Origin of the sequence: Microbacterium sp. NPDC019599, assembly GCF_040632175.1 — a bacterium.
Taxonomy (GTDB): domain Bacteria; phylum Actinomycetota; class Actinomycetes; order Actinomycetales; family Microbacteriaceae; genus Microbacterium.
Map to the genome: position 1 here is coordinate 57,063 of NZ_JBEYBL010000007.1, position 115,343 is coordinate 172,405.

At 70.9% G+C, this 115,343-nt stretch carries 89 protein-coding genes, 1 tRNA gene and 2 pseudogenes (2 of these 92 cut by a window edge); 50 read left to right on the top strand and 42 right to left on the bottom strand.

All coding sequences use genetic code 11. The annotated features are described in order from the left end of the window. The 5 genes from ABZ477_RS13115 to ABZ477_RS13135 all read left to right on the top strand — a co-directional run. Positions 1-480, top strand: partial view of a sugar ABC transporter permease gene (locus ABZ477_RS13115; protein WP_360133578.1) — the 3' portion only. It extends 450 nt beyond the left edge of the window; the window shows 480 of its 930 coding nt (coding positions 451-930); its start codon lies beyond the left edge, outside the window; its stop codon occupies positions 478-480. Then, entirely contained in the window at positions 474-1,307 is an 834-nt protein-coding gene (locus ABZ477_RS13120) for a carbohydrate ABC transporter permease (protein ID WP_360133930.1), read from the top strand. The genes ABZ477_RS13115 and ABZ477_RS13120 overlap by 7 nt, the downstream gene beginning before the upstream one ends. Further along, entirely contained in the window at positions 1,304-3,403 is a 2,100-nt protein-coding gene (locus ABZ477_RS13125; protein ID WP_360133581.1) for an alpha-L-rhamnosidase C-terminal domain-containing protein, read from the top strand. The genes ABZ477_RS13120 and ABZ477_RS13125 overlap by 4 nt, the downstream gene beginning before the upstream one ends. Before the next feature lie 53 nt (positions 3,404-3,456). Then, positions 3,457-4,242, top strand: a complete 786-nt coding sequence (locus tag ABZ477_RS13130; RefSeq protein WP_360133584.1) for a nucleotidyltransferase domain-containing protein — start codon at positions 3,457-3,459, stop codon at positions 4,240-4,242. Positions 4,243-4,449: 207 nt separating this feature from the next. Continuing rightward, entirely contained in the window at positions 4,450-6,744 is a 2,295-nt protein-coding gene (locus ABZ477_RS13135; RefSeq protein WP_360133587.1) for a glycoside hydrolase family 3 C-terminal domain-containing protein, read from the top strand. Between the two features lie 66 nt (positions 6,745-6,810). Here the strand turns inward: ABZ477_RS13135 and ABZ477_RS13140 are convergent, their stop codons facing one another. The 7 genes from ABZ477_RS13140 to ABZ477_RS13170 all read right to left on the bottom strand — a co-directional run bounded on the left by ABZ477_RS13140 (position 6,811) and on the right by ABZ477_RS13170 (position 14,693). Beyond that, complete coding sequence (locus ABZ477_RS13140) at positions 6,811-7,785, bottom strand: serine hydrolase domain-containing protein (RefSeq protein WP_360133590.1); 975 nt, start codon at positions 7,783-7,785, stop codon at positions 6,811-6,813. Next, on the bottom strand, positions 7,782-9,272 hold the full coding sequence (locus ABZ477_RS13145; RefSeq protein ID WP_360133593.1) for a rhamnulokinase family protein: 1,491 nt from the start codon (positions 9,270-9,272) through the stop codon (positions 7,782-7,784). The genes ABZ477_RS13140 and ABZ477_RS13145 overlap by 4 nt, the downstream gene beginning before the upstream one ends. A gap of 130 nt (positions 9,273-9,402) precedes the next feature. Further along, a complete protein-coding gene (locus tag ABZ477_RS13150) occupies positions 9,403-11,439 on the bottom strand; it encodes a bifunctional aldolase/short-chain dehydrogenase (protein ID WP_360133596.1) in 2,037 nt (678 codons plus the stop codon). 63 nt (positions 11,440-11,502) lie between these two features. Next, the gene (locus ABZ477_RS13155; RefSeq protein ID WP_360133599.1) at positions 11,503-12,432 is read right to left on the bottom strand and encodes an alpha/beta hydrolase fold domain-containing protein; all 930 of its coding nucleotides are present in this window, start codon (positions 12,430-12,432) and stop codon (positions 11,503-11,505) included. 5 nt (positions 12,433-12,437) lie between these two features. Beyond that, positions 12,438-13,604 carry an L-rhamnose isomerase gene (gene rhaI / locus ABZ477_RS13160; RefSeq protein WP_360133602.1) on the bottom strand — a complete coding sequence of 389 codons (1,167 nt, stop codon included), beginning with the start codon at positions 13,602-13,604 and terminating at the stop codon, positions 12,438-12,440. Then, entirely contained in the window at positions 13,601-13,993 is a 393-nt protein-coding gene (locus ABZ477_RS13165; RefSeq protein ID WP_360133605.1) for an L-rhamnose mutarotase, read from the bottom strand. The genes rhaI and ABZ477_RS13165 overlap by 4 nt, the downstream gene beginning before the upstream one ends. Positions 13,994-14,216: 223 nt before the next feature. Beyond that, positions 14,217-14,693: a MarR family transcriptional regulator gene (locus tag ABZ477_RS13170; RefSeq protein WP_360133608.1), complete on the bottom strand. Its 477-nt coding sequence runs from the start codon at positions 14,691-14,693 to the stop codon at positions 14,217-14,219. Between the two features lie 120 nt (positions 14,694-14,813). On the opposite strand from ABZ477_RS13170, the gene ABZ477_RS13175 reads away from it, so the two are divergent. Both ABZ477_RS13175 and ABZ477_RS13180 read left to right on the top strand, forming a co-directional pair. Next, on the top strand, positions 14,814-15,152 hold the full coding sequence (locus ABZ477_RS13175; protein ID WP_360133611.1) for a hypothetical protein: 339 nt from the start codon (positions 14,814-14,816) through the stop codon (positions 15,150-15,152). Continuing rightward, complete coding sequence (locus tag ABZ477_RS13180; RefSeq protein ID WP_360133614.1) at positions 15,149-15,493, top strand: peptide ABC transporter permease; 345 nt, start codon at positions 15,149-15,151, stop codon at positions 15,491-15,493. Before ABZ477_RS13175 ends, ABZ477_RS13180 begins: the two co-directional genes overlap by 4 nt. A gap of 25 nt (positions 15,494-15,518) precedes the next feature. Here the strand turns inward: ABZ477_RS13180 and ABZ477_RS13185 are convergent, their stop codons facing one another. Beyond that, a complete protein-coding gene (locus ABZ477_RS13185; protein ID WP_360133932.1) occupies positions 15,519-15,851 on the bottom strand; it encodes a protein-L-isoaspartate carboxylmethyltransferase in 333 nt (110 codons plus the stop codon). A 178-nt stretch (positions 15,852-16,029) separates the two neighbouring features. Here ABZ477_RS13185 and ABZ477_RS13190 point away from each other — a divergent pair, with 178 nt between their 5' ends. Then, positions 16,030-17,034, top strand: coding sequence for a LacI family DNA-binding transcriptional regulator (locus tag ABZ477_RS13190; protein WP_360133617.1), 1,005 nt, complete (start codon positions 16,030-16,032; stop codon positions 17,032-17,034). Positions 17,035-17,163: 129 nt separating this feature from the next. Here ABZ477_RS13190 and ABZ477_RS13195 read toward each other — a convergent pair whose 3' ends face one another. The 6 genes and pseudogenes from ABZ477_RS13195 to ABZ477_RS13220 all read right to left on the bottom strand — a co-directional run bounded on the left by ABZ477_RS13195 (position 17,164) and on the right by ABZ477_RS13220 (position 26,996). Beyond that, positions 17,164-18,018, bottom strand: coding sequence for a hypothetical protein (locus ABZ477_RS13195; RefSeq protein ID WP_360133959.1), 855 nt, complete (start codon positions 18,016-18,018; stop codon positions 17,164-17,166). An 18-nt stretch (positions 18,019-18,036) separates the two neighbouring features. Continuing rightward, positions 18,037-18,147 (bottom strand): annotated as a pseudogene (locus tag ABZ477_RS13200) (type IV toxin-antitoxin system AbiEi family antitoxin domain-containing protein); the annotation flags it as partial. A gap of 227 nt (positions 18,148-18,374) precedes the next feature. Next, a complete protein-coding gene (locus tag ABZ477_RS13205) occupies positions 18,375-20,132 on the bottom strand; it encodes a DUF5605 domain-containing protein (protein WP_360133620.1) in 1,758 nt (585 codons plus the stop codon). Positions 20,133-20,148: 16 nt separating this feature from the next. Further along, on the bottom strand, positions 20,149-23,073 hold the full coding sequence (locus ABZ477_RS13210; RefSeq protein WP_360133623.1) for a family 78 glycoside hydrolase catalytic domain: 2,925 nt from the start codon (positions 23,071-23,073) through the stop codon (positions 20,149-20,151). Beyond that, positions 23,070-24,572, bottom strand: a complete 1,503-nt coding sequence (locus ABZ477_RS13215; protein WP_360133626.1) for a family 43 glycosylhydrolase — start codon at positions 24,570-24,572, stop codon at positions 23,070-23,072. Before ABZ477_RS13215 ends, ABZ477_RS13210 begins: the two co-directional genes overlap by 4 nt. Positions 24,573-24,692: 120 nt before the next feature. Next, the gene (locus tag ABZ477_RS13220) at positions 24,693-26,996 is read right to left on the bottom strand and encodes a glycoside hydrolase family 3 C-terminal domain-containing protein (RefSeq protein WP_360133935.1); all 2,304 of its coding nucleotides are present in this window, start codon (positions 26,994-26,996) and stop codon (positions 24,693-24,695) included. 425 nt (positions 26,997-27,421) lie between these two features. On the opposite strand from ABZ477_RS13220, the gene ABZ477_RS13225 reads away from it, so the two are divergent. The 4 genes from ABZ477_RS13225 to ABZ477_RS13240 are packed head-to-tail and all read left to right on the top strand — an operon-like array spanning position 27,422 to position 29,764. Next, on the top strand, positions 27,422-28,084 hold the full coding sequence (locus ABZ477_RS13225) for a TetR/AcrR family transcriptional regulator (protein ID WP_360133629.1): 663 nt from the start codon (positions 27,422-27,424) through the stop codon (positions 28,082-28,084). Next, positions 28,081-29,052: a formylglycine-generating enzyme family protein gene (locus ABZ477_RS13230; protein WP_360133632.1), complete on the top strand. Its 972-nt coding sequence runs from the start codon at positions 28,081-28,083 to the stop codon at positions 29,050-29,052. The genes ABZ477_RS13225 and ABZ477_RS13230 overlap by 4 nt, the downstream gene beginning before the upstream one ends. After that, entirely contained in the window at positions 29,049-29,411 is a 363-nt protein-coding gene (locus ABZ477_RS13235) for a DUF202 domain-containing protein (protein WP_360133635.1), read from the top strand. Before ABZ477_RS13230 ends, ABZ477_RS13235 begins: the two co-directional genes overlap by 4 nt. Then, positions 29,408-29,764 (top strand): DUF202 domain-containing protein, encoded by a 357-nt coding sequence (locus ABZ477_RS13240; RefSeq protein WP_360133638.1) that lies wholly within the window; start codon positions 29,408-29,410, stop codon positions 29,762-29,764. Before ABZ477_RS13235 ends, ABZ477_RS13240 begins: the two co-directional genes overlap by 4 nt. A 61-nt stretch (positions 29,765-29,825) precedes the next feature. Here ABZ477_RS13240 and ABZ477_RS13245 read toward each other — a convergent pair whose 3' ends face one another. From ABZ477_RS13245 to ABZ477_RS13270, 6 genes are all read right to left on the bottom strand, one after another. Continuing rightward, entirely contained in the window at positions 29,826-31,334 is a 1,509-nt protein-coding gene (locus tag ABZ477_RS13245; RefSeq protein ID WP_360133641.1) for a sulfatase, read from the bottom strand. A 46-nt stretch (positions 31,335-31,380) separates the two neighbouring features. Further along, positions 31,381-32,274 carry an ATP-binding cassette domain-containing protein gene (locus ABZ477_RS13250; RefSeq protein WP_360133644.1) on the bottom strand — a complete coding sequence of 298 codons (894 nt, stop codon included), beginning with the start codon at positions 32,272-32,274 and terminating at the stop codon, positions 31,381-31,383. After that, positions 32,271-34,094, bottom strand: coding sequence for a dipeptide/oligopeptide/nickel ABC transporter permease/ATP-binding protein (locus ABZ477_RS13255; protein ID WP_360133647.1), 1,824 nt, complete (start codon positions 34,092-34,094; stop codon positions 32,271-32,273). The genes ABZ477_RS13250 and ABZ477_RS13255 overlap by 4 nt, the downstream gene beginning before the upstream one ends. Next, positions 34,091-35,032 carry an ABC transporter permease gene (locus ABZ477_RS13260; protein ID WP_360133650.1) on the bottom strand — a complete coding sequence of 314 codons (942 nt, stop codon included), beginning with the start codon at positions 35,030-35,032 and terminating at the stop codon, positions 34,091-34,093. Before ABZ477_RS13260 ends, ABZ477_RS13255 begins: the two co-directional genes overlap by 4 nt. Positions 35,033-35,105: 73 nt before the next feature. Continuing rightward, positions 35,106-36,641 carry an ABC transporter substrate-binding protein gene (locus ABZ477_RS13265; protein ID WP_360133654.1) on the bottom strand — a complete coding sequence of 512 codons (1,536 nt, stop codon included), beginning with the start codon at positions 36,639-36,641 and terminating at the stop codon, positions 35,106-35,108. A 279-nt stretch (positions 36,642-36,920) separates the two neighbouring features. Continuing rightward, on the bottom strand, positions 36,921-38,729 hold the full coding sequence (locus tag ABZ477_RS13270; protein ID WP_360133657.1) for a sulfatase: 1,809 nt from the start codon (positions 38,727-38,729) through the stop codon (positions 36,921-36,923). Positions 38,730-38,801: 72 nt separating this feature from the next. On the opposite strand from ABZ477_RS13270, the gene ABZ477_RS13275 reads away from it, so the two are divergent. Then, positions 38,802-41,216 (top strand): glycoside hydrolase family 2 TIM barrel-domain containing protein, encoded by a 2,415-nt coding sequence (locus ABZ477_RS13275; RefSeq protein WP_360133660.1) that lies wholly within the window; start codon positions 38,802-38,804, stop codon positions 41,214-41,216. Between the two features lie 145 nt (positions 41,217-41,361). On the opposite strand, the gene ABZ477_RS13280 is transcribed toward ABZ477_RS13275, so the two are convergent. Both ABZ477_RS13280 and ABZ477_RS13285 read right to left on the bottom strand, forming a co-directional pair. After that, positions 41,362-42,687, bottom strand: coding sequence for an MFS transporter (locus tag ABZ477_RS13280; protein ID WP_360133938.1), 1,326 nt, complete (start codon positions 42,685-42,687; stop codon positions 41,362-41,364). A gap of 5 nt (positions 42,688-42,692) precedes the next feature. Continuing rightward, positions 42,693-43,157 carry a MarR family transcriptional regulator gene (locus ABZ477_RS13285; protein WP_360133663.1) on the bottom strand — a complete coding sequence of 155 codons (465 nt, stop codon included), beginning with the start codon at positions 43,155-43,157 and terminating at the stop codon, positions 42,693-42,695. A 99-nt stretch (positions 43,158-43,256) separates the two neighbouring features. Here ABZ477_RS13285 and ABZ477_RS13290 point away from each other — a divergent pair, with 99 nt between their 5' ends. Together ABZ477_RS13290 and ABZ477_RS13295 are read left to right on the top strand one after the other, a co-directional pair. Continuing rightward, positions 43,257-44,105, top strand: coding sequence for an alpha/beta hydrolase (locus tag ABZ477_RS13290; RefSeq protein WP_360133666.1), 849 nt, complete (start codon positions 43,257-43,259; stop codon positions 44,103-44,105). Between the two features lie 165 nt (positions 44,106-44,270). Further along, complete coding sequence (locus ABZ477_RS13295; protein ID WP_360133669.1) at positions 44,271-45,839, top strand: glycoside hydrolase family 6 protein; 1,569 nt, start codon at positions 44,271-44,273, stop codon at positions 45,837-45,839. A gap of 100 nt (positions 45,840-45,939) precedes the next feature. On the opposite strand, the gene ABZ477_RS13300 is transcribed toward ABZ477_RS13295, so the two are convergent. Further along, positions 45,940-47,514 carry a DEAD/DEAH box helicase gene (locus ABZ477_RS13300; protein WP_360133672.1) on the bottom strand — a complete coding sequence of 525 codons (1,575 nt, stop codon included), beginning with the start codon at positions 47,512-47,514 and terminating at the stop codon, positions 45,940-45,942. Positions 47,515-47,768: 254 nt separating this feature from the next. Between ABZ477_RS13300 and ABZ477_RS13305 the strand changes: the two genes are divergently transcribed. Both ABZ477_RS13305 and ABZ477_RS13310 read left to right on the top strand, forming a co-directional pair. After that, entirely contained in the window at positions 47,769-48,818 is a 1,050-nt protein-coding gene (locus ABZ477_RS13305; RefSeq protein ID WP_360133675.1) for a lipoate--protein ligase family protein, read from the top strand. Continuing rightward, positions 48,797-49,783, top strand: a complete 987-nt coding sequence (locus tag ABZ477_RS13310) for a site-specific DNA-methyltransferase (RefSeq protein ID WP_360133678.1) — start codon at positions 48,797-48,799, stop codon at positions 49,781-49,783. The genes ABZ477_RS13305 and ABZ477_RS13310 overlap by 22 nt, the downstream gene beginning before the upstream one ends. 85 nt (positions 49,784-49,868) lie before the next feature. Here the strand turns inward: ABZ477_RS13310 and ABZ477_RS13315 are convergent, their stop codons facing one another. The 4 genes from ABZ477_RS13315 to galT form a co-directional block, all read right to left on the bottom strand. Continuing rightward, entirely contained in the window at positions 49,869-51,395 is a 1,527-nt protein-coding gene (locus ABZ477_RS13315; protein ID WP_360133681.1) for a carboxylesterase family protein, read from the bottom strand. Positions 51,396-51,640: 245 nt separating this feature from the next. Next, on the bottom strand, positions 51,641-52,477 hold the full coding sequence (locus ABZ477_RS13320) for an alpha/beta hydrolase (RefSeq protein ID WP_360133683.1): 837 nt from the start codon (positions 52,475-52,477) through the stop codon (positions 51,641-51,643). A 317-nt stretch (positions 52,478-52,794) separates the two neighbouring features. Beyond that, a complete protein-coding gene (gene galK, locus ABZ477_RS13325; protein WP_360133686.1) occupies positions 52,795-53,964 on the bottom strand; it encodes a galactokinase in 1,170 nt (389 codons plus the stop codon). Continuing rightward, positions 53,961-55,121 carry a galactose-1-phosphate uridylyltransferase gene (gene galT / locus ABZ477_RS13330; protein ID WP_360133941.1) on the bottom strand — a complete coding sequence of 387 codons (1,161 nt, stop codon included), beginning with the start codon at positions 55,119-55,121 and terminating at the stop codon, positions 53,961-53,963. Before galT ends, galK begins: the two co-directional genes overlap by 4 nt. Positions 55,122-55,181: 60 nt before the next feature. Here galT and ABZ477_RS13335 point away from each other — a divergent pair, with 60 nt between their 5' ends. Continuing rightward, entirely contained in the window at positions 55,182-56,171 is a 990-nt protein-coding gene (locus tag ABZ477_RS13335) for a LacI family DNA-binding transcriptional regulator (protein ID WP_360133689.1), read from the top strand. 203 nt (positions 56,172-56,374) lie between these two features. Here ABZ477_RS13335 and galE read toward each other — a convergent pair whose 3' ends face one another. Next, complete coding sequence (galE, locus tag ABZ477_RS13340; RefSeq protein ID WP_360133693.1) at positions 56,375-57,352, bottom strand: UDP-glucose 4-epimerase GalE; 978 nt, start codon at positions 57,350-57,352, stop codon at positions 56,375-56,377. Between the two features lie 308 nt (positions 57,353-57,660). On the opposite strand from galE, the gene ABZ477_RS13345 reads away from it, so the two are divergent. Beyond that, positions 57,661-58,671, top strand: coding sequence for a LacI family DNA-binding transcriptional regulator (locus ABZ477_RS13345; RefSeq protein WP_360133696.1), 1,011 nt, complete (start codon positions 57,661-57,663; stop codon positions 58,669-58,671). Between the two features lie 338 nt (positions 58,672-59,009). Here the strand turns inward: ABZ477_RS13345 and ABZ477_RS13350 are convergent, their stop codons facing one another. From ABZ477_RS13350 to ABZ477_RS13375, 6 genes and pseudogenes are all read right to left on the bottom strand, one after another. Further along, on the bottom strand, positions 59,010-60,482 hold the full coding sequence (locus ABZ477_RS13350) for an aldehyde dehydrogenase (NADP(+)) (protein ID WP_360133699.1): 1,473 nt from the start codon (positions 60,480-60,482) through the stop codon (positions 59,010-59,012). 121 nt (positions 60,483-60,603) lie between these two features. Further along, positions 60,604-61,680 (bottom strand): mandelate racemase/muconate lactonizing enzyme family protein, encoded by a 1,077-nt coding sequence (locus tag ABZ477_RS13355; RefSeq protein ID WP_360133702.1) that lies wholly within the window; start codon positions 61,678-61,680, stop codon positions 60,604-60,606. Beyond that, the gene (locus ABZ477_RS13360; protein ID WP_360133705.1) at positions 61,677-62,609 is read right to left on the bottom strand and encodes a 5-dehydro-4-deoxyglucarate dehydratase; all 933 of its coding nucleotides are present in this window, start codon (positions 62,607-62,609) and stop codon (positions 61,677-61,679) included. Before ABZ477_RS13360 ends, ABZ477_RS13355 begins: the two co-directional genes overlap by 4 nt. Before the next feature lie 269 nt (positions 62,610-62,878). Beyond that, positions 62,879-63,772, bottom strand: a pseudogene (locus ABZ477_RS13365) (NAD(P)-dependent oxidoreductase); the annotation flags it as partial. Then, positions 63,769-65,103 (bottom strand): Gfo/Idh/MocA family oxidoreductase, encoded by a 1,335-nt coding sequence (locus ABZ477_RS13370; RefSeq protein ID WP_360133708.1) that lies wholly within the window; start codon positions 65,101-65,103, stop codon positions 63,769-63,771. The gene ABZ477_RS13370 and the pseudogene ABZ477_RS13365, both read right to left, overlap by 4 nt. A gap of 164 nt (positions 65,104-65,267) precedes the next feature. Further along, positions 65,268-66,272: a LacI family DNA-binding transcriptional regulator gene (locus tag ABZ477_RS13375; RefSeq protein WP_360133710.1), complete on the bottom strand. Its 1,005-nt coding sequence runs from the start codon at positions 66,270-66,272 to the stop codon at positions 65,268-65,270. Positions 66,273-66,446: 174 nt separating this feature from the next. Here ABZ477_RS13375 and ABZ477_RS13380 point away from each other — a divergent pair, with 174 nt between their 5' ends. Beyond that, the gene (locus ABZ477_RS13380) at positions 66,447-67,409 is read left to right on the top strand and encodes a M24 family metallopeptidase (protein ID WP_360133944.1); all 963 of its coding nucleotides are present in this window, start codon (positions 66,447-66,449) and stop codon (positions 67,407-67,409) included. 205 nt (positions 67,410-67,614) lie between these two features. On the opposite strand, the gene ABZ477_RS13385 is transcribed toward ABZ477_RS13380, so the two are convergent. Beyond that, positions 67,615-68,052, bottom strand: a complete 438-nt coding sequence (locus ABZ477_RS13385) for a hypothetical protein (protein ID WP_360133713.1) — start codon at positions 68,050-68,052, stop codon at positions 67,615-67,617. A gap of 70 nt (positions 68,053-68,122) precedes the next feature. Further along, positions 68,123-68,794, bottom strand: a complete 672-nt coding sequence (locus ABZ477_RS13390) for a rhamnogalacturonan acetylesterase (protein WP_360133716.1) — start codon at positions 68,792-68,794, stop codon at positions 68,123-68,125. Between the two features lie 58 nt (positions 68,795-68,852). Here ABZ477_RS13390 and ABZ477_RS13395 point away from each other — a divergent pair, with 58 nt between their 5' ends. From ABZ477_RS13395 to ABZ477_RS13435, 9 genes are all read left to right on the top strand, one after another. Then, a complete protein-coding gene (locus ABZ477_RS13395) occupies positions 68,853-70,622 on the top strand; it encodes an ABC transporter ATP-binding protein (RefSeq protein ID WP_360133719.1) in 1,770 nt (589 codons plus the stop codon). 465 nt (positions 70,623-71,087) lie between these two features. Beyond that, complete coding sequence (locus ABZ477_RS13400) at positions 71,088-72,239, top strand: DUF6807 family protein (protein WP_360133722.1); 1,152 nt, start codon at positions 71,088-71,090, stop codon at positions 72,237-72,239. After that, positions 72,236-73,330 (top strand): Gfo/Idh/MocA family oxidoreductase, encoded by a 1,095-nt coding sequence (locus ABZ477_RS13405; protein WP_360133725.1) that lies wholly within the window; start codon positions 72,236-72,238, stop codon positions 73,328-73,330. Before ABZ477_RS13400 ends, ABZ477_RS13405 begins: the two co-directional genes overlap by 4 nt. Before the next feature lie 457 nt (positions 73,331-73,787). After that, entirely contained in the window at positions 73,788-75,080 is a 1,293-nt protein-coding gene (locus ABZ477_RS13410) for an extracellular solute-binding protein (protein ID WP_360133729.1), read from the top strand. A 67-nt stretch (positions 75,081-75,147) separates the two neighbouring features. Next, a complete protein-coding gene (locus ABZ477_RS13415) occupies positions 75,148-76,143 on the top strand; it encodes a sugar ABC transporter permease (RefSeq protein ID WP_360133732.1) in 996 nt (331 codons plus the stop codon). Beyond that, the gene (locus tag ABZ477_RS13420; protein ID WP_360133735.1) at positions 76,140-77,060 is read left to right on the top strand and encodes a carbohydrate ABC transporter permease; all 921 of its coding nucleotides are present in this window, start codon (positions 76,140-76,142) and stop codon (positions 77,058-77,060) included. The genes ABZ477_RS13415 and ABZ477_RS13420 overlap by 4 nt, the downstream gene beginning before the upstream one ends. Before the next feature lie 4 nt (positions 77,061-77,064). After that, positions 77,065-77,715, top strand: coding sequence for a hypothetical protein (locus tag ABZ477_RS13425; protein WP_360133738.1), 651 nt, complete (start codon positions 77,065-77,067; stop codon positions 77,713-77,715). A 91-nt stretch (positions 77,716-77,806) separates the two neighbouring features. Then, positions 77,807-79,864 carry a beta-galactosidase gene (locus tag ABZ477_RS13430; protein WP_360133741.1) on the top strand — a complete coding sequence of 686 codons (2,058 nt, stop codon included), beginning with the start codon at positions 77,807-77,809 and terminating at the stop codon, positions 79,862-79,864. A 96-nt stretch (positions 79,865-79,960) separates the two neighbouring features. Further along, on the top strand, positions 79,961-81,235 hold the full coding sequence (locus ABZ477_RS13435) for a glycoside hydrolase family 27 protein (RefSeq protein ID WP_360133947.1): 1,275 nt from the start codon (positions 79,961-79,963) through the stop codon (positions 81,233-81,235). Positions 81,236-81,358: 123 nt separating this feature from the next. Here ABZ477_RS13435 and ABZ477_RS13440 read toward each other — a convergent pair whose 3' ends face one another. Next, positions 81,359-82,057 (bottom strand): ThuA domain-containing protein, encoded by a 699-nt coding sequence (locus ABZ477_RS13440; RefSeq protein WP_360133744.1) that lies wholly within the window; start codon positions 82,055-82,057, stop codon positions 81,359-81,361. 214 nt (positions 82,058-82,271) lie between these two features. On the opposite strand from ABZ477_RS13440, the gene ABZ477_RS13445 reads away from it, so the two are divergent. The 5 genes from ABZ477_RS13445 (at position 82,272) to ABZ477_RS13465 (ending at position 87,837) form a co-directional block, all read left to right on the top strand. Continuing rightward, the gene (locus ABZ477_RS13445) at positions 82,272-83,399 is read left to right on the top strand and encodes a Gfo/Idh/MocA family oxidoreductase (protein ID WP_360133950.1); all 1,128 of its coding nucleotides are present in this window, start codon (positions 82,272-82,274) and stop codon (positions 83,397-83,399) included. Between the two features lie 5 nt (positions 83,400-83,404). Next, on the top strand, positions 83,405-84,676 hold the full coding sequence (locus ABZ477_RS13450; RefSeq protein WP_360133747.1) for a dihydrodipicolinate synthase family protein: 1,272 nt from the start codon (positions 83,405-83,407) through the stop codon (positions 84,674-84,676). A gap of 103 nt (positions 84,677-84,779) precedes the next feature. Further along, on the top strand, positions 84,780-85,664 hold the full coding sequence (locus ABZ477_RS13455) for a sugar phosphate isomerase/epimerase family protein (protein ID WP_360133749.1): 885 nt from the start codon (positions 84,780-84,782) through the stop codon (positions 85,662-85,664). Next, positions 85,664-86,713: a LacI family DNA-binding transcriptional regulator gene (locus tag ABZ477_RS13460; protein WP_360133752.1), complete on the top strand. Its 1,050-nt coding sequence runs from the start codon at positions 85,664-85,666 to the stop codon at positions 86,711-86,713. Before ABZ477_RS13455 ends, ABZ477_RS13460 begins: the two co-directional genes overlap by 1 nt. Beyond that, positions 86,713-87,837, top strand: coding sequence for a glycerate kinase (locus tag ABZ477_RS13465; RefSeq protein WP_360133755.1), 1,125 nt, complete (start codon positions 86,713-86,715; stop codon positions 87,835-87,837). Before ABZ477_RS13460 ends, ABZ477_RS13465 begins: the two co-directional genes overlap by 1 nt. A 222-nt stretch (positions 87,838-88,059) precedes the next feature. Here ABZ477_RS13465 and pgm read toward each other — a convergent pair whose 3' ends face one another. Both pgm and ABZ477_RS13475 read right to left on the bottom strand, forming a co-directional pair. Continuing rightward, positions 88,060-89,703 (bottom strand): phosphoglucomutase (alpha-D-glucose-1,6-bisphosphate-dependent), encoded by a 1,644-nt coding sequence (gene pgm, locus ABZ477_RS13470; RefSeq protein WP_360133758.1) that lies wholly within the window; start codon positions 89,701-89,703, stop codon positions 88,060-88,062. Between the two features lie 687 nt (positions 89,704-90,390). Beyond that, positions 90,391-91,443, bottom strand: coding sequence for an LLM class flavin-dependent oxidoreductase (locus tag ABZ477_RS13475; protein WP_360133761.1), 1,053 nt, complete (start codon positions 91,441-91,443; stop codon positions 90,391-90,393). A 92-nt stretch (positions 91,444-91,535) separates the two neighbouring features. Between ABZ477_RS13475 and ABZ477_RS13480 the strand changes: the two genes are divergently transcribed. From ABZ477_RS13480 to ABZ477_RS13500, 5 genes are all read left to right on the top strand, one after another. Beyond that, complete coding sequence (locus tag ABZ477_RS13480; protein ID WP_360133764.1) at positions 91,536-92,546, top strand: LacI family DNA-binding transcriptional regulator; 1,011 nt, start codon at positions 91,536-91,538, stop codon at positions 92,544-92,546. A gap of 323 nt (positions 92,547-92,869) precedes the next feature. After that, positions 92,870-94,537 (top strand): alpha-amylase family glycosyl hydrolase, encoded by a 1,668-nt coding sequence (locus ABZ477_RS13485; RefSeq protein ID WP_360133767.1) that lies wholly within the window; start codon positions 92,870-92,872, stop codon positions 94,535-94,537. 69 nt (positions 94,538-94,606) lie between these two features. Beyond that, entirely contained in the window at positions 94,607-95,977 is a 1,371-nt protein-coding gene (locus ABZ477_RS13490; RefSeq protein ID WP_360133770.1) for an extracellular solute-binding protein, read from the top strand. Between the two features lie 173 nt (positions 95,978-96,150). Then, entirely contained in the window at positions 96,151-97,122 is a 972-nt protein-coding gene (locus tag ABZ477_RS13495) for a sugar ABC transporter permease (protein WP_360133773.1), read from the top strand. Continuing rightward, a complete protein-coding gene (locus ABZ477_RS13500; protein WP_360133776.1) occupies positions 97,119-98,084 on the top strand; it encodes a carbohydrate ABC transporter permease in 966 nt (321 codons plus the stop codon). The genes ABZ477_RS13495 and ABZ477_RS13500 overlap by 4 nt, the downstream gene beginning before the upstream one ends. 151 nt (positions 98,085-98,235) lie before the next feature. Here ABZ477_RS13500 and ABZ477_RS13505 read toward each other — a convergent pair whose 3' ends face one another. After that, positions 98,236-99,666 carry a diacylglycerol kinase family protein gene (locus tag ABZ477_RS13505; protein WP_360133779.1) on the bottom strand — a complete coding sequence of 477 codons (1,431 nt, stop codon included), beginning with the start codon at positions 99,664-99,666 and terminating at the stop codon, positions 98,236-98,238. 197 nt (positions 99,667-99,863) lie between these two features. On the opposite strand from ABZ477_RS13505, the gene serS reads away from it, so the two are divergent. The 7 genes from serS to ABZ477_RS13540 all read left to right on the top strand — a co-directional run bounded on the left by serS (position 99,864) and on the right by ABZ477_RS13540 (position 110,108). Continuing rightward, the gene (serS, locus tag ABZ477_RS13510; protein WP_360133782.1) at positions 99,864-101,129 is read left to right on the top strand and encodes a serine--tRNA ligase; all 1,266 of its coding nucleotides are present in this window, start codon (positions 99,864-99,866) and stop codon (positions 101,127-101,129) included. Then, complete coding sequence (locus ABZ477_RS13515) at positions 101,126-102,034, top strand: HAD family hydrolase (protein ID WP_360133785.1); 909 nt, start codon at positions 101,126-101,128, stop codon at positions 102,032-102,034. Before serS ends, ABZ477_RS13515 begins: the two co-directional genes overlap by 4 nt. Positions 102,035-102,151: 117 nt before the next feature. After that, complete coding sequence (locus ABZ477_RS13520; RefSeq protein ID WP_360133788.1) at positions 102,152-104,188, top strand: serine protease; 2,037 nt, start codon at positions 102,152-102,154, stop codon at positions 104,186-104,188. Continuing rightward, positions 104,185-107,319 carry a hypothetical protein gene (locus ABZ477_RS13525; protein WP_360133791.1) on the top strand — a complete coding sequence of 1,045 codons (3,135 nt, stop codon included), beginning with the start codon at positions 104,185-104,187 and terminating at the stop codon, positions 107,317-107,319. Before ABZ477_RS13520 ends, ABZ477_RS13525 begins: the two co-directional genes overlap by 4 nt. Before the next feature lie 2 nt (positions 107,320-107,321). Further along, positions 107,322-109,031 (top strand): hypothetical protein, encoded by a 1,710-nt coding sequence (locus ABZ477_RS13530; protein WP_360133794.1) that lies wholly within the window; start codon positions 107,322-107,324, stop codon positions 109,029-109,031. A gap of 1 nt (position 109,032) precedes the next feature. Further along, positions 109,033-109,938 carry a hypothetical protein gene (locus ABZ477_RS13535; protein WP_360133797.1) on the top strand — a complete coding sequence of 302 codons (906 nt, stop codon included), beginning with the start codon at positions 109,033-109,035 and terminating at the stop codon, positions 109,936-109,938. An 82-nt stretch (positions 109,939-110,020) separates the two neighbouring features. Continuing rightward, positions 110,021-110,108: transfer RNA gene (locus ABZ477_RS13540), tRNA-Ser, on the top strand. A 66-nt stretch (positions 110,109-110,174) separates the two neighbouring features. Here the strand turns inward: ABZ477_RS13540 and ABZ477_RS13545 are convergent. After that, complete coding sequence (locus ABZ477_RS13545; protein WP_360133800.1) at positions 110,175-110,765, bottom strand: fasciclin domain-containing protein; 591 nt, start codon at positions 110,763-110,765, stop codon at positions 110,175-110,177. A gap of 246 nt (positions 110,766-111,011) precedes the next feature. Here ABZ477_RS13545 and ABZ477_RS13550 point away from each other — a divergent pair, with 246 nt between their 5' ends. The 4 genes from ABZ477_RS13550 to ABZ477_RS13565 all read left to right on the top strand — a co-directional run bounded on the left by ABZ477_RS13550 (position 111,012) and on the right by ABZ477_RS13565 (position 115,219). Then, on the top strand, positions 111,012-111,599 hold the full coding sequence (locus ABZ477_RS13550) for a sigma-70 family RNA polymerase sigma factor (RefSeq protein ID WP_360133803.1): 588 nt from the start codon (positions 111,012-111,014) through the stop codon (positions 111,597-111,599). Further along, positions 111,586-112,467 carry an anti-sigma factor gene (locus tag ABZ477_RS13555; protein WP_360133805.1) on the top strand — a complete coding sequence of 294 codons (882 nt, stop codon included), beginning with the start codon at positions 111,586-111,588 and terminating at the stop codon, positions 112,465-112,467. Before ABZ477_RS13550 ends, ABZ477_RS13555 begins: the two co-directional genes overlap by 14 nt. 138 nt (positions 112,468-112,605) lie before the next feature. Then, positions 112,606-113,877 (top strand): LCP family protein, encoded by a 1,272-nt coding sequence (locus tag ABZ477_RS13560; RefSeq protein WP_360133808.1) that lies wholly within the window; start codon positions 112,606-112,608, stop codon positions 113,875-113,877. A 4-nt stretch (positions 113,878-113,881) separates the two neighbouring features. Further along, positions 113,882-115,219 carry an LCP family protein gene (locus ABZ477_RS13565; protein ID WP_360133811.1) on the top strand — a complete coding sequence of 446 codons (1,338 nt, stop codon included), beginning with the start codon at positions 113,882-113,884 and terminating at the stop codon, positions 115,217-115,219. Between the two features lie 76 nt (positions 115,220-115,295). Here ABZ477_RS13565 and ABZ477_RS13570 read toward each other — a convergent pair whose 3' ends face one another. Then, positions 115,296-115,343: the final stretch of a hypothetical protein gene (locus ABZ477_RS13570; RefSeq protein ID WP_360133814.1), read on the bottom strand. It continues 666 nt past the right edge of the window; the window shows 48 of its 714 coding nt (coding positions 667-714); the start codon falls outside the window, past its right edge; the stop codon is at positions 115,296-115,298.

A 115,343-nucleotide genomic window follows, 5' to 3' on the forward strand; every position in this document is an offset into this window, starting at 1 on the left:
CCGGTCAACGCATTCCTCGAATCGATCGGCATCCCCGGTCCCGGATGGTGGACCGACCCGGCGACGGCCCTCCTCACGGTCGCCATGGTCGACATCTGGAAGGGTGTCGGGCTTGCGACCCTCATCTTCATCGCCGGCATGGTCGCCATCCCGCAGGAGTACTACGAAGCGGCCAAGGTCGACGGCGCGAACGGGCGCGCGACCTTCTGGAACATCACGCTCCCGCTCCTGCAGCCCGCCACCGCCACGGTCGTGCTGCTGTCGCTCATCGGGGGCCTCCGATCCTTCGACCTGATCTGGGCGATCACGAAGGGCGGCCCGGGCTTCACGAGCGACGTACTGGCATCCGTCGTCTACAAGCAGTACCAGGCCGGCTTCTTCGGCCTGTCCACCGCCGGAAACGTCGTGCTGTTCGTCGTCGTCGCCGCGATCATCTTCCCGCTGTCGTGGTGGCTCAACCGTAGGAGCGTGGAATCGTGACGAATCGCGTCTGGCGGTGGACCGGCGGCATCGTCGCGCTCGTCATCGCCGTCTTCATCTTCATCGTGCCCTTCGCATTCATGGTCCTGACGGCGGGCAAGACGAAACAGGAGGCCTCGGCCCTCGAGTTCAGCTGGCCGACCCAGTGGGCCTTCCTCGACAACCTCGTGACTGTCCTGAGTGCGCGGGACTACATCCTCGTCCGGGCCTTCGTCAACAGCACGATCCTGACGGTCGTGGCGGTCACGATCATGGTCATCCTCGGCGCGATGGTCGGCTACGTCCTGCAGCGCCGGCGCTCGCGCTGGAACCCGCTCGTCAACTTCTTCGTTCTCGCGGGGCTCATCATCCCGCCTGCGGTCGTGCCCACGATCTGGGTGCTGCAGGGCGTCGGGCTCTTCAAGACGCTCGTCGGTCTCATCGCGGTCCACGTCGCCTTCGGGCTGTCGTTCTGCATCCTGCTCTTCCGCGCCTTCGTCGCGAGCATCCCGCGCGAGCTGGACGAGGCGGCCATCATCGACGGCGCGGGCCCCGTGAAGCTGTTCTTCCGCGTCGTGTTCCCGCTCCTGCGCTCGGTCATCGTGACCGTGATCGTGGTCCAGGCGGTGTTCGTGTTCAGCGACTTCACGTACGCCCTGTACTTCCTGCCGGGCGACGAGAACGCGACGGTGCAGCTGACGACCTACAACTACACGGCGCAGGCCGTCAGCTCGTGGAACCTGCTGTTCATGAACGTGCTGCTCATCACGATTCCGCCGCTGATCATGTACATCTTCTTCCAGCGGCAGATCGTCGCCGGCATGACCTCCGGTGCTGTGAAGGGGTGAGCGACTCCCCTTCCCGCCCCGCGTCCGCGGACGACATCCGGCGCTGGGCGGGCGAACGCTCACCCCAGCCGTTCCGGGAGTCCGAGGTCCGACCACCTGCGGGCGACCTCGTCTGGCTGTACGGCCCCGGCCAGTACGAGCTCGCAGTGCTCGCGCGCCTCGTCGACGAGGGCTTCGCCGCCAATCGGCACGTCCACTACACCCGCAACCACGGCCGCGTCGCCGTGGCCGCCGTCTTCCGGACCACGACCTCGCGTCACGGCCTTCTCTCGCTGCGGGTCTCGGGCGCGGCATCCGTCACGATCGACGGCCGGCCCGTCATCGCGGATGCCGGCGATGACGGCGTGATCGAGCTCGAGCTGCCGGGCCAGGAGGCCGAACTCGCGCTCGAGGTCGTGGGCGACGCCTCCGTCGTCCCCGCGCTCGCGCTCGGCGAGCGGGACAGTGAAGAGACCGCGTGGCAGGTGAGCCTCGAGGGAGGGGCGTGGACCGACGCGGGACGCCGGCGTGGCAGCATCCGTCCCCCGCACCTCGACCCGACGGGGAGTGCGACGCTCGCCGTGCGCGATCTCGGCGGCGGCGTGCTCGACGTCGGTGCGCCTGTACTCGGGCGCCCTGTGTTCGCGCCAGGCCCGCGCCCCTTCGTCGCGAGCGGCGAGAGCCCACAGGAGTCGGAGGCCGATCCGGGCGCGCACGAGACGCGGCACGACGTCGTGGCGCTTCCCGACGGAGGCTGGACGACGCGGCACCGCCTCGGCTTCCGGTACTTGCGCACGGATCGGCCGGCGGCGGAGGTCCGGGTCGAGGCATCCGTCCCGCCTGCTCCGCGCGCGGGCGCGTTCGCGTGCTCGGACGAACGGCTCACCCGGATCTGGGGCGTCGCGCAGTACACGCTGCGGACCTGCGCACAGGGCATCCTCATCGACGGGATCAAGCGGGACAGGATGCCGTGGGCCGGAGATCAGGCGATGAGCACGCTCGTCAACGCCTTCGCGCTGGGCGACGCGGGCCTCGTCGCCGACGGCCTCGTCGCCCTCGGCCGTCCGGGGCACGGGTACGTCAACGGCATCTCGGACTACTCGCTTTGGTGGGTCGTCAACGCCGACCTGTACGTGCGCTACTTCGGTGACGCGGGCTTCGTCGAGCGCGAAGCGCAGCGCGTGCATGACTTCGTCGGCGACCTCGCCCAGCACGCCGGCGCCGACGGCGTGTTCCGGCCGCTGCGGCAGGCGGGAGGCTTCGTCGACGCAGGACCGGGGTCCGTGTTCATCGACTGGGGCGTCGAACTCGAGCACGGCCGTGACGCCGTCGCGTTGCAGATGCTCTGGTACTGGGCGCTGCGCAGCGCCCAGCGCGTCCTCGAGCGTGCCGCCCACCCTGGTGTGGCCCAGTGGGCTGCGCTCGCCGAGCGTCTGGAGACGACGCTGCGCACGCGCGCGTGGGCGGGCGAACCGGGGCGCTGGACCTCGTATCTCGACTCCGCCGAGCCCGACGACGCGCCCTACGCCAACTTCCTCGCCCTGCTGGCGGGCATCCACGACGGCACTCCGCCCGGGGTGCGGGACGCTGCGCTGGGCCTGGAGGCGGGAACTCCGTTCATGAACGGCCTGCGCCTTCGCGCGCTGCTCCAGGGCGGCGACTCGGCGGGGGTCCTCGACGAGATCCGCCGCGTGTGGGGCGGGATGCTCGACCGCGGCTACGGCACGTTCTGGGAGGAGGCGACCGTCGTCGGCGACCCCTTCGCGATGTACGGGCGGCCCTTCGGGAGGAGCCTTTGCCACGCGTGGTCGGCAGGGCCCGCGGCGATCATCCCCGAGGCCGTGCTCGGCATCCGCCCCCTCGGCGACGGGTGGTCGTCCTTCACGGTCGACCCCGCGCTCGGGGAGCTCGAGTGGGCTTCGCTGGTGGTGCCCACGCCGGTCGGCGACATCGTCGTCGTCGCAGACCGGGAGCGGGTCGAGGTCGAGGTGCCGGTCGGCGCGACCCTCGTGCACCCTCGCGGACACGAGGTCGGGGGCCCGGCGCGGGTCGCGTGGGTCAACCGGGCCGCCACGGACAGGGCGACGCACGCCGTCGAGGTCACGAGGAGCAGCTAGCGCCTCGGTGCGGGGTGCGAGGCGCGGGGTGCGATGAGAGCGAGGAGCGCGGGATGCGGCACCAGGACGAGACGCTTGCGGTCTACGCCGACGAGGTCCGGAGCGACCCGGACGTCCTCGGCCTCGTCCTCGTCGGCTCGCTCGCGCGCGGCACCGAGCGGGCGGACTCCGACGTCGACGTGTATCTCGTCCTGGCGGAGGCCGCGTTCGACCGGGCGCGGGAGCGGGACCGGCTGAGCTACATCGAGACCGATGTCGCGACCTACGACGGCGGCTATGTGGACGTGAAGGTCGTCTCTCCCACGTACCTCGCCGCGGCGGCGCAACGCGGGGACGAGCCGACCCGCGCCTCCCTCGTCGGAGCCCGTGTGATCTGGTCCCGCATCGCGGATCTCGACGCCGAGGTGGAGCGCATCAGCCGGCCCGGCCCGGACTTCTTCCGCACCCGGTGCGCCTCGTTCATCGCGCAGATGCGGCTGCAGGGCGGCTACTTCCTCGGCCGGGGCGAGAAGCGCGACGACCCGTACCTCACGGCGTGGGCCTCGCTTCACATGATCTCGGCCGCCGACCGGGCTCTCCTCAGTCACCACGGCGTGCTGTTCCGCGGACACAAGTACCTCCGCGAGATGGTCGCGGGCCTTCCCGAGCTGCCTGCGGACTACGGGCGGCTCGTGGACGAGCAGCTGCGCCGGCCGACCGCGGACCGCGGGCTTGCGATCATGCGGAGTGTCGAGGAGTTCCGGGACTGGGGCGTTCCGGGCGACGCGACCCTCTCGCGCTACATCGAAGACACCGAGCTCGCCTGGCTGTTCGGCACCCTCCCGCCCGAGTACGCGTAGACGTCGTTCCGGCGCCGCCCTGATCGGGCGGCGCCCCGTCGGCGCGCGCCCGATCCGCCAGCGATCCGGACCACGGCGGACCACTTGAGGCGTGCGCCCGCAATCCACGTGTCCAACCCTTGACACCGGCGTCCTCCTTAAGAAAACGTAGATCAATCCACACTCTGTGGACCGATCTACGAAGCTCAAGGAAGAGGAACTCGGACGATGACGTCATCCGGTCAGAACCCCGACATGCGGAGAACCCGCAGCCGTCGGCGGCTCGTCGCAATGCTCGTGGGCACCGCGCTCATCTCGATAGGAGGAACGGCGGCCATCGCGGCCCCCGCCGCTGCCGTGGACTGCAGCACCGTTCCGTGGATGGATGCCTCGAAGTCGGCGGACGAGCGGGCTCAGGCCCTGCTCGACGCGAGCTCGCAGCACCAGAAGTACCGGTGGCTCGTCGAGCAGCCGACTGTCAGCCCGACCCAGACCGAGTGGCGGGCCGGCTTCACCGGCGAAGCGCCGGTCGTCTACCCCGTGCAGGTCGACTGCACGCCGACGATCGTCTACACGGACGGACCCGAGGCCGTGCGCTCTGCGGGCGTCACGGACTTCCCGGCGCAGATCGCGCTCGCCTCGACGTGGAACCTCGACCTCGCCTACGAGAAGGGCGTCGCGATGGCGGACGAGGCCTTCGCGAAGCGGAAGAACGTCATCCTCGCGCCGGGCATCGGCAACGGCCGGACGCCGCTCGCGGGCCGCACGCCGGAGTACTTCGGCGAGGACCCGCTCGTGAACGGCCTGTTCGCGGCATCCAACGCCAAGGGCATCGAGGCCGACGGCAAGGTCATCTCGGACCTCAAGCACTTCACCGCCAACGAGCAGGAGCTCGACCGCCAGACGAGCTCATCGAACCTCAGCGAGCGCGCGCTCCGCGAGCTCTACGGCCTTCCGTACGAGATCGCCGTCGACGAGGGCAGTCCCGAGAGCGTCATGTGCGCCTTCAACCAGGTCAACGGCGTCTACATCTGCGAGAGCCCGATCATGCAGGAGCTGCTGAAGGACGACTACGGCTTCGACGGCTTCATCATGTCCGACTTCGGGTCGGTCCACTCGACGGCCGCGTCGCTCATGAACGGCCTCGACCAGGAGCTCAACCGCCCCATCTGGTTCACGCCGGCGCGCCTGGACGCGGCCCTGAATGCGGGTGAGATCACGCAGGAGCGCATCGACGAGGCCGCCTTCCGGGTCGTCCGCTCGTACATCCGCGGGGGGCTCTTCGACAACCCGCTGCCTGCCCAGGCCGCCGCCGAGGCATCCACGCCCGAGCACGAGGCGATCGCGAAGCAGATCGCCGAAGAGGGCAGCGTCCTGCTCAAGAACGACGGCGTTCTACCTCTGTCGCCCACGGCGGGCCAGACGATCGCGCTCTTCGGGCCGACCGCCTCGAGCACGCCGACGACGGTCGGCAACGCGCCCACGAGCGCTGTCTCGGTGTGCAGCCTCACGCTCCGCTTCAACGCGAACGCGGCGCCGCGCAACACCCTCCCCTGCGAGGACGTCGTCTCGGCCGAGACGGCCCTGACGGCCCGCGCCGCGGCAGCCGGTGCGACCGTCACGTGGAACAACGGCCAGGATGTCGCGGCCGCCGCCGCGCAGGCCGCCACCGCCGACATCGCGATCGTCTTCGGCTACCAGCGGATGGGCGAGTTCAACGACCTCACCGACCTCAAGCTGCAGGGCAACGGCGACGCGCTCATCGCGGCCGTCGAGCAGGCGAACCCGAACACCGTCGTCGTGCTCCAGACCGGCAGCGCCGTCGAGATGCCGTGGATCGACGGGGTGCAGGCGGTGCTGGAGAACTGGTACGGCGGCGAGCAGCAGGGTCCGGCCATCGCGTCGCTGCTGTTCGGCGACGTCGCGCCGTCGGGCAAGCTCCCGATGACGTTCCCGAAGTCGCTCGCCGACACTCCGACGAATACGCCCGCGCAGTACCCCGGCATCTTCTCGGACGGCTCGACGACCCGGCCTGCCGGCACGAACGAGATCCGTCAGGTGTCGTACAGCGAGGACCTCGCGGTCGGCTACAAGTGGTACCAGGAGCAGGGCATCGAGCCGCTCTTCGCGTTCGGCCACGGCCTCACGTACACGACCTTCGGGTACGACCGCGTGCAGGTGACGCCCAAGTCGACGAACGGCGCGAAGGAGATCCGGGTTCAGTTCAAGGTCACCAACACGGGGGAGCGCACCGGCACCGAGATCGCCCAGGCGTACGTGACGCTCCCGTCGTCCGCGGGTGCTCCGGGATCGCGGCTGGTCGGCTGGAAGGCCGTCACGCTCGCCCCCGGACAGCACGCCAACGTGACGATCACGCTGTCGGCCGACGACCTCGCCGAGCAGCACCTGCTCGAGCACTGGGATGCCTCGGCTGACCAGTGGGTCACGGCCAAGGGCTCATACGGCGTGGCCGTCGGCGGCTCGTCCGAGACGCCGGTCGCGACGCAGTTCACGATCAAGTAGCGGATGAAGGATGCCGGGGGTCGCGGTTGCGCGGCCCCCGGCATCCTTCTGCGTCGCGGGAGTGTGTCAGAGGCCTGCGACGATCGCGTTGTCGAGCTCGTCGGGATTGACCGGGCTGTGGGCGGTGTTCGTGAGCAGGACCCACGCGACGCCGGCCGTCGGGTGCACCCAGAACTCGGTGCCGGACCACCCGCTGTGGCCGAAGGCATCCCGGTCGAGACGGCTGGGGGCGCGGGTGGGGAGGTTCCAGGAGAAGCCCCAGTCCTGTCCGGCCTCGGCGGGGTACGGATCGAGGCGCGGGATGTCACCCGTCAGCGGGCGGAGCATCATCGCGAGCGTCACCGGCTGCACGACGGAGCCGTCATCGCGCAGCAGTGCACTGCCGAGGGCGAGCAGGTCGGACGCGCGCCCGAGCAGCCCCGCGCCGGGGTGGCGGTTCGCGACGAAGGCCTCGACGTCGAGCCCCGCCTCCGCCGCGTCGACGACGGCGTGCGGATCGGTGGCCTCGTCGAGCGTGAGCCCGTCGGCGCCGATGCCGTCCGCCCAGTCGGAGACGGCGGCATCCCATTCCCGTCCCGTCGCCTTCGCGACCATCTCGGCCACGCCCTGGAAGGCGATCGAGGAGTAGCGCGAGACGGTGCCCGCCGCGAAGTCGCGGCCCGGCGTGCGGAGGAGGGCCTCGAGTCCCGGACTGTCCATCGGCGGCTCGGGGATGCCCGAGGTGTGGCTCACGAGGTGCCTCAGGCGGACGACGTCGTCGCGATCTCCGCCGAAGTCGGGGATCGCCGCCGCGACCGGCGTCCCCATGCCGAGGAGACCCCGCTCGATGGCGCGTGCCGCGGCGATGCCGAGCAGCGGCTTCGTGATCGAGAAGAGGCGGTAGTGGTCGTCGGGCTTCGCGGCCCGCCCGTCCGTCGCACCGAAGGCGTCGAGCGCGACGACGCCTTCCGCCGTCGCGATGCCGAGCACGGCCGTCGGGAGGCTGCCGGCGTCGACATGGCGGCGGGCCCAGTCGAACGCCGCGGAATAGCGTGAGGTCATGACTTGGGAGCGTACCGGCGCGGCGCGTGCGTGCGCGCCACGAGGTCGCGCAGCCCCTCGAGCGATCCCGTCACGAGACCCGCCGCGCGGGCCTGCACGAGGACGTTCCCGAGCGCCGTCGCCTCGACCGGCCCGGCGAGGACCGGCAGGCCCGACCGGTCGGCCGTGCGCTGGCACAGCAGCTCGTTGAGCGCGCCGCCGCCGACGATGTGGATCGTTCGGATGTCGACACCGCCGAGGCGGCCGGCCTCCAGCGAGGCGTCCGCGAAGGCCTGCGCGAGCGACTCGACGATGCTCCGGGCGTACTCGGCGCGCGTGCGCGGAGCCGCGACCCCGTGCTCGGCGCACCACTCGTCGATGCGCGCGGGCATGTCGCCGGGGGCGAGGAACCGCGGGTCGTTGACGTCGAAGACGGGGACGGATGCTGTCACCTCCTCCGCCGAGTCCAGCAGTGTCGGCAGGTCGATGGGGTGACCCTGCCGCTCCCACGTGCGGACCGCTTCGCTCAGCACCCACAGCCCCATGACGTTGTGGAGCAGGCGAACGCGCCCGTCGACTCCGCCCTCGTTCGTGAAGTTGGCGGCGAGAGCCTCCGGCGTGAGGACGAGGTGCTCGACCTCGACCCCGACGAGGCCCCACGTCCCGCACGAGATGTAGGCCGCGGCATCCGGCTGCATGGGGACCGCGACGACCGCCGACGCGGTGTCGTGCGAGCCGACGGCCGTGACGGGCGTTCCCGGTCGGGCGCCGATCGCCGTCGCAACCTCGGGCAGCAGCGCGCCGAGGCGCTCGCCGGGCGCGATGAGCGGGGGGAGGATGCCGCGCGGCAGGCCGAGCGCCGTGATGAGGTGCTCATCCCAGCTCTGATCGTGTTTCGATACGCGGCCCTTCGGGGCGCTACTCAACAACCAGTCGGAGCGACCCTGCGGGTCGCGCGGTGACACCCGGCGCAGGAGGCCGGTGGTCGAGGCGTTCGTCTCCTCCGCCCGAGCCTGACCCGTCAGCCAGTAGCCGACGAGGTCCGGGATCAGCAGCGCCGTGTCGGCGAAGTCGAGGAGGTCGGCGGGCTCGGCGGCGAGCTGGTAGAGCGTGTTGAACGGCAGGAACTGGAGGCCGTTGCGCTCGAAGAGCTCGGAATGCGGCATCCGCTCGTGCACCCTGTCGACACCGAGGGCCGTGCGCGCGTCGCGGTAGTGGACGGGGTTGCCGAGCAGGCGTCCGTTGCGCAGGAGCCCGTAGTCGACGGCCCACGAGTCGACGCCGATGCTCGCGATGCCGGGCTCGGCGCGGAACGCCTCGCGCAGGCCCTTCACGGCCGCGCCGTACAGCGAAAGGATGTCCCAGTGGAGCTCGTCCGCCGTCTGCACGGGGTCGTTCGCGAACCGGGCGACGGGCGTCGCCTCGAGCGTGTCCGGGCCGACGTGGCCGACGATGACGCGGCCGCTCGTCGCGCCGAGGTCGATCGCCGCGACGGAGCCCGTGCTCATCGGGGCTGCCCGTCGGTCCGGGCCGTTTCGTCTCGCTTCGCTCGCTCAACGACCGGGATCGAGCCACGGTCGTTGAGCGAGGAGCGAAGCGACGAGACGAAACGCGCTGAGCCTGCGAGGGACGCCGTGCTCATCGGAGGAAGGCGGCGGCGACGCCGGAGTCGACCGGGATGTGCAGGCCCGTGGTGCGGCTGAGCTCGGGGCCGGTCAGGACGTAGACCGCGTCCGCGACGTTCTCGGGCACGACCTCCCGCTTGAGGATCGTGCGGTTGGCGTAGAACTGGCCGAGGTCCTCTTCCTTGACGCCGTAGGTCGCGGCGCGGTTGGCGCCCCAGCCGGCGGCGAAGATGCCCGAGCCGCGCACGACGCCGTCCGGGTTGATGCCGTTGACGCGCACACCGTGCTCGCCGAGCTCGACGGCGAGGAGCCGCACCTGGTGGGCCTGGTCGGCCTTCGTGGCGGAGTACGCGATGTTGTTGGGCCCGGCGAAGACGGAGTTCTTCGACGAGATGTAGATGACGTCGCCGCCCATCTTCTGCTCGATGAGCGCCTTCGCCGCCGCCTTCGAGACGAGGAACGAGCCCTTCGCCATGACGTCGTGCTGCAGGTCCCAGTCCTTCTCGGTCGTCTCCAGGAGCGGCTTGGACAGCGACAGGCCGGCGTTGTTGACGACGAGGTCGATGCCGCCGAAGGCGAGGACGGTCGCGTCGATCGCGGCCTGGACGCCGTCGGCGTCGGCGACGTTCGCGGCGACGCCGATCGCGACATCCGTCCCACCCAGCTCGGCCGCGGCGGCCTGCGCCTTCTCGAGGTCGAGATCGGCGACGACGACGCACGCGCCCTCTGCGGCGAGACGGGTGGCGATGGCCTTGCCGATGCCGGAGGCGGCGCCCGTCACGAACGCGATGCGGCCCTGGTGGGTCTTGGGCTTGGGCATCCGCTGGAGCTTGGCTTCTTCGAGGGCCCAGTACTCGATGCGGAACTTCTCCTCGTCCGAGATCGGCGAGTAGGTCGAGAGCGCCTCGGCGCCGCGCATGACGTTGATCGCGTTGACGTAGAACTCGCCCGCCACGCGCGCGGTCTGCTTGTTCGCGCCGTACGAGAACATCCCGACGCCGGGGACGAGGACGATGAGCGGGTCGGCGCCGCGGATTGCGGGCGACTCCGCGGTGGCATAGGCGTCGTAGTACGCCTGGTAGTCGGCGCGGTACTGCTCGTGCAGCTCGTGCAGGCGTGCGAGCTGCTCCTCGACGGTGGCCGTCGCGGGCAGGTCGAGGATGAGCGGCTTGACCTTCGTGCGCAGGAAGTGGTCGGGGCAGCTCGTGCCCAGCGCCGCGAGCTCGGGCGCCTTCTCAGACGCGAGGAAGTCGAGCACGACGTCGGAGTCGGTGTAGTGGCCGACCATCGGCTTGTCGTGCGACGCGATGCCGCGGATCGTCGGTGCCAGGGCCGCCGCGCGGGCTTTGCGCTCGGCATCCGGGAGCGCCTCGAAGCCCGCGCGCACGCCGCCGAACGGCTCGGCCTTGCCGTTGCTTGCGATGTAGGCGGCGGCGGTGTCGATGATCCAGAGCGAGTTCTGCTCAGCCTCCTCGGACGTGTCGCCCCATGCCGTGATGCCGTGGCCGCCGAGGATCGTGCCGATCGCCTGGGGGTTCTGCGCCTTGATCTCCGCGATGTCCAGGCCCAGCTGGAAGCCGGGGCGGCGCCACGGCACCCACACGACCTTGTCACCGAAGATCTTCGCGGTCAGCTCCTCGCCGTCGGCGGCCGTCGCGATCGCGATGCCCGAGTCGGGGTGCAGGTGGTCGACGTGGGCCGCGTCGACGAGGCCGTGCATCGCGGTGTCGATCGACGGGGCAGCTCCCCCCTTGCCGTGCAGGCAGTAGTCGAACGCGGCGACCATCTCGTCCTCGCGGTCGACGCCGGGGTAGACGTTCACGAGCGCGCGCATGCGGTCCAGACGGAGCACCGCGAGCCCCGCCTCCTTGAGCGTGCCGAGGTCGCCGCCCGAGCCCTTGACCCACAGCAGCTCGACGGGCTCGCCCGTCACGGGGTCGGTCTCGGTGCCCTTCGCGGAGGTGTTGCCCCCCGCGTAGTTCGTGTTCTTGGGGTCGCTGCCCAGTCTGTTGCTGCGTGCGATGAGCTCGGCGGCTGCGGGGTTGGTCATGGGGGTTCCTTCGCGGGGTGGGTTCGTCGTGGCGTCGAGTCGCCATGACACGCGGGCGCCGGGTCAGCCGGCCGGCGTGTCCTGGAGAGTCGAGGAGAAGGTGAGTGAAGAGCGGGTCGGGAGGGCCGCGAGGCGCGTCGCGATGCGATCGATCGAGACGGATGCTGCGGGCTCGTGCGAGCGGTTGAGGTGGCCGTGGCTCTCGCCGGCCTCGATGACGACCTCGATCTCGCGGCCTGCGGCGGCCAGCGTCGCGGCGAAGACCTCGCCCGACACGCGGAGCTCGTCGATGTGGTCGTTGATCATGAGCGTCGGCGGGAAGTCGGCCACGTCGTCGACCGACGCTGTGCCGGGGACGGCGTACAGGGGAGCCTCCTCGACGGGACCGCCGAGGTAGTTCTCGTACATCCCACGGACGGCGTCGGGCCCGAAGCCGTCGGCCGCGGGGTTCGCATCCAGCAGTGCGCGCAGTTCGGCCGAGGGTGCCGGCTGCACGGCCAGCAGGGTCGGATAGGCGAGCACGACGAGCGCCGGGAGGGCGTCAGGGTCGGCGCGGCGGGGAGCGGCATCCGATCCGTCTGCGACCAGGTCGCCGGCGAGCAGCCGCAGGACGGCTCCCGCGACGAGGTTGCCGCCGGCGCTCGCCCCGCCGATCGCGAGGCGGGCCGGGTCGATCCTCAGCCTCGCGGCGTTGGCGACGGTCCACGCCCAGGCCGAAAGGATGTCGTCGGACCCGGCCGGGTAGTGGTGTCCGCCGCGGGATGCGGCATCCGAACCCGCCCACTCCCGTGGCAGGGGCGCGAGCCGGTAGTCGACCGACACGACGGTCGTGCCGCGCGCCGCGAGCGCGCGGGCGACCCAATCGGCCTCGGGCATGTCGAGGTCGCCGGCGGCGAAGCCGCCGCCGTGCGCCCACACGAAACCGGTGCCATCGGGCTCGCGTGCGGGGTAGACGCGCACGAGCCCTTCGGCCGCGGAGTACGGATCGGCCATGCGGCTTACGCTCCCCAGCCGGCCTGCACGCCGCCGACGCGGTCCGCGGCGATCTGCTGCTGGTAGCCGGATGCCGCGTAGGCGGCCATGGGGTCGGCGGCGAGCCCGCGCGACTCGCGCCACTCGGCGAGTGCGGGGCGCACGTCGGTGTAGAACGCGTCCATGAACACGGCCTGCGCTCCGAGCACGTCGTTGGCCTGCTGAGCGGCCGCGAGGGCGGCGCGGTCGACCAGCAGGGCGCGCGCCGTCATCTCCTGGACGTTCAGGACCGACCGGATCTGGCCCGGGATCTTGTCCTCGATATTGTGGCACTGGTCGAGCATGAAGGCGACGTCGGGGTTGTTCAGGCCCCCGCCGCGCACGACCTCGAAGATGATGCGGAACAGCTGGAACGGGTCGGCGGCGCCCACGATGAGGTCGTCGTCGGCGTAGAAGCGCGAGTTGAAGTCGAACGAGCCCAGCTTGCCGAGGCGCAGCAGCTGCATGACGATGAACTCGATGTTCGTGCCGGGTGCGTGGTGGCCCGTGTCGAGGCACACCATCGCCTTGTCGCCGAGCGCCGCGACCTGGGCGTAGGACGTGCCCCAGTCCGGAACGTCGGTGTGGTAGAACGCCGGCTCGAAGAACTTGTACTCGAGCACGAGCCGCTGCTCTTCCCCGAGGCGCGCGTAGATCTGCTGCAGCGAGTCGGCGAGGCGGTCCTGGCGGGCGCGCATGTCGTTCTGGCCCGGGTAGTTCGAGCCCTCGGCGAGCCAGATCTTGAGGTCGCGCGAGCCCGTCTCGTGCATGATGTCGATGCACTCGAGGTGGTGGTCGATGGCCTTGCGGCGGATGCTGTCGTCCGCGTGCGTCAGGGCGCCGAACTTGTAGTCCTCGTCCTGGAACGTGTTCGAGTTGATCGTGCCGAGGCTGACGCCGAGGTCCTCTGCGTGGCGGCGGAGGTCGGCGTAGTCCTCGACCTTGTCCCACGGGATGTGCAGGGCGACGCTCGGCGCGAGCTTGGTGAACTCGTTGACCTTCGCGGCATCCGCGATCTTCTCGTAGGGGTCGCGCGGCGTGCCGGCGGTGGGGAACACGCGGAACCGCGTGCCCGAGTTGCCGAACGCCCACGAGGGCAGCTCGATGCCCTGCAGCTCGAGCTCGGACAGGACTTCAGAGGAGAGGATGCTCACGATGCGTCGCTTTCTGATGTGGAGGAGGTGGACCCGCCGGCGCTGGCGAGCTGGGCTTCGAGGTTGAAGACTTCGGTGAGGGGCGTCGCGGCCTGGTCGGGGCGGCCCTCGAGACCGAGGAAGAAGCGACCCATCTCGGCTTCCCAGCGGGCGGCGACGGGGGATGCTGCCAGGTAGGCCTGCGCTGCGGCATCGTCGTCGGTCTCGTAATAGCCGATGAGACGGCCGCCGTCGCCGAGGAACAGCGAGTAGTTGCGCCGCCCGGCAGCGGCGATCTCGGCGAGCATCTCGGGCCACACCGGGGTATGGCGCGCGATGTACTCGTCGAGCAGCTCGGGTCGCACCAGCAGCTGGAAGCAGACCCGCGTCGTCGCGGGGGTCGTCGTCATCGAGGAGCTCCTTGGGGCGTGCGATCTACCGGAGAATGAGGTATGAATCGTTTCAATGATAAGGCAGAAGGCGCCATCGCGCAACATCGGGCGTCGCTCGAGCCCGGCTGGGGGTGCGGTAGAGGCGAGCGGCCGTCGGGGTCAGTCGGCGCGGCGAGTCGGCCGGCGGAGGCCGGTCGGGGCTGGCCGGTCCGGGCGGCCGGCCTGGTCTTCGGCTGTCGGCTCAGGCGGCCGGTTGCGCGCTGGCCACTGCGTCGGCCGCGTCGGTGAGCGAGTCGAAGAACGCGACGATGGATCGGCGGGCTTCGTCGCTGAGTATCGAGCTGAGCTCCTGCAGCCGTGAGTCGAAGGCGCCGACAGTGCTGGTCACCTTGTCGTGCCCGCTCGACGTGGCGCTGATGAGGATGGAGCGTCGGTCGGTCGGGTGTGCGACGCGTTCGAGACTTCCGGCCCGCTCGAGGCGATCCAGGAGTGCGGTGGTCGATGCCGATGAGATGCCCAGGTGTCGGGTCAGCTCACTGGGCTTCACCTCGCGGCCCTCTTTCTCCGCCTCGACGAGGAACTGGATCATCCGGAGCTCGTTCTCGCTCATCGCGGTCGTGTCGCGGACGCGCTCGCGCATCGATGTATCCGCGGAGCGGAAGCGTCGGTACGCCTCGATCACCCCTTCAGGAGTGGATGCGATGACGTGCGAGTCCATATCGCGTTCCTTGTCTCTTGGATCTCACATTATACAGACTCAAACTCTCTAGTTTGACAAACTACTTGTACAGTGAATAACGTTCCAAACAAGAACAGTCCGTCCCTCGAAGGAGCAGACATGGGTCGCCTCTACTACGGCAGCAGCACCGAGCCGATCGAAATGCCCGACCGCCTGATGGCGCACCTCAAGCTCGTCGCGTCGAGCAAGCTGCGTCGATCCGAGAGCTTCACTCTCACCTGCAAGGACTCGACCATCCCGGGCGCGGGCCGCGAGACGATCTGGGTGCATTGCTCCATCCCGCTGCGATTCGTGTTCGACTCCGCGGAGAACGTCAACCTCGACCGGGCCTACCTCGAGGAGCTCGCGCGCGCCGCGACCTCTACCGTCGGCATCGTGATCGACATGGCCGACTGGATCGAGGCGCGCCCCGAACCGGTCCTGGTGCGTGCGGCATGAGTGCCGTCATCCTGAACCCGACACTGCCGACCGTGTCCCGAGTCACGTGGGCCCAGCCCGAAGGCGGGTTCTACGTGGCGTCCCGCGCCGGTGAGTTCGTCGGCTACGTCGACACGACCGCTGACGGCCACTTCATAGCGTTCGACGGCCGGTCGACGCCCGTGGGACGCTATGCGCGCCTCGCCGAGGCCAAGCGCGCGGCCGTGACGGCGAATGGCCGACGTCGCCGCACGCCCCTGCATGGGATCGACCGGCGCCTGCATGCGGCCGCAGCTGCGTCCGGGGCGATCGCCGCTGTGCTGTTCGCGGCCGCGGGGACGGTCGTCGTTCCGTATCTCTGACGCGAGCGGTCGTGTCGTCTCGGGGTCAGACCGGCGCGACAGCGGCTGCCTTCGCCGACATCGCGGCGTCGGTCCGGGCCTGCAGGTAGTCGCACATCTCGGCGAGCGTCCCCAGATCGTGGGAGAGCCGCGCCACGCCGGGACCGTCGAGGTCGAAGCTCTCGTGGCGAGCCTCGAAGGTCACCAGCCACTGGGGGAGTCCGTCGCGCACGATCGCCTGGATGTACGTCATCGTCGACGCGTTGCGCAGCGACACAACGACCATCCCGGAATCGGGCCCGGCGGTGAAGTCCTTCTCAAGGACCGACACATCGGTCGCCACGTCTTCGCGGGAAGCGAGGAAGTCGCGCACCCACATCTTCACCGTTGCTTGATCGCGATACGGCATGTCACCCCACAACGGCACTCCAGGTGCCGGCAGGCACTGCACCCATTATGCCCTCCTCGCCTGGGAGGAAGATGCCAACGCCCCTCGGCTGTGGACGGGAGGGTGCCCCCTACACTCTGATCAGGGCGGAAGGAGCACAGGGGGAGACATGGCTGTGAGCGTGAAGGACGTCGCGGCCGCGGCATCCGTCTCGGTCGGAACCGTCTCGAACGTCCTCAACCAGCCCGCCAAGGTCGCGCCCGCCACTGTCGAGCGGGTCATGCAGGCGATCGCCGAGCTCGGCTACGTCCGCAACGACGCCGCGCGCCAGCTGCGCGCGGGACGCAGCCGCTGCATCGGCCTCGTAGTGCTCGACGTCGGCAACCCCTTCTTCGCGGAGGTCGCCCGCGGCGCCGAGGCGCGCGCCGCCGAGGACGGCATGACCGTGCTGCTCGGCAGCAGCGACGAGCTCCCCGGCCGCGAGGCGGCCTACCTCGACCTCTTCCAGGAGCAGCGCGTCAACGGCGTGCTCGTGACGCCCGCGACGGACGACCTCGCCCCTCTCGCGCGTCTGCGCGAGGCCGGCGTGCCGATCGTCCTGGTCGACCGCGAGACGCACGAGGGGGAGTACCTCTCCGTCTCGGTCGACGACGTCCAGGGCGGGCAGCTCGCCGTGTCGCACCTCCTCGGGCAGGGCCGGCGCCGGATCGCCTTCGTCGGCGGGCCGCTCGCGACGCGGCAGGTCGCCGACCGCCTCGAGGGGGCCCGGCGCGCCGTCGCCGCCGTCGAGGGAGCGACGCTCGAGGTCATCGAGATGCCCGCGCTCACGGTGCTGCAGGGTCGCGCCGCGGGCGAGGCGCTCGTCGCGCGCGATGCCCCGGACCGACCCGATGCGGTGTTCGCGGCGAACGACCTCCTCGCCGTCGGTCTGCTCCAGGGGCTGAGCCTCATGGCGGATGTCCTGGTGCCCGACGACATCGCCCTCATCGGGTACGACGACATCGACTTCGCGTCGGCGACCGTCGTGCCCCTGAGCTCCATCCGGCAGCCGGCATCCCTCATCGGCTACACCGCCGTCGACGTCCTGCTCGCCGAGCTCGCGGGTTCCGGCGGCTATGAGCGCAACGTGCGGTTCCAGCCCGAGCTCGTCGTCCGCGCCTCGACTTCGGGCTGAGCACGGTCTTCGGTCTGCGCCGAACCCACCTCTTTTGTTCGCGAACCCACCTCTTCTTCGGCGAACCCACCTCTTTCGGCGCGCAGCAGCGGGTGGATTCGCTGTGAACGGGTGGGTTCGCAACGGCGATCAGCGGGTCGGGGTGAGGCCGAAGAGGGAGAGACGCTGGCTCAGAGCCGCGGGCGTCGCAATGTGCGGCATCCCCCAGCGGACGAATCTGCGTGAGCTCCGTCCGCGGATCCAGTCCTCGCGCTCCTTCTCCTTCGCGAAAGTCTGACGTGTCGTCTGGGACCCGAGGATGCTGGGGTCGAAGTACTTGCCTTCGCCATCGAACTCGCCCCATGCGCCGACGTCGTCAAGCCCGAAGTCGATCGCCAGGAGCTCGCCATTCGGACCTGGAAACGGAACCTGCAGCCGTGGCGGCGCGAATCCGAGGTCGGACAGGTAGAGGCGACTGACGCTCTCGCCTGGCAGTTGCGCCCGGCCATCGGCGAAGGCGGCGATCCAGCGGGCTTGTCGGATGCCGCGGGCCCCCGTCGACCGGGCGATTCGAAGGTGGAGTCGCGCGCGCCAGGTATCAGCGGCCACCTCGTCGTAGGTGCGATCGCCCGAGTTGTATGCGATGAGGCGGAGCGCGGCATCCGCTATTGCGACCGCCGTCTCGCGGGGTGTCGTGCGGATCAGATCGAAGACCGTCCGCTCGAGCGTGGTGCAGGGGATGCCGTCCACGACGTCGCGGTCGCTTTCGGGCACAGCCACCTCATGGTGCCGCACGAGCGGGCCCGTGCGCGCGACGCCGTCCGTGTGGAGCCCGGCGACGTGCACCGCGCCCGGTTGGAAGCGGAACAGAGGCAGCTCACGCAAGACAGCGGCCGAGGCGTGGGAGAAGACCACCGCATCGGTCCGTCGGGCCGAGTCGGCCGCCACGACGCGGAGCAGGTGCCGGGTCTCGGGGAAGGCCGACGCCCAATCGGGCTGCCGCACGAATCGGCCGCGATGAACCCGGACGAGGCGTCCTTCCTCAACGGCTCGCCGAACGGCGGCGGCAGTCCATCCCTGTCTTTCGAGCTGCGCGTTGGTGAGTACGAGGGGTCGGGCGAGATGAGGGGTCACACCTCACTGTGGCCCCCAGCATCCCTGACTCACGCCCCGCGACCCTTTTCTGTGGGTTGGTCGCCCTTCACGCTTCCTGTGGAGGAGGTCCCGTCGCGCACGCCGGTGCGCGAACCCACCCGATCCTCGCGAACCCACCCATTTGGTGCGCCGAAGCGGGTGGGTTCGCGGAAAGAGGGTGGGTTCGCGGAAAGAGGGTGGGTTCGCGGAAAGAGGGGGCGGCCGGGTCAGGCGGGGACGCGGATGCAGCGCACGGCCATGTACTGACGGCCGGGGAGGTCGACGCGCACCGTGCCGCGGTGCGTCCCCGGCACGCGGGTGATCGTCATGTTCCAGGTGTCGATGACGTCGATCGTCCACTCGCCCTCGGGGAGGACGACGTGGCGGAAACGGGGCCGGTTGAAGCCGAAGTAGGCGACGCGATGCGAGTCCGCGACGCCGCCCCAGGGGACGTCCCAGTCCGAGGGGAGCGGGTCCCACACGCCCTCGGGCGCCTCTGCCTGCAGGTCGAGAAGGAACCGGATGCGGTCCGGCGACGTGCCGTGCAGCTCGCCGCCCTTCGACCACCAGAGCACCTCGTCGGTGTCCGGGTGCGGGAGGTAGGTCTCGCCGTGGCCGACGTAGCCGCCGCGGACGGCGCCCTCCCAGAAGCGGCGCGTCATCTCCTCGCCGGTGATGTTGCCCCAGCCCTGATCGATGTCACCCTCGTAGGCGCACTCGTCGATGACGACGGGCTTGCCCCACCGCTCGCGCCACTCGTCGGTGTTCTCGGCGGTGCGGTAGACGTCGACGCGCTGCACGCTGACGTGCGTGATCCACGGCTCGGAGTAGTCGTAGAACGGGCGGCAGTTGTGGATCGAGTTGAGGTGCCCGAAGGCGTCCTCCTCACCGACGACGGCGGCCAACCGCTCCCAGTCCTCGATCTCGTTCGACCACATGAGGTCGTACTCGTTCGCCATCGACCACCACACGTTCGCGAAGGCCGCCAGGCGGCGCACGACGTAGCGCAGGTACCGCTCGTCGACGGCGGGGCCCATGTCGGCGAAGCCCCAGCGGTCGTACGCGTGGAAGAGGATGAGGTCGGCCTGGATGCCGAGCTCGGCCAGCTGCGCGATGCGCTGCTCGAGACGGCGGAAGTGGGCCGGGTCGAAGCGCGTGTGGTCGAAGCCGTCCTCGAGCGAGCCGACGAACACGAAGTCGGACGGCTCGTTGGCGTTGAAGAGATACGACTTCGGGAAGAGGCACATGCGGATCTTCGTGAAGGGCGCCTCGGCGAGCGTCGCGAGGGTCTGCTCCTGCAGCTCGTCGCTCTGGTGCGTCCACGCGTACGCCGTCGTGCCGAGCGGGACGTGGCGAGTGCCGTCCGCGTGGCGGAAGTGGAAGCCGTCGACCTGCACGGGGCCGTGCGAGCCCTCGCGGGCGGCGCCCACCGACGCCGTGCCGACGATGCCGTCGAGCGAGCGCGCCGTCGATCGCGTGAGGAAGCTCCACTCGCCCTCGGCGTCGGCCAGCGCCCGGACGAGGTACACGCCGTCGCCGTCGTAGAAGCCGCCGACCCGCACGTCCGAGCCGTCCGGCCGCGTGAACACGGCGTCGACCTCGACGTCGACGAAGGGGTTGCCGTGCGAGGGCCCGTCGAGGCGCACCTCGAGAACATCCCAGCGGGCGACGGTCTGAGGGAGGGTGACGGATGCCGATCCCCGCGGAACATCGTCGCCCTCGTAGTCGGGGTCCGGCTCGATCGCCGCCCCGTACTGGCGCGGCGCGTGGGTCCCGTCGCCGATCTCGGCGAGGGCGTCCCACAGCCGCTGCCGCGCCGCCGGGTCCTCGAGCTCCTGCGCGAGCGCGACGAGTTGGCCGAGCCGGGCGTCGCGGAACTGCGCCGCCATGGGCGAGGCCGCGATCCCGGGGAGGTGCTTCTCGAGCACGGCGCGGCCCGCGGGGTGGTCGAGTGTCTCTCCGAAGGTGGAAGCACGATCGAACATGGGGGATCCCTTCGGGTCAGGCGGGCTGGGCTGTGGCATCGCGCACAGCGCGGTCGACGTCGTCGAGCACAGGCGGGGGAGTGAACATGAGCGCCGACCGCAGCGTGCGGCCCGCGCCCCACTGCGTCTCGGCGCGAACGGCCTCGGCGCGGTCCGGGTCGAACGCGCGCAGGGTGTCGAGCAGGGCGCGGTAGGCGCGCGGATCGTCGATCACGTCTGCGAGGGACGCGTCGAGTCCCGGCAGGGGCGCCCGCGGCGCGGCGGCAGCCGCGGGGACCCGCCACTCGTGCGAGCCGGAGCCGACCTCGAGCTCGGCATCCGTCGACGGCAGCGCCACGATCGCGGTCGTGTTGGCGGGGACGACGGCGGTCACGACGAGCTCGCCGCCGTCGCGCCGCCACGAGACGGATGCCTCGCCGTACGGCGTGAGGTGACGCGCCGACGCGTGCGAGAGCGAGGCGAGGGGGCGCGGTGCGATGCGCAGGCGCCGGTATCCGGGCGCATCGGGCGCGAGGCCCGCGACCGTGCGGTGCAGCCAGTCGGCGACCGCGCCCAGCGCGTAGTGGTTGAACGACGTCATCTCGCCCGGGTTGACGGAGCCGTCGGGGAGGAGGCTGTCCCAGCGCTCCCACACCGTCGTCGCACCCATCGTGACGGGGTAGAGCCACGACGGGCACTCCGTCTGCAGCAGCAGGCGCTCGGCCTCGGCGAGGTGCCCGCCCGCCGTGAGCGCGTCCGTGACGAGCGGCGTGCCGACGAAGCCCGTCGCGATGCGGTACCCGCCTTCGCGGACGAGCGCGGCGAGGCGGTCCGACAGCGCCTGGCGAAGCTCGGGCTCAGTCACGAGGTCGAACTCGAGGGCCAGGGCGTAGGCCGTTGGCGCATCGCTCATCATGCGACCCGCGGGCGTCACGTAGTGCGACACGAACGCCGCGCGGCTGCGCTCCGCGAGCGCGCCGTAGGTCTCGGCATCCTCGTCCAGCCCGAGGAGTCTCGCGGCGTCGGCGACCTGCCTCAGGGACTGGGCGAGGTAGGCGGTCGCGACGATGTCGCCGTCGACCTTGGCCTGACCGGGCTTGTCCGGCGGCGCGGAGGGGTCGAGCCAGTCGCCGAGCTGCATGCGGCCCGCCCACGGGCCGTGGTGTCCGGCATCCCGCAGCACGGCGTCGGTCCATGCCCGCATGCTGTCGTACTGCGCCTCGAGCACTCCCAGATCGCCGAAGCGATCGTGGAGCACGGTCGGCACGGCGGTCGCGGCATCCCCCCACGCCGCCGTGGGTCCGACACCGCCGAACGCGGGAAGCGCCGCGGGGATCACGAGAGGCACCTCGCCGTCGTTGCGGGCCTGCTCGAGCGCGAGGTCGCGCAGCCACGACGTGAGGAAGCCATCGCAGTCGTAGAGGAAGCTCGCGGTCGGCGAGAAGACCTGGATGTCGCCCGTCCAGCCGAGGCGCTCGTCGCGCTGCGGGCAGTCGGTCGGGATCGACAGGAAGTTGCCGCGCATGCCCCACACGACGTTCTCGTGGAGGCGGTCGAGCTGCTCGTGCGAGCTGTCGAACCAGCCCGTACGGGTCATGTCGGTGTGCAGGACGACGGCCTCGACGTCGGCGGGATCGATGTCGGCGCCCTCGATCTGCGCGTAGCGGAAGCCGTAGAAGCTGAAGCGCGACTCGAGGAGGTCCGCGCCGCCGCTCAGGTCGAACGTCGCCGTCGCCTTCGCATTGCGGAGGGGGCGGATGCCGAGCTCCCCATCCTCGAGGACTTCGGCGTGCCGGATCACGACGCGCGTGCCGGCCTCGCCCCTCGCGCGCACGCGCAGCCGTCCGACGAGGTTCTGGCCGAAGTCGAGGATGCGCCCGCCGCTCGGCGTCGCGATCACGTCGGCGACGGAGAGGGTCTGGATGCGGCGTACGGGCGGCGCGATGCGCGCCTCGGGGACGGGGACGGCCTCGTAGCCGGGGAGCGCGGCGGCGCCGACGCGAGCGGGGGACCAGCCGGCGCTCGCGGCTCCCGAGCTCTGTGCGATCCCCGAGCTCGTCGAGGGGTCGGAGTCCTGCGCCGGGCCCGGGTCCGACGCCTCGACAGGCTCGGCGACCGTTTCCTGGCCTGTCCCCGGGGATGACCAGCCGTGGATCACGCGCCGGAGGTCCTGGTGCTCGCCGGGATAGATGCCGCTGTCGACGACCGGGCCGTCGCCGCAGGCTTGCCACGAGGCATCCGTCGCGGCGACCGTCTCGACCGAGCCGTCCTCGAACTCGACGCGCAGCTGCGCGAGGAAGGACGGCTGCGTGCCGTAGAGGCGGTTCGTGAAGGTGAAGAAGCCGTACCTCTCGGTGTACCAGGCGCCCGCGATCGTCGCACCCAGGATGTTCTCACCCTCGCGCACGAGTCCCGTGACGTCGACGGTCTCGTGCACGAGCCGGTCGCGGTACGCCGTCCAGCCCGGCGAGAGAACGTCGTCCGAGACGGCCGTGCCGTTGAGCTGGGGCTCGGCGACGCCGAGCGCGGTCCAGAACAGCAGCGCCCGGCGGAGCGGTCGATCGAGCGTGAACGTCGTGCGCACGAGCGCGGGCTGAGCCTCGCGATCGGGATCGGCGAGGCCGATCGGCGCGGCGACCCACTCGCCCTCGGCGAGGAACCCCGCCTCGACGCGGAGCGGCTCGCTCCACGCGGTCTCGGTGCCCGACAGGGCGCGCACCCGGACGGCGACGTCGCGCGCGTCGCCCGCCGCGAGCGGCCGGAACGGCCATGCGACGAGCGCGCTCTCGGCGCCGTCGATGGTAACGGTCTCGACGCCGTCGGTGAGGTCGACGGATGCCTGCACCCAGTCGCGCTCGTCCGTCCCGACCTGCCAGGTCAGGCGCGGCGTCGGGATCGCGACGAAGCCGGTGTCATCGCGAAGCTCGGCCCGCAGCGTCGTGATCCGTGCGTGTTCGGTCATTCGTCGTCTCCTTCGGCGAGCCACCGCTGAAACGATACGACTCCGTCGACGGCGTAGACGCCGATCACGCGACCCGTGAAGGACTCCGTCGTCTCGGACGACAGGAAGCGCCCGTCGACGGTCGCGAGGTGGACGCGCTCGCCGTCGATCGTGGCCGCGAGGTCGAACTCGTCGCCGGTGCGCGGGAAGCCCCCGGTCGGCGCGGGCTTGCGCGAGTCGATGTGCAGGTCGAGCACCCCGCCGCCCAACGGCGTCGTCCACTCCTGCACGAGCCCGCTCACGACGGCACGCGCCGTCACGCTGCCGGCGCCCGCCTCGACCTCGACGTGGAAGTGCTCGTCGTAGCGCACGGCGAGGCCGCCGACTCCGGCCGAGGCATCCATCGTCACGGTCACGGCGTTCGTGAGGTGCTCCTGGCGGCGGCCGACGAAGACGGGCCGCGGGTCGTCGAGCGTCGAGCCGTCGCCGCGCAGGACGAGCAACCCGCCCGAGACCTCCGAGACCGCCGTGGGCAGCGCCCGCACCGCGATCCATTCGCCGTCGAGCGGCGCGTCGAAGCGCACCTCGACGCGAGTACCGGGGCGGGCGTTGAGCATCACGGGCTCGATCGACGGCCAGCCGTCGTCCTCCCAGTGCACGGGCGTCACGAACGTCTCGCGACCCAGAGCCGAGAACGCGCGGGTCATGCTGCGCGGGCGGACGCCGAGGAGCACGCACAGCCACTCGCCGTCGGGGCCGACGACGAGGTCGCCGTGACCCGTGTTCTGGATGGGGCGCGTCGTCGAGCGCGCCGAGACGAGCGGGTTCTGCGGCGCGGTCTCGAAGGGACCCTCCGGCGAGTCTCCGCGCGCGATCGAGATGCCGTGGCCGCGCTCCGTGCCGCCCTCGGCGATCATGAGGTACCACCGGTCATTCACGGCGTACAGGTGCGGCGCCTCCGGGAAGCCGCCGCCGGTCCCCGACCACAGTGAACGGGGCTCCTCGAGGGCCCGATGCGTGTCGAGGTCGACCTTCACCTGCTGGATGCCGCGATGCGCGCCGATCTGCGATCCGCTCAGGACGAGGCCGGAGAAGGTGATGTACACACTGCCCTCGGCATCCCAGGCGATGTCGGGGTCGATCCCGTCGACCGAGCCCGATCCGTCCTGCTTGAGGATGAGATCACCGTCGCTCCAGGGGCCCGCGGCATCCGTCGCGGTGAAGTGCAGCATCCCTCGGCCCATCGCGTCGGTGATGACGAGGTGGAAGACGCCGTCGCGGTGGCGGATCGTGGGCGCCCACGCGCCGCCGGCCGTCGGCACGTCCTCGACGGCGAGCTGACCGGGTCGCGTGGCGACCTGGCCGATGAGCTCCCACGTCTCGAAGTCGGTCGAGCGGTGGATCGGGATGCCGGGCAGGTACTCGAACGTCGAGGTCGCGAGGAACCACTCGTCGCCCACGCGGACGACGGACGGGTCGGGGTGGAAGCCGTTGAGCAGCGGGTTGTACAGCGTCGTCATTGCGTGAGGCCTTGTGTCGAGGTGGCTTTCGGCCGGCGTTGGGTGGTGCGGTCCGCCGGCTGGGAGGTCGCGAACCGCGGCATCGCCAGAAGGGATGCCGCGGTTCGCGTCACGCGATGGTCAGGCGATCTCCCACTCGGCTGACAACGGCAGGTCGGCGACGGATGCCCCGGCCCGCAGTGTGTAGGCGCCGGCCTCGACCGACCATTCGCCCGTCCAGTGCGCGAAGCGGCGCGCCGGGAGCGGGATGCTGGCGGTCACGGTCTCGCCCGGCGCAGCCTGGACCGCCGCGAAGCCGACGAGCCAGCGCTCGGCGCGCTCGATCTCGGAGTCGGGACGCTCGGCGTAGACCTGCACGACCTGCTTGCCCGCGCGGTCGCCGGTGTTGGCGAGCGTGACCTCGAGGACGTCGCCGTCGCGCTGCGCGACGCCCCACGACCAGGACGTGTAGCCGAGGCCGTGGCCGAACGGGAAGGCCGGCTGGGCGCCGTCCTTGAGCCACGCGCGGTAGCCGATGTGCAGGCCCTCCTCGTAGTGGAGGACGCCGTCCTGCGGCGTGACATCGGTGACGGGGACGTCTTCGAGGGTCGCCGGCCACGTCGTGGGGAGGCGTCCGCCCGGCTCGGCGGCGCCCGAGAGGACGTCGGCGAGGGCGGAGCCGAACTCCTGGCCGCCGAACCATCCCTGGACGACGGCGGCGACGTCAGAGGCCCAGGGCAGGACGACCGGCGCACCCGCGTTCACGACGACGATCGTCGGCGTGCCGGTCGCGGCGATCGCGCGCACCAGCTCGTCCTGGCGGCCGGGCAGGTCGAGGTCCGGGCGGTCGTAACCCTCCGACTCGACCTTCGAGTTGGTGCCGACGACGACGATGGCCACATCGGCACCCGCGGCGGTCGCGACGGCGCGCTCGATGAGGCCGTCGGGGTCGGAGTCGTCCGGTGCGATACCCACGGTGGCCGACAGCGCGCCTGCGAGAGCGCCGCCCTGCTCGAGGGTGAGCTCGACGCGGAAGCGCCGGTCGACGCCTGCCTCGACCGGCACCGCGGCCGTGAGCGACGGCGGGTTGAGGAAGGCCGCGCCGAGGTCGGTGCCCTCGATGACGGGCACGTCGTCGACGAGAAGCTGGTCGTCGATGAAGAGCCGACCGGGGTTTGCGCCCGCGAAGCCGAGCAGGATCTCGCCGGACTCCGCAGGCGTGTAGACGCCCTCGATCACGACGCGACGGCTCGCCGCGATCGGGGCGTCGCCGCCGAACCAGACGAGCGCCGTCGACCGGCGGTCCTCGGCGAAGATCTCGGCGCCCTCGCCGTCGAAGAACGTGACGCGCACTCCGGGCTCGCCCGTGAGGGGGTTCGTGAGCCGGTCGAGCGGGATCTCGGCGACGCCCTCCTGCACGACGGCGCCCAGCTCGTATCGCACGTCGGCGCCGGGGAAGGCGGAGCGGATGCCGTCCAGCGGCGACGTGATGCGCTCGGGCAGGACCGTCGCGCTGCCGCCGCCCTGGGTACGGGCCTCGCGCGCGTTGTGGCCGATGACCGCGATCCGTGTGAGTGACGAAGCATCCAGCGGGAGGATGCCGTCGTTGGCGAGCAGCACCGTCCCGGCGACCTCGGCCTCGCGCGTGAACGCGACGCCGTCGATCGCGCTCGGCGTCTTCGGCTCGGTGCCCTCGAGGGCGCCTACCCGCTCGGCGAGGAGGAGGAGGCGCAGCACCTTGCGGTCGATGTCGGCCTCGTCGATCTCGCCGTTGCGGACGGCCTCGACCAGGCCCGCGAACGCGGGAGCCGGACCGGGCATCGCGAGGTCCTGCGCCGCCGGGATCGCGCCCAGCGACCGCACGGCGGTCCAGTCGCTGATCACGACGCCGTCGAAGCCCCAGACGGAGTTGAGGGGCGACTCGAGCAGGTCGTGCTCGGTCATCGTCGCGCCGTGGACGGAGTTGTAGGCGCTCATGATCGTCCACGCGCCCGCCTCGACAGCCCGCTCGAACGGGGCGAGGTACAGCTCGTGCAGCGGGCGCGCGTCGACCTGGACGTCGACCGTGAAGCGGTCGGTCTCCGAGTCGTTGGCGACGTAGTGCTTGGGCGTCGCACCCACGCCGTTGTCCTGGAGGCCGCGCACGTACGCCGCGGCGAGCTCGGCCGACAGCTCGGGATCTTCGCTGAAGCACTCGAAGTGGCGTCCGCCGAGGGGCGAGCGGTGGAGGTTGATCGTCGGTCCGAGCACGACGTCGACGCCCTTGCGACGGGCTTCGGATGCCGCGGCCGCGCCGTACCGGTAGGCCAGGTCGACGTCCCATGATGCGGCGAGGGCTGAACCGGACGGGAGGTTGAGGGAGGGCTCCCGCTCGTCCCACCGCGGGCCGCGGACGCCGGCCGGGCCGTCGGAGAGGGTCATGGCCCGCAGCCCGATCTCGGGCATCGGCACCGTCGTCCAGAAGTCGGCGCCCTGGATGAGCGCCGCCTTCTGCTCGAGGGTCAGCTTCTCGAGCAGAGGGATGAGGTGCTGGACGGTCGCGGGCTGGTGGGACTGCTGCGTCGTGGGATTCGAGGTCACGGACGGTCCTTCGTGTGGGAGGCGGCTCGGCGGAATCCTCGACGCGGACTCGCTGCGAGCGACACGACCGTGGATCCTCTGCCCGAAACGCTAGCACCAAAGCCTAGTGATCGCTAGGTTTTAGATCGACACAGGGATAGGGTGATCGTGAGTCGCAGCCGAGTGGGCATCGGGTGTCACACGAAATCCGATCGACCGATTCGTTTCCACGACATGGTGCTCCACAATGATCGGAACGGCTCCCGAACGTCTCACCGCGGTCCGGTGGGCGCTGAACGCGGAGAACGAGGATGACGAGCTCTACAGATGCACCGCCCGTGCGCAGGCCGCGCGGCGAGTACGCCAAGACGCGCGCGAGAAAGGTCGCGATCCTTGACGCGGCCTTGGAGGTATTCGCACAGTCCGGGTACCGGTCGGGCTCGATCCGCGACGTCGCAAACCTCGTGGGGATTAGCGAAGCCGGGCTGCTCCACCATTTCCCCAACAAGGTGAAGCTGCTAGAGGCCGTCCTCGAGCACCGCGACGAGCAGTCCCGCAGCATCGTGCCGATGGGCTCGCCCGACGGGGCGGAGACCCTCCGCGGTCTCGTCGAGCTCGCCGCCTACAACGCGAGCGTTCCGGGGGTCGTGGAGCTCTATTGCGCCCTGTCTGCTGAGGCGACGTCGCCCGATCACCCAGCGCACGACTACTTCATCCGCCGCTACGACGAGACGCGCGCCTCCCTCTCGGCTGCGTTCGGTCGCCTCCGCGACGATGGTCGGCTCAGCACGGACGTGGAACCGGTTCGTGCGGCGATCGCCACAATCGCGCTCATGGACGGCCTTCAGGTCCAATGGCTGCTCGACCGGGAAGTCGTCGACATGGCGCAAGAGCTCTCGGACTTCTTCGCCTCCTTCGTCGACGCCTTCGATGATCCGCGGCTGGCCGGCGCCCGCCGCTCCGAGCCGTCATGAGCACGGGCGCCGGCTGCGGCGAAGCATGCGGGTGCGGCGCTCCGGGGCGAGCGCAGTTCGTCGAGGCGGGCGGGCGGGCGGCCATCACGCTCGACGCGCTGACAGGGCCGTCCCGCCACGTTGCGGAGCAGGCCCTCATCCCCGGCGGCGAATTCGTCATGGGCGACTCGTCGGGTGACCGCAACCCCGCCGATGGCGAAGTGCCCCAGCACCGTGTGCGATTGGGTGCGTTCTCGATCGATGCGACGAGCGTCACGAACACCGCGTTCGAGCTCTTCGCGCGTGCGACGGGCTATCGCACCGAGGCGGAGACCTTCGGCTACTCCGCCGTGTTCCACCACGCCGTCAGCGCCCCCGCCGAAGACGTGATGGGCCCCGCCTCCGGAACCCCCTGGTGGTTCGGAGTGCGCGGCGCCGATTGGCGGCATCCCGGCGGTCGCGATTCGTCGATCGAGGGGCTGGAGGACCATCCCGTCGTGCACGTGAGCTGGAACGACGCGGTCGCCTACTGCGAGTGGGCGGGCCGGCGACTGCCGACTGAGGCCGAGTGGGAGTACGCATCCAGGGGCGGCATCGATCAGGCGAAGTACCCGTGGGGCGACTCGGAGGTCGACGACGGGGTCTGGCGCGCGAACATCTGGCAGGGCGAGTTCCCCCGTGTCAACACGCGGGAGGACGGGTACCTCACGACGGCGCCCGTGCGCGCGTTCCAGCCGAACGGCTACGGCGTGTGGCAGACGGTCGGGAACGTGTGGGAGTGGTGCCAGGACTGGTTCGACGCCGCGTACTACCGCCACTCTCCTGCCGAGAGCCCGCCCGGGCCCGAAAGCGGATCGGCGCGGGTTCTGCGCGGCGGCAGCTATCTGTGCCACAGCTCGTACTGCAACCGGTACCGCAACGCGGCGCGGTCGCGGAACACCCCCGACTCGTCGATGGGCAATGCGGGATTCCGGACGGTGGCGGCATGAGTGATCGCCGGTTCCCCCGCGCCGTCTTCTCGCGCGGAACCGAGCCCGACGCACGCTTCACCCTCGCGAACGAGCGCACCTTCCTCGCCTGGATCCGCACGGCCCTCGCCCTCATCGCGGGCGGTGTCGCGCTCGAGGTGCTCGGCCTTGATCTGCATGCGGGACTTCGCCTCGCGGCGTCCCTCGTTCTCGTGGGCGTCGGCATCCTGACCCCCGCACTCGCGTGGTACGGCTGGATGCGCACGGAGCTCGCCCTGCGCGAGAGCAGGCCTCTGCCCACGTCGGCGCTCGGCCTCGTCCTCGGCGGCTCGGTCACGATCGCGGGCGTCCTCGTGCTGCTCGCGATCCTGCTGCGATGAGCACCCTGTTCGACCCGGGTCTGCAGCCCGAGCGCACCGAACTCGCCTGGCGTCGCACCGCCCTCGCGCTCGCGGCGGGCTCGCTCGTCGCGTTCCGGCTGCTGCCCGCCGCCTTCGGCGAGGCCTGGTGGTCCCTCGGGGGCGTCGCGGGCCTGCTCATGACCGCATGGCTCTATATCGGCGCGCGACGGCGCTACCGCCGCGTGAACGAGGCTCTGCGGCGCGAGGGTGATCGCGCGCGGATGCCCGGTGCCGGCATCCTCCTCGCCCTCGCGCTGTTCATCTGCGCCGTCGGGATCACGAGCGTTGCGATCGTCATCGCGGTCGCCCTCCGGGGAAGCGGCTCCATCTGAAGCGACGTCGGTCGCCACGCGCTGCGCGGCGACCGACGTCGATCGAACAGCGGACCGGCTCTCAACTCGACCCGCGGATCTCCGCGACATACTTCTCGACCATCTCGAACAGCTGCTCGTCGTACGGCCCCCACTCGGGGCGCGGAGTCTCCGCGCCCGCGTAGGGAATGTCCTTGTAGCGCTCCTGGTACTCCGCGAGCTTGCGCTCGAGGTCGGCGCGGACGTCCGCGTACGCGGGCTCGTCCGCGACGTTGCGCAGCTCCGCGGGGTCCGCCACGAGGTCGTAGAGCTCCCATTCCGGCTCCAAGATCCGCTCCGACGCGCCCGGCACGCCGAGGCCGGCGCCGTAGTAGTAGATGAGCTTGTGCGTGCCCGTTCGGATGCCGTAGTGCGCCGGCGCCGCGTGGATGGGGTCGTCGTGCTCCCAGTAGCGGTAGTAGGCGGCATCCGGCCAGTCCTCGACCTGCTCCCCGCGCAGCAGCGGACGGAAGCTGCGTCCCTGCGACGTGGGCAGGGCTTGGGCTGCATCGATGCCGCACACGTCCAGGAACGTCGCGGCGAAGTCCACGTTCGTGATGATCGCCTCGCAGCGGCTCCCGGCGGCGATCTCGGCGGGCCACCGCACGAGCATGGGCATCTGCAGGGACTGGTCGAACATCAGGCGCTTGTCGAACCAGCCGTGATCGCCGAGGAAGAACCCCTGGTCGGAGGTGTAGACGACAAGGGTGTTCTCGGCGAGGCCCTTCTCCTCCAGGTAGTCCAGCAGTCGTCCGACGTTGTCGTCGATCGACTGGATGCACTGGAGGTAGTCGCGCATGTAGATCTGGTACTTCCAGCGCATGCGAGCCTCGCGGTTCTCCGGGCCGCGCAGGTGCTCCGGCACCTCCTCCTTGAGATCGTCGGCGCCCATGTCGTCCGCGATCGTCATGTGGACGCCCTGGACCGCCTTGCTGCGGGTCGCATTGTCGTCGAAGAAGGTGTCGGGCTCGGGGATGTCCCCGTCCGCGTAGAGGTGCTTGTGCTTCTCGTCCGGGATCCACGGGCGGTGCGGGGCCTTGTGGTGCACCAGCATGCAGAACGCGTCATCGCGGTCCAGACTCTCCATCCAGTCGATCGACAGGTCCGTGATGATGTCGGTCGCATAGCCGGGCATGACGGCGGTCCCCGACGGGTCGATCATCTCCGGATCGATGTAATCGCCCTGACCCGGGAGGATCTTCCATGCGTCGAATCCGCGTGGCAGCGAGCCGCCGTGCTCGCCGAGGTGCCATTTGCCGAAGATCGCGGTGCGATAATCCTCCTGCTGCAGCACCTCGATGAACGTCGGGACCCGGTAATCCATCTCGGTCCAGATCGACGAGACGCCGTTCACGTGGCTGTACGTCCCGGTGAGGATCGTGGCGCGCGACGGGCTGCAGATGGAGTTCGTGCAGTAGACAGCATCCATCCGCACCCCTTCGTTCGCGATGCGATCGAGCTGGGGCGTGTGGTTGACACGGCTGCCGTACGCCGAGATCGCGTGCGCTGCGTGATCATCGGACATGATGAAGATGAGGTTGGGGCGCGTCACAGGACGTCCTTCCGTGGGGTGGTGAGCGGGCCGGACGTGCAGGGCGTCACTCGCCGACGACGAGCGACGTTCCGGTTCGCGTGAGACTGAACTCGAGGTCCTGTCTGCGCTGCTCGTCGAGCAGCTTTCGCCGATCGATCCGCCGCTTCTCCTGGCGCGCCGGGTCGGGCACCGGGGCCGCGAGCAGGAGGCGCTGCGTGTAGGGGTGATCCGGGCGGCTCGTGACCTTGTCGCCGTCGCCGTACTCCACGATCTCGCCGTGGTACATGACGGCCACGCGGTGGCTCAGGTGGCGCACGACGGCGAGGTCGTGCGAGACGAACAGGTACGCGACGCCGGTCGCCTCCTGGATGTCCTTGAAGAGGTCGAGGACGCGCGCCTGCGTCGACAAGTCGAGCGCGGAGACCGGCTCGTCGCAGACGATGAGCTGAGGTTCCAGAGCGAGCGCGCGGGCGATCGCGATGCGCTGCCGCTGTCCACCCGAGAACTCGCGCGGGAGGCGGCCGGCCGAGTTGGACGGCAGTCCGACCTGGTCCAGGAGGCCGCGGATGCGACGGGACGCGTCAGCCGCCGAGATCTTCTTGACGCGCAGCGGCTCCGCGAGCGTCTGTTCGATCGTGAGCGACGGGTTCAGCGACGAGTACGGGTCCTGGAAGACGACCTGGATGTCGTCGGACAGCGCGCGGCGCTCTTTCCGGCCCAGATGCGCGATGTCCTTGCCCTTGAAGAGCACCTTCCCTTCCGTGACGGGCGCGAGGCCGAGCACAGCACGGCCCAGCGTGGTCTTGCCGGAACCCGACTCGCCCACCAGACCGACGCACTCGCCGGGATGGATGTCGATGGAGACGCCCTTCAGAGCGCGGAACGGCTTCTTGCGGAATCCCTTGGCGGGGTACTCGACGACCAGGTCCTCGACGACGAGCAGTGGTTCGGGGTTCATCGGGCTGCACCTTCCTCGAGCTTGCGCGGTTGGGATGACGTGTCCAGCGATCCGCGGGCCGCACCGTCCTCGAGGATCGCGTCGAAGAGAGACTGCGTGTAGGGATGCTGCGGCGACGCGAAGATCGCCCGCGCCGGCCCCGTCTCGACGATGAGGCCGTTCTGCATGACCGACACGCGATCGCACAGGTCGGCGACGACGCCGAAGTTGTGCGTCACGATCAGCACGCTCACGCCGAGGTCGGCCTGCAGCTCACGCAGCAGGTCGAGGATCTCGGCCTGCACCGTGACGTCCAGAGCAGTCGTCGGCTCGTCCGCGATGATGAGGTCGGCTTCGCACGAGACGGCGCCGGCGATGAGGACGCGCTGAGCCATGCCGCCCGAGACCTCGTGCGGGTACGCCGTGAAGGTGCGCTCCGGGTTCGGGATGCCGACTCGCGCGAGCAGGGCGAGGGCTCGCTTCTTGGCCTCGGCGGCCGAGATGCCGAGCGTCACGCGCATCGGCTCGACGAGTTGCGCGCCGATCGTGAACGACGGGTCGAGGTTCGACATCGGCTCCTGCGGGATGTATGCGATTCGACGGCCGCGGATCTTCTGCATGGCCCGGTCCGACAGGTGGGCGAGATCCTTGTCGTCGAACAGCACGGTGCCTGAGACGATGCGCCCACCTGCCGGAAGGAGGCGCAGGATGCTCCAGGCGGTCTGCGTCTTGCCGGATCCGGATTCGCCGATGAGCCCGTGCACCTCGCCCTTGCGGACCTTGAGAGACACGCCGTTCACAACCTGCTTGACGCTGCCGTCGGGCTGGTCGTAGCCGACGACGAGGCCGGTCACCTCGAGGAGTACCGCGCGGGTGTCCTCCGTCTCGGCATGGACCATCGTCGAACTGGCCGAGGCGGCGGCGACGGCGGCGGCGCCGCGCTTCTTGCGCCGCTTGGGCTTGGCTGCGGCGCGCTCGAGCTCGTCGCGGAGGGCGTTTCCGAACAGCACGAGGGCGATGGACGTGATGGCGATCGCTGCGGAAGGCCACACGAGCATCAGAGGCGCCTGGTACATGCGTGAGAACGCATCCGACAGCATGGAGCCCCACGTCGGGATGTCGGGGTCGCCGAGGCCGAGGAAGTCAAGTCCGGACTGGACCGCGATCGCGATGCCCGCCAGCAGCGCGGCCTGGATGACGATCGGTGCGCGCACGACCGCGAGGATATGGCGTCCGATGATGCTGGCGTCGCTCACACCCGCGACGCGCGCAGCGTCGACATACAACTCGTGCCGTACCCCGATGACCGCTGTGGAGGTCAGGCGATAGAACGCGGGGGAGAGGATCAGACCGAAGACGGCCATGATGATCCAGAGGGAGGGGCCCACGACGGAACGCGCGGCGAGCAGGATGACCAGGCCCGGCAGCGCCTGGATGACGCTGATGACCGCGACCGAGGTGGTCTCGAACCACTTCTGGTAGTACCCGGCGATGAGACCGCTCGTCACGCCGATGAGGGCGGCGATGAGCACGGCCCAGAGAGCGCCAGCGACGCTGTAGCGCGTGGCGAACAACAGCCGGGAGAGGATGTCGCGGCCGGCGCTGTCCGCGCCCAGCAGGTGGTCCGCGCTGGGTGGGGCCATGATCTGATTGATGTCCGACTGGTTGGGATCCATCGGGGCGAGGAAGTCGGCGAACAGCGCGATCAGGAAGACGATCGCGAGGACGATGAGCGCCGTCAGGCCCATCGGGTTGCGCAGGAGCCGCGCCATGACGTGGGAGCGTGCGGCGCGCTCCTCCGTCTGAACGTCGATCGTGGGGGTGGTTGCCGACTCGCTCATGAGACGCGTGCCTTCGGGTTGAGGAATCCGTGGAGGATTTCGAGGACGATGTTGACGATCACGGTGATCAGGGCGGTGACCACGACCAGACCCATGACGAGGGGGATGTCGCCCTGTGCCGTGGAGGTGGTGGCGATCTGGCCGAGGCCCGGGATCGCGAAGATCTGCTCGACGATGATGGCTCCGCCGATCAGGCCGATGAACTGCACGGCGAGCACGGCGAGGGCGGGTCCGGCGGCATTGCGCAGCACGTGCTTGTAGAGCACCCTGTTCTCGGAGAGTCCCCGGCTTCGCAGAGTGCGCACCCAGTCCTGGCGCATGGTGTCGATGACCCCACCGCGGATCTGGGCTGCGATGGCTGCGATGGCGCCGACCGACAGAGCGATGATCGGCAGCGTCACGGTGCTGAGCCAGCCGGTGAACGATGTCGATAGAGGCACGAAGCCCGTCGGCTCGAACCAGCCGAGCTGGATTGCGAACACGCTGACGAGGAAGATGGCAATGAGGAAGCCGGGGATCGCGAAGCCGAGCACCGAGACGACCTGAACGGTCCGGTCTGCTGCGCCGCGCTTGCGGGCGGCCCACACGCCGAGGGCGGTCCCGACGACAGCCGTGACGAGGACTGTGCCGATGACGAGCGACAGCGTGACGGCGACGCGGGACGAGATCGCCTGCACCACCGGCTGCTGGGTGAACCAGGAGGTGCCGAAGTCGCCTGTGAGAGCGCCGGTGAGCCAGTTCCAGTAGGCCACGACGACGGGCTGGTTCAGGCCGAGCTGGGCGTTCAGCTGAGCGACCTGCTCCTGCGTGGCATCCTGCCCGAGGATCTGGCGGGCGATGTCACCGGCGCCGAGGTAGAGAAGCACGTACGCGATGCTCGTGACGACGAACAGGAGTACGACGCCGGCGAGCACGCGGCGGAGGATGAATCGGAGCATCGGTGGTCCTTAAGGGAGAGCCGTGAGGGTGGATGGTGCCGGGCCGGCCGAGAGGCCGGCCCGGCACCGATGCCTACTTGGGCTGGACGTTCCAGAGGTAGGGAACCACGTTGCCGACCTGCGGCTGGACCTGCGTCTTGGCGTCGCTGACGAAGACCTGGGTCGGGCGGTAGAAGGGCGCGTTCCAGGCGTTCTCGACGAGGTACGTGTTGAGGTCCTTGCCGGCTTGAGCCGCCTCGTCCTCAGTACCGGTCTGGATCGTGGCGATCCAGTCCGTCACCTCGGGCGTCGTGTAGTGGAACGGATTCCACGTCGCCTGCTCCGCGATCTGGAACTGCGCGAGCTGCCAGTCGGTCGGTCCCATCTGCAGCTGGAACCAGGTCATGGCGTACTTCGCGCCGAGGATCGCGCTGATGAAGTCGGCGGGCTGAACGTCTTCGTAGTTGACGGTGATGCCGATCTGGGCGAGCTGGTCGGCCATGAGGGTCCACTGTGCCGCGGGAATCGAGCCGACACGGGGCATCGTGACCTCGAAGCCGTCCGGGTAGCCGGCTTCGGCCAGGAGCGCCTTGGCGCCGTCAACGTCGTACTCGTAGTGCGTGTCGAGACTCTCGTCGTAGCCCGCCGACCACGGGGCGAAGATCTGGTCGGTGACTTCGCCGTAGCCGCTGCCGAGCGCCTGGAGCAGCGCGTCGCGGTCGAGCGCCATGTTGATCGCCTGGCGGACCTCGACCTCCCCGAGAGCGGGCACCATCGTCCCGGCGCGATCCATGATGAGGAATCCCTGCCAGTCGAGCTGCGATTCGTTGAGGGTGTAGCCGGCGGCCTCCATCTGCGGAAGCGTCGTGCGGTCGATCACATTCGAGACGTTGACCTGGCCGCCCTGCACCGCGCTCAGCAGCGCCGGCGCGGCGGTGTACACCTGGAGGACGAGCTTGTCGTAGTGCTGGTGGTCGGGGTTCCAGTAGTCCGGGTTCTTGTCGAATACGTAGCTGCTGCCCACGACCGTCTCACCGGTGTTGAGGATGTACGGGCCCGATCCGACCGGATCCGTGGCCGTCGCCGGGTCGTCCACCTTGTCGGCCGGCGCGACCAGCCCAGCGTTCTGCGTGATCGCAGTGAGCAGGCCAGGGTCGGGCTCACTCAGCGTGATCTCGAGCGTCGTGTCGTCGACCGCCGTAGCGTCGGCCACGTAGCGCAGCAGCGTCTTGTTCGGCGAGTTGCCGTCGCGGAAGCCCAGCAGGCTCGCCGCAGCGTCCGTCGCTGTGAGCGTCTCGCCGTTCGTGAACTTCACGTCGTCACGAAGGGTGAGCGTGAGGACGGTGTTGTCGTCGTTGTACGACCACTCCGTGGCGAGGTTCGGCTCGACATTGAACTCGGGGTCGACGTTGAGCAGGGAGTCGTAGACCGCCTGTCCGTAGGGCGATTCGTTGGCCCAGCGCATGTCCTTCTGCTGGAAGGTCGACGCCTGGGCGATGACGCCCCACGTCAGCGTGCCGCCGGTGGCGCCATCGCCCTCATCGCCGCCTCCGCCGCCACCGGCGCAGCCCGCGAGCGCGAGCGCCGCTGCCGCGATGGCGACTGCGGCCATCCGCTTGATCTTGAACATCCTCGTCCTTCCGGTGCTGTGTGCAGTCCTTCTTCGGACTGCTTGAGTGAGACTCTAGAGGGAAATCCGAGTGACCACAAGGTTTTCGCAACCGCGATTTTGTCGCGCTCCGACATCGCTGGGACAAAGCCCAGATCGGACGAAAAAACCCGGTGGGCGCGACAGGGTGTCCTGAGTGTCCTCAGAGGCGAGATCGGGCATCGCCGAAGCCGGACCCGCCGTTCGATGCGATGGCCGGCGGGCCGAGCGGCGGGATAACCCGTCGCCCGGCCCGAGCGCTCAGTGCGCCGGAATCGTCTCGTCAGTCGGCGTCAGCGCGGTCCCGATTGCGGCGACGAGCGCGGCCTCCAGTTCGTCCAGCCGCTCTTTCTTGATCTGCGGCATCGCCGCCGTGAGCATGATGGGCGTCATCCCGGAGAAGTAGCGTCCGAACGAGTCGTTGCGGGTGGACGGGAACGCCTCGTGGATGAGCCCTCGGGTGCGGTCGTCCTCGAGCAGGCGGCCGATGGGGGTCGTGACGACGTGGGAACCGCGCGGGAAGTCCGACATCAGCGGGGCCGGCGAGGACGAGGCGAGCACGCGGTCCCACTGCCGCTCCACGAGGAGGTGCTCCGACGTCACGGGGCCTTGGGCAGGCAGTCCCAGACGCTCGAACTGGTCGGACGGCGCGTCGCTCTCGCGCAGGGCGACGACGAGCAGCTCGGCCATCCGGCGCTCGAGGGCCGGATCCCGAAGCGGGTTGCGCTGGTCGGGATCCTCGACGAGGTCGTAGAGCAGCGTCCCGTACGCGGCGGGATCTCCCGCAGGGCCGGCGGGGATCTTGAGCGTCTTGACGCCCTTCGTGAATGCGAACGGCTCGGCGAGCTCGAGGTCGCGGAGCTCTTCGACGAAGAACCGGCTGCGCATGTGCGTGGGCATCAGCGTGTACTCGAAGAGGGGCCGGTTGTCATCGGTCGCGCAGGCGCGCATATAGACGTACCGACCATCCGTGATGCTCACGTGCGAGCCGTGGACGCCGAAGAGGGTCGCATCGCGCACGGGCGTGTCGTCGGTGACGACGGACTGAAGCGGCCGCCCCTGCATGTCGGGCGTCGGTGCGATGCCGAAGAAGTCCAGGAGAGTCGGGGCGATGTCGATGGTCGCGACGAGGCTCGAACGCCGCGCGTCCTTCTCGCGGACCCGCGGATCCCAGAGGAAGAGGGGCGTATGGATGCTCTCGTCGAACCACGGCATGACGCTCTTGCCCCACCATCCGTGCTCGCCCAGCAGGAACCCGTGATCGGTGTTGACGATCAGCATCGTGTCGTCCCACATGTCGTGCTCGTCCATGAAGTCCAGCACGCGTCCGAGGGAGCGATCGCACATCGAGACGAGGGCGAAATACTCCGCCCGCACGGCGTCGACCGTCGCATCGTCCTCGATGACCCGCCGGTACGAGGGCCAGTCGTAGATGCGCTCGTCATTGCGCTCGGGGTACAGCTCGCGGTACCGCTCATAGCTGAAGAAGGGCTCGTGCGGATCGAACGTCTCCACCTGGAGGAACCAGTCCTGCTTGTCGACGTTCGTCTCCAGGAAGCCCAGGCCGGCATCGAACGTGAGCGTCTGCGGGTGGTCGGCCTCATCCGTCAGGTAGAGCCGGTTCACCCAGTCCTGGCGCGTCAGGAAATTGTCGCCGTTGCTGTTCGGCGGCGGGGTGACCCCGCCTACATGAGCCTTCCACGGGTCGCCCTCCTGACCGCGGAAGAACTCGAAGGTGCTGTAGCGGGCGTGGTAGGTGGCCCCGCCGTCCTCCCAGTAATGCTGGTGGTCGGTAGCGAGGTGGGTGTGGACGCCCTTGTTCTTGAGGATCTCGGGCATCGAGTCGTCGAACGGCTCGAGCGGACCCCACGAACGGTGGAGGAAATTGTAACGGCCGGTGTGCAGTTCGCGGCGGGCGGGCATGCACGGCATGCTTCCGGCGTAGCAGTTGTCGAAGGTCACGCTCATCCGGGCGAGCCGCTCGAAGTTGGGCGCCTCGATCTCGTCGGCTCCGAAGTTCGGCAGCAGACGCCTGTTGAGGCTGTCGAACATGACCATGATTGCGCGCATGTGAATCTCCGTCGATTGTCGATGTTGCTTAAAATCTAGCGGTCACTCGGGATTCTGTATATAACGGAAGTCGTGATCCGGATCCCCTTCCACGACGGCTGGACCGTCGGCCCCAAGCTCGGCGCGTTCGAGGCGCGCGGCCCCGAGTCCGCCAAGCCCGTCATGCTCCCGCACGACGCGATCCGCGACCTGCCGCGCTCGGCCGACAGCGATCAGGGCGTGCACACGGGGTACCACCCGGGCGGCGTCTTCGAGTACGAGAAAAGCCTCGACGTGCCGGAAGAGTGGCGCGACAGGACCGTCGTCCTCGAGTTCGAGGGCGTCTACCGCGATGCCTCGGTATTCCTCAACGGCGATCTCGTCGCGCATGAGCCGAACGGCTACACGGCCTTCACGGCGGTCCTCGACCCGTACCTGCGCTTCGGCGAAGCCAACCGGCTCACTGTCGAGGCCAAGGCGCACAAGGACAGCCGGTGGTATTCCGGTGCGGGAATCTATCGCCCCGTGCATCTGCTCGTCGCCGATCCCGTGCATCTCGCCCTCGGCGGACTGCGCGTCACGACGCCCGACATCGATGCCGAGCGCGCCGTGGTCGCGCTCGCCGCGACCGTCGCGAACGACACGCGCCGCACCGTCACGACGCGCGTGGAGTGGTCGATCTCGAGCCCCGACGGACACGAACTCGCGACGACGTCCGCGCCCGTCACTGTGCTGCCCGGCACGACCGCGACGGCGCGCGCCCGCCTCGTCGTCCCGTCCCCGCGCCTGTGGAGCGTCGACGACCCGGCTCTGCACGTCGTCGATGCGACCCTCTTCGACGAGCAGGGCGCGCACATCGATCGCGACACGGCGCATTTCGGCATCCGCCGACTGCAGCTGGATCCGCAGCACGGCCTGCGCATCAACGGCGAGGTCGCGAATCTCCGCGGCGCGTGCGTGCACCACGACAACGGCCCGCTCGGCGCCGCAACGATCGGCGCAGCTGAGGACCGCCGCGTCCGGCTGCTCAAGGACGCCGGCTTCAACGCGCTGCGCAGCGCCCACAACCCGATGAGCCGCGCGATGCTCGACGCGTGCGACCGGCACGGCGTGCTCGTCATGGACGAGCTGACCGACGTGTGGACGCGCTCCAAGACGGCGTTCGACGTCGCGGGATCGTTCCCCGATCGGTGGGAGCGGGATGTCGCAGCCCTCGTCGCGAAGGACTTCAATCATCCGAGCGTCGTGCTGTACTCCATCGGCAACGAGATCCTCGAGCTCGGCACGCCGGCCGGGGCCGCGTGGGGCCGGCGTCTCGCGGAGGGCATCCGCGCGCTGGACGACACGCGGTTCGTCACGAACGGCATCAACGGGATCATCGCAAACCTCGACCGTATGTCGGAGGCCATGGCCGAAGCCGAGAAGTCCGACCCGAACACCATGATGGCGGGCATGGGCGAGCAGATGGCGCGCATGAACGCGTCGACGCTCGTGACGGAGTCGACGGAGGAATCGGCATCCGTCCTCGACGTCGTGGGTTTCAACTACGCCGACTCGCGCTACGAGCTGGATGCCGAGCTCTTCCCGCACCGGGTCATCGTCGGCTCCGAGACGTTTCCCGAGAAGATCGACGTCATGTGGGAGCTCGTGCAGCGCCTCCCGCACGTCATCGGCGACTTCACGTGGACGGGCTGGGACTATCTCGGCGAAGCCGGCATCGGCCGTGTGGACTACACCGACGTCGAGGGCTATGAGCCGACCGGCACGGCCGGGCCCTACCCGTACCTCACGGCCGAGTGCGGCGACCTCGACATCACGGGCTTCCGCCGCACCGTCTCGTACTACCGCGAGATCGTGTACGGCCTGCGCACCGACCCGTACATCGCGGTGCATCGCCCGCAGCACCACGGGCGTCCCGTCTTCACGACCCCGTGGTCGTGGGATGACTCGGTCGCATCGTGGACGTGGGATGCCGCTCCCGGCGCCCCCGTCGTGGTCGACGTGTACGCGCCCGCCGACGAGGTCGAGCTGCTCCTCGGCGGCGCGTCTCTCGGCGTCGCGCCCGTCGGCGAGCACAAGGCGTTCATCGCGCGGTTCGTGACGGAGTACCGGCCCGGCGAGCTCGTCGCCGTCGCACGGCGGGATGGCACGGAGACCGGCCGACACACGCTGCGGTCGGCGCGCGAGGTGGCCCTCGCCGCTCGCCCGGAGGCATCCGAGATCGCCGCGGACGGCCTCGCCTTCGTCTCGATCACGCTCGAGGACGCCCATGGCGTCGTCCCGTGCGACGCCGACGTGCTCGTGACGGTCGAGGTGGAGGGCCCTGCCGTCCTCGCCGGCCTCGGCACGGGCCGGGCCGCCACCGAGGAGCCCTTCTCGGGCCGGTCGGTGACGACCTACGACGGCCGCGCGCTCGCCGTGGTCCGCCCGACCGCCCCCGGTTCGATCACGGTGACGGTCTCGGCGGACGGCCTTGCGACAGCATCCGTCTCCGTCGCCGCCGCCTGACCACCTCCCGCCCGCGAACCCACCTCTTTCGCGCGAACCCACCCGTTCCGGTCGACGAGAACGGGTGGGTTCGCGGTGAAAGGGTGGGTTCGGCGATCTCGGGCGCTGCGGGACGGGGGGCGCGGGGCGCTGCGGACCGGCGGGCTCAGGCGCTGCGGGCGTCGCGGGCGAGCGGGATCGGGGTCGTCGCGGCGACCTGGTCGCTGAAATCCTCGGGCGTCACGACCCGCAGGGGCAGCGTCTCGTCGATCGTGAGCCGGAACCGTCGCGTCTCGTCGCGGCGGACGCGGCCGGATGACAGCATCCAGGTCGCTCCGATCGAGAACGCGACCAGGGCCGCGCCCGCGCCGAGGAGGATCGCGACGCGCGGTCCGTACTGCGCCGCGACCCAGCCGACGATGGGCGCGCCGATGGGGGTGCCACCCATGAGGATCGCCATGTACAGCGCCATGACCCGGCCGCGCAGCACCGGATCCGTCGTCGTCTGGATGTAGCCGTTCGCCGTGGTGAGCATCGTCACGACCGAGAAACCCGTCACCATGAGCGTCACGGCGTAGAGCCAGTAGGTCGGCATGAAGGCCGAGACCGTCGCCGCGGCCGAGAACAGCAGGGTCGCGGCGACGACGACGCGGATGCGCGCCTGGTCGCGGCGAGCCGCCATGAGCGCGCCGACGAGCGAGCCGATCGCGAGGATCGAGCTCAGCAGGCCGTAGCCGTCGGCGTCCTGCCCGAACTCGAGCGCCATCGTCGAGGCGAAGATCGGGAAGTTCATGCCGAACGCTCCGATCAGGAACACCATGGCGAACGCGACCATGAGGTCGGGGCGCTTGCCCACGTAGCGGAAGCCGTCGGCGAGGCGCCCGGCGCCCTGCCCCTTCGCGCGCGGAACGAGCTCGTGCGGCCGGATGAGGAAGAGCGCGGCGATCATGCCGAGGAACGCGACGCCGTTGACGAGGAAGACCCAGCCCGTCCCGACCGCGACGATGACCAGGCCCGCGACCGCGGGGCCGATCATGCGCGCGCCGTTGAACGAGGCGGCGTTGAGCGCGACGGCGTTCGAGGCGTTCTCGCGCGTCACGAGATCCGAGACGAAGGCCTGCCGGCTCGGGTTGTCGAAGGCCGCGACGAGGCCGAGCGCGAGCGCGAAGGCATACATGATCGTGAGCGTCATGACGCCGGTCAGCAGCAGGATGCCGATCGCGGCGCCGAGCAGGAGCAGCAGGGTCTGCGTCACCATGAGCAGTCTGCGGCGGTCGAAGCGGTCGGCGACCCACCCCGTGACCCCCACGAGGAGGAGCGGCGGCGCGAACTGCAGCGCCATCGTGATGCCCATCGCGGCGGCGTCGTTGTCGGTGAGCTCGGTGAGGACGACCCAGCTGAGGGCGGTGTTCTGCATCCACGCGCCGACGTTCGAGACGATGGCCCCGATGAACCAGACCCGGTAGTTGAAGGCCGAGAACGACCGGAACATCGCGCTCACAGGCCCGCCACCTCCAGCATGACCTCGGCGGCCTGGCGCAGCAGCACGCGCTTGGCGGGAGGCAGTTCGCCGAGCACCCCCTCGAGCCACGCGTCGCGGCGACGCGCCGTCTCTTCCACGACGCCGCGGCCGGCATCCGTCACGGCGATGTTCACCTTGCGACGGTCGACGTCGTCGGGGGTGCGGGTGAGGTACCCCGACTCCTCGAGGCAGTTGACGGTGCGGTTCATGGAGGGCGCGGACACGCGCTCGCGCTCGGCGAGGTCGCCGAGCGTGTGAGGGCCGTGGATCTTGAGGGTCGCGAGGACGGCGAACTGGGCGTCGCTCATCGAGTCGACGGCGCGCTCCGCACGGAGGCGGCGGGCGAGCCGGAATGTGGCGATCCGGACTTCGGATGCTTCGGCGGCGAGGTCTTCGGTGGCGTTTTCGGTGTCTGTGTCAGGGCTCGCGGAAGTCGTCATCAGAACCGTTAGCCTAGCTCATTAGCTTTGCTAAGTAAAGCGCGTGGAGGCTGTCGTCGACGCCGGACTCCGGCATCCCACGGCTCTAGACTCGTGCGCATGCCCGAGTTCACCGATGCGCACGGCATCGCGATCGTCTACGACGTCCACCCCGCGAAGACCTCGCCGCGCGCGGTCGTCCAGCTCGTGCACGGCGTGGGGGAGCACTCCGGGAGGTACGCGGCGCTGATCGAGGCGCTGACCTCGAACGGGTACAGCGTCTACGCCGGCGACCTGCGCGGGCACGGGCGCACCGGCATGAAGCAGCACGGCGACGACGTCGAGAAGCTCGGGCGTCTCGGTCCGGGCGGCGTCGCCGCGACGCTCGCCGCAGTCTGGCACCTGTCCCAGGTCGCCCGCGAGGAGAACCCCGGGCTGCCACTGGTCGTCCTCGGGCACTCGGGCGGCTCGTTTCTCACCCAGAAGCTCATCAATGAGCACTCGGACGGGTTCGACGGCTTCATCCTGTCGGGGTCGGCCCTGCGCATGCCCGGGTGGCTCCGCACGGGGGGCCACAACAAGCCCTGGGACTCGGACACCTCGACCGGGGTCGAGTGGCTGGCCTCCGATCCGGCGGTCGGCGCGGCGTTCCTCGACGATCCGCTGACGACCGACAAGTCGCCCCTCGAGCTCTTCGGTCCCATCGAGGTCATGAAGATCATGGGCATGCCGCGCAAGAACCTGCATGACCTCCCTCTCCTCCTCCTGGTCGGGCGCGACGACACCGTCGGTGGCCCGCGGAGCGTCCACAAGCTCGCCGACACCTACCGCACTCGGTCTGGTCTGACCGACATCACGACGCTCGTCTACCCCGGCGCGCGCCACGAGATCTTCAACGAGGTCATGCAGGCCGACGTCCGCGCCGACGTCCTCGCGTGGCTCGACAAGAGGTTCCCCGCACGCGACTGAGCGCCCTTGCGGTGTGTTCGAGACGGGATGCTGTTACCCGGCCATTGACGCCGCCCCCGAAGTGGGGCCATTCTGGCTGTTAGCGAAGTTGTGGGAGCGCTCCCACGCCTCGCATGGCCGTCCGCGACGATGCGGCCGGAGTCGACGATGACCCCCTGGAGCGACATGACCACATCTCGAGCCCGGCGTGCCCTTGCGGCCGTCGGCGCCGCCACGGCCCTGGCCGCGGCATCCTTCATCGCCATCACGCCGGCGCACGCCGACGAGCCGGGACTTGCCGGCGCCGACCTGTTCGTCAATCCGTTCAGCACGACCCTGGAGGCCGCGCAGGCGCTCGGCGGACAGGCGCGTGACGACGCGCAGCTGCTGGGCAGCATCCCGTCCGCCGAGTGGTTCACGAAGGGCACGCCGGAAGAGGTCGAGGCGGCGGCCCGCCTGTACGTCGACCGCGCGACCGAGGCGGGTGCGATGCCCGTGCTCGTCGCGTACAACCTGCCCTTCCGCGACTGCGCGCAGTACTCGGCGGGCGGTGCCACCTCGACCGCCGAGTACGAGGCGTGGATCGACGCCTTCGCGGCGGGGATCGGCGATCGGCCGGCGACGGTGATCCTCGAGCCGGACGGGCTCGGCATCATCCCCTGGTACACGACCTTCGAGGGCACCGCCGAGTGGTGCAAGCCCGCCGAGGCCGACCCCGCGACGGCCGCGAGCGACCGATTCGCGCAGCTCAACCACGCCGTCGACGCGCTCGGATCGCTCGCGGCGACCTCGGTCTACCTGGACGGCACGCACAGTGGCTGGCTCAACGTCGGCGACATCACCGACCGGCTGCTCAAGGCCGGAGTCGAGAGGGCGGACGGCTTCTACCTCAACGCCTCGAACTACAACTACACGCCGAACCTCACGTTCTACGGCTCGTGGATCTCGTCGTGCATCGCGCTGGTCACCGAGAAGGGCGCAGGCCCCGGCAGCTGCCCCAACCAGTACTGGAACGGCTGGGCGGGCAGCAACTGGCAGGGCGTCGCGCTGTCGAACTACGGCGAGTGGACGCTGGGCAACCCCGACCCCGCGCTGGACGCGACGGGGCCGACGCAGCGGTTCGCCGACGCGCTCGGCGGGACCGACCCGACGACGCACTTCGTCATCGACACGAGCCGGAACGGCGTGGGCCCGTGGGACGCCCCGGACGGCGTCTATTCCGACCCCGAGGACTGGTGCAACCCGCCGGCCCGCGGCCTCGGCGCCCGCCCCACGACGGAGACGGGCGTCGCGTTGCTCGACGCGTACCTGTGGATCAAGGTCCCGGGCGAGTCGGACGGCAAGTGCTACCGCGGCACGGGCGGACCGCTCGACCCCGAGCGCGGCATCGAAGACCCCGCGGCCGGGCAGTGGTTCGCCGAGCAGGCGCGTGAGCTCATCGAGTTCGCCGAGCCGGGCCTCGCGGCGCTGCACTGCCACGTGTCGTGGGATGCGACGGGCTCGGGCAAGGCCGCGGCCGCGCGGGTTCGGGTCGATGGGGCAGACGGCCCGTGGGCCGTGTGGTTCTGGTGGTCGGCCGATCAGAAGGCGACGAAGGCCACGCACGCGAAGGTCTCTCAGACCGGCCACATCGCGTCTGTCGCGGGTTCGGGCTCGAAGCCGGGCAACGCGCCCGACACGGTGCTGAGCGTCAAGGGCGCGGCCGAGCAGCCGTGGATCTTCTGGCTCGACGGGCAGGCCTGCACGTCCGACTGACCGCGGCGGGAGCGGGCTCATCCCCCCGCCCGCTCCCTCCGCCGCTCGCGCCCGGCCCTTGAGCGAGAAGTTGTCTCGCGGGAAGAGGGATGCTGTGCGCTCAGCCTCGTGCGCGACGGTTGGGCGTACGGGCTCCGCGGATCTCCGCGACCGTGCTGCCCGTCGTGAAGCGCGGGCGCGCCGGCTGGTCCTGGCGCTTGGCCTGACCCTGCGTCGAGCCGCCCTGCGTGCGGGCCTGCGCGGAGCGCTGGCCACGGCCCTGACCGGCGGGCTGGCCGTCGCGGCCCCGGCCTGCGGACTGAACGCCGCGGCCCTGACCGGCGGGCTGGCCGCCGCGAGCCTGCGCGGTGCTCGCCTGGCCGTCGCGGCCGGGCTGGGCGGCGCCGCCGGACTTACCGCGGCGACGGCCCGAGCCGCCGCCCGGGTTGGAGCCCGCGGGCTTGTTGGCGGGCTTCGCGGCCGTGCGATGCGCGGGCGCGGCCGACGGCGCGACGTGCGGGGCGGGGTCGCCCACGAGGTCGGAGACGGACGTGTGCGCGGCCGTGACAGGCTCGAGCGCGGCCGAGACCTTCGCCTTGCGCAGCAGGTCCTTGACCTCGCCGCGCTGTGCGTCGAGCGCGACCGTCACGACGACGCCCTCCGCGCCGGCGCGGGCCGTGCGCCCCGAGCGGTGCAGATACGCCTTGTGCTCGACGGGCGGGTCGACGTGGACCACGAGCTCGACCTCGTCGACGTGCACCCCGCGGGCTGCGACATCCGTCGCCACGAGGACGCGCACACCGCCGTCCTCGACGGGAGCGCCGAAGGCGGCGAGGTTGCGCTCGCGCGCGTTCTGCCCGAGGTTGCCGTGCAGGTCGACGGCCGGGATGCCCGAGGCCGTGAGCTGCTTCGCGAGCTTCTTGGCCTGGTGCTTCGTGCGCGTGAAGAGGATGCGGCGTCCGCGGCCCGACGCGAGGTGACGCACGAGCGCCGTCTTCTCGTCCGTGCCGGCGACGATGAAGACGCGGTGCGTCATCACGCCCTGCGGAACGCTGGCCTCGTCCACCTCGTGGAGCACCTCATCGCGCAGGAACCGCTTGACGAGCACGTCGACACCGCGGTCGAGCGTCGCGCTGAACAGCATCCGCTGCCCGCCCTGCGGGGTCGCGGCGAGGATGCGCGTGACGCCCGGGAGGAAGCCGAGGTCGGCCATGTGGTCGGCTTCGTCGAGCACCGAGATCTCGACGGCGCTGAGGTCGACGAGCTTCTGCTTCATGAGGTCCTCGAGGCGGCCGGGGCACGCCACGACGATGTCGACGCCGGCGCGCAGCGCCTGCTCCTGCGGCTTCTGGCTCACGCCGCCGAAGATCGTGGTGACGGTCAGACCCGTAGCCTGGGCCAGCGGCGCGATCGTCGCGGCGATCTGCGTCGCGAGCTCGCGGGTCGGCGCCAGGACGAGACCGCGGGGGCGTCCGGGCGTGCGGCGGGCCGCATTCTTGCCCGACAGGCGCGCGACGAGGGGGAGGGAGAAGGCGATCGTCTTGCCCGAGCCCGTGCGGCCGCGGCCGAGGACGTCGCGGCCCGCGAGGGCGTCGGGGAGGGTGTCGCGCTGGATTGCGAACGGCTCGGTCTTGCCGTCGGCCGCGAGGACCGCGGCGAGGTTCTCGGGCACGCCGAGTTCGAGGAAGGAGGGCATGGAGATGCTTTCGTGAAGGCGCACGCGCGCAGGTCTGTGCTGCGGTGCGGAGGAGGGGCGACGGCGCGGGTTCGCGCATCGGTTCGCCGATCGCCCTTCGACAAGCTCAGGAACCGTGTCCGGGCGGGGAGGCCCGGATCAAGACGTCGACGCAGCAGCTCGGGAGCCGCGCATCCAACCTAGCAGGCCCGGGTGACAGCATCCTGAACCGCCTCCGGCGTCCGCGACCCGACCCCGCTGAATAGGCTGTGGGGATGCACGGCGAATACAAGGTGCCCGGCGGAAAGCTCGTCGTCGTCGACCTCGAGGTGCGCGACGGGCGCATCGCCGACTTCCACCTCGCGGGCGACTTCTTCCTCGAGCCCGATGACGCCCTCCTCGACATCGACGCCGCCGTCAACGGCCTGCCCCAGGAGGCGGATGTCGCGACCATCGCGGGCGCCGTGCGTGCGGCTCTTCCCGACGGCGCGCAGCTGCTCGGCTTCACGCCGGAGTCGGTGGGCACGGCCATCCGCCGCGCGCTCGTGACAGCCCCCGGCTGGCGCGACTTCGAGTGGGAGATCGTGCACGACAAGCCCGTCTCGCCGCGCATGAACCTCGCGCTGGACGAGGTCCTGACGGGCCGCGTCGGCGAAGGCCGCCGCACGCCGACGCTGCGGCTGTGGGAGTGGAACGAGTCCGCCGTCGTCATCGGCTCGTTCCAGTCGTACCGGAACGAGGTCGACCCCGAGGGCGCCGCGCGGCACGGGTTCGACGTCGTGCGCCGCATCTCGGGCGGGGGCGCCATGCTCATGGCGGCGAACTCGATCGTGACGTACTCGCTGTACGTGCCGGCATCCCTCGTCTCGGGCATGACGTTCGCGGACTCGTACGCGTTCCTCGACGACTGGGTGCTGCAGGCGCTGCGCGCACTCGGCATCGACGCGACCTACCAGCCCCTCAACGACATCGCGAGCCCTCAGGGCAAGATCGGCGGGGCCGCCCAGAAGCGCCTCGCCAACGGCGGAGTCCTGCACCACGCGACCCTCAGCTACGACATGGACGGCCAGGTGATGACCGAGGTGCTGCGCATCGGCCGCGAGAAGCTCAGCGACAAGGGCACGGCGTCGGCGGCCAAGCGCGTCGATCCGCTGCGCCGGCAGACCGGCCTGCCCCGCGAGGCCGTCATCGAGAAGCTCAAAGAGACATTCACGACCCTGTACGGCGCGACGCCGGGGCACATCACGGAGGACGAGTACGCCGAGGCGGAGGCCCTCGTCGCGTCCAAGTTCGCGACGGACGCGTGGCTGCACCGCGTGCCGTGACCGACCCGGTCGTTCCCGGCCGGGTCGAGATCCACGAGGGCGACAACCTCGGGATCATCCGCGGCTTCGCCGACGAGTCCTTCACGCTCATCTACCTCGACCCGCCGTTCAACACGGGTCGGCCTCAGTCGAAGGCCCTCGAGACGGCCCGCTCCGCCGCATCCCCACTCGCCCCTCCTCATTCCGCGAGACTGCACCCGAGCACCGAGACAGCTGCAGAGGAACGCAGTCTCGGCGCCCCGATGCAGTCTCGCGGACAGATCGGGGAGGGGAGGGGGGATGCTGTCGTCCGGCGCGGGTTCCACGGGCGCGAGTACGAGCGGCTGCGCGGAGACCTGCGCGCGTACGACGACCGGTTCGACGACTATTGGGGCTTCCTGGAGCCGCGCCTGGCCGAGGCATGGCGGCTGCTCGCGCCCGACGGCACGCTCTACCTCCACCTCGACTACCGCGAGGCGCACTACGCCAAGGTCCTGATGGACGCGCTGTTCGGACGCGAGCGGTTCCTCAACGAGCTCATCTGGGCCTACGACTACGGCGCCAAGACGCGCAAGCGCTGGCCGACGAAGCACGACACGATCCTCGTGTACGTCAAGGATCCGCAGCGGTACTGGTTCGACTCGGATGCTGTCGACCGCGAGCCGTACATGGCTCCGGGCCTCGTCACACCCGAGAAGGCCGAGCGCGGCAAGCTCCCGACGGACGTGTGGTGGCACACCATCGTTCCGACGACGGGCCGCGAGAAGACGGGGTATCCGACGCAGAAGCCGGAGGGGATCCTCCGCCGCATCATCCAGGCCTCGACGCGGCCCGGCGACCGCGTGCTGGACTTCTTCGCGGGCAGCGGCACGACGGGCGCCGTCGCGTCGGCGCTCGGCCGCGACGCCGTCCTCGTCGACGCGAACCCCGAGGCGATCGCCGTCATGCGGTCCCGGATGCCGCACGCCGAGGTCCTCGAGGCCTGACGCCGGCCTCTCGCGAGACTTCACGAATGGGGGTCGACACGCCGAACCGGGCCCCGTTCGTGAAGTCTCGCGCGTGGCGGGCAGGTCAGAGGAGCGGGCGGACGCTCGCGTAGCCGTCGGGGTCGACCTCGGGCTTCGTCGGGTCGCCGCCGAAGATCCGCGTCCGGCCGCCGGACCAGCTCGTCCAGCCCGGATCGGCCTCGCGGATGAACGCAGCCGCCGCGCCGTGCAGCGCCGCGGCCAGGGCTCGGGGCGGGTCGTCGCCCGCGATGGCCGCGACGTGCGGCTCGTCCAGGCAGTCGAACCAGAACGGCACGTCGAGGCAGTGCAGCGCCCACGTGCGCGTGGGCGACGGCCAGGCGAAGCGGTAGGCCCAGGTCGGGGCGGCCGCCGGATCGAGTGCGCCCGAACCGCGCCTGTCGAGATCATCCGCACGTGCCTCGGCGACGCGGACGACCCCCGTGCGGAAGACCCGGTCGCTCACGAGCCGGCCGACGAGCGCGGCCGTGCCCTTTCTGCGCTGCGCCGGATTCGCGGCGAGATACGCGCGCCTCACTTCGCGGGAAAGGCCGAGCCAACGCAGGGCGGGGGATGCCGGCACGAACCGCATGCGGCCCTTCGCGCGGTCCATGATCATCGTGAACTCGTCGTCGGTCGTGCCGAGGACGAGCGGCTTGTCCGCGCCGACGCCCGCCCGGATCGACTCCAGGGTCGGCTGGGCGAGCAGATCCCCGTCGATAGCCGGGGCCCATGCGAGCCCGTCCGCGAGCACCGAGCGCACGCCCGAGCGCGGATTCTGGAAGTCGTGCGCCGCCGCCGCGTCCTGCAGCGCGTGCAGGCGGTCCTCGGGCACCGACGCGAAACCCTCCCGGGTGGGCGGGACCCCTGCGAGATTCGCGAGCTTGGCCGAGAGCGTCCGGGCGCGCTCTGCCGTGACATCGCCGAGCGCGGGGGAGAGCGCCCACACGGCGTGGAAGAGGTGCTGGGCCGCCGGCATGCCGAGCAGGGTCAGGACGGCGTCGCCGCCCGCCGACTGGCCGGCGATCGTGACGCGGCCGGGGTCGCCGCCGAACGCCGCGATGTTCGCCTGCACCCACTCGAGGGCGGCGAGCTGGTCGCGCACTCCGCGGTTGCTCGGGGCGCCCGCGATGTGCCCGAAGCCGTCGAACCCGAGGCGGTACGACACCGTGACCGTCACGATGCCGTCGCGGTTGAACGCGCGGCCGTCGTACCAGGGGCTCGCGGGGGACCCCGCGACGTAGCCGCCGCCGTGGATGTAGACGAGGACGGGGAGCGCAGCATCCCGCTCTCCCGGCCGCGGGGTGAAGACGTTGACGTTGAGCGTCCCATCGCCGGGCACCGACGGCTCGGGGATGAGCGTGATGCCGGTGTCGCCGCGCTGCGCCGTCGCGCCGTACTCGAGCGCGTCGCGGACGCCGTCCCACGGCTCGGGCGGCACCGGCGCGCCGAACCGCAGCTCGCCGATGGGGGCCCGGGCGAACGGGATGCCGAGGAACGCGGCCGATGCCCCGGGCGCGCCGGGCTCGCCGCGCCAGAACCCGCGGACCTCGCCCGGCCCGATCCGGACGACGGGACCGGCGGGCTTAGACATCCGCGGCGTCTTTCGCGGAGGGTGCTCTTCGTGACATGAGTCGAGTAAACCGAATGCCGTCGGCCGGCGCGAAGTCGGCGGCTCGGGGTGACGGGGTGGCGGATGCCGCGGCACGCGCTGTGCCGCGGCATCCGTCTCCTCCCGTCGCCTTGACGGAGGGAGGCGATCCGAGGAGCGGAGGCCGGATCCCGCGGAAGCGTCCTCCGCCCGCCAGGTCTCCTCCCCTCATCCCGCGCAGCGGAGGATCAGCCCTTCACGAAGGCGAGCAGGTGCTCGTTGACCTCGTCGGCGTGGGTCAGCAGCAGGCCGTGCGGCGCGCCCTCGATCTCGACGTAGGTCGCGTCGGGCAGCAGGTCCTTGAAGCGGCGGGCCGTGACGTCGATCGGCAGGATGTTGTCGGCCGTGCCATGCAGGATGAGCGTCGGCACGTCGACCTTGGGGATGTCGGCCCGGAAGTCCGTGGGCCACGTGAGCGGCGCGGCCGCGAGCGCGACGTTCCCTGCGTGGTTGGCGACCTGGATGCTGGCATCCAGCGCCTCCTGCGAGACCCGCGATCCGAGATTCTCGTCGAGGTTGTAGAAGTCCTTGTAGAAGCCGGAAAGGAACGCCCAGCGGTCCTTCGCGACCGAGGCCGCGATGCCGTCGAAGAACTCCTGCGGGCCGGCGCCCTCGGGATTGTCGTCCGTCTTGAGCAGGTACGGTTCCAGCGAGCCGAGGAACGCGGCCTTCGCGACGCGCGCACTGCCATAGGTCGAGAGGTAGCGGGCGATCTCGCCCGTGCCCATCGAGAACCCGACGAGGATGACGTCCTGGAGGTCGAGCTGGGTCAGCAGCTTGTCGAGGTCGGCGGCGAAGGTGTCGTAGTCATAGCCCGTTCCGGCCTTCGTCGACGCGCCGAAGCCCCGCCTGTCGTACGCGATGACGCGGAATCCGGCGTCCAGGAGCGCGGCGGCCTGCCTGCCCCACGATTCGCCGTTGAGCGGGAAGCCGTGGATGAGCACGACGGGCTGCCCCGACCCCTGGTCGGTGTAGAAGAGCTTGATGTCGACCGAGTTCTCGGTTCCGACGGTGATGTGCGACACGTTCTTCCTCTTCCGCCGAGAGTCCGGATGCCTCGGCCCGGACTCGACGATAGGAGCGACCCTCGCCGCCACGCCAGGGGTTGCGGCGAGGGTTACGGCATGCGACACCCGCCTGTTCATCGGTCCACGAGCGTGTCGAGTGCTGGAGGGCTCGAGGTCCGCGGATGACGGATGACTCGGTACGGTGTGCGCCGGGGCATCCGATCCTCCGCTCGCCGAGGTGGCGGGAGGGGATCCGAGGAGGGGAGGACGACTTCGGCGGAACAGTCCTCCGCCGGTCTGTTGCCCTCCGCTCGCGCGCCGAGAGGGGCGCGAGGTCAGGAGTCGCGGCGCGCGCCTTCGGACGGTGTGACGGTGAAGATGTGCGGAGCGTGGAAACCGGATGCTGTGAACGCGGAGGTGACAGCATCCCGCACCGCCTCGGCACGGTCATGGGCGACCAGGGCGATCGCGGCGCCGCCGAAGCCGCCGCCGGTCATGCGCGCGCCGACCGCTCCCGCCGACAGCGCCGCCTCGACGGCCGTGTCGAGCTCGGGCACGGAGATCTCGAAGTCATCGCGCATCGACGCGTGAGAGGCGACGAGGAGGTCGCCGATCGCCTCGGGGCCCTGTTCGCGGAGCGTCCGGACGGTGTCGAGCACGCGCTGATCCTCCGTCACGACGTGGCGGACGCGGCGGAACGTCACGTCGTCGAGGAGCTCCTCGGCGCGCGGCAGGTCGTCCACCGTGAGGTCGCGCAGCGCCGGCACGCCCATCGTCGAGGCGCCCAGCTCGCACGAGGCGCGGCGCTCGCGGTAGCCGCCCGTCGAGTGCGAGTGCTTGACCTGCGTGTCGATCACGAGCAGCTCGAGGCCCGCGGCGGCGAAGCCGAGGTCGACGACCTCGGCGTCGAGCGAGCGGCAGTCGAGGAAGATCGCGGCGTCGGCGCGGCCGAGCATCGACGTCATCTGGTCCATGATGCCGGTCGGGGCTCCGACGGCTTCGTTCTCTGCTGTGCGGCCGATCTGCGCGAGTGCGACGCGGTCGAGCCCGAGTCCCCACGTGTCGTTGAGCGCCGAGGCGACGGCGCCTTCGATCGCAGCCGACGACGAGAGCCCGGCGCCCACCGGGACGTCGGACGCGATCGCGAGGTCGACACCGGTGGTGACAGCATCCCGACCCTGCAGGAGAGCCCACGCGACCCCGAGCGGATAGGTCGCCCACTCCGGGACCTCGTCGCGCAGCGCGGGGAACACGAGGTCGGACAGCGCGACCTCCACGACCTCGGAGTCGAACGTCGACGCGACGCGGATGCGGTCGTCGGCGCGCGTCCCGAGCGCGACGAACGTGCGGTGCTCGATCGCGAAGGGGAAGACGAAGCCGTCGTTGTAGTCGGTGTGCTCGCCGATGAGGTTGACGCGGCCGGGTGACGACCAGACGCCGGCGGGCTCGGCGCCCGTCAGCTCGGTGAAGAGCGCTCGGGCGGAGGCTTCGGGGGTGGTGCTCACAGGGATACTCCTTCGACGGCCTCGCGCAGTCGCGCGGCCGCGGTCTCGGGGGGAACGTCGCCGATCCAGGCGCCCATGGCGGCCTCGGATCCGGCGAGGAACTTCAGCTTGTCGGCGGCACGGCGCGGGCTCGTGAGCTCGAGATGCATCCTGACCGTGTCGCGGCCCACGTGCACGGGGGCCTGGTGCCACGCCGCGATGTAGGGCGTGGGGCTGTCGTAGAGGGCGTCGACGCCGCGGAGGAGCCGCAGGTAGAGCGGTGCGAGCTCGTCGCGCTCGGCATCCGTGGTCTCCGTGAAGTCCGCGACATGACGGTGCGGCAGCAGGTGCACCTCGAGGGGCCAGCGGGCCGCGAACGGCACGAAGGCGGTCCAGTGCTCGCCTTGCAGGATGACGCGCTCCGAGTCGCGCTCGAAGTCGAGGATGCGCTGGAACAGGTCGGGCGCGGTCCGGTCGATCGAGTCGAGCAGTCGCGTCGTGCGCGGCGTGATGTACGGGTAGGCGTAGATCTGCCCGTGCGGGTGGGGGAGCGTGACGCCGATCGCCTCGCCGCGGTTCTCGAACGGGAACACCTGCTCGACGCCGGGGAGCGCCGACAGGGCCGCCGTGCGGTCGGCCCACGCTTCGATGACGGTCCGGGCGCGCGTGATCGACTGGGTGCCGAACGAGCCCGCGTGCTCGGGGCTGAAGCACACGACCTCGCAGCGCCCGACACTCGTCCGGGTGCGGCCGAGGCCGAGCGCCTCGAGGTCGTCGAGGCCGCGCGGCGGGTTGACGCCCTCCGGCGCGCCCTCGTGCGCGTAGGCGAGAGCCGGGCCGAACGACGGCGATTTGTTCTCGAACACGGCGACGTCGTAGAGCGACGGGATCTCGCTCGGATTCGTCGGCGTCTGCGGCGACAGCGGGTCGAGCTCGGCCGGCGGCAGGAAGGCGCGGTTCTGGCGCGCGGCGGCGACCGAGATCCAGTCGCCGGTCAGGATGTCGAGGCGCATCGTCGCGGTCTCGGGGCGGGGGTCGAGCGTGCGGGCGTCGACGCCGCGCTCATCGCCGAGCGTCGTGCCCGGGTCGTCGTAGTAGATGAGCTCGCGCCCGTCGGCCAGCCGCGTCGAGCGCTTGACCACTCCGGCGCCGAGCGACTCGGGTGCTGCCTGTGTCATGTTCACGTCAACACGGTAGCAAGCGTCTGTGTTATCGTCAACATGGAATCGGGAGGGAAGATGGCGGCGCGCAGAGTGTCGATGGCGGATGTCGCGGCGCTCGCGGGCGTCTCGGGCCAGACCGTCTCGCGCGTCGTCAACGACAGCCCGCGCGTCGACCCCGCGACGCGGGCGAAGGTCGAGTCCGCGATGGCCCGCCTCGGCTACCGCCCGCACCGGGCCGCCCGCGCGCTGCGGACGGGTCGCACCCAGACCATCGGCCTCGTCGCCTCGACCCTCGCAACGGTCGGCAACTCCCGCATGCTCCAGGCGGTCGCCGATGCCGCAGCATCCCGCGGCTACGCCCTCGTCGTCGTGACCCTCGGCCACGGCTCCGACGTCGCGGCCGCGTTCGACCGCCTGCACGACCAGGGCGTCGATGGAGCGATCGTGCTCAACGAGGCCACGGATCTGGTCCGGGATGCCGAGACCCCCGCCGACCTCGCGCTCGTCGTCGTCGACTCGCCGCGCGACGAGCGCTTCGGCGTCGTCGTCACCGACCATGCCGGTGGCGCCCGTGCCGCGACGGAGCATCTCCTGGGCCTCGGCCACGCGACGGTGCACCACGTCGCGGGCCCGCCTGCGTCCTTCGCCGCGGCGGAGCGCGAGCGCGGCTGGCGCGAGGCGCTCGCCGGCGCCGGGATCGACGCGCCGGACGTGGCTCGCGGAGACTGGACGGCAGCATCCGGAGCCTTCGCGGGAGCCGCACTCGCCGTGGACCGGTCGGTCACGGCGGTGTTCGCCGCGAACGACCAGATGGCGCTGGGCGTGCTGCGGACCTTCGCCGAGAGCGGCCGGCCCGCGCCCGACGCCGTGAGCGTCGTCGGGTTCGACGACGTCGCGGACGCCGCGGACTACCGCCCGCCGCTCACGACCGTTCGGCAGGACTTCGACGCCCTCGGTGAGCGGGCCCTCGAGCGGCTCGTGGCCGCGATCGAGGATGCCGCCGAGCCGGCGTACGACGTCATCCCGGCGCGGCTCGTCGTGCGCGCCAGCACCGCGCCGCGCTGACGCCGGTCATCCTGGCTGGCCCGCGCCTCGAGGACGACTAGGGAGTTCGGGGTCGCATATGGCGGCTATCTGGTCGGGGATCCAGCCATTCGCGTCCCCGATCTCGCGGGGTGCGGCGATTCGGGGTCGCACATGGCTGCCACCTGGCGGGGGAGGCACCCATTCGCGTCCCCCATTCGCGGGCGAAGGCCCGAACCGCCGCGTCAACTCGCGCCGCGCCGCGCCTCCCAGCCGGTGCGGACCATCTCGTCGACGGAGTAGCGGTTCGCCCAGTCGAGGTCGCGGGCGGCGAGCTCGCCTGCCGCGACGATGCGGTCGGGGTCGCCGGGGCGGCGCGGGCCGATCTCGGGCGTGAAGTCGATGCCCGTGACGCGGGCCATGGCGTCCATGATCTGCTTGACCGACAGGCCGTTCTGCGAGCCGAGGTTGTACGCGGCCTCGATCGGCTGGCCCGCCGCGAGGCGCTGGGCCGCGACGACGTGGGCGGCGGCGATGTCGGCGACATGGACGTAGTCGCGGACGTTCGTGCCGTCCTCGGTGTCGTAGTCGTCGCCGTTGATCCTTGGGGTGCGGCCCTCGATGAGCGCCTCGAACACGAGCGGGAAGAGGTTGTGCGGGCTCGTGTCGTAGACGGTGGGGTCGCCCGAGCCGACGACGTTGAAGTACCGCAGCGAGGTGTGGCGGAGCGGATGCTGCGACCCGGCCGTCGCTGTGGCCTGATCGCGGATGAGCCACTCGCCGATGAGCTTCGACTCGCCGTAAGGCGAGGCGGGGCGCTTGGGCAGGTCCTCGGTCACGAGCGGAACGTCCGGCGTGCCGTAGACGGCCGCGGACGAAGAGAACACGATGTTCGCGACATCCGCCGCGTGCATCGCCTCGAGGACGACGCGCGTGCCCTCGACGTTCTGCGAGTACGTGTGCAGCGGGCGCTGCACCGAGACGCCCGCGTACTTGTAGCCCGCGACGTGGATGACGCCCTCGACGTCGTGGTCGCGCAGCGTCGACTCGACGAGGTCGCGGTCGAGGATCGTGCCGCGCACGAACGGGACGTCCTCGGGGACGAACCCGGCGTGGCCGCTGGAGAGGTCGTCGATGACGACAGGCGCGAGGCCGGCCGAGGCGAGCGCGCGCACGACGTGCGCTCCGATATAGCCGGCACCGCCGGTCACAAGCCAGGTCATGCACCCATTGTGCCGGGTGCCCGCGTGGCGCTCGAACCGCGGGTCGCCCGGTCCGGTGGTCGCAGATCCACGCGGAGCCCCGCCATCCCGTGGATCCGCGCCAACTCGACGGCTCCTGCGGCGGGGACTGCGGCGTCCGCCGGATTCGGGTGTCGCGGATCCATGCGGAACCCCGGCATCCCGTGGATCTCAGACGACTCAACGGCTGGCGCACGGGGCGCGGCGTGCGCCGCGAGGCGTGGCGGGGGCGGATGCCGCGCGCGGAGGCGGTACGCTGTAAAACGTTTCACGACCCCAGGGGGCACGGAATGAAGCGGGTGGGCATCCGGGATGTCGCTCGGCACGCGGGTGTGTCGATGAGCTCGGTCTCGAACGCGCTCAACAAGCCCGAGCGGGTCAGCGACGAGATCGTGCAACGCGTCAGAACGGCCGTCGACGAGCTCGGGTACGTCCCGCTGCAGGCCGCCCAGCAGCTGCGCATCGGCCGCAGCGGCCTGCTCGGCATGACCGTCATCAACATCACCAACCCCTTCTTCGCCGATCTCGTGAGCGGTGCGGAGGATGCAGCGGGCGCGGGCGTCCGAGTCCTCGTCGGCAACAGCGACGACGACGAGGACAAGGAGCGCGAGTACTTCCGCCTCTTCGAGCGCGTGCAGGTCGAGGGGGCGCTCGTCTCCCCGTTCGGCGAGGCGGGTGAGCGCCTCGCGCGGCAGCTGGCGCGCAGCATCCCGGTGGTGCTCGTCGATCGCGTCGACGACGAGGGCGTCCTCGACTCGGTGTCGTTCGACGACGTCGCGGGCGGGCGCATGGCCGCCGAGCACCTCATCTCGCTCGGCCGGACGCGCCTGACGTTCCTCGGCGCACGCGAAGAGGTTCGGCAGGTCCGCGAGCGACTCGAGGGCGTGCGGCAGGCCGTCGAGGCGCATCCCCGCGTGAGCCTCGACCTCATGTGGAGCCACCGGACCACCTCGGAGCGCGGCATCGCGATGGGCGCGCGCATCGCCGAGCTGCCCGAGGACGAGCGACCGGACGGCGTCGTGACGACCAACGACCACCTCGCGTGCGGTGTCGTCCACGGCCTGCTGCGCGCGGGGGTGCGCGTGCCGGAGGACGTCGCCGTCGTCGGCTACGACGACATCGAGTTCGCCGCCGTCGCTGCGGTCCCCCTCACTTCCGTGCGCCAGCCCGCGCGCGACATGGGCCGCGCGGCGGGAGTGCGGCTCATGCAGCTCATCTCGGGCGAGGCGCAGGCGTCGGGCCACGCGATCCGGTTCGAGCCCGAGCTCTCGGTGCGCGCCTCGACCGTCGGGTACCGCTGACCCCGGGAGCTCGGGCTCTGCTTGCCGGCCCCGGGCTCAAGCCGGAGCTCGGATCCCCCGCATCCGAGATGCCAGAAGTTCTGGCCTCTCGACGTCGAAGTGCCAGAACTTCTGGCGAACGGATGCCGGAGCCCGGCCGAGCCGGAGCCCGCGGCCGCGCTGGCCCGAGCCGGAGCTCGGATCCCAGCATCCGAGATGCCAGAAGTTCTGGCCTCTCGACGTCGAAGTGCCAGAACTTCTGGCGAACGGATGCCGGAGCCCGGCCGAGCCGGAGCCCCAGTCCACCCAGGACCAGAGCCCCGGTCCACCCAGGACCAGAGCCCCAGCCCGCTCGGACCTCAGGGCACCCGGAGCACGCCGTTCCGCCGGTGCGGCAGCCGCGCGAGCGCGGCGTCGCGGAGCACCTCCGGCAGGAACGCCTCGGGCGCGTCCTGGAAGACGACGGGGCGGAGGAACCGACGGATCGCCGTCGCCCCGACCGAGGTGTGCAGCGATGTCGTCGCGGGCCACGGGCCGCCGTGGTGCTGCGACCAGGTCACGGCGACGCCGGTCGGCCAGCCGGCGAAGAGGACCCGGCCGGCCTTGCGCTGCAGCACCTCGAGGATGTCCGCGACGTCGTCGCCGGGCTCGGAGTGCAGCGTCGCCGTGAGGCTCCCCGGGACCGCCTCGAGCGCGCGGCGCAGGTCCTCCGGCCCGTCGTAGCGCACGAGGAGCGTGACCGGCCCGAAGCACTCCTCGAGGAGCGCGTGCGGGCGGTCGGCGACGGCTGCGGCATCCGTCGCCAGGACGACGGGCTGGGCGATGTCGGCTCCCGGGGCGGACGGTGTGCCGGTCACGACCTCGACCGACGCGTCGCCCAGGAGCCGGTCGACGCCCTCGGGGAAGGCCGCCGTGATGCGGTCGGTCAAGAGCGGACCGCCGACCGCCGCACCGGCGCGCTCGGCGACGAGCGCCTCGAACCCCGCGCCGCGCGGCACGAAGACCGCGCCGGGCTTCGTGCAGAACTGCCCGACACCGAGCGTGAACGACCCCGCGAGGCCCTTCGCGAGCTCGCCGCCGCGTGCCGCGACGGCCGCGGGCGTGACCACGACGGGGTTGACACTGCCGAGCTCGCCGTAGAACGGGATGGGGTCGGGCCGGGCGTTCGCCAGGTCGAAGAGGGCGCGACCGCCGCCGAGCGATCCCGTGAATCCCGCGGCCTGGACGACGGGATGCTGCACGAGCGCGTTGCCCGCATCCCTCCCCTCGACGAGCGAGAGCGAGCCGGCCGGGGCCCCCGCGGCCTCCAGGGCCGCCGCGACGATCTCGGCCGTGCGGCGCGAGAGCTCGGGATGCCCCGAGTGCGCCTTCACGACGACGGGACAGCCGGCCGCGAGGGCCGAGGCCGTGTCTCCGCCCGCGACGGAGAACGCGAACGGGAAGTTCGAGGCCGAGAACACCGCGACCGGCCCGACCGGGACGAGCAGGCGCCGCAGCTCGGGCCGCGGCGGGGTCGCCGAGGCGTCGCCGTCGTCGACCGTCAGCTCGAGGTAGGAGCCCTCCTCGACGACCGACGCGAAGAGGCGCAGCTGGCCCGACGTCCGCCCGACCTCGCCGCGCAGCCGGACGGGTCCGAGGCGCGTCTCGCGGTCGGCGATCTCGACGAGCTCGTCGATCGCGGCGTCGAGCGCGTCGGCCGCGGCGCGCAGCCACGCCGCGCGCTCGTCCGCGCTCGACGCGTGCCACACGGGAGCGGCGGATGCCGCGTCCCGCACGATCTCGTCGAGTTCCTCGCGCGTCGTGGTCATGGCGGTCGCTGTCGTGCTCGTCATGTCGGTCCTTTCTCAGTGCCCGCCGTCCACTCGCGAGAACGCGCGTATGTCATCAAATCGGCCCATTCTGAGGACATAAGGGCGTTCTCGCGGGGCAGGGTCGGGTCGTCAGGGGGTGAGATCAGCGGAAGCGGATGCCGAGGCCGGCGTGCGGGACGAGCGTCAGCCGCCCGTCGGCGATCGCGACGGGGGAGGGGTAGGAGAGCGCGCCGAGCGCGCCGAACCCGGCATCCTCGACGTCCTCGGCCAGGGGCGCGGCGACGCCCGGCACGGCCGGGAGGGTCAGGGCGAGCTGCCCCGAAAGCTCGGAGAGGAGATGCGGATGCAGCGGCACGCTGTACTCGGCCGCGAGATCGGCGATCCGCAGGAACGGCGTGATGCCCCCGACCCGCACGATGTTGGGCTGCACGATGTGCGCCGCACCGGCCTGCAGGAAGTCGCGGAACCGGTGCACCGTGTGCAGGTTCTCGCCGACCGCGATCGGCACGTCGATGCGGCGCGCGAGCGCCGTGTAGCCCGCGAGGTCGTCGGCCCGCAGGGGCTCCTCGATCCAACCCAGGTCGAACTCGGACAGCACCTCGACCGAGCGCACGGCCTGCTCGAGGTGCCACCGCTGGTTGGCGTCGATCATGAGGCCGCGGTCCGGCCCGAGCAGCTCGCGCACGGCACGGACGCGCTCGACATCCTCCGCCAGGTCGGGCTTGCCCACCTTGATCTTGACCGCCCGGAAGCCCGCGTCGATCCACCGCTGCACCTGGGCGAGCAGGTCCTCGAGCGGGTAGTGCAGGTTGACTCCGCTGCCGTACGCCTCGACCCAGTCGCGCTCGCGGCCCAGGTGGTCGGTGATCGAGCGTCCGGCGGCGCGGGAGGCAGCATCCCACAGCGCCAGATCGAGTCCCGCGAGGCCGATCGTCGTGACGCCGCCGCCGCCGGCCTCGTGCACGTGCGTCCACACCGCGTCCCAGAGCTCGGACGGGTCCGCCGTCCGCCCCGCCGCGAAGGGCCCGATGTCGTGGTTCAGGTGCGCGAGGACGGCTTCGGCGCCGATCTGGGGCGTCCACGAGAATCCCCAGCCTTCCGCTCCGTCGGAGCGCACGACGTGCGTCGCGATGACTCCGACGCTCGTGACGTCCGAGGCCCACGGGCGCGTGAGCGGCACGCGCACGAGGCGTGCGTCGAAGGACTCGATCGTGGTCATGGCAGCGCGGGCTCCGCGACCGCGATGGTCGACACGAGCGCGCGTCCCGCCTCGAGGATCGCGGCGAGCTGCTCCTCCTGCGCGGGAGTGGGGTCGACCAGCGGCGGACGGACCCCGCCGACCGGCAGACCGCCCAGGCGCAGGCCGGCCTTGACGAGTGACACGCCGAAGCCCGGCGTCTCGTCGCGCAGACGCACGAGCGGCGTGTAGAAGCCGTCAAGCAGCTCGAGGCGGCGGTCCTCGTCGCCGTCGACGTACGCGCGGTAGTACGCGTTGGCGATCTCGGGCGCCATCGCGAACGCGGCGGACGAGTACAGCGGGATGCCGATCCCTCGGTACGCGGCCTGCGTGAGCTCGGCCGTCAGGAGGCCGTTGAAGAACGCGAGGTCGTGACGGCCTGTCTCCGCGACGGCGCGCACGATGAGCTGCGCCGTCCCGATGTCGCCGACGCCGTCCTTGAATCCGACCACCTTGGGGTTCGCGGCGAGGCGGCGGACAGCATCCACCGAATACTGTGCCGTGCCGCGGTGGTACACGACGACGGGGAGCGGGGATGCCTCGGCGATCGCCTCGACATACGCGACGAGCCCCGGCTGCGGGCCGCTCACGAGGTAGGGCGGCAGGACGAGCAGGGCGTCGGCGCCCGCATCGGCAGCGGAGCGGGCGACCTCGAGCGCGTGCCCGAGGGGTCCACCGGCACCTGCGACGACGGGAACGCGGCCGCCGACCGCGGCGATGGCCGTCCGCACGACAGTCGCCACTTCGGTCGCCGACAGAGCGTGGAACTCGCCCGTCCCGCACGCGGGGAAGACCCCGCCCGGGGCGTGCGCGAGCGACCCGGAGAGGTGCTGCTCGAGGACGTCGGTGTCGACGCGGACCTGCGCGTCGAACGGGGTCACCGGGAAGAAGAGAATGCCGTCGAAGTCCACGCCGACGACTCCTTTCGTGCGTCGAGAGCGGCCGCGGGTTCGAGCCCGCGCGCCGGAGGGTCGGTCGGTGCGAGGCCAGGTGCCGCGGTGGGGGCGAGGGCGACCGCGGGCTTGAGCCCGGGTGCCGGAGGGTCGGTCGGTGCGAGGCCAGGTGCCGCGGCGCGCTCGACCCCGGCCACCCCGGTGGCCCCGGATACCGCGGCGCGCTCGACCCCGGCCACCCCGGTGGCCCCGGGTGCCGCGGTGGGCGCGAGTCCGGGCTCCGCGGTGGGCTCGAGCTCCGAGCGCCAGCCGTGCCGGGGCCGCCAGCCGAGGAGGCGGCGGGCCTTCGCGTTCGAGAAGGCGGGGGAGGTGCCGGTGAGGACGGATGCCGCGTCCTGCGTCCCGGGATGGAACCGCGGGATCAGCTCGGCGAGCGGCTCGCGTGCGAGCGCGTCGTCGGCGCCGACGAAGAACACCTCGCCGTTCGGGATGTCGGGGAGTGCCGCGAGCAGCGTGTCGGCGAAGGTCGCGACATCCCGCGCGTCGACGTAGTTGAACACCGCCGGGGCCGACAGCGCCGGATCGTCGAGGCGCTCGCGGACCGTGTGGCCCTGCTGCGTCGGGGCGCCGGCCCACTCCTCGGGGGCGATGACGTAGCAGGGGCGGAACGCGGCGAAGCGGACAGCATCCCCCGTCTGGCGGGCGAGCATCGCGATCGTCTGCTCGATCACGAGCTTCGACAGCGCGTAGGCGTTCCACGGCCGTGGCGGGGTGTCCTCGTCGAGCGGGAACCGGTCGGGGACCCACCCCGTCGGCGCGCCGTAGCCGAGCACCGTCGGGCTCGACGCGGCGACGATCTTCGGGATGCCGGCGGCGACGGCCCCGCCGAGGACCGAGATCGCCAGGCCCGCGTTGGCACGCATGATGACGTCCTCGGGAGCGCTGAACGGCACGGCGATCGCGGCAAGGTGGATGACCGCGTCGGCCCGGGCGTCCGCGAGTGCGCGAGTGGCAGCATCCGCGTCCGCGAGGTCGACCGCGACCTGCTCGGCGCCCAGGAGCTCGGAAGCGTCCGAGATCGCGCGATCGAGCGACACGAGCTCGTGCCCGGCAGCGGTCAGCCCCGCGACGAGACTCCGGCCGAGACGCCCTGCTCCGCCCGTCACGACGACGCGGCTCACACGCGTGCCCTTTCGAGGAGCGGGATGCCGAGCTCGGCGACCTCGACGGGAAGGCCCGTCTCGAGGGATCGGTTGCCGGCGATCCCCACCGCGATCGACTGCACGCCGTCGCGCCAGTCGGCGGGGCGGGCGAGCGGGTCGTCGCCGGGGCCGACGAACACGTCGGAGAGCAGGAGCGCGTCGCCGCCGCCGTGGCCGCCCGCCGTGCTGTGGATCGGAACCTCGACGGCAGCTCCCCAGTGCCGCTGCAGGAGGAGCCGCTCGCCCTCGGGGCGCAGCGATCCCGACGTGCCGGCGTCGGACGCGCTCGGGTCGAGGACGGGGTGCAGGCCCTCGTCGGCGAGGACGGCGCCGCGCTCCACGACGTCCAGCTCGACGCGGCCCTCCGTGCCGTTGACGGCGACGCGGTACCCCTCCCACGGGGCGTGCGCGTTGAGCGAGTAGCTGAGGGTCGCGCCCGAGGCGTAGTCGACGACGAGCGCGAGGTTGTCCTCGATCGTGATGCCTTCGCCGAAGACGTCGAGGTCGCGGCGGTATCCGTCGTGCTGCTCGGCGTCGAGGTAGAGGGCCTTCAGGCGCGCGTCGTCGCGCAGGTCGAGCTCGAACGCGTCGGCGCCGTCGTGCGTGCCGCGCTCGGGGCGGTTCCGGATGCCGCGTGCCTCGGCGTTCTCGGAGCCGTAGAAGCGCAGCCCGCCCGACGCGAAGACGCGGCGCGGCGTGGAGCGGATCCACCAGTTCACGAGATCGAAGTGGTGGCTCGCCTTGTGCACGAGCAGGCCGCCGGAGTTCTTCTTCTCGCGGTGCCAGCGACGGAAGTAGTCCGCGCCGTGCTTGGTGTCGAGCATCCAGGAGAAGTCGACCGACGTGACCTGTCCGATCAGGCCGTCCTGGATGACCTGGCGCAGCGCGCTGTTGCGCGGGGAGTAGCGGTAGTTGAAGGTCAGGACGACCTCGCGGCCCGTGCGCTCGACAGCATCCTCGATCGCCGCCGCACTCGGCGCGTCGATCGTGAGGGGCTTCTCGACGACGACGTCGGCGCCCGCCTCGAGCGCCCGCACGATCAGCGGCGCGTGCAGGTCGTCGCGCGCGCAGATAACGACGCGGTCGATCCGCTCGGTGCGGATCATCTCCTCGAGCCGGTCGGGGTGCCACGCCGTCGGCGCCTCGAGTCCGCGCTCGGTGACGCGGTCGATGTAGTACGCCGCGCGGACGGGGTTCGGCTCGCAGATCGCGACGAGAACGGCCCGCTCGGCGTACGTGTCGGTGATCGCGTCGACGTACATGCTCGCGCGGTGGCCCGCTCCGACGACGGCGTACCGGCGGTGGCTCATGGAGGCTCCTCACCCATCAGGAAGCGTTTTCAGGAAACGTTTTCTCGAGCGTAGCACGCGTGGTGCGCCGCCGTCATGGTGTGGTGCGACGGTTCGGCTTGGTGCAGATCCATGTCATCGGCGGGGATGCTGTCGATCCGCGACAACCGGGCCTGACGGAGGCGTCAGTCCGGCGCAGGCCCGGTGCTCGAGCGGAGCACGACCTCGGGGGTCAGTCGCACGGAGGCCGCGGCATCCTGTCCCGAGAGCGTCGCGTTCATCGCCTGCCATGCGAGCGCGCCCAGCTCCGCGGCGGGGACGGATGCTGTCGTCAGCGGCGGCGACGTGTACCGCGCGAAGGGGATGTCGTCGAAGCCCGTGACCGAGATGTCGGCGGGCACGCGCACGCCGCGGTCGGCGAGCGCCGACATGAGGCCCATCGCGACGAGGTCGTTGAACGCCAGGACGCCGGTCGCGCGGGTCGCGAGCACGGCGTCCGCGACGGATGCGCCGCTGTCGAAGTCGACGCCCGACGCGAGCTCGCTCAGCTCGACGTCGGGGTGCGCCGCGCGGAACTCGGCGAGTGCCGAGAGACGCGCCGAATTCGAGGCGCTGCGCGAGACGCCGGCCAGGTACACGAGTCGTCGGTGCCCGAGGTCGTGCAGATGCTCGGCGAGTGTGCGCAGGGCCGTCCCGTAGTCCGCCCCCACCGCCGGGACGGAGTCGTCGAGCAGCCGGTTGACGAGCACGACGGGCCCGACGAGGGGGAGGAGCGAGGCGAGATCCTCCCCAGGCATGCGCGGGGCGCACAGGATGAGGCCGTCCGTGCGGCGCCGGGTCTCGATCGCGAGGACGCGCTCCTCGTCGACCTGCTCGGCCGAGTCGGCGATGAGGACGTGGTAGCCGTCGGCCGCTGCGGCGCGGCTGAGGCCGCGCAGCACAGCCTGGAAGGTCGGGTTGCCGAGGTCCGGCACGACGACGGCGACCGTCTGCGTCCGGCCGAGCACGAGGCTGCGGGCGAGGGGGCTCGCAGTGTAGCCCAGCTCGGCGGCCGCGGTGCGGACCCGGTCGGCCAGCGCGGCGTCGACGCTCGGGTTGCCGTTCATGACCCGCGACACGGTCGACAGCGAGACGCCGGCGTGCCGGGCGACGTCGGTGATCTTCGCCTGCTTCGCGGATCCTCGCGCCACGACGCCTCCCGACTGTGCTGATCCCGCGGCGGATCCGCGGTCCTCGGATCCTTCGTCATACTAGGCGAGAAAGCGTTTTTTCGAGGAGGCGCCGTGCCGGGATCCGAAGCCGATCGCCGCGAGAAGCAGCACCGGATCGACGCCGTGCGGACAGCATCCGGAGCCGACGCCCTGCTGCTGATCTCGCACGAGGCCGTGTCCTGGTACCTCGAGGGCATCCGGTCGCACGTCTCGCTCGCCGGTCCGTCCGTCGCCGCGGTCCGCGTCGGTGCCGACGGCGACACGCTGTTCGTCGCCGACAACGAAGCCGACCGGCTCATCGCCGAGGAGCTCCTGCCGAGCGACGCCGATCGCGTCGTGCGCGTGCCGTGGCTCACGCCGCCCGCCGATGCCGCCGTCGCGGCGGGGCAGGCCGCGTCCGAGGCATCCGTCGCCGTCGCACTCCGGGCTGCGCGCGCGAGCCTGCTCCCCGCCGAACGCGACCGCTACCGCGCCCTCGGCCGCGAGGTCGCCGAGGCGATGACGGATGCCGCGGCCACCGCGCGCCCCGAGACCACCGAGCGCGCGCTCGCCGCGGAGCTCGCGACAGCCCTCGTCGCGCGCGGGATCGACCCGCTCGTGATCCTCGTGGCGGGACGGTCCCGGGTCGCCCATCGCCACCCTCTGCCGACGGATGCTGCGCTCGGCCCCCGCGCGATGCTCGTCGTGTGCGGACGCAGGCACGGGCTCATCGCCAACGCGACCCGCTGGATCGGCGCACCTGCGACGGGGGAGGACTCGATCCTTCAGGTGGAGTCCGCTTTCCTCGACGCGACACGGCCGGGTGCCCGGCTCGACGACGTGTTCGCGGCGGGGATCGCGGGATACGCGGCCGCCGGCTTCGACATCGACGAATGGCGCAGGCACCACCAGGGCGGCCCGACGGGCTACGCGGGTCGGGACCCGAGGGCGACGCCGGCGACGACCGACCTCGTGCAGGAGCATCACGCCTTCGCGTGGAACCCCAGCGCCCCCGGATTGAAGGTCGAGGACACCGTGCTCGTCTCGAGCGCCGGTGTCGACGTGCTGACGCTCGATCCGCGCTGGCCGACGGTGAGGGTGGGAGGCCTCGACCGTCCGGCTGTGCGGCCCTACTGAGGGCTGTCGTCGCGGGCTCGGTCGCCGAGCTCGACGCGGCGTCGATGTCGGGCCGTTGGGTGGACCTTGGTGTGACCGCCGCGCTCGGGTTCGACCCCTCGACAGGCTCGGGCACCGGAATTCCGGAGGCCGGTCCCAGGGTGCGCCGAACTCTTTGAGGCGTCGTAGTCGAGCCTGTCGATGCGCCGGTCGGGCCGCGGTCCGCCTAGACCGGGAGCTCGATCTCGGCCTCGCGCGGACCTCCGCAGCGCTCGTCGCCCCCGACCCGGACCCACTCGACCTCGAGACCGCCTTGGGTGACCGTCATCCCGTTCTTGTCGAGAAGTCGGTAGCCGATGACAGGCTGGCCCCCCGAGAAGACCGCCGTCCAACCCGTCGCACTGTCGCCTGTGATCTCGAAGACTCCGGTTTCGAGGACGGGCTCCGCCGTCGCACCGGGTGAGGCGATCTCGACGGGCTGCATCGGCGGACCGGGTTCGCATCCCTCTCCGTCGCACAGCTGCAGCGTCAAGCCGGGCTGCGGCTCTGCGAGGGTCACGTGCGCGACGCTCGTGTAGCCGATCGCGGGGCATGCGAATCCGATCGGAACGCAACCCGTGAGCGTCAGCAACGCCAGGACGGGGACGACGAGCACGGCGCGCATCCCGCCAGGGTAGGGCGCGGCCCAGCGCGACCGGCGAAGCGTTGCGAACCCGTGACCCGCCGCCGCGACGTCAGCTCACGAGGTCCGATCCGTGTGCGGGACCGTCGCCGTCCCTGCGGTCGATCGCGCGCAACGACCGCGCGACGAACGCCGCGATGCGCCGTGCGCCCTCGATCCGGAAGTGGGTGTCGTCGGCGAGGCCCTCGGGCCAGTCCGCGAACTCACCGGGCGCAAAGTGCGAGAGCAGGCTCCGGGATGCCTCGGGCCCGAGGTCCTCGTACAGCCACGTCGTGAACACCGTCAGGTCGATGAGCGGCACATCGAGCTCGTGCGCGAGGTCGCGCACGGAGTTGGGGAAGTCGCCGTGGGTCGGTGTGATCCGGTCGCCGTCGAACCACCGGCGCTCGGCCGAGGTGCAGAGGACTGCCGTCGCGCCGCGGGCTCCGGCATCCGCTGCCATGCGGCGCAGCCGCTCCGCGTAGCCGCCGCGCGACGCGAGCCCCGGAATCTTCTGGTCGTTGTGGCCGAACTGCAGGACGACGGTGTCGCCGGGTGCGACCCCGGCGAGCAGGGCCTCCCACCTCTCAGTCTCGAGGAACGACTCAGTCGTCGCGCCGCCGAACGCCAGATTGCGCACGGGCTCCTCGACGAAGCGGGCGAGCTCGCCGCCCCACCCCGACATCGGATACTCGCCCGGCTTGGCATCCGCGACCGTCGAGTCGCCGGCGAGGTGGTAGGTCATGGGGGCCTCCGCGAAATCTCTCCGGCCGGACGAGTCGCCGGTCGGTACCATGGCCATCATGACCGAGAAAGCGTTTACCCGCACGACGGAGGCCATCGACGGAGCCCATCCCACGCGCTCGGTCCTGCGCCTCCTGCTGCGCCGCCCGGGGCGGATGACGCTCGCGGTCTTCGCCTTCGCGCTCAAAGAGATTCCGCTCTGGTTCCTCCCCGTCGTCACCGCCGCGATCATCGACATCGTCGCGAGCGGCGGCGAAGTCTCGGCCCTCCTGGGCTGGTTCGCGCTGGCGGTCGTCCTCCTCCTGCAGAACTACCCCAACCACCTGCTGTACACGCGCAGCTTCATGACTGTCGTCCGCGACACCGGCGCCGACCTCCGCAACGCCCTCGCCGCGCGCCTGCAGAGCCTCTCGATCGGCTACCACACACGGGTCAGCTCGTCACTCGTGCAGAGCAAGGTCGTGCGCGACGTCGAGAACGTCGAGCTCATGCTGCAGCAGGTGACGCATCCCCTCCTCTCGTCGCTCATGGTGCTCATCGGCGCGATCACGATGACGGCGATCGCCGTGCCCGCCTTCCTCCCCGTCTACGCGCTCGCCGTCCCGATCGCGATCGGCCTGCGCGCGAGCCTGCGCCGGCGCACCGAGGCGCGCAACGCCGTGTTCCGCCGCGAGATGGAGGGCCTCGCAGCCCGCGTCGGAGAGATGGCGTCCCTCATCCCCGTCACCCGCGCCCACGGCCTCGAGCAGACCGCCGTGACGCGCGTCGCCTCCGGCGCCGACGGCGTCCGCAAGGCGGGCCTGCACCTCGACATGCTCAACGGCCACGTGGCGTCGATCTCGTGGGTCACGATGCAGCTGCTGGGAGTGGGATGCCTCGTCCTCGCGGCCGTCTTCTCGCTCACCGGGTTCCTGCCGATCACGCCCGGTGAAGTCGTCCTCCTCTCGACCTACTTCGCCCTGCTGACCCAGGGGCTCACCCAGCTGCTCATGCTCATCCCGGTCGGCGCGCGCGGCATCGAGTCCGTCCGCTCGATCGCGGAAGTCCTGCAGGAGCCCGACCTCGAGCAGAACGAGGGCAAGCGTCGAGTCGATCGCGTCGAGGGGCGCATCTCGCTCGATCGGGTGAGACACCGGTATCCGGATGCCGCGACCGACGCCCTCCACGACATCGAGCTGGACATCGCACCGGGCGAGACCGTCGCCTTCGTGGGCTCTTCAGGATCGGGCAAGTCGACGCTCCTCAACCTCGTCCTCGGGTTCGTGCGCCCGACGGGTGGACGCATTCTCCTCGACGGTTCCGACATGCAGGAGCTCGATCTGCGGACGGTGCGCCGATCGGTCTCGGTCGTGCCGCAGGAGTCGATGCTCTTCGAAGGCACGATCCGCGACAACGTCACGTATGGGCTCCCGCACGCCCCCGACGACGTCGTGACCGAGGCCCTGCGCGCCGCGAACGCCCTCGAATTCGTCCGCGCGCAGACCCAGGGCTGGGACACCGTCGTCGGCGAGCGCGGCGCGCGCCTCTCGGGCGGGCAGCGGCAGCGGCTCGCGATCGCCCGCGCACTCGTGCGCAACCCGCGCATCCTGCTGCTCGACGAGGCGACGAGCGCCCTCGACCCCGAGTCGGAGGAGCTCGTGAAGGAGGCCCTCGGCCGCCTCATGGCCGGCCGCACGACGCTCGTCGTCGCCCACCGGCTGTCGACGATCCGCGAGGCCGACCGCATCGTCGTGCTCGAGCACGGCCGGATCGTCGAGCACGGCTCGCACGATGAGCTGCTGGAGCGCAACGGCCGTTACGCGCGCCTGCACGTCACCCAGGTCGGCTGAACCCCGCGTCCGCGGAGTTCGACGGTGCCGAGAATGCGCGAATGACGGATGCTGCCGCCCAAGCACGGTCGTCCGTGCATTCTCGCGAGCAACGACGTGCCGCGCGCGCACCGGACTCGGGCGGCTGAACTCAGCGGGAGTTCGACGGTGTCGAGAATGCGCGAATGACGGATGCTGCCGCCCAAGCGCGGTCGTTCGTGCATTCTCGCGAGCAACGACGTGCCGCGCGGGCCCGCACCGGACTCGGGCGGCTGAACTCAGCGGGGGCTTGAGGGCGTCGAGAATGCGCGAATGACGGATGCTGCCGCCCAAGCACGGTCGTCCGTGCATTCTCGCGAGCAACGACGTGCCGCGCAGGCCGCGAAGCGGCCCGGTGCCCCGCCCAGCCTTTCCACTCCGCCGGTGGGATAGCGCTTTCCCATCGGGACGCCTACAGTGAAGGGGAACATCACGGGGAGGTCGTGCATGCACTTCGAGGTCGGCGAGTCCGGGCGGCTCTTGCTGCGCGACGGGGACAGCACCCTCGCGGAGTACATCTACGCCCCGTCCGACGCGACCGTCGAGTCGCCGCGTCCCTACTTCCTCCTGCGCACGCGCCAGGGCGTCGAGGTGACGGCCTACCGCCCCGACGACCACGTGTGGCACAAGGGCCTGTCGCTCGCGCTTCCGAACGTCGGCCCGCACAACTTCTGGGGCGGACCGACCTACGTCCGCGACCAGGGCTACGTGCAGCTCCCGAACAACGGATCCCAGGTGCACACCGCCTTCGTCGCCTCGGATACGCCGATCGCGGATGCCGCGGCCGGCCTCGCCCGCGTCGACGAGATCCTCGACTGGCGCAGCCAGGACGGCGACCCCGTGCTGACCGAGCAGCGCATCCTCACGGCCCGCGCCGTCGGGGATGACGCGTGGGCCCTCACCTGGCGGAGCGCGCTCGTCAATGTCTCACCCGACCCGCTCGCGTTCGGCTCGCCCACCTCGAAGGGGCGCGAGAACGCCGGCTACGCGGGCATCTTCTGGCGCGGAGCCTCGGGCTGGACAGGCGGGGCGATCCTCGGCCCCGGCGGCGACGCGGGTGACGCCGCGTGCGGTGAGCCGGGCCCGTGGCTGGCCTTCGTCGCTCCCGACAGCTCTGCGGGGGTTCTGGCCCTCGCGGCCACGCCCGCGGACAGTCCCTGGTTCGCCCGCAGCGCCGAGTACGCCGGGCTGAGCCCCGCGCCCTTCTTCACGGACGAGACCGTCGTCGAGCCCGGCGGCACGGTTGTGCTGTCGGCCGCCTTCATCATCGGGGGAGCGGATGTCGCGTCCCTCGCCGCAACGGTCGGTGCCAACCTCGTCGCCGAGCTGCGCGCCGTCCCGGATGCCGAGCCGACGCCGGCCACCACGGCTCCGGATGCCGAGCCCCGAGGAGCCGAGACGGATCGGGATGCCGAGCTCGAAGGGGCCGCGCCGGTTCCGGATGCCGAGCTCCGCGGAACCGAGACGCACAGGGGGGCCGAGCCGCCCGTCGCCGACCCCGATCCGGATGCCGCGTTCCACCCTGATCGGGCGGACACCGACCCTGCACCCGCCGCGGAAGACTCCGCGCCCGCCGACCACCCCGAGGAGTCCGCATGACCCGCACCCTCCGCTGCGCGATCGTCGGCACCGGCGCGATCGCCGCCGCGCACGCGCGCGGCATCGCGGCCCACCCGTCAGCCGAGCTCGTCGCGGTCACGGACCTGTCCCGCGACCGCGCCGACGCCTTCGCCGCCGAAGTGGGCGGCGCCGCCGTCTACGACACGCTCGAGGAGCTGCTCGAGGCGCAGCATCCCGATGTCGTCCACGTCTGCACACCGCCCGTCGCGCACCGCGACCAGACGCTCGCCGCGTTCGCGGCGGGCGCCCACGTCGTCGTCGAGAAGCCTCCGGCGCCGTCGCTCGTCGAGCTCGACGAGATGCGGGCCGCGGCGGCGGCCGCAGGCCGGCAGCTCGCCGTCGTCTTCCAGCAGCGGACCGGTACGGCGGCAGCCCACGTCCGGAGCCTCCTGCAGGACGGCCGTCTCGGACGCCCGCTCCTGGCCGTGTGCGAGACGCTCTGGTATCGGGATCAGGCGTACTTCGACGTCCCGTGGCGCGGCAAGTGGGAGACCGAGGGCGGTGGAACGACGCTGGGTCACGGCATCCATCAGCTCGACCTGCTCGCGTTCCTCCTGGGCGACTGGGCGAGCGTGCAGGGCCGGCTCTGGCGCCTCGACCGCGAGACGCAGACCGAGGATGCCTCGACCGCGACGATCGTCTTCGCCGACGGCGTCGTGGCTCAGGTGGTGACGAGTGCGGTGTCTCCGCGCGAGACGAGCTCGATCCGCATCGACACGCAGAAGGCGACGGTGACGGTCGACCACCTCTACGGCCACGGGCACGAGAACTGGCGGATCACGCCTGCGCCCGGTTTCGAGGGGGAGGCCGAGGACTGGGCCCTGCCCGAGCACGAGGAGCGCAGCGACCACGCCCCGCTGCTGCGCGACGTCTTCGACGCGCTCCTGACTGATGCGCCGCTGCCGCCGACGGCCGACGAGCCCGCGCGCTCGTTCGAGCTCGTCGCCGCGATCTACGCCTCCGCCGCCGCCGACGGGGCCGCAATCACGACCGCCGACCTCGCCTCGCACCCGACGCACCGCGCGGGCTTCGCGAGTCCGGTCTTCGACCAGCGCCCCATCCCGGACTGACCCCTCGCGCGCCACAACGTCGCAGAAACCGCAACGCCGGATGCCGGCATCCGTCCTGGTCTGACATTGCGGCGATCTGCGACGTTGTGGCGCGGCGCTGCACCCCGGGGCGCGTCGCGCGGGCCTCGACTCGCCCGCCACAACGTCGCAGAAAACCGCAACGCCGGATGCCGGCATCCGTTCTGGTCCGACATTGCGGCGATCTGCGACGTTGTGGCGCGGGTGGCCGGGCGGCGCCGCCCGACCCGCCGCCCCACTTGGGCCGAGCCGCCGAGATTGAATCGTGTCATCGCCGCCAACAAGTCCTTGTGAAACGTTTTTCAGCGTGCTACCGTTCTGGCAAGCGCTTTCCCGAAGCCCCCAACCAGCACCAAGGGAACTGCCGCCACCACCGCAACACGGACAACGAACGTCCCGAGGAAGCACGATGGACAGGGACGTTCAAGAGAGGACAAGGATGTTCAGCAAGAAGCGGGCAATCGCCGGCGTCGCACTCGCGACGGGCGCCGCCCTCGCGCTCGCGGGATGCGCGGGTGGAGGCAACGCCACCGACGCCACGTACGACCCGGACGAGGAGGTCACCCTCGACCTCGCGTTCTGGGGCAACGACGTTCGCGCCGACCTCTACAACCAGGTCATCGAGGCGTTCAACGAGGAATACCCCAACATCACGGTCAACACGAGCTTCCTCGCCTTCCCCGAGTTCTGGGAGAAGCGCCAGACGGAGGCGGCCGGCGGCGGTCTTCCCGACGTCATGCAGTTCGACTACTCCTACCTCCGCCAGTACTCCGAGAACGGGCTGCTGCTCGACCTCGCCCCCTACCTCGGCGACGTCATCGAGACCGAGCCCCTCCCCGAGAACATCCTCAGCATCGGCGTCGTGAACGACACGACGTACGCGATCCCGACCTCGACCAACGCATGGGGCCTCTTCACGAACCCCAAGCTCCTCGAGGGGGCCGGCGTCGACGACTTCGCGGGTGGGTCGTGGGAGGACTACACCGACTGGATGGCCGAGGTCACCGACGCCAGCGGCGGCGCCTTCTGGGGCGGCTCGGACTACACCGGGCGCATCCAGAACTTCGAGCTGCAGCTGCGCTCGGAAGGCAAGGACCTCTTCAGCGAGGAGGGCGAGCCCGGCTTCGACGAGGCGCGCCTGGCCGAGTTCTGGGAGTCGGGTGCCCCGATCCGCGACGGCATCGGCGTGCCGCAGCAGCGCGTCGAGGAGCTCGTCCCGCTCGGCCCGTTCGACACGGCCAACACCGCGAGCGAGCTCACGTGGGACAACTTCGGCGCGGGCTACCTCGCGAACCTCGGCGCCGACTACACCGAGCTGAACCTCATCGAGCCTCCCGTGACGGAGGAGGGCGCCAAGGACCTGTACCTCAAGCCCTCGATGCTGCACGCCATCTCGGCCAAGACCGACCACCCCGCGGCCGCGGCCACGCTCGTGAACTTCCTCATCAACTCGCCCGAGTCCGGTGAGATCTTCGGCACCAACCGCGGTCTCCCCGCGTCCGAGACGGCTCTCGCCGCCGCCGAGCTCGACCCGCTGAGCCAGCAGGTCAAGGACTACGAGGCGTCGATCGCCGACCGCCTCGGCGACGCCCCGCCCGTGCCGATCGTCGGCTACGGCACGCTCGAGGAGAAGTTCCGCCAGCTCGGCACCGAGCTGAACTTCGGGACCATCACGGTGGAGGATGCTGTCAGCGAGTTCTTCTCCGAGATGGACGTCGTCCTCAACCAGTAAGTTCTCCGGGGCCCGGGCGCGAACGCCCGGGCCCCGGACACCAATCCGACATATCGGGAGAGTCGACGTGAGCACGACATCGACGAGAGTCATCGTGACCGGCAAGCGGTCCTCAGGACGGTCCCTGTTCCGCACCGGCAGCTACGAGACCGACACGCGCCCGGGCATCCGGGCCCGTCAGCGCCGGGAGACGTGGGCGGGGTACGGGTTCCTGCTGCCGTGGCTGCTCGGGTTCTTCGGGCTCACGCTCATCCCCATGGGCTGGTCGCTGTACCTGTCCTTCACGAAGTACAACATCTTCACCCCGCCGCAGTGGATCGGGCTGGACAACTACATCCGGATGTTCACGGATGACCCGAACTTCATCCAGTCCGCGCAGATCACGCTGATCTACGTCCTGGTCGGAACGCCGGTCACGCTGGCCGCCGCCCTCGGTGTGGCGATGCTGCTGAACTTCCGGGACCGCGGGTCGGGCTTCTTCCGGTCCTCGTTCTACGCTCCGTCGCTCATCGGCGGCTCCGTCTCGGTCGCGATCGTGTGGCGGGCGATGTTCGCCAACGACGGCCCCGTCGACACCAGCCTGTCCTTCTTCGGGATCGACCTGGGGGGCTGGTTCGGCAACCCCGTCCTCGTGCTGCCGATGATGATCCTGCTGCACGTGTGGCAGTTCGGCGCGACGATGGTGATCTTCCTGGCCGGCCTCAAGCAGATCCCGAAGGAGCTGTACGAGGCTGCCGAGATGGACGGCGCCGGCCCCTGGCACCGCTTCCGCGCCGTCACCCTCCCGATGCTCAGCCCGGTGATCTTCTTCAACCTGCTGCTCGGCCTGATCGGCGCGTTCCAGGTGTTCACCTCGGCGTACATCATCTCCGGAGGCACCGGCGGTCCCGCCGGCATGACGAACTTCATCACCCTCTACCTCTACAAGCGAGGCTTCGCCGACGGGCAGATGGGCTACGCAGCCGCGATCGCGTGGGTGCTGCTCCTGGTCGTCGCGGTCATCGCCTTCATCCTCTTCCGCACTCAGCGCAGCTGGGTCCACTACGCCGGAGACAACCGATGAGCACGACATTCGGGCAGCCCGCCATCGAGACCCTCGCCCACAACCTGGACGCCACCCCCGACGCCCCGCGCCGCAAGGTCACGCGCCGCACCTGGCAGACCGTCATCTGGGCGATCGTGCTGATCGCGCTGACCGCCCTGGTGCTGTACCCGCTGGTGTGGCTGTTCTTCTCCACGTTCAAGCCGAACAGCGAGTTCGGGCAGAACCCGGGCCTGATCCCGCAGAACCCCACCCTCGCGAACTACGCGAAGGTGTCGGAGGGGATCGCCGGCGTGCCGATGGCGAAGTTCTTCCTCAACAGCTTCATCATCGCCGCCGGGTCCGTCGTCGGCGTCCTGTTCTCATCGGCACTGGCCGCGTACGCGTTCGCCCGCATCCAGTTCAAGGGACTGGCGATCCTGTTCGCCGCGATGATCGGCACGCTGCTGCTGCCGTTCCACGTCGTGATCATCCCGCAGTACATCCTGTTCAACAATCTCGGCCTGGTGGACACGTTCGTGCCGATCCTGCTGCCGAAGTTCCTGGCCACTGAGGCGTTCTTCGTGTTCCTGCTGGTCCAGTTCATCCGGCAGATGCCCCGCGACATGGACGAGGCGGCCCGCATCGACGGCGCCGGCCACATCCGGATCTTCTGGTCCATCATCCTTCCGCTGATCAAGCCCGCCCTGATCACCTGCGCGATCTTCGCGTTCATCTGGTCGTGGAACGACTTCCTCGGCCCCCTCCTGTACCTCACCAGCCCCGAGAACTACCCCCTCCCGGTCGCCCTCCGCCTGTACAACGACCAGACCAGCGTCAGCGACTACGGTGCGACCGTCACCGCGGGCTTCGTCGCGCTCATCCCCGTCCTGCTCTTCTTCCTCGTCTTCCAGCGCTTCCTGGTCGACGGCGTCGCGACGCAGGGTCTGAAGGGCTAGCGCGATGGACCGCCGACAGCTGCGTGCCGCGCGACGCGAGGACCTGTCGGGCGCGGGCCCCACGCTCGAGGAGCGCCCTCCGGCGCGCTTCCCCGGCATCGCGGGCGGGTTCGCCTTCTTCGGCGAGGTCCTCACGACCGGACTCCTGGTCGCGGCGGCGGGCATCGCGGTCGTGACGCTGCCGGCGGCGCTGGCTGCCGGCATCCGTCACATGCGCCGGTACGTCGCGGCCGAGGGATCGCCCGCCAGGCAGTTCTGGCTCGACTTCCGCAAGGCGATGCCGGGCGGGCTCGTCGTCGGCTCGATCGGGGTCGTCCTGGCGCTCGTCCTCGCCCTCGACATCGACCTCGCGCGCTCGGGCGTCCTGCCCGGCGGCGCACTCGTGGGCGTCGTCGGCTGGGCGGGACTCGTCGCACTGTCGACCTCCGTGCTCTTCGCCGCCGGCGCCTGGACGCCCGACGGCGGCTGGCGAACGGCGGTGCGCGGCATCCCGTCCGCCGCGGCCCGCGACATCCCCGGAACGGTCTACCTCGCCGTCACGGCGTTCTTCGTCGGCCTGTCGACGTGGATGCTGGTCCCGCTCATCATCCCCGCGCTCGGCTGCGCCGCTCTCGCCGTGATCGCGATCCCCGAGCGCCGCCGCCGCGCCCGCTGACCGGGCACCACCCCGCGCACGACCCACCCGCGCACGACGCGGAACCCGCACCACCCTCCTGACCGACTCGACAGATCCGAGGAGCTGCCGCGTGCTGTACGGCGCCGACTACAACCCCGACCAGTGGCCCGAGGAGGTGTGGGACGAGGACGTCCGCCTCATGCAGGAGGCCGGCGTCAACATCGTGAGCCTCGGCATCTTCGCGTGGTCGCGCATCCAGCCCGCCGAGGACGTGTGGGACTTCGAGTGGCTCGACCGCGTCATCGACAAGCTGCACGCGGGCGGCATCCAGGTCAACCTCGCGACCGCGACGGCCTCGCCGCCGCCCTGGCTGAGCAAGACGTACCCCGAGACGCTCCCGGCCGACGAGTCGGGCGCCTCCTACTGGCCGGGCAGCCGCCAGCACTTCGCCCCCTCCTCGCCGACGTACCGGCGCCTGGCGGGCGAGCTCGTCCGGCGCATCGCGGAGCGCTATGCGCAGCATCCCGCCGTCGTCATGTGGCACGTCGGCAACGAGTTCGGCTGCCACCTCTGGGCTGACTACTCGGATGCCGCGCGCGACGCCTACCGCGGCTGGCTGCGCGACCGCTACAGCACGATCGACGCGCTCAACGCCGCGTGGGGCACGAGCTTCTGGTCGCAGCGCTACGGCGACTTCGACGAGATCTTCCCGCCGCGCCTCGCACCGTACAGCCACAACCCGTCGTCGATGCTCGACTTCCGCCGCTTCACGAGCGACATGCTCCTGGAGTGCTACCTCCTCGAGCGCGGCATCCTTCTCGAGGCGGGTGCGACGCAGCCGATCACGACGAACTTCATGGGTCCGTTCAAGCCCGCCGACTACGCCGCCTGGGCGCCGCACATGGACGTCATCGCGGACGACTGCTACCCCGATCCGGCCAATCCGAACCGCGTGCGGGATGCCGCGTTCCAGCGCGACCTCGTGCGCTCGCTCAAGCCCGGCGTGCCGTGGCTCCTGTGGGAGCAGGCGACGGACGCGGTCAACTGGCGTCCCGCGAACGCCGGGAAGAAGCCCGGGGCGCTCATGGCCGAGACGGCGCAGTCGATCGCGCGCGGCGCGGACGGCATCATGTTCTTCCAGTGGCGGCAGTCCCGCGCGGGCAGCGAGAAGTTCCACTCCGCGATGCTCCCGCACGCGGGAACGTCGACGAAGACCTGGGATGCTGTCACCGGCCTCGGCGCACGCCTCGCGGCGCTGCCCGCCCTGCCCCCGCCGGGTCGCGACGCGCAGGTCGCCCTCGTCTTCGACTGGGAGAACTGGTGGGCCGTCGAGGAGCGCGACCACCCCACCCGGGTCGACTACCTCGCGCTGTCGCTCGAGTGGTACGGCGCCCTGCACAAGCGCGGCATCCAGGTCGATATCGTCGCCCCCGAGCGCGTCGACGCGGGCTACGACCTCGCGATCGCCCCCGCACTGTACCTCCTGCGCGACGAGGGCGCCGAGGCGCTGACCCGCTTCGTCGAGGACGGCGGCACGCTCCTCGCAGGGCCGTTCTCCGACATCGTCGACGAGCACGACCAGTTCCGCTCCGGCGGGTTCCTGACGCAGCTCGGACCCCTCCTGGGGCTGCGGTTCGAGGACTTCGGCGCGCTCGCGGGCGCCTCGACGGGCGGCACGGGGGTCGGTGCCCAGACGGCGGGCGGCTCGGTGGGAGCCGCGACCGCGGGTGTGCGCTTCGGCGACCACGACTTCACGGGCGGGCTCGTCGCCGAGTCCGTCCACGCCGATGCGGCGACCGTCGTCGCGACCTTCACCGGCGGCCTCGCGGCAGGCTCGCCCGCCCTCACACGGCACCGCGCGGGCCGCGGCGAGGCCTGGTACGTCGCGACGATGCCCGACCCCGACGGCCTCGACGTCGTCGTCGGCGCCGTCGTGGCAGCATCCGGAGTCCGCCCCGTCGTCGACGGCCTCCCGGCGGACGTCGAGGCCGCGCGCCGCGGCGACCTCGTGACCGTCGTCAACCACAGCGACGAGCCCGTCGAGATCGAGCTCGAAGGGACGGATGCCGAGACCGGCGCGCCGATCGGCCGCCGCGTGCTCGAGCCGCAGGGCGTGCTCTTCGCGCTGTCGCCGGTCGCGGCGCGCTCCGCCGACGACGCGTCCGAGCCCGAGCTCGCCGTAATCTAGGCTCGTCGCGCGGCGCTCCGCCGGCCCCGGGTCCCATCCCTCACCTCCGACACGAAAGGCACGGCATTGGCGCTGCGCAAGACGTCCACCCCGCCCATGGGCTGGAACAGCTGGGACTGCTACGGCACGACCGTGACCGAGGCCGAGGTGCTCGCGAACGCCGAGTTCATGGCCGAGCATCTGCTGCCGCACGGCTGGGACACCATCGTCATCGACGCCGACTGGGCAGACCCGGCGCCGCGGTCGCACGGCTACAACGACGAGGCGCGGCTGCTCATCGACGAGTTCGGGCGTCTGCAGCCCGATCCCGAGCGGTTCCCCAGCGCCGCCGACGGCCGCGGCTTCGCGGGCCTCGCTGAGCGCATCCATGCGCTGGGCCTCAAGCTCGGCGTGCACGTCATGCGCGGCATCCCGCGCGTCGCCGTCGCGGCGGCGACTCCCATCGCCGACAGCGACGAGACGGCGGCCGACATCGCCGACCCCACCAACCGCTGCGAGTGGAACCCGCACTACGTCGGCCTCGACCACACGCGCCCCGGGGCGCAGGCGTACTACGACTCGTGCGTCGCGCAGTTCGCGGAGTGGGGCCTCGACTTCGTCAAGGCCGACGATCTGCTCTGGCCGTACCAGGCGACCGACATCGAGGCGTACAGCCGGGCGGTCCAGCGCGCCGGCCGCGACATCGCCCTGAGCCTCTCGCCGGGGCGCGACCTCTCGGCCGCGCACCTCGAGCACCTCCGCGAGTCCGCGACGATGTGGCGCGTGTGCGATGACGTGTGGGACGACTGGGACCACATCGAGCCGAACTTCGCGCGACTCGCGCGCTGGGCGCCCTTCGCGGGCGAGGCGGGGTGGCCGGATGCCGACATGCTGCCCCTCGGGCGCATCGGCATCCGCGCCGAGCGCGGCGAGCCGCGCCACGACCGGCTGACGCCGGCGGAGCGCAGGTCGCTCCTGACGCTGTGGATCATGGCCCGGTCGCCGCTCATGATCGGGGGAGACCTGCCTTCCAGCGAGCCCGCGACGATCGCGCTGTACACGAACGACGACGTCCTGCGGATCCTGAAGGAGTCGACCGGCAATCGCGAGCTGATGCGCGAGCGCGACCTCGTGGTGTGGGCGGCCGAGAGCGGCGACACGCGCTGGGTCGCCGTGTTCGATCTGTCCGGGCAGGCGCGGGACGAGCCGTTCGACACGCGGTCGCTCGGCGTCGGCCCCGCTCCCGCCGGGCTGGTCGACGTATGGTCGGGCGAGGATGTCGCCGTCGAGGCCGTGCACGTGCAGAGCAACGCCGCGCGCAGCGTGGCGCCGGGCAGCTCCGTGGTCCGGGTGCACCTCGAGCCGCACGGCTGCGTGCTCCTGCGGGCTTAGCCCGCCCCCGGCCCGGGCGGCCCCTACGCCGAACCCACCTCTTCGCGCCGAACCCACCCGCTGTCGTGCAGCGAATCGGGTGGGTTCGCGAAGAACATGTGGGTTCGCGAGCCTGCAGTGAGGTCAGGCCGGGCGCCGCGCAGCCCATGCCGCGGCCTGGCGCAACAGCATCCGGTGGCTCTCGGACTCGAACGACCGCTCGTCGTGACCGAACGCCGACACGACGACCCGCGTCATCCCGTGCTCGCGGACCCACACGAGCGGATGCCGGCGGCCCTCGAGCACGTGCGCTGCGAGCACCTCGACCCCTGGGTCGATGTGCAGGTCGGTGTACAGCTCGTCGAACGCCTCGACGAGGCCGATCCCCGCCGTGACGGCGTGATCGCCGTCGACCGGCACGGCGATGGGGCCGATCGGCGGGTGCCACGACACCTCGGCCTGCCATTCGCCCGCCAGCAGCGCGCGCCAGAGGTCGTGGTCCCGCAGCGTCGAGACCGCGTTGTGCACCGCGAGGATCCCGATGCCCGCATCGACGGCGGCAGTCAGGCCCAGGGTCGACGCCTCCGCGGCGCCGAAGCCCGTCTCGCCGCCGCGCCACGGATCGCCGGCGTTCACGACGAGCAGGTCGACGCCGTCGAGGCGGGTGAGCGCGCCGTCCAGGTCGTCGTCGACAGAGACCTGCCACCCGGCGTCGGCGAGCACCCCGGCGATCGCCTGGGAGGTCTTCAGGAACGGATGCCAGGGGTCGGAGTAGCGGCCGGTTCCGGCGGCGACGACCGCACGCCGGGGTGCGGCATCCGACTCACCACGTGCCTCGCTCATGTCGTCCCCTTCGCCGATCTTCCACATGTCCCGTCGGATGGGAAAGCGCATGCTTGCGTCTCCCTCATACGTGTGTCACTATAGCTACGGGAAAGCGCTTACCAGTTCCGAAAGCCCCCACAGACGCAAGGACGACACCGTGTCAGAGACGACGACCCTCGCTCCGCAGACCGCCGGAGCCTCCCGCCCCCAGGTCCGAGAGATCGGCATCATCATGAACGGCGTCTCGGGCCGTATGGGGTATCGCCAGCACCTCGTGCGCTCGATCCTCGCGATCCGCGATCAGGGCGGCGTCGAGCTGCCCGACGGGACGCGCGTCACGGTGCGCCCGATCCTGGTCGGCCGCAGCGAGCTCAAGCTCGCGGAGCTTGCCGCCAAGCACGACATCGAGGACTACACGACCGATCTCGACGCGGCGCTTGCCGACCCGCGCTGGGAGATCTACGCCGACTTCCTGGTGACGAAGGCGCGCGCGTCGGCGCTGCGCAGGGCGATCGCCGCAGGCAAGGCCATCTACACCGAGAAGCCGACCGCCGAGACGGTCGACGAGGCGCTCGAGCTCGCGAAGCTCGCCGCCGCGGCGGGCGTGAAGGCCGGCGTCGTGCACGACAAGCTCTACCTTCCGGGCCTCCAGAAGCTCAAGCGCCTCATCGACTCCGGCTTCTTCGGACGCATCCTGTCGGTCCGCGGGGAGTTCGGCTACTGGGTCTTCGAGGGCGACTGGCAGCCTGCGCAGCGCCCGTCCTGGAACTACCGCGCCGAGGACGGCGGCGGCATCATCGTCGACATGTTCCCGCACTGGAACTACGTGCTCGAGAACCTGTTCGGCGAGGTCAAGTCGGTCTACGCGCAGGCGTCGACGCACATCCCGACCCGCTGGGACGAGAAGGGCGAGCCCTACACGGCCACCGCCGAGGACGCCGCGTACGGCATCTTCGAGCTCGAGGGCGACGTCGTCGCCCAGATCAACTCGTCCTGGACCGTCCGCGTCAACCGCGACGAGCTCGTCGAGTTCCACGTCGACGGCACGCACGGCTCGGCCGTCGTGGGCCTGTTCGGCGCCAAGATCCAGCACCGCAACGCGACCCCGAAGCCCGTGTGGAACCCCGACCTCGCCGACAGCCACGACTACGACGCCGACTGGGCCGAGGTGCCGACGAACGACGTCTTCCAGAACGGCTTCAAGCAGCAGTGGGAGGAGTTCCTCGTCTCCTACGTCACCGGAACCGAGTACGAGTTCGACCTGCTGTCCGGAGCGCGGGGCGTCCTCCTCGCCGAGGCGGGCCTGCAGTCCAGCCGCGAGGGCCGCAAGATCGAGCTGCCCGCTCTGACCCTGGAGTGATCGGGATGCCGACGACCACCGCGACCGCCACTTTCACGCTCCTCGGCCAGGACGGCACGGTCTCCGCCGCCGAGCTGAACGAGGCCCCCGCCTACGCGAAGCCGACCGCACCGCTGCGCAGCCGCGTCGCCTATGCCGCCGCGCACGTGGTCCCCAAGACGTGGGCCGACAACACGCCGGGGCAGCCCGCCGAGATCGACTGGGACGCGACGCTGGACTTCCGCCGCCACGTCTACTCGTGGGGCCTGGGCGTCGCCGACGCGATGGACACGGCGCAGCGCAACATGGGCCTGGACGCCGCCGCGACGCGCGAGCTCATCGCTCGCTCGGCCCAGGTCGCGCGCGAAGAGGGCGGCTCGGTCGTCGTGGGCGTCAACACCGACCACGTCGAGGCCGAGTCGATCTCGATCCCCGAGATCATCGACGCCTACAAGGAGCAGCTGCACTTCACGGAGGAGCAGGGCGCCGGCCCCGTGCTCATGGCGTCGCGGCACCTCGCCCGTGCGGCCTCGTCGCGCACCGACTATCTCCGTGTCTACGGCGCCGTCCTCCAGTCCGCTACCACGCCTGTCGTGCTGCACTGGCTGGGCACGGCGTTCGACCCGGTGCTCGCCGGATACTTCGGCGCGGATGACTGGACCCAGGCATCCGACGTGCTCCTGCGCGTCATCGCCGAGAACCCCGGCAAGGTCGCGGGCGTCAAGATGAGCCTGCTGGATGCCGCCGCCGAGGTCTCGGTGCGCGAGCGCCTCCCCGAGGGCGTCCGGATGTTCACGGGCGACGACTTCAACTACGTCGGCCTCATCGGCGGTGACAGCCTCCGGTCGTTGAGCGAGGAGCGAAGCGACGAGACGAAACGCGCCGAGTCGACCGACGGCGTTTTGTCTCGCTTCGCTCGCTCAACGACCGAGGATGGCCACTCCGACGCGCTGCTCGGCGCGTTCGCCGCGATCACGCCCGTCGCCTCGGCGGCCATCCAGGCGCTCGACGCGTCCGACCCCGACGCCTACCTGTCGACCCTCGGCCCGACCGAGGAGCTCAGCCGTCAGGTGTTCGCCGCGCCGACGTTCTACTACAAGACAGGCGTCGCGTTCCTGTCCTGGCTCAACGGCCACCAGTCCGCGTTCCAGATGGTGGGCGGCCTGCACTCGGCCCGCAGCCTCCCGCACCTCTCGCGCATCGTCGAGCTCGCCAATGCGGCGCACGCCCTCGAGCAGCCCGAACTCGCCGCCGAGCGCTGGCACGGCCTGCTCCGCCTGAACGGACTCGACGCATGACGTCGCGCCACGGCATCCGCTCGTCACATTCGATGTCCCCGAGTTGGTCACTTCCGGACCCCGCGAGCGGCCGACTTCGGGACATGAACCTCCAGGAGCGCGCATGACGACGCCGGACCCGCGCCTGTCGATCAACCAGGCGACCATCAAGCGCGCGAACCTCGCCGCGGCCCTCCGAGCCACGGCCGACAACGGCGTGCAGGCGATCGGCCTGTGGCGCGAGCCCGTCAACGAGGTGGGGCTCCCGACGGCGGCCTCGATGCTCGCCGACTCGGGCCTGCGCTTCACGACCCACTGCCGAGGCGGCTTCTTCACGCTCGACGAGGGTCGCGCCCGCCGCGCCGCGATCGACGACAACCGTCGCGCGATCGAAGAGACCGCGACGCTCGCCGCCGCGGGAGCCGACGGCTCGACCGCCGTGCTCGTTCTCGTCGCCGGTGGTCTGCCCGAGGGCTCCCGCGACCTCGCGGGCGCGCGCGAGTGCGTGCGCGACGCGCTGGGCGAGCTGGCTCCGGATGCTGCCGCCGCCGGCGTCACGCTGGCCATCGAGCCGCTGCATCCCATGTACGTCTCGGACCGCGCGGTCGTCTCCACCCTCGGCCAGGCGCTCGACCTCGCGGCGGACTTCGACCCCTCGGTCGTCGGCGTGACGATCGACACGTTCCACGTGTTCTGGGACCCGCAGGTGCTCGATCAGATCGCGCGTGCCGGACGCGAGGGGCGCATCGCGACGTACCAGGTGTGCGACTGGAAGACGCCGCTCGCGGCGGACGTCCTGCTCTCCCGCCACTATCCGGGCGACGGTGTGATCGACTTCGCATCCCTCACGCGCGCGGTCCTCGACGCCGGTTACACCGGCGACATCGAGGTCGAGATCTTCAACGAGGATGTGTGGGCCACCGAACCCGGCGAGGCCGTGCGCCGCACGGCGGCCGGCTTCGGCGCGGCCGTGTCGCCGTGGCTTTCGGCGACCATAGACTCGGCGTGATGACCGACACCACCGTCGAGCCGGGACCCTCGCGCGCGCGATCCTCCGCCGCGACGCTGCATGACGTCGCGGCCGCTGCCGGCGTGTCGCTCGCGACCGCGTCGCGCGTGCTCAACGGATCGACGCGCAAGGTCGCCGAGTCGTACCGCGAACGGGTCGAGGCCGCCGCGGCGGAGCTCGGCTACACCGCCAACCTGTCGGCGCAGGCGACGGCGAAGGGCACCTCGGCGATCATCGCGCTGCTCGTGGCCGACATCGCCGACCCCTACTTCGGCCAGCTCGCCTCCGGCGTCGCACGCGGCGCCGACGAGGCGGGCCTCGTCGTCACGATCGCGATCACCGAGCGCGACGCGGCGCGCGAGACGCGTCTCGTCCGGGCGCTGCGCGGCCAGCGTCCGCGCGGCCTCATCCTCGCGGCATCCCGCAGCACCGAGACCTCGGCCCCCGAGCTGCAGCAGGAGCTCGACGCGCTGTCCGCGATGGGCGGCCGCGTCGTCGCGCTCGGCCCCGGCGCGGGCGACGTGCGCGCGGTCCTCATCGACAACCGCGGCGGAGCCCGGGATCTGGGTGCGGCACTCGCCTCACGCGGCTATCGGTCGGCGGTCATCCTCGGCGCCCAGGAGGGCGTCCGCACTTCGGACGACCGCATCGCCGGCTTCACGGAGGGCTTCGGATCGGGCGGCGGCTCGGTCGACCGCATCTATCGCGGCGCCTTCACGCGCGAGGCGGGCGAGCGGATCATGCGGCAGGCGCTCGCGGACGGCATCCCCTCGGGCACCCTCGTCTTCGCGATCAGCGATGTCGTCGCGATCGGCGCCCTCGGCGCCATCCGCGAGAGCGGCCGCGAAGTCGGCGCCGACATCGCGCTCGCCGGATTCGACGACATCCCCACCGGCCGTGACGTCACGCCGGGGCTCACGACGGTCCGCGTGCCCCTCGACGACGTCGGCTATCAATCCCTGCGCGCCGCGATCGACGATTCGTGGACGCAGAGCCCGGACAGCCTGCCGCTCGAAGTGCTCGTGCGCGGCAGCACGCCCGAGCGCTGATGGCGGCCGATCGCGCCACATCGGTGGTCTTCGCGCCCGACAGCTTCAAGGGATCGATCGGCGCTGCGGCCGCGGCATCCGCGCTCGCCGAGGGGTGGGCGTCGGAACGCCCCGACGACACCCTCGTGCTGCGCCCCGTCGCCGACGGGGGAGAGGGCACCCTCGACGCGTTCGCCGCGGCCGTCCCGGATGCGCGTCGCGTGCCGATCGTCGTGACGGGTCCCGACGGACAGGCGACGGATGCCTCGTGGCTGCTGCTGCCCGCGACCCCCGATTCTCCCCAGGGCACCGCGGTCGTCGAGCTCGCGTCGACGTCGGGGATCGAGCTGCTGGGCGACCGCCGCCTGCCGTGGGATGCGGACACGACGGGCTTCGGGCAGGCGATCGCCGCTGCCCTCGACCACGGCGTCTCGCGGCTCGTCCTCGGGATCGGGTCCAGCGCCTCGACCGACGGCGGGACCGGCCTGCTGACCGCCCTCGGCGCGGAGTTCACCGACTGCGACGCGCACGCCATCTCGCGCGGCGCGCACGGCCTCGGCGGAGTCGTCCACGCCGACATCGAGGGCCTCCGGCCGCTGCCGCCGGGCGGCGTCATCGTCCTCAGCGACGTGACCAACCCGCTCCTCGGCCCGAACGGCGCCGCGGCGGTCTTCGGCCCGCAGAAGGGCTTCGGCCAGCGCGGCGTGATCGCCGCCGACACGGGACTCGCGCGTCTCGCCGGGCTGCTGCCGGCCGACTGGCGGACGCCCGGGGCGGGTGCGGCGGGCGGCTCCGGCTTCGCGCTTCTGGCGTGGGGCGCGGCCCTCGTGCCCGGCGCACCCGAGGTCGCCGCACTCGTGGGGCTGAGTGAAGCCCTCGCCGAGGCATCCGCCGTCGTCACTGGCGAGGGCTCGTTCGACGGGCAGTCCGCCGCGGGCAAGGCGCCCGCGCACGTCGCGGCGCTCGCCGCGTCCGCGGGCGTGCCGGTCTCGCTCGCCGCCGGGCGCATCGCTCCGGATGCCGATACCTCTGCCTTCGCCGCGTCCGCGTCGCTCACCGAACTGTCCGGCTCGTCGGCCGAGGCCCTCGCCGATCCCGCGCGCTGGCTCCGCGCCGCCGGCGCCGCCCTCGCCCGCGCCCACTGACGACCCGATCCCTGAGCCGCGTCGAAGGTTCGAACCCCGACCGGCCGTGCGACCGGGTTCAGGAGCCCGAAGGCGCGCGGGAGCGCGGCGCCGTCCCCCTGTCGGGTGCGTCCCGAACTCAATTGCCGAACCCACCCGTTCCTCGCGAACCCACCCGCTGCACCGAGCGGAAAGTGATGGGTTCGTGAAGAAGGGGTGGGTTCGCGAGCGGTGAACGGAGGGTCAGGCCCCGCCGAGGGCCTCCGAGACGACGGCGCGGGCCTCGTCCTGCACCTCGGCGAGGTGCTCAGGGCCGCGGAGGGACTCGGCGTAGAGCTTGTACACGTCCTCCGTGCCGGACGGGCGGGCCGCGAACCACGCGTGCTCGGTCTGCACCTTGAGGCCGCCGATCGCCGCGCCGTTGCCCGGCGCGTGCGAGAGCTTCGCCGTGATCGGCTCGCCCGCGAGCTCCGTCGCCGTGACGGCCTCGGGAGCGAGCTTCGCGAGCGCGGCCTTCTGGGCGGGGGATGCCGGGGCGTCGACGCGCTGGTAGGCGGAGGCCCCGAACTCGGCCTCGAGCTCGGCATACCGCTGCGACGGCGTCTTGCCCGTGGCGGCGAGGATCTCGGACGCGAGGAGGCACAGGAGGATGCCGTCCTTGTCGGTCGTCCACACGGTGCCGTCCTTGCGCAGGAACGACGCCCCCGCCGACTCCTCGCCGCCGAATGCCACCGAGCCGTCCAGCAGGCCGGGGACGAACCACTTGAACCCGACGGGCACCTCGAGCAGCTCGCGGCCGAGCGAGGCGGCGACCTTGTCGATGATCATCGAGGACACGAGGGTCTTGCCGATGGCGGCATCCGTCGGCCATTGGGGGCGGTGCGCATACAGGTAGTCGATCGCGACGGCCAGGTAGTGGTTGGGATTCATGAGCCCCGCGTCGGGCGTCACGATGCCGTGCCGGTCGGCGTCGGCGTCGTTGCCCGTCAGGAGGTCGTACTCGTGCCTCCGCGCGACGAGGGCGGCCATCGCCGAGGGGGACGAGGGATCCATGCGGATCTTCTCGTCCCAGTCGAGCGTCATGAAGCGCCAGGTGGGGTCGACGTCGGGGTTCACGACCGTGAGGTCGAGGCCGTACACCTCGGCGATGAGCGCCCAGTACTCGACGGACGCACCGCCGAGCGGGTCGGCGCCGATGCGGACGCCCGCGTTGCGGATCGCCTCGACGTCGATGATGCTCGCGAGGTCGCGCACGTACCCGTCGCGGAAGTCGTACTGGCCGAGCGCGTCGCCGTCGAGGTCGGCGTAGCGCGTGCGCTTGACGCCGTCGAGCGATTCGCCGATGTAGTAGTTGGCCTTGTCGGCGATCCAGCCCGTCGCATCGGTGTCGGCGGGGCCGCCGTTCGGCGGGTTGTACTTGAAACCGCCGTCGCGCGGCGGGTTGTGCGACGGCGTCACGACGATGCCGTCGGCGCGGCCCGGGTCGTCGAGCGCGCGGCCGCGGTTGTACGTCAGGATCGCATGGCTGAGCGCGGGAGTCGGCACCCACGCGTCGCGCGAGTCGACGCGGACGTCGACGCCGTTCGCGACGAGCACCTCGATCGCGCTGCGCTCGGCGGGCAGCGACAGCCCGTGCGTGTCACGGCCGAGGAAGAGCGGGCCCGAGATCCCCTGCTCGTTGCGGTAGTCGACGATCGCCTGCGTCGTCGCGAGGATGTGGTCCTCGTTGAAGCTCGTGCTGAGCGACGAACCGCGGTGACCGCTCGTGCCGAACGCGACGCGCTGCTCCGGCACGGAGGCGGCCGGCTTGCGGTCGTAGTAGGCGGCGATCAGTTCGTCGATGTCGATGAGGTCGGATGCTTCGGCGGGCTGTCCTGCGCGGCTCATTCCCCCAGTCTGCCCGGTCCGGCCCGCTCTGTCGCGACCTCGCCGTAACGCGGGCCCGACCACGGTCGATTCAGCCTCGAACGGCGCGGGCTTCACGCGGAGGACAGCGCCGTCACGTGCCTCGCGCAGCGTCGACCTCCGAGGGGGAGGGCGCTCGTCGCGTGACCCGGGCACCTCCATCACCGAGCATCGGCCGCACCTCGCACGGGTGCGGCCGATGTCGCTTGGCCAGGGGGGTCCGGCGGCGGATCAGGCAGGGATCGGTCCCGATGCCCGATCCGGGTGATGAAGGGCGGAGCCGGTGGGGGCCGGCTCCGCCCTGACGCGGACAGCCGGGCTCCCGGCCCCGGCCTCCGACGAATCGATCGCGTCGCCTGACGAGTGCGGTACCCGCCCCAAGTGGGGTGCCGAGCTCGGTGATTCAGGGATGCCCTCGAGCTCCGCACATCCGGGCCCGGACGTGCGGAGGCTCCGACACGAGTGCCGCGCAGCGCGTTCCCCGGCCCGCCCGCGGGGCGGGGAATCGCCCGGCGCAGGAGGCCCGCATTGCGGGCATGAGTCCAGGATAGCTGTGGTCTGACCATATCGGAGGGTGTCACAGGACCCGGGCATGCAATGCTCAGCCGGCTCGCAGGATGAGCGGGCCGGCTGGGCTCAGCCGCTCGCCGGTGCGGGCCCCGGCCTGCGTCAGCCCGCGAGCAGCTCGAGCGTCTGGATCCGGCCGGGAGCAGCATCCATCGGTTCCGACTCGTACGAAGCGGCGATCGGCGAGATCATGACCTCGTCGACGCCGTGACGCGCCGCGAACTCGGCGAGCTCCGTGCGGACGGCCTCGCCCGTTCCGACGAACCATCGCGAACGGGCGGAGGCCATGATCTGCTCGCCGAGTGCGTCGAAGTCGGATGCCCCGGCCCGCGCCCGCTCGACCGTCTCGAGCGGGATGAGCGGACGGTTCTGGCGGAGCCGCGCCATCATCCGCAGCTGCGGGACGGCGCGCTCCTCGGCCTCGTCCGCCGTCGGTGCCGCGATCACGTTCGCCGTCAGGAACGTGCGCGGCTCGGGGTGCGCCTCGCTCGGCTGGTACTGCGTGCGGTACAGAGCGAGGGCGCGCTGGAGGCCCTCGCCCGAGAAGTGGTTCGCGAACACGTACGGCAGGCCGAGGGATGCCGCCAGCTGCGCCGAGTAGTCGCTCGACCCCAGCAGCCACACCTCGGGTGCGCTGGTCGCGGCCGGTGTCGCGTGGACGTCGTACGTGCCTCCGGACGTGAACTGGACGGTCGCGCCTTCTGCGCCGACGAGGCGCGTGATGTCGCGCACGTGCTCGGGGAAGCGCTCGACGTCGCTCGTCGTGCCCGAGAGGCGGAGCAGCTGGGTGATGACCGGGTCGCTTCCGGGAGCACGGCCGAGGCCGAGGTCGATGCGGCCCGGCGCGAGCGCCTCGAGCGCCGCGAACTGCTCCGCCACGACGAGCGGCGAGTGGTTCGGCAGCATGACGCCGCCCGATCCGACCCGGATCCGCGACGTCCGGGCGGCAGCGGCCGCGATGAGCACGGGCGGAGTCGTCGACGCGACCGCCGGCATGTTGTGGTGCTCGGCGAACCAGTAGCGCCGCAGCCCCAGCTCGTCAGCGCGCTGGGCGAGGGCGAGGGATGCTGTCACCGCCTGCGCGCTCGTCTGCCCCGCGCGCACCGGCACGAGGTCGAGGACGGAAAGGGCCGGGGCGGAGGTGGCGGTGCTCATCGCTCATGCCAACCCGCGGTCCGCCCGCGGCATTCCTGCCGGCGCTTGCGGTCACTTGCGCAAATGCGCAAGTTCTTGCATACACTGAGCGCATGTCGAAGCGTCTCGCGGAAGTCGCGCGCAAGGTCGGTGTCAGCGAAGCGACGGTCAGTCGCGTGCTCAACGACAAGCCGGGCGTCTCGGATGCCACACGACAGGCGGTCCTCACGGCGCTCGACGTGCTGGGGTACGAGCGGCCCACCAAGCTGCGCGGCGAACGAGCCCGCCTCGTGGGCCTCGTGCTGCCCGAGCTGAGCAACCCGATCTTCCCCGCGCTCGCCGAGATCATCGGCGGGGGACTGACCCAGAACGGCTACACGCCGCTGCTGTGCACGCAGAACGCGGGCGGCATCACGGAGTCGGACTACGTCGAGCTGCTCCTGCAGCAGCAGGTCTCGGGCGTCATCTTCCTCGGCGGCAACTACAGCCAGGCCGACGCCCCGCACGAGCACTACGACAGGCTTCGTCAGGTGAACCTGCCGACGGTGCTCGTCAACGCCCGCATCGATGCGCTCGAGTTCGCAACGGTCTCCACGGATGACGCGGCGGCGGCCGAGCAGGCCGTGCTGCACCTTCACCAGCTCGGGCATCGCCGCATCGGGATGCTCATGGGTCCGCCCGACCACATCCCCTCGCAGCGCAAGCTCGCCGCTGCGCGGCGACTGCTCGACCGGCTCGGTCCCAGCCTCGAGGACTCCATGATCGTGCGCGGCCTCTACTCGCTCGAGTCCGGCCAGGCCGGGGCGACGCGACTGTTCGGCCAGGGTGCGACCGCGATCGTGTGCGCGAGCGACCCGCTCGCCCTGGGCGCCGTCCGCGCCGCCCGCCGGGCGGGCCTGCGCGTGCCCGACGACGTCTCCGTCGTCGGCTTCGACGACTCGGCGCTCATGAGCTGCACCGAGCCGCCGCTGACGACGGTCCGTCAGCCCATCGAGTCGATGGGCCGCACCGTGATCGAGCTCCTCCTCTCGCAGATCGCCGGCACGACCGAGGCCGGCGACGAGCTGCTCTTCGAGCCCGAGCTGGTGCTCCGCTCCTCGACGGGTCCGGCCCCCACGGCGTAGCCCCCGCCGCCGCCGGCTGCGGGCGGCGTTTCGTCTCGCTCCGCTCGCTCAACGACCGGCTCTGCCGCCGCGCCACAGCGTCGCAGATAACCACAATGTCGGACGCCGGGAGCGGCATCCCTCCGACGTAGTGGGTATCCGTGACATTGTGGCGCGCTCCTCAGGCCCCCGAAAAAGGCACACCGCGCAGCATCGCAACCCAATGTGAACATCGATAGGTACACGCAATCTTGCATGATGTCGTCAAAGACTTGCATCAGTACAGAACCGAAGCTACATTCATCGCAACAAGACTTTCCCGATCCCACTCCAGGAGCCCGCCCTTGGACACTGACGTCCTCCCCGCCACGAGCACGCAAGCGCTCAGCGACACAGACCCGCTCTGGTGGCGCTCCGCCGTGATCTACCAGGTCTACGTCCGCAGCTTCGCCGACGGGAACGGCGACGGCACGGGCGACCTCACTGGCGTGCGGGCGCACCTCGGCTACCTCAAGGACCTCGGCGTCGACGCGATCTGGTTCAACCCCTGGTATCCGAGCCCCATGGCCGACGGCGGGTACGACGTCCAGGACTACCGCGACATCCACCCCGACTTCGGCACGCTGGCCGAGGCGGAGGAGCTCATCCAGGAGGCGCTGGCCCTCGGCATCCGGACCATCATCGATGTGGTCCCGAACCACATCAGCGACCAGCATCCGTGGTTCCAGGCTGCGCTGGCCGCCGGCCCCGGCAGCCCCGAGCGCGAGCGGTTCTGGTTCCATCCCGGCAAGGGTGAGAACGGCGACGAGATCCCGACGCACTGGGTCTCGAGCTTCCAGGGCGAGACGTGGACACGCACGACGAACCCCGACGGCACACCCGGCGAGTGGTACCTGCACATGTTCACGCCCGAGCAGCCCGACCTCAACTGGAACCACCCCGACGTGCGTCGTGAGCACGAGGAGATCCTGAGGTTCTGGTTCGACCGCGGCGTCGCGGGCGTCCGGATCGACTCGGCGGCCCTCCTCATCAAGGACGCCGACCTGCCCGAGGTGGGGGAGAAGCCCGACCACCCGACGGAGGACCGCGACGAGCTGCACGACGTCTACCGTTCGTGGCGCGCGATCGCCGACTCCTACGCCGGCACGCGAGTGCTCGTCGGCGAGATCTGGGTGCCCGACATCGAGCGGTTCACCAACTATCTGCGGCCCGACGAGATGCACACCGCGTTCAACTTCGACTTCCTCGCGCGGCCGTGGGGCGCGGCATCCTTCCGCCACTCGATCGAGCAGACGCTCGCGGCGCACGCCCCGGTCGGCGCTCCCAGTACGTGGGTGCTGAGCAACCACGACGTGACGCGCCCGGTCACGCGCTACGGCCGCGAGGACACGGCGTTCGCCTTCCTCAAGAAGCGGTTCGGCGTCCCGACCGACCCCGAACTGGGCCTGCACCGCGCGCGTACGGCGGCGCTGCTCGTCGCGGCGCTCCCCGGGAGCCTCTACATCTTCCAGGGCGATGAGCTGGGCCTGCCCGAGGTCGAGGACCTCCCACTCGAGCTCATCCAGGACCCCATGCACTATCGCTCCGGCGGCACGGATCCCGGGCGGGACGGATGCCGCGTCCCGCTGCCGTGGTCGGGCGACCAGGCCCCCTTCGGCTTCAGCCCGGTGGGGACCGAGACGTGGCTGCCGCAACCCGAGGGCTGGAGCGCCCTGACGGCCGCGGCCCAGCAGACCGACCCGCACTCGACCCTCAACCTGTACCGCCGGGCGCTCGAACTGCGGCGGGAGCTCGCCGAGCTCGGCGACGGACCGCTCGAGTGGATCGAGTCCGGCCACGCGGACTCGATCGCGTTCCGCCGCGGCGACACCTTCGTCTGCGTCGTCAACACGGGCGACGTGCCCATCGACCTTCCCGCACACGAGCACGTCCTGCTCGCCAGCAGTCCGCTCGACGGCAACGCCCTCCCGGGCAACGCCGCCGCCTGGCTGCGGATCGGCCCCACCCCCTGAAACCCCCCGAGGAGCCTGACGCGCCATGAAGAGGCCGGCGCGGTATCCCTCACCAAGAAAGGAAAGACGATGAAGTCACCAGCAAGGGTCCTGCTCGCCGGTGTCGCCGCCGTGGCGACGATCGGCGCGCTCGCCGCATGCTCCGCCGACGGAGGCGGCACCAGCACCGACGGAAAGGTCGAGCTGCGCGTCGCGACCTTCCCGCCGGGAGCGGATGCCGCGGCCTACGAGGCGTTCGCCGCACAGGAGAAGCAGTTCGAGGACGAGAACCCGGACATCGACATCATCGGCGTCGAGTACGAGTGGGAGGGGCCGACCTTCGCCGTGCAGCTCGCCGGCGGAAGCCTCCCCGACGTCTTCACCGTGCCGTTCACCGACTCCAAGACGCTGCTCGAGAACGGCCAGCTCATGGACGTCACCGACGAGATCGAGGAGCTCGGCTACACCGACAGCTTCAACCCGATCATCCTCGACGGCGTCAAGGACGCGGACGGCCGCATCTACGGCTTCCCCCGCCAGGCCTACGCGATGGGCCTGCACTACAACCGAGAGCTGTTCGAGGCGGCCGGGCTCGACCCCGACCAGCCCCCGACCACGTGGGACGAGGTCCGCGAGTACGCGAAGAAGATCTCCGACGCGACCGGCAAGGCCGGCTACGCCCAGATGGCGATCAACAACACGGGCGGCTGGCAGCTGACGGCGCAGACGGTCGCGCGCGGCGGCCGCACGCAGGTCGACAACCAGGACGGCACGGCCGAGTCGACGATCGACAACGACGGCACGAAGGCGACGCTGCAGTTCCTGCACGACGTCAAGTGGGAGGACGACTCGTTCGGCTCGAAGGTCGACCTCGACTGGGGCACGATCAACCAGGAGTTCGCCGCCGGCAACATCGGCATGTACACGTCGGGCTCCGACGTCTACACGGCGCTCGTCCGCGACTTCGGCATGGACTCCTCGATCTACGGCCTGACGGTCGTCCCGACCGAGGGCGACGACCCCGGCACGCTCGGCGGCGGCGACATCGCCGTCATCAGCCCGACGGTCGACGACGCGACGAAGGCCGCGGCCGTCACGTGGATCGACTGGTACTACATGCAGAAGCTCCTCGACGAGGATGCCGCCGTCCAGGACGCGAAGACCCTCAACGAGTCCGGCCAGGCCGTCGGCACGCCGCTCCTGCCGGTGCTCAGCCGTGAGCTGTACGAGGAGTCGCTCACCTGGATCGAGCCGTACATCAACGTGCCGCGCGACCAGATGACGGCCTTCACCGACAGCATCTGGGACCAGGTCCCCGTCGGCGAGCCCAAGAAGAAGACGCAGGAGGTCTACGCGCTGCTCGACGGTCTCGTCCAGACGGTCCTCACCGACGAGAACGCCGACATCGACGCCCTGCTCGCCCAGGCGCAGTCCGACGCGCAGGCGCTGCTCGACCAGTAGGACACCGGATGCCGCGGCCCGGCCTTCCCCCCGGCCGAGCCGCGGCATCCCGACGCTCGCCGCGTTTCGTCTCGTCGCTTCGCTCCTCGCTCAACGACCGGAGATCCGATCTCGGTCGTTGAGCGAGCGAAGCGAGACGAAACGCCCCGAACCCAGAGGAACCCAAGGCAGACATGACCATGACGACCGAGGAGCGTCCGGCCGCGGCATCCCTCCCGCCTGCCGGCGCCCCGCCCGCGAAGCGTCGCAAACGGCGCACGCCCGTGACCTGGTACCGCGGAGGCGGCCTGTGGAACCTGCTGTTCGTGCTGCCGATGGTCTTCGTGTTCTTCTTCTTCTCGTGGCGGCCGATCGTGCAGTCGGTCATCATGAGCTTCGAGAAGACGAACCTCATCGTGTCGTCGTGGGTCGGCTTCGACAACTACGTCGCCGTCCTCACCGATCCCGAGCTCGGCCGCGCCATCGTCAACACGATGTACTTCGCGGTGCTCGCGCTGCTGTTCGGCTTCCCGTTGCCGCTGCTCATGGCGGTCCTCATGAGCGAAGTGCGCCGCGGCAAGGGCCTCTACTCGGCTCTCGCCTACCTCCCCGTCGTCATCCCGCCCGTCGTCGCGGTGCTGCTGTGGCGCTTCTTCTACAGCGCCGACCCGAACGGCGTCTTCAACACGGTGCTGTCGTGGTTCGGCATCCCGCCCCAGCCGTGGATCCAGTCCGCCGTGCAGGCGATGCCGTCGCTCGTCCTCGAGGCGACCTGGGCCGCGGCCGGCGGATCGATCATCATCTACCTCGCGGCGCTCCTGTCGGTCCCGCCCGAGCTCTATGACGCGGCCGAGGTCGACGGAGCCGGCATCTGGCGCAAGGTCTGGCACGTGACGATCCCGCAGCTGCGCGGCATCCTCTTCATCATGCTGATCCTGCAGGTCATCGCGACCGCGCAGGTGTTCCTCGAGCCGTTCCTCTTCACGGGCGGCGGCCCGGCCGGCGCGACGAAGACGATCCTCCTCTACATCTACGACAAGGCCTTCCGGAACAGCCTCGGCGGCGACTACGGCGAAGCGACCGCCGTCTCGGTGCTCCTCGCGATCGTCCTGGCGATCCTGTCCTGGCTGTACTTCAAGCTCACGAACCGCTGGAGCACGCAATGAGCTCGACGATCACCGCTCAGTCGAAAGAGGGGGTCCGGGGCCTCGTCTCCCGCACGCGCCGCCGCCGCGCGAGCATCGACGACGACACCGTCCGCACCGTCGTGTCCGACTCGGAGCGCCGCCGCCCCGGCACGCGCTTCGGCATGAGCGTCACGCACGTCTTCCTCTTCGCGTCGCTCGTCATCGCGGGGCTCGGGCCGATCCTGTGGCTCGCGAAGTCCGCCGTGACCCCGACGCAGGACACCCTGACGCAGCCCTTCGCCCTGTGGCCGAACGGCATCGACTGGGCGAACCTGTCCACGGCGTGGAACGACATCCACATCGACCAGTACTTCTGGAACACGATCGTCATCGCCGCCGGCGCGTGGGCGACCCAGCTGTTCATCGCGACGACGGGTGGGTACGCGCTGTCGGTCCTGCGGCCGAGGTACGCGCCCGTCCTGAACGCACTCGTGCTCGCGACGCTGTTCATCCCCGGGATCGTCCTGCTCGTGCCGCTGTACCTGACGATCGTGCACCCGCCGCTCGTGGGCGGCTCGCTGCTGAACAACTACCTCGCCGTGTGGCTGCCCATGTCGGCGAACGCCTTCAACATCCTTCTGGTCAAGCGGTTCTTCGACAATCTGCCGCGTGAGGTGTTCGAGGCCGCGAAGACCGACGGGGCGGGGCCCTTCCGCCTGTTCTGGTCGGTCGTGCTGCCGATGTCGAAGCCGATCCTCGGCGTCGTGTCGGTCTTCGCCATCATCGCGGCCTGGAAGGACTACCTGTGGCCCATGCTCGTGCTGCCCGACCCCGCGGTCCAGCCGCTCTCGGTGCGCCTGCCCGCCGTGCAGAGCCAGACCGAGCTCGACGTCTTCCTCGCCGCGCTCGCGATCGCGACGCTCATCCCGATCGCGATGTTCCTGCTCTTCCAGTCCGTGTTCCTGCGCTCGGCCGGACTCGGAGGCGCCGTCAAGGGCTGACGAATGCTGTCACCCCGCGCTGCGGCCGCGTGCAGAACTCCTCCAATCCGGGGCCCGGCGGCCGCGACACGCCGTGCCAGCGGCCTCCGGCGGAGCGAGCTTGAGGAGTTTGTGCACGCGCGGCCGCAAGCAGCCCCGCCCGCGTGCCGCGCTACAGGGCTGTGACGTCGTGGCCCTTGGGGACGGCGATCTCGAGCCCGCCGGGCACGACCCGGGCGCGCACGTTGACCGCCTCGCCGAACTCGTCGCCGTCGAGCTGGATGTACTGGGCCTCTGTGGCGCCGACTTCGACTTCGGCTCCGCGGACGTAGCGCACGGCGTTGTCCTTCGTGCGCAGCGCGAGCACCTGTCGGCCGGCGCGGAACTTCCTGAGGAAGCTGTTGTCCCACGCGACGCGCCGCCACACGAGGATCCAGCCGAGGGGACCCTTCGGCTGGAAGAGGACGACGTCCATCGTCCCGTCGGTCACGGAGGCCTCGGGGATGAGCTCGAGCCCGGCCGGGAGCGACCCGCAGTTGGCGAACAGCACGCTCTGCACGCGGGTGGAGTGCAGCCGGTGCCCGCCGATCTGGTACATGATGCGGAACGGCTTGGCCCCCGGGAGGGAGCGCGCTGCACCGTCGACGTAGGCGACCCAGCCGACCGACTTCTTGAGCTGCGGATTGGTGTTGGCGATCATCGCGGCGTCGAGCCCCATGCCGCCCATGACGACGAACGCGTGCTCCTCCGTCTCGCCGGTGGGTCGGCGGATCGCCGCGAACCCGATGTCGACTCCGACCTTGTCGCCGTCGAAGGTCGCCCGGATCATCGCCTCGGGATCGTCGAGGGGGAGCAGCAGATTACGGGCGAGGAGATTGCCGGTGCCGCTCGGGACGATCGTGAGGGGCACGCCGCTCCCGCTCATCGCCTCGGACACCGCCCGGACCGTCCCGTCGCCGCCGGCCACGAGCACGGCGTCGACGCCGACCTCGAGCGCCTGGCGCGTCACGTCGTCGCCGAGATCGTCGACGGTCGTCTCGTAGAACAGCGGCTCCTGCCAGCCGGCTTCCGCCGCGAGCCGTTCGACCTGCCCGCGCAGGGCGTCGGCGTCGACCTTGATCGGGTTGTAGACGAGGGCGAGCTTGGGGTGCGGACGCTCCTCGCCCCCTTCGATCGGGGCCGTCTCGCCTTCTGCGCCGACGCGCCGGGCCTCGCCGCTCTCGTCCTCTTCCGTGTCCGGCGCGATGTCCTCAGGCTGGCGGATGACGTCGTCGGGCTCGGCCGCCTCGCTCGGGTCGGGTGCCCCCGATGACGAATCGCCGGACTCCTCGGACGACGAATCGCCGGATGCCTCTCCTGACGCCCCGCCGGATGCCTCGCTCGACGCCTCGCCGTCAGCCTCATGCGACGCGCCACCCGATGCCTCGGCGGAGACGGCGTCGCCCTTCTCATCCGCGAGACGCTCGGCCTCCGCGCGGATCTCATCCTCCGAGACGGCGATCTCGCCCGTCTCGGGTCCGTCGGCGTAGATCTTGTCGGCGGGGTGGGGCGGGTCCTCCTCCGGGCGAGTCGCATCCTCGTCTCGGCCCGTGCCCGCTGTCATGCGTACCACCATAGAGCGCAGGCTCCGTCGCGGTCCCGGGGTTGCGCGCGAACCGCCGTGCTGCCACCCCGATCCGCACGCGCCCCGCCGCGCGCCCGGGAGGGCGGCCGCCCGCCGCCACCGGCCGCGCGCCGGCCGGGCCGGGAGCCGCGACGCCCACAGGCGGCGTGGAGCCGGTGCGACTCTAGACTTGACGGATGATCGATCCCGTCCTTCTCCGCGAGAATCCCGAGCTGGTCAAGCGCTCGCAGGAGGCCCGCGGAGAATCGCCCGGCACGGTCGACGAGGCGCTGGCGGCAGACAAGGCCCGTCGCGCGGCCATCTCGGCGTTCGAAGAGCTGCGCGCCGCGCAGAACGCGCATGGCAAGGCCGTAGCGAAGGCGCCCAAGGAAGAGAAGGCCGCGCTCGTCGCGCAGGCCAAGGAGCTGAGCGACCGCGTGAAGGACGCACAGCGGGCCGTCACGGATGCCGAGGCCGAGGCCGCCGCCGCGTTCGCCAAGCTCGAGAACATCGTCATCGACGGCGTGCCCGCCGGTGGCGAGGACGACTTCGTCACGCTCCGCACGCACGGCGAGCCGGCCGCGTTCGATTTCGAGCCGCGCGACCACCTCGAGCTCGGCGAGCTGCTCGGCGCGATCGACATGGAGCGCGGCACGAAGGTGTCGGGGAGCCGCTTCTACTTCCTCACCGGCATCGGGGCGCGCCTCGAGCTCGCGCTCATGACGCTCGCGCTCGACCGGGCGCTGCAGGCGGGCTTCACGCCGATCGTGCCGCCGACACTCGTCCGCCCCGAGGTCATGCGGGGCACCGGCTTCCTCGGCCAGCACGCCGACGAGATCTACCACCTCGAAGAGGACGACCTCTATCTCGTCGGCACGAGCGAGGTGCCGCTCGCCGGCTACCACATGGACGAGATCCTCGACTTCGAGCGGGGCCCGAAGCGCTACGCCGGCTGGTCGACGTGCTACCGGCGCGAAGCGGGATCGTACGGCAAGGACACGCGCGGCATCATCCGCGTGCACCAGTTCAACAAGCTCGAGATGTTCATCTACACGACACCCGATGTCGCAGAGGCCGAGCATGATCGCCTCGTGGCGATGCAGGAGGGGATGCTGCAGGATCTCGGTCTCGCGTACCGCGTGATCGACGTCGCAGCCGGAGATCTGGGCTCGAGCGCCGCACGCAAGTTCGACGTCGAGGCGTGGGTGCCGACGCAGGGCGCCTACCGCGAGCTCACGTCGACGAGCAACTGCACGACCTACCAGGCCCGCCGGCTCGACATCCGCTACCGGCCGGACGGCGGCAAGACAGCGCACGTCGCGACGCTCAACGGCACACTCGCGACGACGCGCTGGATCGTCGCGATCCTCGAGACCCACCAGCGCGCCGACGGCTCGGTCACGGTGCCCGAGGTCCTGCGCCCGTACCTCGGCGGCCTCGAGGTTCTGGAGCCCGTTTCGTGAGTGAAGCGCATCTCCCGCCGACGGGCAGCATCAAGGTCGTAGGACCCAAGAAGGCCGCGAAGCTCGTCGAGGAGATCGCGCGCGACACGGAGAATCCGGATGTCGCGACCGAGCGCCTGCTCATCGTGCTCGACATCGACGGCACGATCCTGCTGGAGGACGAGTCGCTCTCGCCCGGCGTCGCCGAGGCCGTCGAGCACGCGCACCGCACAGGCCACGAGGTGATGCTCGCGACCGGACGCTCGTGGGAGGGCACGCGCGGCATCCTCCGCGTCCTGCAGCTCGAGCCCGAGTACGTCGTGTGCTCCAACGGCGCCGTCATCATGCGCCGTCTCGAGGGTGACGAGGCGCACTACGAGCGGTTCTTCACCGAGACCTTCGACGCGACCGAGGTGCTGATGCTCCTGCGCGAGCACCTGCCCGACGCCCGGTACATGGTGGAGCTCGCCGACGGGCGGCGCCTGTACACCGAGCACCTCGAGGACTGGAATCTGGTCAACGCGAAGCGCGTCGAGTTCGAGGAGCTCACGGCGCAGCCCGTGTGCCGCGTCGTCGTCGTGTCGCCTGGCCACAACGAGCAGGACTTCGTCGAGCTCGTGCAGCGCATAGGGCTCAACCAGGTCTCGTACGCCGTCGGCTGGACCGCCTGGCTCGACATCGCGCCGAAGGGCGTCGACAAGTCGACGGCGCTCGAGCGCGTGCGAGAGTGGACGGGCTTCGACCCCGCGCACGTGCTCGTGATCGGCGACGGTCGCAACGACGTCGGCATGTTCCGCTGGGCGCGTGAGAACGGCGGCCGCGCCGTCGCGATGAAGCAGGGTCCGCAGGAAGTGCGGGATGCCGCGGGCGAGATCACCCTCTCCGTCCAGGAGGGCGGCGTCGCCGAGGTGCTCCGCAACCTCTGAGCCCCGCACGGGCGGGAAGGCCTTCTGCGCCCGGCCGAGGTCTTGCGGCGGTCGGGCGTGTGCAGAAAACTGTGGGCAGATGCCCGTGGGGGTCCCGGGCGGTCGACGGGCGGAGCTATGGCGGGCGAGTTCGACGACCTGCTCTCCGAGTGCGTGTACCGGGTCGGGGACGGGGCGAAGCAGGGCACCGGGTTCGCGGTGTCCTCGACGCTGCTCGTCACGTGCCGGCACGTCGTCGAGGATGTGCCGCCGGGCGGCGCCGTCGCGGTGTACCCGGCAGGTGCGGCGGACGCCATCCCCACCGTCGTGAAGCTCAAGGTCCCGCGCGACGACGACGAGCGCCTGCTGGCTCCCGTGCAGACGGCCGAGCACCTCTGGCCGGACTTCGCGCTGCTCGAACGCTCCGACGGCGGGGCGTTCCCGCTCGCGGTGCTGCTCGACTCGTGGCAGCCCGAAGAGCCCGACGAGGTGCGCGTGGGCGGCTTCGGGCGCACGTGGGTCGGGTACGACACGAACCCCTTCACGACCGGGTCGCGCGTCAACCTCGACAACAGCGGTCACGTGTACTCGCGCCTACGTGCGGAGTCCGTCGACAAGGGCCTCTCGGGCTCGGCAGTGCTCACTGCGGACGGCTTCGTGTGCGGCCACGTCTCGGCCTCGAGAGCCGAAGCGTCCCCGCTCGGTGGCTACTTCCTCCCGCTCCACGCCGTGCTGGACGAGCTTGACCGCATCGCCCACGACGCCGCGACTCCCGCCGAGCAGGCGGTGCTCCTCGAGAGGCTCGGCGATCTCCACGATCATCCGGATGCCGCGTCCCGGCGCTGGCTCGAGCGGATCAGCCCGGCGGCGCTCACGCAGCGCAACCGCAACCTCGAGACGGGCTTCCTCGAGGGCGCCCGCTATCTGCCACCCGCCGTCCTCGACCTCGCGTTCGAGGAGACGACCGTCGCAGGCGAGGACCGCCGGTGGGCGATCAGCGTCGGAGGACTCCCGGAGAGCCCCACGTGGTCCCTGCACGACCTCGGCGACGATCTCTTCGATGCGCTCGACAACTGGGCGCGGCGCAATCAGCTCGCGACCGAGGAGCAGGTCACGGTGCTCGGGCGAGTGCTCGACCGCGCACTCCTGCCCGAACCCATCAAGAAGCTGCGGGAGGCGCAGGACCAGCGCCGTCCACCGCTCGTGCGGCTCCTCGCCGACCCCGCCAACCCGCTGACCGCCATCCCGTGGGAGTACGCGGCGGAGCTCGCGACGTCGAGGAGCTGGGTGTTCTCGCGGTATGTCGAGACCGGAAAGGGCGCCCTTCAGCCGAAGGACAGCATCCGGGTCCTGGTGGTCGTCAACGACGTGGACGGTGTCTCGCGCGACGCGCTCGTGGCGGCCGCGACGGCGATCCAGGAACGGCTCGCGTCGTCGCCCGCCGTCGAGGCCCGTGTCGAGACGGGCGTGGACCTGAGGAAGTTCAACACCCTCGTCCGCGACGCGGCGGGATGGGATGTCGTGCACCTCGTCTCGACGGCGACGACCGACGGGCAGTTCATCTTCCCGAGCGAGGACGTGTGGGGTTCGACGACGTACGTGGACTTCCGCGACATGCGCGTGTACCTGGCCGCCTCCCACGCGAAGGCGGTCGTCTTCCAGCTCGGCTCACCGCGGTTCGAGCCGCCGGCGCCGCTGTCGGTCTTCCTGAGCGTGCTGACGAACGAGGTGCAGGGCGTCCCCGAGACGGACGTGCGCGCGCTCGTGGTCGGACAGCACATAGCGACGAGCAATCACGCGTCGGACTTCGGCAAGGAGTTCTACAAGGATCTGCTCCTCGGCGAGTCCGTCGAGCACGCGGTCCAATTCGCGCGCGGGGAGCTTCGCCAGGTCGGGCCGCCGTCGCCGCGCAACCCCACGCAGCAGGACAAGGTCGCGTTCGGCGCGGTGTGCGTCGTCACGACCGCGGAGGGCGACGTGCGGCTGCTGACGCCGCCCGCGACGAGCGACGAGCAGGGCACCGGTCACCAGGCGCCGGGCGCGCAGTCGCCGGGAACCACGAGCGGCGCGCCGGCGCCGACCGGCGGCCCCACGGGCGCGCCCGCCGCGACGGCTCGTCCGAGCCCCGCCGCACCGCACCAGGACCACACCGGGTGGGGAGGGCAGCGCACATGAGCGCGGGGCTCGAATCGACGTCGGAACGGCTCAAGGGCGCGTTGTCCGAATTGTCCGGGTTCATCGACCGGATGGTCGCGGCGCTCGACGAGGGCGATGCGGCGAGCGTCAGCGAGGCAGAGCTGCGCAACGACGTGCCCCGCTCGCTCGAATCGCTCACGTCGGGGATCCGGTCGGCCGCCGACGAGCTGTTGAAGCGCGCGGCGCACGACGACTGGTGGGGGCGGTTCGGGCGCGACTCATGGCCGGATCGAGAGCAGGCCCTGCTCGCGGGGCTGGAGCTCAACCGGGAGACCGGCACGGCCACCTGGTTCCAGGCCTGGCTCGAGGCCATGACCGTCGGCGAATGGGAAGAGGCGTGGCGAGTGCTGCGCATGGATGCCACAGTCGCGGACTGGGCCGTCTGGCTCCCGGACCGGGCCGCGGCGCTGCAGCGCGCCGTCGAGCAGGTCGATGAGGTCGAGCAGAACCGGCAGTTCGCGGCGAACCTCGTGTCGAACCTCGTGGAGTACCTGCTCGAGGCCCGCGACGGCGACGATCGGACCGTCCTCTCTCGCCTCGGTCGAGGGCGGGCCTCGTCGCAGATCGATCTCATCCTCGTGCTGGTGCGCATCCTGGGCCTCGCCGGAAGGGCGGACGCGGTGCCCCTCGTCGCCCGGGCGCGCGCCCTCCTCGCCGCGGTCTCCACTTCGGCCGCGAAGGCCTCGGAGCGGGCGATCATCGCCGCCGAGTCCTTCCTCTTCCGACGCGGCTTCGACATCGGCCGCTCGTCCATGCTCGACGCGCCCCGCCCCGGCGTGTCCGTCGACCTCGCCGGCGTCCACGAGTTCGTCGAGCGCCGTCGTCTCGCGGCCGCCCCTGTCCCCGGACCGGACTCGCCGTCCGAGTCCGCCGGCAGCGACTCCTCGGCCGAGCCGGCCGGGAGCGACTCGTCGGCAGGGTCCTTCGGCAGCGATTCGCCGCCTCCCTCCTCGGCCCCGGCCCCCGCCGACGCCGTGACCCTGACGGCTGTGCAGACGCTCGTGGACGGCCTTCCCACCGTCGCGGGCGCCTCATCGAAGCTCACGATGCTGTTCGAACCCGTGTCGGCCGAAGTCATCCTCGCGCTGGCGACACGCCTGCTCGGCGAGCATCAGTTCGACGAGGCGAACCGGCTCGTGGGCCTGCTGTGGATCCCGGACCTCTCCGAAGCGCTCCGCGAGACGGCCACCCGCCTGCGCCTGACGGCGGTCGAGGAGATCGACGCGACGGATGCCGAACGCGCCGAGGCGCTGCTCGACATCGGCTCGCAGGCCATCTGGGCGGGGCTGAACTTCCTGGCACTCGAGTGCTTCCAGCGGGCCAACACACAGCATCCCGGACAGCCGGAGATCATGTGGCGCCTCGCCGACGCGATCTACGTCACGGCGGGGGCGGACGATCCCGCGCGCGAGAAGGAGGACCTCGAACAGGCCTGGGATCTCTGCGAGCAGGCCGAAGGGATCTCGCCCATCCCCGACGACCTGCCGTGGGCCCACGACCTGCGCCGGCTGCTCGTCCAGCAGCTCGCCAGATTCGAGGATCCGCCGCGGTCCGAGCGGCCCTGGGAGTCGCTGCACTTCGCGATCGCGGGATTCGGCACCCACGCGTCCGACGGGGTCCCGCGCTGGCGGAACCTCGCCAACGACCTCCGCGAGGTCGGGCTCATGAACACGAGCCTCTTCATCGCCAAGCACTTCGACACCGAGGAGAACCGCCCGGACTCGACCTGGGAGGTGGTCTACAGCGCGCTCAACCTGGTGCGCGCGCAGGAGGCCCTCGCCGTCCTGCCCGAACAGCCGGAGGAGGGCGAGGACGCACAGTGGTCGACCGCCCTCAGGGCGTACGCGCAGCTCATGCTCGACGACGAGGCGGGCGTGCCGACGCTGCGCAAGCTCTCGGCGGGCGGTGACGTGCTCTACACGGATTGGCTGGCCGAGTTCTACACGGCTCGCGGCTCACGGGAGGCGCAGGAGCTGTGGGAGAGCGTCCTGGAGAACGCGAACCGGGACGACCGGCGGGAGGCCAACTTCGCGGCCGCCGCCGCGCTCTACCTCGGGCGGGACGACATCGTCGCCGAGATGGGTGAGCGATTCCGTCATGAGGAGCGCCTGCAGGTCGGATGGATGACGGGCCGGTGGACGACGGCGCTCTCGAAGCTCATCACGACCGGCGGTGCACAGGGCGCCGCGGAGCTGGCCGACGCCTTCTCGTACGTCTTCAACAGCGAGGACGTCGAGCGGATGCGGGCACTGAGCGCGGGCGTCATCCGAGCTCGGCTCCGCAGACCGCGCGAAGGCCCGGCGCTCGCACGCCTCGACGAGATCGCGGCGGAGGCGTCCGCGCGAGCGCGCCGGTATCCCCACGACGACGTGCGCGTCCGGATGCTCGCCGAGCTCGAGTGGGTCACGTCGCGGCTCGCCGACGAGCTCGTCACCGCGACCATCGACGAGTTCATCGGGACGGTCGTCGACGACCTCACACGCCCCACCGCTGAAGACGCCGCTGCCGCTGCCACCGCGGAGGAGGGCGGCGAGACTCCCGACGGCGAAGCCACCCCTCCCATCACGGCCTACGTCCCGCCGTCGTGGTTCGCGGGCTGGGAAGGTCGTGAATCCGACCACGAGGTCTTCGGCCGCGGTCTTCCCCTCGCCCGCGCCGCGGTCGCCCGTCGCAATCCGCCGGAGTTCCAGGTCGAAGGCGTCATCATCGGCGTGGATCCGTCGTGCGAGCCCAGCCGCATCGCCGTCTCGCCGTCCGGCTATACACGCCCGGGGGACGAGATCAACATCTTCGAGATCGAGTCCTTCGACGGCTGGTACTGCAACGCCGAGTGGCTGAGCGGCCTGTCGGATGCCCGCCGCCGGAGCGCCGTCGCGGTGGGCGACGGCGGCCTGTACCGCCTCGCTGCTCCCATCGACGCACTGGAGCGGATCAGCTCGTGGAGCGGCCCAGAGACCGTCGCCCGCGGCATCCTGCGGACCGCCGAGATGGCGGCGGAAGAGGCCGCGGCCGCCGCGGCCGCCGTCGATCCGGGTGAGTTCGTGATCGACGACGTTCCGGGATCCCGGCTCGCGACCGACGGCGAGGCGCCGGCGGGAGAGGCGGACTGATCGTGGAGCGGGCCATCGTCCTCATCGGTGTGAAACAGACGGGTGGTGGCCTTCCCACCCTTCAGGCTGTCGACGCCGGCATCCGTGCCATGGAGGACTGGGCGAAGTGGCAGGAGATTCCCGACCGGCGCATCGCCAAGCTGTCGGACGAGTCCGGCGGCCCGATCAAGGCCGATGTCGTGCTCGACACGATCACCGCATTCTGCGACGGCAGCCTCGACCAGCTGCTCGTCTACTTCGCCGGCCACGGGACGGTGCGCGGCAGCGACGAGGTGTGGCTGCTCTCCGGCGCACCGGACAAGGCGCACGAGGCGATCGATCTCAACGAGAGCATCGACTTCGCGCGCTACTGCAATGTGGGCAACGTCGTCTTCATCTCCGACGCGTGCCGCACCCCGGCGACGCGACGGCGCGCGCAGCTCGTAACCGGCATCGCGGTCTTCCCCACGCCCGCGACGGATGAGGAGCATCCGGTCGACGTGTTCTACGCGACGTCGATCGGCCACGCCTCCTTCGAGCTCCTGACGCCGACCGAGGAAGAGCCCGACCCGCACTACAAGGCGCTCTACACGGAGGCGCTCGTCTCTGCGCTGCGCGGACAGCATCCGGAGGCGATGGACCCGGATGGCGACGACGGATTCGCCGTCGTCCGCACCAAGCCGCGCCTCAACGAGTTCCTTCGCAAGGACGTCGCCCGGCGTCTGGCGGCAGCGGGCGAAGGCGCCCGGATCCAGAAACCCGTCGCGCGCGCTCTCTCGGACGACGTGCTCTCGCGATTTCCGCTTGCCAAGGGGGTCGAGCCGGGGCTTTCGACGGCGCCCCCCGGGGGACCCGTCAGCGCCGAGGTCGATCCCGTCGAGCAGCTCCGTCAGGCGACGCGCTCGATCCTCGGGCTCGATGTCGGGGCCGCCGGCGGAGCGCTCGGCGGGCCGCCGGACCTCGTCGTGCTCGCGCGAGCGCGGGACGCGGCGACTGTTCCCGTGACGGACCGCGAGGCCGGCTTGATCGCCGCGGGGGCGACCGTGAGCTCCGCACGGGCGACTGGGGGAGAGGCCGTCCTGCTCGACGACGCCCGGGTCGTCGTGCGCGGCGCGGGCGACACCGGGTCGGTCGATGTCGCGATCAGGACGGCGGACGGATCAGCCTTCGTCCTGCCCGCACCCGTCGCGGCCACGACGGTGGCGGCCTTCTCCGCGGGAGAGCTGAGGGACCTGCTCGTCGTGCCCACCGACGGCCGGACGGTGCGCGCGGATGTCCACCGGCTGCGCAGCATCCTGTCCGCCCGCACGCGGCTCGGAGACCTGTGGCTGGAGGACGACGAGGCGACCGCGCTCGCGACGTTCGTCGCCGACGGGTCGGACGGCGATCTCGCCCTGGCGCTCTATGCCGCGTACGCCCTCGCCGACCGGCGTCGCGTCGAGGACGTCCGGCGGATCGACGAGGCGGTGCGTGGACGCTGGGCCTTCCGGCCGTTCGATCTCGCGATGCTCTCGGGGGACCTCGACGGGCGCGCCCCGGCCGATGTCGAGGGCGTGCACCCGTCCACTCCGCTCCTCGCACGGGGGTGGGCGGCCGCGCGGCTCCGCGGCATCCGTCTGCCCGTCGCGTTCGAGGGGATCGAGCCGAACCTCGTGGACTCGATCTGGACCCAGGTGGAGCCCGCCGCGGCCGACGCGCTGATCGGCGCCGTCATCGGCGAGAGGGAGGAATGACATGCCGCGAGAGCTCGTGTTCGTCCACGGTCGCGCGCAGGAGGGCCTGCCGCCCCTGGAGGAGAAGCACAAATGGATCGGCTACCTGGAGGAGGGACTCGCCAAGTCAGGCCTCGAGCTGCCGATCGGCGAGACGTCGATCCACTTCCCCTACTACGGCAACACCCTCGTCCAGCTCGTCGCGGGTCGCGATCCCAAGGACGTCGCGAAGGTGCTCGTGCGGGGGATCGAAGGCGACGAGGGCGCACAGGTGTTCCTCGAGGCCTTCGTCGCCGAGCTTCAGCAGAAGGTCCAGCTGACCCCCGCCGAGATCGAGGCGGCGACCCACGCGTCGGATGAGGCGGTGCTCGTCGAGCGCGGGCTGCAGAACGCCGGCTTCGTCCTGGCGATCCTCCGTGCGCTCGACGCCCACGCGCCCTGGGCGAGCAGCGCCGCGATCTCGCTCGCGACGAACGACGTCTACCAGTATCTGCACAACGACAACATCAGCGGGCCGATCGATGAAGGCGTGGTCGCGGCGGTGACGCCAGGGGCTGAGACGGTCGTCGTCGCCCACTCGCTCGGGACGATCATCGCCTACCGGCTGCTGCGCGATCGCGGTGAGTCGTCGGGCTGGAAGATCCCGCACTTCATCACCGTCGGCTCGCCCCTCGGCATCGGAACCATCAAGTCCGCCCTCGGCCGCATCAAGTGGCCGGCCGTCGTCGGCAGCTGGTCGAACGCGTACGACACGCACGACGTCGTGGCGCTGCGCTCGCTCGAGCCGGAGTGGTTCGACGTGCAGCCGCCGATCAAGAACCTCGCCGTCGAGAACGACACCGAGAACAAGCACGGCATCAGCGGCTACCTCCGCGATCCCGACGTCGCGAAGTGGATCCACGCGGCGCTCGTCGAGGGCGACGCCTGACGCCCGCCTGGCGGCCCCGGATGCCGCGGCAACCCCGTCGGCTAGACTCGACGCCGGTCGGTGGATGCTGCGGCATCCGTCGGGAGGGTTGTCCGAGCGGCCGATGGACCTGGTCTTGAAAACCAGTGGGCAGCAATGTCCCGTGGGTTCGAATCCCACACCCTCCGCCATATCGCCGGCCCCGAGCCGGCGGACAGAACCTCCGCGACCTGACCGGTCGCGGAGGTTCTCCGGTCTCACGCGGCAGGAACGAGCACTCGGTCGATCGTGTGGATGACGCCGTTGGACGCCTGGATGTTGATCTTCCAGAGGACGAGGCGCGGGTCCCTGAGAGCGGGGGTCTCGTCGCGGAGGCTGATGCCGCGGGGCTTGACGATCCCGCCGTTGGCCATCGTGAGCGAGCCTGCCGTCAGGACGCGGATGGGTCCGAGCTTCTTACCGGCGACGACGTGGTACAGCAGGATGTTCTTGATCTGATCGCCCGTGAAGGCCGTCGTGATCGTGGTCAGGGCCTCGGCCTCGGAGGCGGGCGTCACACCGGTGAGGTCGTGCACGAGGCGCAGGAAGGCGCGGTCGTTCGGGGCGAACACCGTGTACTTCGTGCTCGTGTCGGCGAGAGTGGGGGCGAGTCCCGTCGCGAGCACGGCCTGCACGAGGATGTCGTAGTCCCACGGGTTGCTGTCGGGAGTGCCGCCCCCGGATGCTGCGACGGCGACGTCGACGATGGTCCCCGAGGGTGTGCCGCCGGTGGCGTGGGCCGGCGTCGCGACCAGCGCCAGCGCCACCGCCGCGAGGGCTGCGATCGACGAGCGGGTGATCCTGTTCATGGTTCATCTCCTTCGATGGGGAGGCGCCCGATTCCGTGCGCTGAAGAGTTCTTCCGCCCGGACGCGCGAAACGGATGCACTTCGATCGAGATCCGTCCGGGACGCGCGCCGGTGCATCCGAAATCCACCCCCGCGGGGAATGCATTGAGGGACGTTCGGCGAGTCCGCGGGACCGACCGGGCGACAGACGGGCATCGGGGATAGCGTGGTCGCGATCGCGCGACGATCACGAGGAGCGAGGACGCAGTGGAGCCGGACACACCGCCGGACGCGCCGCGAGAAGAGGCGGCGGATGCCGAGGCCCTCCTCGCCGAGCGCTTCCGCGCGGGCGACGAGGCGGCGCTGGCCGAGGTGTACCGCCGCTGGTCTCCCGTCGTCTTCACGCTCGCGCTGCGCTCGTTGGGCGACCGCAGCGACGCCGAGGACGTGACGCAGCGCACCTTCGTCTCGGCGTGGACATCGCGTGCGAGCTACGACGCGTCGAAAGCGCGGCTGTCGACGTGGCTCGTCGCGATCGCCCGGCGACGAATCGCGGACATGCACGAGTCCAGGGCGAAGATCCGCGCCATCCAGGCCGAGATGGAGCGCTTCACGAGCCCGGACGATCTCACGCGGGAACCGCTCGACCTGTCCGAGACGCTCCTCGTCGCGAACGAGATGCAGCAGCTGGAGCCGGATGCCCGAGCCGTCATGCGCCTGGCGTTCTACGACGATCTGACCCACGAGGAGATCTCGCGGAGGCTCGGGATGCCGCTGGGCACCGTGAAGAGCCACATCCGACGAAGTCTCATCCGAATGCGCAACCGATTGGAGGTGACCCGTGTCACACCTTGACCCGGAACAGCTCGCCCTGATCGCGTTGGGCGAGCCCGTCGCCTCGCCGGCCGAGCGCGAGCACCTGGCCTCCTGCCCCGTCTGCGCAGCCGAGGTCGCAGAGATGACGCACGCGGCGGTCGTCGCCCGCTCCACGATGGACGAGCCTCGCCTCGAGGTCCCGCCGGCCCGCGTGTGGGACGCCATCGCCGGTGAGCTGGCGCTCAGCGATGAGGTCGCGGACCCGTTCGCCGCCGAAGCACGGACGGAGGGGACGGATGCTGCTCCCGCGCCGGGAGCGTTCGCGACGTCGCCCGACGCGGCGCCGACCGGCCCGGCGCCGACGGGCCTGACCTCTGCCGACCCGGCGCCGACCGGCACGCCGGAAACCGACGCGCAGGCGGGGGAGACAGCATCCGTCGACTCAGCGCCCGGCTCGCCGAGGCGTCGCTGGTCGCAGCGGGCGTGGTGGGTGCTCGCGGCATCCTTCGCACTCGTCCTCGTGGTCGGGGGAGGCGTGTGGGTCGCCGTGCGCGGCAGCCTCGCGCCCACCTCGATCGCCTCGGCGTCGCTCGAGGCGTTCCCCGACCATGCGCAGGCCGTGGGGACGGCGGAGGTCGACGAGGCCCGCGACGGCGCCCGGACGCTCACCGTGACCCTCGAGGGCGACGCCGCGTCGGACGACTATCGCGAGGTCTGGCTCATCCGCAACGACGGCGAGGCGCTCATCAGCCTGGGCGTCCTGGAGGGCGAGTCCGGGTCGTTCGCGATCCCGGCGGGTGTGGACCTCGCGCAGTACGACCTCGTCGACATCTCGTTCGAGCCGATCGACGGGGATCCGGCTCATTCGGGCGACTCCATCGTCCGTGGCCGACTCACGTTCGTTTAGCCGGTGCGAGCGCTTCCGCCGCGCACTCAGGGACGGTCCAGCCGCCCATGAGAATATGGTCTCTGCCCTGGCCGAACTCTGCCCTTCGCCTTGCCCGAGGGATCCGGTCGGGCAGTCCCGACCGCCGAGAGGATCCGAGTGAGCCAGACGACCAAGCCTGCAAAGCGCGGCCGTCGCACGATCGCACGCCACGGAGAGCTGCGGTCGCCGCATCCCTTCGCGCAGATCGTGAAGATCCTCGGCGTGATGCTCGCGGTCGTGCTCGTATCCGGTGTCGGCATCGCGGCGTATGCGGCGGTCGATCTCACCCAGAGCTTCACGAGCGATGCCGTCCAGCTCGAGGGTCAGGAGTCGGTTCCGCCCGACATCGGCGCGATCGAGGGCGGCGTCAACCTGTTCCTGGCCGGAACGGACGCGTGTGAAGAGGCGTACGCCGGATACTTCGGCGACCGCTGCACCGGCAGCGACGCCGAGGCCGAGCTCAACGACGTCAACATGCTCGTGCACATCTCGGACAACCCGCGGCGAGTGACCGTCATCTCGTTCCCTCGAGACCTCATGGTGCCGATCCCGTCGTGCACGCGCGAAGACGGATCCGAGACCTCCGCCATGAGCAAGCAGATGCTCAACTCGGCATACATGTACGGCGGCCTCTCGTGCGTCGTCAAGACGGTCTCGCAGATGACCGGGCTCGACATCCAGTACGCGGCCAAGATCACGTGGGGCGGCGTCATCGAGATCACGAACGCCGTCGGCGGCGTGGACGTGTGTCTCGCGAGCGGCATCAAGGACCCGTACACCGGCATCGACTGGCCGGCCGGCACGCGCACGATCGCCGGCATCGAGGCGCTCCAGTTCCTGCGCACGCGCCACGGCGTCGGAAACGGCGGCGACCTCGGCCGCATCTCGAACCAGCAGCAGTACATGTCCCGCCTGGCTCGCAAACTCGTGAGCGAAGAGGTGCTGACCAATCCCGGGACCCTCTACAAGCTTGCGACGACGGCCGTCGACAACATCACCCCGTCGCAGACGCTCACCAATCCGCTGACGCTCGTGCAGATCGCGCTCGCGGTGAAGAACGTGCCGTTCGACGAGATCGTGTTCATCCAGTACCCCGTCGTCGACGATCCCGCAGACTCGAACCGGGTCGTGCCGAACGAGACGGCGGCGCAGGCGCTGTGGGATGCACTGTCCACGAACCAGCCGCTTCAGCTGACGGGTGAGGTCAGCCAGGGCGACGGCGTCGTCGTCGTCGAGCCCGAGACTCCCATTGAGACGCCGACGGAGACGCCTGCGCCGGACGCCACTTCAACGCCCGCGCCGAGCGAGACGGCCGTCGCGCTGCCGTCCGCCATCGCCGGTCAGACCGCCGCCCAGGAGACCTGCTCCAACGGCAACGCGAAGGGCTGACGGGTTGGCGACCCGCGGCGCCCGGTCCTCGCAGACCGGGCGCGAGACCATCGCCCGTCACGGGCGCCTGCGCTCGCCTCACCCCATCCTCGGCCTCCTGGCGATGCTCGGCATCACCGCGCTCGTCCTGGTGGTGAGCGTGACAGGGGTCGCTGCATTCTCGGTCTGGAATGCGGCATCCGCCATCGCCGACAACGCGGTCGTCCTGGACGGCGATGACAGCATCCCGCCGTCTCTCGGCGCGATCGAGGGCGGCGTCAACCTCCTCCTCGTCGGCACCGACTCGTGCGAGGGGCAGGATGTCGCGCTCTTCCCGCGGTGCGCGAACGACGACTCGCCGGGCGAGCGCAACGACGTGACGATGCTCGTGCACATCAGCGACAGCCCGCGGCGCGTGACGGTCGTCTCGATCCCGCGCGACATGCTCGTCGACATCCCCGCGTGCGCCCAGGAGGACGGCGGGGAGTCGTCCCCGATGTGGGGCGAGATGATCAACGCGTCGTACTTCTACGGCGGCCTCGGCTGCACGGCGCGGACCGTCGAGCAGCTCACGGGCGAGAGCATCCAGTTCGCAGCCGCGATCCGCTGGACCGGCGTCATCCACATGTCCGATGCGATCGGCGGCGTCGACGTGTGCGTCGCGGGCGACATCAGCGACGAGCACACGGGCCTGAGCCTCACCGCGGGACAGCACACGCTGCAGGGAGTCCAGGCCCTGCAGTTCCTGCGCATCCGTCACGGCATCGGCGACGGTTCCGACCTCGGCCGCATCTCGAACCAGCAGCAGTTCATGTCGTCGATGGTGCGCAAGCTCCAGTCCGACGCCGTGCTCGCCAACCCATCCGTCCTCCTCAACCTCGCGACCACGGCGATGTCGCAGGTGACGCAGGGGCAGCTCGTGCTGAGCTCGGGCCTGACCAACCCTCGGCTCATGGTGCAGATCGCGATGGCCGTGAAGGACGTCGCGTACGAGGACATCGTCTTCGTCCAGTACCCCACGTACTACCGGGCCCGCGTCGGCACCGAGGGCAGCGACGTCCTGCCGGTGACCTCGGCGGCGGACGTGCTCTTCGAGGCGCTGCGCAACAACCAGCCCCTCACGCTCACCGGTGAGGCGAGCCAGGGGTACGGCGTCGAGGTGACGGGCGAGGCCGCGCAGCCGACTCCCTCCGCTTCGGCGACACCGGACGCCGAGCCTGGGTCGGACGCCGAGCCGGATGCTTCTGCGAACCCCGACCCCGCGGTCACCGAGCCCGCAGCGCCCGAGGAGCGCGTCGAACTGCCGTCGGACATCGCGGGTCAGACCGCCGCGCAGGTCACCTGCACGCAGCCGCAGTCCTGAGCGGCTCGCGGTCGCGACGGAGCGGCTTACGGTCGCGACGCCTCGGCTCAGGAGATCCGGGATGCCGCGGCATCCGTCAGGCGCCGAAGCCCTCGCGGTCGACGCGGCGGTGGTAGCGCATGCC

Bases quoted from the DNA above. Each gene is read 5' to 3' on its own strand.
- ABZ477_RS13130 (WP_360133584.1), top strand. From the start codon at position 3,457: ATGCGGCACCAGGACGAGACGCTTGCGGTCTACGCCGACGAGGTCCGG.
- ABZ477_RS13135 (WP_360133587.1), top strand. From the start codon at position 4,450: ATGACGTCATCCGGTCAGAACCCCGACATGCGGAGAACCCGCAGCCGT.
- ABZ477_RS13140 (WP_360133590.1), bottom strand. From the start codon at position 7,785: ATGACCTCACGCTATTCCGCGGCGTTCGACTGGGCCCGCCGCCATGTC.
- ABZ477_RS13145 (WP_360133593.1), bottom strand. From the start codon at position 9,272: ATGAGCACGGGCTCCGTCGCGGCGATCGACCTCGGCGCGACGAGCGGC.
- ABZ477_RS13150 (WP_360133596.1), bottom strand. From the start codon at position 11,439: ATGACCAACCCCGCAGCCGCCGAGCTCATCGCACGCAGCAACAGACTG.
- ABZ477_RS13155 (WP_360133599.1), bottom strand. From the start codon at position 12,432: ATGGCCGATCCGTACTCCGCGGCCGAAGGGCTCGTGCGCGTCTACCCC.
- ABZ477_RS13165 (WP_360133605.1), bottom strand. From the start codon at position 13,993: ATGACGACGACCCCCGCGACGACGCGGGTCTGCTTCCAGCTGCTGGTG.
- ABZ477_RS13170 (WP_360133608.1), bottom strand. From the start codon at position 14,693: ATGGACTCGCACGTCATCGCATCCACTCCTGAAGGGGTGATCGAGGCG.
- ABZ477_RS13175 (WP_360133611.1), top strand. From the start codon at position 14,814: ATGGGTCGCCTCTACTACGGCAGCAGCACCGAGCCGATCGAAATGCCC.
- ABZ477_RS13180 (WP_360133614.1), top strand. From the start codon at position 15,149: ATGAGTGCCGTCATCCTGAACCCGACACTGCCGACCGTGTCCCGAGTC.
- ABZ477_RS13185 (WP_360133932.1), bottom strand. From the start codon at position 15,851: ATGTGGGTGCGCGACTTCCTCGCTTCCCGCGAAGACGTGGCGACCGAT.
- ABZ477_RS13190 (WP_360133617.1), top strand. From the start codon at position 16,030: ATGGCTGTGAGCGTGAAGGACGTCGCGGCCGCGGCATCCGTCTCGGTC.
- ABZ477_RS13205 (WP_360133620.1), bottom strand. From the start codon at position 20,132: ATGTTCGATCGTGCTTCCACCTTCGGAGAGACACTCGACCACCCCGCG.
- ABZ477_RS13210 (WP_360133623.1), bottom strand. From the start codon at position 23,073: ATGACCGAACACGCACGGATCACGACGCTGCGGGCCGAGCTTCGCGAT.
- ABZ477_RS13215 (WP_360133626.1), bottom strand. From the start codon at position 24,572: ATGACGACGCTGTACAACCCGCTGCTCAACGGCTTCCACCCCGACCCG.
- ABZ477_RS13220 (WP_360133935.1), bottom strand. From the start codon at position 26,996: ATGCCCGAGATCGGGCTGCGGGCCATGACCCTCTCCGACGGCCCGGCC.
- ABZ477_RS13225 (WP_360133629.1), top strand. From the start codon at position 27,422: ATGACGAGCTCTACAGATGCACCGCCCGTGCGCAGGCCGCGCGGCGAG.
- ABZ477_RS13230 (WP_360133632.1), top strand. From the start codon at position 28,081: ATGAGCACGGGCGCCGGCTGCGGCGAAGCATGCGGGTGCGGCGCTCCG.
- ABZ477_RS13235 (WP_360133635.1), top strand. From the start codon at position 29,049: ATGAGTGATCGCCGGTTCCCCCGCGCCGTCTTCTCGCGCGGAACCGAG.
- ABZ477_RS13240 (WP_360133638.1), top strand. From the start codon at position 29,408: ATGAGCACCCTGTTCGACCCGGGTCTGCAGCCCGAGCGCACCGAACTC.
- ABZ477_RS13250 (WP_360133644.1), bottom strand. From the start codon at position 32,274: ATGAACCCCGAACCACTGCTCGTCGTCGAGGACCTGGTCGTCGAGTAC.
- ABZ477_RS13255 (WP_360133647.1), bottom strand. From the start codon at position 34,094: ATGAGCGAGTCGGCAACCACCCCCACGATCGACGTTCAGACGGAGGAG.
- ABZ477_RS13260 (WP_360133650.1), bottom strand. From the start codon at position 35,032: ATGCTCCGATTCATCCTCCGCCGCGTGCTCGCCGGCGTCGTACTCCTG.
- ABZ477_RS13265 (WP_360133654.1), bottom strand. From the start codon at position 36,641: ATGTTCAAGATCAAGCGGATGGCCGCAGTCGCCATCGCGGCAGCGGCG.
- ABZ477_RS13270 (WP_360133657.1), bottom strand. From the start codon at position 38,729: ATGCGCGCAATCATGGTCATGTTCGACAGCCTCAACAGGCGTCTGCTG.
- ABZ477_RS13280 (WP_360133938.1), bottom strand. From the start codon at position 42,687: ATGTTCCGGTCGTTCTCGGCCTTCAACTACCGGGTCTGGTTCATCGGG.
- ABZ477_RS13285 (WP_360133663.1), bottom strand. From the start codon at position 43,157: ATGACGACTTCCGCGAGCCCTGACACAGACACCGAAAACGCCACCGAA.
- ABZ477_RS13290 (WP_360133666.1), top strand. From the start codon at position 43,257: ATGCCCGAGTTCACCGATGCGCACGGCATCGCGATCGTCTACGACGTC.
- ABZ477_RS13295 (WP_360133669.1), top strand. From the start codon at position 44,271: ATGACCACATCTCGAGCCCGGCGTGCCCTTGCGGCCGTCGGCGCCGCC.
- ABZ477_RS13300 (WP_360133672.1), bottom strand. From the start codon at position 47,514: ATGCCCTCCTTCCTCGAACTCGGCGTGCCCGAGAACCTCGCCGCGGTC.
- ABZ477_RS13305 (WP_360133675.1), top strand. From the start codon at position 47,769: ATGCACGGCGAATACAAGGTGCCCGGCGGAAAGCTCGTCGTCGTCGAC.
- ABZ477_RS13315 (WP_360133681.1), bottom strand. From the start codon at position 51,395: ATGTCTAAGCCCGCCGGTCCCGTCGTCCGGATCGGGCCGGGCGAGGTC.
- galT (WP_360133941.1), bottom strand. From the start codon at position 55,121: ATGACACAGGCAGCACCCGAGTCGCTCGGCGCCGGAGTGGTCAAGCGC.
- ABZ477_RS13335 (WP_360133689.1), top strand. From the start codon at position 55,182: ATGGCGGCGCGCAGAGTGTCGATGGCGGATGTCGCGGCGCTCGCGGGC.
- galE (WP_360133693.1), bottom strand. From the start codon at position 57,352: ATGACCTGGCTTGTGACCGGCGGTGCCGGCTATATCGGAGCGCACGTC.
- ABZ477_RS13345 (WP_360133696.1), top strand. From the start codon at position 57,661: ATGAAGCGGGTGGGCATCCGGGATGTCGCTCGGCACGCGGGTGTGTCG.
- ABZ477_RS13350 (WP_360133699.1), bottom strand. From the start codon at position 60,482: ATGACGAGCACGACAGCGACCGCCATGACCACGACGCGCGAGGAACTC.
- ABZ477_RS13355 (WP_360133702.1), bottom strand. From the start codon at position 61,680: ATGACCACGATCGAGTCCTTCGACGCACGCCTCGTGCGCGTGCCGCTC.
- ABZ477_RS13370 (WP_360133708.1), bottom strand. From the start codon at position 65,103: ATGAGCCACCGCCGGTACGCCGTCGTCGGAGCGGGCCACCGCGCGAGC.
- ABZ477_RS13385 (WP_360133713.1), bottom strand. From the start codon at position 68,052: ATGCGCGCCGTGCTCGTCGTCCCCGTCCTGGCGTTGCTGACGCTCACG.
- ABZ477_RS13390 (WP_360133716.1), bottom strand. From the start codon at position 68,794: ATGACCTACCACCTCGCCGGCGACTCGACGGTCGCGGATGCCAAGCCG.
- ABZ477_RS13395 (WP_360133719.1), top strand. From the start codon at position 68,853: ATGACCGAGAAAGCGTTTACCCGCACGACGGAGGCCATCGACGGAGCC.
- ABZ477_RS13400 (WP_360133722.1), top strand. From the start codon at position 71,088: ATGCACTTCGAGGTCGGCGAGTCCGGGCGGCTCTTGCTGCGCGACGGG.
- ABZ477_RS13405 (WP_360133725.1), top strand. From the start codon at position 72,236: ATGACCCGCACCCTCCGCTGCGCGATCGTCGGCACCGGCGCGATCGCC.
- ABZ477_RS13410 (WP_360133729.1), top strand. From the start codon at position 73,788: ATGTTCAGCAAGAAGCGGGCAATCGCCGGCGTCGCACTCGCGACGGGC.
- ABZ477_RS13420 (WP_360133735.1), top strand. From the start codon at position 76,140: ATGAGCACGACATTCGGGCAGCCCGCCATCGAGACCCTCGCCCACAAC.
- ABZ477_RS13425 (WP_360133738.1), top strand. From the start codon at position 77,065: ATGGACCGCCGACAGCTGCGTGCCGCGCGACGCGAGGACCTGTCGGGC.
- ABZ477_RS13435 (WP_360133947.1), top strand. From the start codon at position 79,961: ATGGGCTGGAACAGCTGGGACTGCTACGGCACGACCGTGACCGAGGCC.
- ABZ477_RS13440 (WP_360133744.1), bottom strand. From the start codon at position 82,057: ATGAGCGAGGCACGTGGTGAGTCGGATGCCGCACCCCGGCGTGCGGTC.
- ABZ477_RS13445 (WP_360133950.1), top strand. From the start codon at position 82,272: ATGAACGGCGTCTCGGGCCGTATGGGGTATCGCCAGCACCTCGTGCGC.
- ABZ477_RS13450 (WP_360133747.1), top strand. From the start codon at position 83,405: ATGCCGACGACCACCGCGACCGCCACTTTCACGCTCCTCGGCCAGGAC.
- ABZ477_RS13455 (WP_360133749.1), top strand. From the start codon at position 84,780: ATGACGACGCCGGACCCGCGCCTGTCGATCAACCAGGCGACCATCAAG.
- ABZ477_RS13460 (WP_360133752.1), top strand. From the start codon at position 85,664: ATGACCGACACCACCGTCGAGCCGGGACCCTCGCGCGCGCGATCCTCC.
- ABZ477_RS13465 (WP_360133755.1), top strand. From the start codon at position 86,713: ATGGCGGCCGATCGCGCCACATCGGTGGTCTTCGCGCCCGACAGCTTC.
- pgm (WP_360133758.1), bottom strand. From the start codon at position 89,703: ATGAGCCGCGCAGGACAGCCCGCCGAAGCATCCGACCTCATCGACATC.
- ABZ477_RS13475 (WP_360133761.1), bottom strand. From the start codon at position 91,443: ATGAGCACCGCCACCTCCGCCCCGGCCCTTTCCGTCCTCGACCTCGTG.
- ABZ477_RS13480 (WP_360133764.1), top strand. From the start codon at position 91,536: ATGTCGAAGCGTCTCGCGGAAGTCGCGCGCAAGGTCGGTGTCAGCGAA.
- ABZ477_RS13490 (WP_360133770.1), top strand. From the start codon at position 94,607: ATGAAGTCACCAGCAAGGGTCCTGCTCGCCGGTGTCGCCGCCGTGGCG.
- ABZ477_RS13495 (WP_360133773.1), top strand. From the start codon at position 96,151: ATGACCATGACGACCGAGGAGCGTCCGGCCGCGGCATCCCTCCCGCCT.
- ABZ477_RS13500 (WP_360133776.1), top strand. From the start codon at position 97,119: ATGAGCTCGACGATCACCGCTCAGTCGAAAGAGGGGGTCCGGGGCCTC.
- ABZ477_RS13505 (WP_360133779.1), bottom strand. From the start codon at position 99,666: ATGACAGCGGGCACGGGCCGAGACGAGGATGCGACTCGCCCGGAGGAG.
- serS (WP_360133782.1), top strand. From the start codon at position 99,864: ATGATCGATCCCGTCCTTCTCCGCGAGAATCCCGAGCTGGTCAAGCGC.
- ABZ477_RS13520 (WP_360133788.1), top strand. From the start codon at position 102,152: ATGGCGGGCGAGTTCGACGACCTGCTCTCCGAGTGCGTGTACCGGGTC.
- ABZ477_RS13525 (WP_360133791.1), top strand. From the start codon at position 104,185: ATGAGCGCGGGGCTCGAATCGACGTCGGAACGGCTCAAGGGCGCGTTG.
- ABZ477_RS13535 (WP_360133797.1), top strand. From the start codon at position 109,033: ATGCCGCGAGAGCTCGTGTTCGTCCACGGTCGCGCGCAGGAGGGCCTG.
- ABZ477_RS13545 (WP_360133800.1), bottom strand. From the start codon at position 110,765: ATGAACAGGATCACCCGCTCGTCGATCGCAGCCCTCGCGGCGGTGGCG.